Annotated in this window: 100 protein-coding genes and 2 tRNA genes; 68 read left to right on the plus strand and 34 right to left on the minus strand. The window is 64.3% G+C overall.

The window, feature by feature from the left end:
• Nucleotides 1–300: 300 nt before the first annotated feature.
• On the minus strand, nucleotides 301–942 hold the full coding sequence (locus LU671_RS21190) for a TetR/AcrR family transcriptional regulator (protein WP_084942489.1): 642 nt from the start codon (nucleotides 940–942) through the stop codon (nucleotides 301–303).
• A gap of 171 nt (nucleotides 943–1,113) precedes the next feature.
• Here LU671_RS21190 and LU671_RS21195 point away from each other — a divergent pair, with 171 nt between their 5' ends.
• Both LU671_RS21195 and LU671_RS21200 read left to right on the plus strand, forming a co-directional pair.
• A complete protein-coding gene (locus tag LU671_RS21195; RefSeq protein WP_232856787.1) occupies nucleotides 1,114–2,214 on the plus strand; it encodes an efflux RND transporter periplasmic adaptor subunit in 1,101 nt (366 codons plus the stop codon).
• A gap of 6 nt (nucleotides 2,215–2,220) precedes the next feature.
• Nucleotides 2,221–5,286: an efflux RND transporter permease subunit gene (locus tag LU671_RS21200; protein WP_232856788.1), complete on the plus strand. Its 3,066-nt coding sequence runs from the start codon at nucleotides 2,221–2,223 to the stop codon at nucleotides 5,284–5,286.
• A 135-nt stretch (nucleotides 5,287–5,421) separates the two neighbouring features.
• Here LU671_RS21200 and LU671_RS21205 read toward each other — a convergent pair whose 3' ends face one another.
• Complete coding sequence (locus tag LU671_RS21205) at nucleotides 5,422–6,111, minus strand: DUF4197 domain-containing protein (protein ID WP_096049485.1); 690 nt, start codon at nucleotides 6,109–6,111, stop codon at nucleotides 5,422–5,424.
• 65 nt (nucleotides 6,112–6,176) lie between these two features.
• Complete coding sequence (gene plsB, locus LU671_RS21210; protein ID WP_203651085.1) at nucleotides 6,177–8,666, minus strand: glycerol-3-phosphate 1-O-acyltransferase PlsB; 2,490 nt, start codon at nucleotides 8,664–8,666, stop codon at nucleotides 6,177–6,179.
• A gap of 228 nt (nucleotides 8,667–8,894) precedes the next feature.
• On the opposite strand from plsB, the gene LU671_RS21215 reads away from it, so the two are divergent.
• Entirely contained in the window at nucleotides 8,895–9,104 is a 210-nt protein-coding gene (locus LU671_RS21215) for a cold-shock protein (RefSeq protein ID WP_011535295.1), read from the plus strand.
• Between the two features lie 64 nt (nucleotides 9,105–9,168).
• Here the strand turns inward: LU671_RS21215 and LU671_RS21220 are convergent, their stop codons facing one another.
• The 4 genes from LU671_RS21220 to LU671_RS21235 form a co-directional block, all read right to left on the minus strand.
• On the minus strand, nucleotides 9,169–9,546 hold the full coding sequence (locus LU671_RS21220; protein ID WP_203651087.1) for a hypothetical protein: 378 nt from the start codon (nucleotides 9,544–9,546) through the stop codon (nucleotides 9,169–9,171).
• A 17-nt stretch (nucleotides 9,547–9,563) separates the two neighbouring features.
• Complete coding sequence (locus LU671_RS21225; RefSeq protein WP_232856789.1) at nucleotides 9,564–10,376, minus strand: putative RNA methyltransferase; 813 nt, start codon at nucleotides 10,374–10,376, stop codon at nucleotides 9,564–9,566.
• The gene (gene dapE / locus LU671_RS21230; protein WP_232856790.1) at nucleotides 10,376–11,527 is read right to left on the minus strand and encodes a succinyl-diaminopimelate desuccinylase; all 1,152 of its coding nucleotides are present in this window, start codon (nucleotides 11,525–11,527) and stop codon (nucleotides 10,376–10,378) included. Before dapE ends, LU671_RS21225 begins: the two co-directional genes overlap by 1 nt.
• Before the next feature lie 181 nt (nucleotides 11,528–11,708).
• Entirely contained in the window at nucleotides 11,709–14,300 is a 2,592-nt protein-coding gene (locus LU671_RS21235) for a glycosyltransferase (protein ID WP_203651100.1), read from the minus strand.
• Nucleotides 14,301–14,588: 288 nt separating this feature from the next.
• On the opposite strand from LU671_RS21235, the gene tcdA reads away from it, so the two are divergent.
• On the plus strand, nucleotides 14,589–15,398 hold the full coding sequence (tcdA, locus tag LU671_RS21240) for a tRNA cyclic N6-threonylcarbamoyladenosine(37) synthase TcdA (RefSeq protein ID WP_203651101.1): 810 nt from the start codon (nucleotides 14,589–14,591) through the stop codon (nucleotides 15,396–15,398).
• A gap of 88 nt (nucleotides 15,399–15,486) precedes the next feature.
• Here tcdA and LU671_RS21245 read toward each other — a convergent pair whose 3' ends face one another.
• From LU671_RS21245 to LU671_RS21260, 4 genes are all read right to left on the minus strand, one after another.
• On the minus strand, nucleotides 15,487–15,897 hold the full coding sequence (locus tag LU671_RS21245) for a SufE family protein (RefSeq protein WP_203651102.1): 411 nt from the start codon (nucleotides 15,895–15,897) through the stop codon (nucleotides 15,487–15,489).
• Nucleotides 15,894–17,099: a cysteine desulfurase gene (locus tag LU671_RS21250; protein ID WP_232856791.1), complete on the minus strand. Its 1,206-nt coding sequence runs from the start codon at nucleotides 17,097–17,099 to the stop codon at nucleotides 15,894–15,896. The genes LU671_RS21245 and LU671_RS21250 overlap by 4 nt, the downstream gene beginning before the upstream one ends.
• Before the next feature lie 90 nt (nucleotides 17,100–17,189).
• The gene (dapD, locus tag LU671_RS21255) at nucleotides 17,190–18,224 is read right to left on the minus strand and encodes a 2,3,4,5-tetrahydropyridine-2,6-dicarboxylate N-succinyltransferase (protein WP_062574945.1); all 1,035 of its coding nucleotides are present in this window, start codon (nucleotides 18,222–18,224) and stop codon (nucleotides 17,190–17,192) included.
• A 42-nt stretch (nucleotides 18,225–18,266) separates the two neighbouring features.
• On the minus strand, nucleotides 18,267–18,614 hold the full coding sequence (locus tag LU671_RS21260) for an ArsC family reductase (protein WP_203651108.1): 348 nt from the start codon (nucleotides 18,612–18,614) through the stop codon (nucleotides 18,267–18,269).
• 280 nt (nucleotides 18,615–18,894) lie between these two features.
• Between LU671_RS21260 and LU671_RS21265 the strand changes: the two genes are divergently transcribed.
• Nucleotides 18,895–20,541, plus strand: a complete 1,647-nt coding sequence (locus LU671_RS21265) for a Na+/H+ antiporter (RefSeq protein ID WP_203651109.1) — start codon at nucleotides 18,895–18,897, stop codon at nucleotides 20,539–20,541.
• Here the strand turns inward: LU671_RS21265 and LU671_RS21270 are convergent, their stop codons facing one another.
• The 4 genes from LU671_RS21270 to map form a co-directional block, all read right to left on the minus strand.
• Nucleotides 20,542–21,279 carry a hypothetical protein gene (locus LU671_RS21270; protein WP_232856792.1) on the minus strand — a complete coding sequence of 246 codons (738 nt, stop codon included), beginning with the start codon at nucleotides 21,277–21,279 and terminating at the stop codon, nucleotides 20,542–20,544.
• 121 nt (nucleotides 21,280–21,400) lie between these two features.
• Nucleotides 21,401–22,594 (minus strand): succinyldiaminopimelate transaminase, encoded by a 1,194-nt coding sequence (gene dapC / locus LU671_RS21275; protein WP_232856794.1) that lies wholly within the window; start codon nucleotides 22,592–22,594, stop codon nucleotides 21,401–21,403.
• 21 nt (nucleotides 22,595–22,615) lie between these two features.
• Nucleotides 22,616–25,318, minus strand: a complete 2,703-nt coding sequence (locus LU671_RS21280; protein ID WP_203651122.1) for a [protein-PII] uridylyltransferase — start codon at nucleotides 25,316–25,318, stop codon at nucleotides 22,616–22,618.
• A 25-nt stretch (nucleotides 25,319–25,343) separates the two neighbouring features.
• Nucleotides 25,344–26,126 (minus strand): type I methionyl aminopeptidase, encoded by a 783-nt coding sequence (map, locus tag LU671_RS21285; RefSeq protein WP_050704409.1) that lies wholly within the window; start codon nucleotides 26,124–26,126, stop codon nucleotides 25,344–25,346.
• Nucleotides 26,127–26,474: 348 nt separating this feature from the next.
• Between map and rpsB the strand changes: the two genes are divergently transcribed.
• The 23 genes from rpsB (at nucleotide 26,475) to ispD (ending at nucleotide 52,516) form a co-directional block, all read left to right on the plus strand.
• Nucleotides 26,475–27,212: a 30S ribosomal protein S2 gene (gene rpsB / locus LU671_RS21290; protein WP_028690678.1), complete on the plus strand. Its 738-nt coding sequence runs from the start codon at nucleotides 26,475–26,477 to the stop codon at nucleotides 27,210–27,212.
• Nucleotides 27,213–27,397: 185 nt separating this feature from the next.
• Nucleotides 27,398–28,261, plus strand: a complete 864-nt coding sequence (gene tsf / locus LU671_RS21295; RefSeq protein WP_050704410.1) for a translation elongation factor Ts — start codon at nucleotides 27,398–27,400, stop codon at nucleotides 28,259–28,261.
• Between the two features lie 177 nt (nucleotides 28,262–28,438).
• Complete coding sequence (gene pyrH, locus LU671_RS21300; RefSeq protein WP_028690676.1) at nucleotides 28,439–29,182, plus strand: UMP kinase; 744 nt, start codon at nucleotides 28,439–28,441, stop codon at nucleotides 29,180–29,182.
• Nucleotides 29,179–29,736, plus strand: a complete 558-nt coding sequence (gene frr / locus LU671_RS21305) for a ribosome recycling factor (RefSeq protein ID WP_203651124.1) — start codon at nucleotides 29,179–29,181, stop codon at nucleotides 29,734–29,736. Before pyrH ends, frr begins: the two co-directional genes overlap by 4 nt.
• A 16-nt stretch (nucleotides 29,737–29,752) precedes the next feature.
• The gene (gene uppS / locus LU671_RS21310; protein ID WP_203651126.1) at nucleotides 29,753–30,508 is read left to right on the plus strand and encodes a polyprenyl diphosphate synthase; all 756 of its coding nucleotides are present in this window, start codon (nucleotides 29,753–29,755) and stop codon (nucleotides 30,506–30,508) included.
• Nucleotides 30,508–31,323 (plus strand): phosphatidate cytidylyltransferase, encoded by an 816-nt coding sequence (locus LU671_RS21315; RefSeq protein ID WP_062574937.1) that lies wholly within the window; start codon nucleotides 30,508–30,510, stop codon nucleotides 31,321–31,323. The genes uppS and LU671_RS21315 overlap by 1 nt, the downstream gene beginning before the upstream one ends.
• Entirely contained in the window at nucleotides 31,320–32,510 is a 1,191-nt protein-coding gene (ispC, locus tag LU671_RS21320; protein ID WP_203651128.1) for a 1-deoxy-D-xylulose-5-phosphate reductoisomerase, read from the plus strand. Before LU671_RS21315 ends, ispC begins: the two co-directional genes overlap by 4 nt.
• Before the next feature lie 42 nt (nucleotides 32,511–32,552).
• Entirely contained in the window at nucleotides 32,553–33,905 is a 1,353-nt protein-coding gene (rseP, locus tag LU671_RS21325) for an RIP metalloprotease RseP (protein ID WP_203651132.1), read from the plus strand.
• Between the two features lie 76 nt (nucleotides 33,906–33,981).
• Nucleotides 33,982–36,342, plus strand: a complete 2,361-nt coding sequence (gene bamA / locus LU671_RS21330) for an outer membrane protein assembly factor BamA (protein ID WP_203651135.1) — start codon at nucleotides 33,982–33,984, stop codon at nucleotides 36,340–36,342.
• A 44-nt stretch (nucleotides 36,343–36,386) separates the two neighbouring features.
• Nucleotides 36,387–36,890, plus strand: a complete 504-nt coding sequence (locus LU671_RS21335; RefSeq protein WP_023629834.1) for an OmpH family outer membrane protein — start codon at nucleotides 36,387–36,389, stop codon at nucleotides 36,888–36,890.
• Between the two features lies 1 nt (nucleotide 36,891).
• Complete coding sequence (lpxD, locus tag LU671_RS21340) at nucleotides 36,892–37,947, plus strand: UDP-3-O-(3-hydroxymyristoyl)glucosamine N-acyltransferase (RefSeq protein ID WP_203651136.1); 1,056 nt, start codon at nucleotides 36,892–36,894, stop codon at nucleotides 37,945–37,947.
• A gap of 112 nt (nucleotides 37,948–38,059) precedes the next feature.
• Entirely contained in the window at nucleotides 38,060–38,500 is a 441-nt protein-coding gene (gene fabZ, locus LU671_RS21345) for a 3-hydroxyacyl-ACP dehydratase FabZ (RefSeq protein WP_051097422.1), read from the plus strand.
• On the plus strand, nucleotides 38,497–39,273 hold the full coding sequence (lpxA, locus tag LU671_RS21350; RefSeq protein WP_028690667.1) for an acyl-ACP--UDP-N-acetylglucosamine O-acyltransferase: 777 nt from the start codon (nucleotides 38,497–38,499) through the stop codon (nucleotides 39,271–39,273). Before fabZ ends, lpxA begins: the two co-directional genes overlap by 4 nt.
• A 1-nt stretch (nucleotide 39,274) precedes the next feature.
• Entirely contained in the window at nucleotides 39,275–40,402 is a 1,128-nt protein-coding gene (lpxB, locus tag LU671_RS21355; RefSeq protein WP_203651137.1) for a lipid-A-disaccharide synthase, read from the plus strand.
• Between the two features lies 1 nt (nucleotide 40,403).
• Nucleotides 40,404–41,027, plus strand: coding sequence for a ribonuclease HII (gene rnhB / locus LU671_RS21360; RefSeq protein ID WP_203651138.1), 624 nt, complete (start codon nucleotides 40,404–40,406; stop codon nucleotides 41,025–41,027).
• A gap of 183 nt (nucleotides 41,028–41,210) precedes the next feature.
• On the plus strand, nucleotides 41,211–44,735 hold the full coding sequence (gene dnaE, locus LU671_RS21365; RefSeq protein ID WP_203651140.1) for a DNA polymerase III subunit alpha: 3,525 nt from the start codon (nucleotides 41,211–41,213) through the stop codon (nucleotides 44,733–44,735).
• 105 nt (nucleotides 44,736–44,840) lie between these two features.
• Nucleotides 44,841–45,788 (plus strand): acetyl-CoA carboxylase carboxyltransferase subunit alpha, encoded by a 948-nt coding sequence (locus LU671_RS21370; RefSeq protein ID WP_110738407.1) that lies wholly within the window; start codon nucleotides 44,841–44,843, stop codon nucleotides 45,786–45,788.
• Between the two features lie 98 nt (nucleotides 45,789–45,886).
• Nucleotides 45,887–47,182, plus strand: coding sequence for a tRNA lysidine(34) synthetase TilS (gene tilS, locus LU671_RS21375; RefSeq protein ID WP_232856795.1), 1,296 nt, complete (start codon nucleotides 45,887–45,889; stop codon nucleotides 47,180–47,182).
• Between the two features lie 270 nt (nucleotides 47,183–47,452).
• Nucleotides 47,453–49,081 (plus strand): CTP synthase, encoded by a 1,629-nt coding sequence (locus tag LU671_RS21380; protein ID WP_186714670.1) that lies wholly within the window; start codon nucleotides 47,453–47,455, stop codon nucleotides 49,079–49,081.
• Nucleotides 49,082–49,084: 3 nt separating this feature from the next.
• On the plus strand, nucleotides 49,085–49,930 hold the full coding sequence (gene kdsA, locus LU671_RS21385; protein WP_110701896.1) for a 3-deoxy-8-phosphooctulonate synthase: 846 nt from the start codon (nucleotides 49,085–49,087) through the stop codon (nucleotides 49,928–49,930).
• 153 nt (nucleotides 49,931–50,083) lie between these two features.
• A complete protein-coding gene (gene eno / locus LU671_RS21390) occupies nucleotides 50,084–51,373 on the plus strand; it encodes a phosphopyruvate hydratase (RefSeq protein ID WP_232856796.1) in 1,290 nt (429 codons plus the stop codon).
• Between the two features lie 157 nt (nucleotides 51,374–51,530).
• Nucleotides 51,531–51,812, plus strand: a complete 282-nt coding sequence (gene ftsB, locus LU671_RS21395; protein ID WP_011535259.1) for a cell division protein FtsB — start codon at nucleotides 51,531–51,533, stop codon at nucleotides 51,810–51,812.
• Nucleotides 51,809–52,516, plus strand: coding sequence for a 2-C-methyl-D-erythritol 4-phosphate cytidylyltransferase (ispD, locus tag LU671_RS21400; protein ID WP_232856797.1), 708 nt, complete (start codon nucleotides 51,809–51,811; stop codon nucleotides 52,514–52,516). The genes ftsB and ispD overlap by 4 nt, the downstream gene beginning before the upstream one ends.
• A gap of 103 nt (nucleotides 52,517–52,619) precedes the next feature.
• Here ispD and LU671_RS21405 read toward each other — a convergent pair whose 3' ends face one another.
• Nucleotides 52,620–53,522, minus strand: a complete 903-nt coding sequence (locus LU671_RS21405) for a LysR substrate-binding domain-containing protein (protein WP_203651154.1) — start codon at nucleotides 53,520–53,522, stop codon at nucleotides 52,620–52,622.
• A 107-nt stretch (nucleotides 53,523–53,629) separates the two neighbouring features.
• Here LU671_RS21405 and LU671_RS21410 point away from each other — a divergent pair, with 107 nt between their 5' ends.
• The 8 genes from LU671_RS21410 to rpoS all read left to right on the plus strand — a co-directional run bounded on the left by LU671_RS21410 (nucleotide 53,630) and on the right by rpoS (nucleotide 60,895).
• Nucleotides 53,630–54,742 (plus strand): S-(hydroxymethyl)glutathione dehydrogenase/class III alcohol dehydrogenase, encoded by a 1,113-nt coding sequence (locus tag LU671_RS21410; RefSeq protein ID WP_203651155.1) that lies wholly within the window; start codon nucleotides 53,630–53,632, stop codon nucleotides 54,740–54,742.
• 10 nt (nucleotides 54,743–54,752) lie between these two features.
• A complete protein-coding gene (fghA, locus tag LU671_RS21415; protein ID WP_232856799.1) occupies nucleotides 54,753–55,601 on the plus strand; it encodes an S-formylglutathione hydrolase in 849 nt (282 codons plus the stop codon).
• A 200-nt stretch (nucleotides 55,602–55,801) separates the two neighbouring features.
• The gene (ispF, locus tag LU671_RS21420) at nucleotides 55,802–56,275 is read left to right on the plus strand and encodes a 2-C-methyl-D-erythritol 2,4-cyclodiphosphate synthase (protein ID WP_232856801.1); all 474 of its coding nucleotides are present in this window, start codon (nucleotides 55,802–55,804) and stop codon (nucleotides 56,273–56,275) included.
• A complete protein-coding gene (gene truD, locus LU671_RS21425; RefSeq protein ID WP_232856803.1) occupies nucleotides 56,272–57,330 on the plus strand; it encodes a tRNA pseudouridine(13) synthase TruD in 1,059 nt (352 codons plus the stop codon). Before ispF ends, truD begins: the two co-directional genes overlap by 4 nt.
• Nucleotides 57,318–58,067 (plus strand): 5'/3'-nucleotidase SurE, encoded by a 750-nt coding sequence (gene surE / locus LU671_RS21430; RefSeq protein WP_232856805.1) that lies wholly within the window; start codon nucleotides 57,318–57,320, stop codon nucleotides 58,065–58,067. The genes truD and surE overlap by 13 nt, the downstream gene beginning before the upstream one ends.
• A gap of 38 nt (nucleotides 58,068–58,105) precedes the next feature.
• Nucleotides 58,106–58,744 carry a protein-L-isoaspartate(D-aspartate) O-methyltransferase gene (locus LU671_RS21435; RefSeq protein WP_162175259.1) on the plus strand — a complete coding sequence of 213 codons (639 nt, stop codon included), beginning with the start codon at nucleotides 58,106–58,108 and terminating at the stop codon, nucleotides 58,742–58,744.
• 183 nt (nucleotides 58,745–58,927) lie between these two features.
• Entirely contained in the window at nucleotides 58,928–59,782 is an 855-nt protein-coding gene (locus LU671_RS21440) for a peptidoglycan DD-metalloendopeptidase family protein (RefSeq protein WP_232856807.1), read from the plus strand.
• A 105-nt stretch (nucleotides 59,783–59,887) separates the two neighbouring features.
• Nucleotides 59,888–60,895, plus strand: coding sequence for an RNA polymerase sigma factor RpoS (rpoS, locus tag LU671_RS21445; protein WP_011535249.1), 1,008 nt, complete (start codon nucleotides 59,888–59,890; stop codon nucleotides 60,893–60,895).
• Nucleotides 60,896–61,494: 599 nt separating this feature from the next.
• Here the strand turns inward: rpoS and fdxA are convergent.
• The 6 genes from fdxA to LU671_RS21475 all read right to left on the minus strand — a co-directional run bounded on the left by fdxA (nucleotide 61,495) and on the right by LU671_RS21475 (nucleotide 68,175).
• Nucleotides 61,495–61,818, minus strand: coding sequence for a ferredoxin FdxA (gene fdxA / locus LU671_RS21450; RefSeq protein ID WP_050704429.1), 324 nt, complete (start codon nucleotides 61,816–61,818; stop codon nucleotides 61,495–61,497).
• A 140-nt stretch (nucleotides 61,819–61,958) separates the two neighbouring features.
• Entirely contained in the window at nucleotides 61,959–64,532 is a 2,574-nt protein-coding gene (mutS, locus tag LU671_RS21455; protein ID WP_232856855.1) for a DNA mismatch repair protein MutS, read from the minus strand.
• A 163-nt stretch (nucleotides 64,533–64,695) separates the two neighbouring features.
• Nucleotides 64,696–65,463 carry a class I SAM-dependent methyltransferase gene (locus LU671_RS21460; protein ID WP_232856809.1) on the minus strand — a complete coding sequence of 256 codons (768 nt, stop codon included), beginning with the start codon at nucleotides 65,461–65,463 and terminating at the stop codon, nucleotides 64,696–64,698.
• The gene (locus LU671_RS21465; protein ID WP_232856811.1) at nucleotides 65,460–65,864 is read right to left on the minus strand and encodes a GtrA family protein; all 405 of its coding nucleotides are present in this window, start codon (nucleotides 65,862–65,864) and stop codon (nucleotides 65,460–65,462) included. The genes LU671_RS21460 and LU671_RS21465 overlap by 4 nt, the downstream gene beginning before the upstream one ends.
• Nucleotide 65,865: 1 nt before the next feature.
• On the minus strand, nucleotides 65,866–66,804 hold the full coding sequence (locus tag LU671_RS21470; protein WP_232856812.1) for a glycosyltransferase family 2 protein: 939 nt from the start codon (nucleotides 66,802–66,804) through the stop codon (nucleotides 65,866–65,868).
• A 39-nt stretch (nucleotides 66,805–66,843) separates the two neighbouring features.
• A complete protein-coding gene (locus LU671_RS21475) occupies nucleotides 66,844–68,175 on the minus strand; it encodes a hypothetical protein (RefSeq protein ID WP_232856813.1) in 1,332 nt (443 codons plus the stop codon).
• A 164-nt stretch (nucleotides 68,176–68,339) separates the two neighbouring features.
• Here LU671_RS21475 and LU671_RS21480 point away from each other — a divergent pair, with 164 nt between their 5' ends.
• The 26 genes from LU671_RS21480 to recX all read left to right on the plus strand — a co-directional run bounded on the left by LU671_RS21480 (nucleotide 68,340) and on the right by recX (nucleotide 88,621).
• Complete coding sequence (locus tag LU671_RS21480; RefSeq protein WP_232856815.1) at nucleotides 68,340–69,086, plus strand: LexA family transcriptional regulator; 747 nt, start codon at nucleotides 68,340–68,342, stop codon at nucleotides 69,084–69,086.
• Between the two features lie 462 nt (nucleotides 69,087–69,548).
• Complete coding sequence (locus tag LU671_RS21485) at nucleotides 69,549–69,896, plus strand: phage holin family protein (protein WP_203651175.1); 348 nt, start codon at nucleotides 69,549–69,551, stop codon at nucleotides 69,894–69,896.
• A gap of 24 nt (nucleotides 69,897–69,920) precedes the next feature.
• A complete protein-coding gene (locus tag LU671_RS21490; protein WP_203651177.1) occupies nucleotides 69,921–70,109 on the plus strand; it encodes a Com family DNA-binding transcriptional regulator in 189 nt (62 codons plus the stop codon).
• 10 nt (nucleotides 70,110–70,119) lie between these two features.
• Nucleotides 70,120–70,950: a putidacin L1 family lectin-like bacteriocin gene (locus LU671_RS21495; protein ID WP_203651179.1), complete on the plus strand. Its 831-nt coding sequence runs from the start codon at nucleotides 70,120–70,122 to the stop codon at nucleotides 70,948–70,950.
• Between the two features lie 62 nt (nucleotides 70,951–71,012).
• A complete protein-coding gene (locus tag LU671_RS21500) occupies nucleotides 71,013–71,510 on the plus strand; it encodes a hypothetical protein (protein ID WP_232856816.1) in 498 nt (165 codons plus the stop codon).
• Nucleotides 71,507–72,067: a phage baseplate assembly protein V gene (locus LU671_RS21505; protein WP_232856817.1), complete on the plus strand. Its 561-nt coding sequence runs from the start codon at nucleotides 71,507–71,509 to the stop codon at nucleotides 72,065–72,067. Before LU671_RS21500 ends, LU671_RS21505 begins: the two co-directional genes overlap by 4 nt.
• A gap of 92 nt (nucleotides 72,068–72,159) precedes the next feature.
• Nucleotides 72,160–72,492: a hypothetical protein gene (locus LU671_RS21510; protein ID WP_110738424.1), complete on the plus strand. Its 333-nt coding sequence runs from the start codon at nucleotides 72,160–72,162 to the stop codon at nucleotides 72,490–72,492.
• A 103-nt stretch (nucleotides 72,493–72,595) separates the two neighbouring features.
• Nucleotides 72,596–72,922, plus strand: a complete 327-nt coding sequence (locus tag LU671_RS21515) for a GPW/gp25 family protein (RefSeq protein WP_232856818.1) — start codon at nucleotides 72,596–72,598, stop codon at nucleotides 72,920–72,922.
• Nucleotides 72,919–73,800: a baseplate assembly protein gene (locus LU671_RS21520; RefSeq protein WP_232856819.1), complete on the plus strand. Its 882-nt coding sequence runs from the start codon at nucleotides 72,919–72,921 to the stop codon at nucleotides 73,798–73,800. Before LU671_RS21515 ends, LU671_RS21520 begins: the two co-directional genes overlap by 4 nt.
• Before the next feature lies 1 nt (nucleotide 73,801).
• Nucleotides 73,802–74,410 (plus strand): phage tail protein I, encoded by a 609-nt coding sequence (locus LU671_RS21525; protein ID WP_232856820.1) that lies wholly within the window; start codon nucleotides 73,802–73,804, stop codon nucleotides 74,408–74,410.
• Nucleotides 74,403–76,037, plus strand: coding sequence for a phage tail-collar fiber domain-containing protein (locus LU671_RS21530; protein ID WP_232856821.1), 1,635 nt, complete (start codon nucleotides 74,403–74,405; stop codon nucleotides 76,035–76,037). Before LU671_RS21525 ends, LU671_RS21530 begins: the two co-directional genes overlap by 8 nt.
• Before the next feature lie 8 nt (nucleotides 76,038–76,045).
• A complete protein-coding gene (locus tag LU671_RS21535) occupies nucleotides 76,046–76,753 on the plus strand; it encodes a tail fiber assembly protein (RefSeq protein ID WP_232856822.1) in 708 nt (235 codons plus the stop codon).
• A 102-nt stretch (nucleotides 76,754–76,855) separates the two neighbouring features.
• Nucleotides 76,856–78,022 carry a phage tail sheath subtilisin-like domain-containing protein gene (locus LU671_RS21540; RefSeq protein ID WP_232856823.1) on the plus strand — a complete coding sequence of 389 codons (1,167 nt, stop codon included), beginning with the start codon at nucleotides 76,856–76,858 and terminating at the stop codon, nucleotides 78,020–78,022.
• 13 nt (nucleotides 78,023–78,035) lie between these two features.
• A complete protein-coding gene (locus LU671_RS21545; RefSeq protein ID WP_232856824.1) occupies nucleotides 78,036–78,545 on the plus strand; it encodes a phage major tail tube protein in 510 nt (169 codons plus the stop codon).
• A 12-nt stretch (nucleotides 78,546–78,557) separates the two neighbouring features.
• Nucleotides 78,558–78,860 carry a phage tail assembly protein gene (locus tag LU671_RS21550; RefSeq protein ID WP_232856826.1) on the plus strand — a complete coding sequence of 101 codons (303 nt, stop codon included), beginning with the start codon at nucleotides 78,558–78,560 and terminating at the stop codon, nucleotides 78,858–78,860.
• Between the two features lie 336 nt (nucleotides 78,861–79,196).
• Entirely contained in the window at nucleotides 79,197–80,861 is a 1,665-nt protein-coding gene (locus LU671_RS21555) for a hypothetical protein (RefSeq protein ID WP_232856828.1), read from the plus strand.
• Nucleotides 80,862–80,872: 11 nt separating this feature from the next.
• Nucleotides 80,873–81,718, plus strand: coding sequence for a phage tail protein (locus tag LU671_RS21560; protein ID WP_232856830.1), 846 nt, complete (start codon nucleotides 80,873–80,875; stop codon nucleotides 81,716–81,718).
• Entirely contained in the window at nucleotides 81,693–81,899 is a 207-nt protein-coding gene (locus tag LU671_RS21565; protein WP_203651200.1) for a tail protein X, read from the plus strand. Before LU671_RS21560 ends, LU671_RS21565 begins: the two co-directional genes overlap by 26 nt.
• Nucleotides 81,900–82,007: 108 nt before the next feature.
• Nucleotides 82,008–83,042, plus strand: a complete 1,035-nt coding sequence (locus LU671_RS21570; RefSeq protein ID WP_232856832.1) for a phage late control D family protein — start codon at nucleotides 82,008–82,010, stop codon at nucleotides 83,040–83,042.
• A 217-nt stretch (nucleotides 83,043–83,259) separates the two neighbouring features.
• Nucleotides 83,260–83,811 (plus strand): glycoside hydrolase family 19 protein, encoded by a 552-nt coding sequence (locus LU671_RS21575; RefSeq protein WP_232856834.1) that lies wholly within the window; start codon nucleotides 83,260–83,262, stop codon nucleotides 83,809–83,811.
• Nucleotides 83,812–83,843: 32 nt separating this feature from the next.
• Nucleotides 83,844–84,305 (plus strand): lysis system i-spanin subunit Rz, encoded by a 462-nt coding sequence (locus LU671_RS21580; protein WP_203652604.1) that lies wholly within the window; start codon nucleotides 83,844–83,846, stop codon nucleotides 84,303–84,305.
• A gap of 86 nt (nucleotides 84,306–84,391) precedes the next feature.
• Nucleotides 84,392–85,657: a colicin-like pore-forming protein gene (locus LU671_RS21585; protein ID WP_232856836.1), complete on the plus strand. Its 1,266-nt coding sequence runs from the start codon at nucleotides 84,392–84,394 to the stop codon at nucleotides 85,655–85,657.
• Nucleotides 85,658–85,870: 213 nt separating this feature from the next.
• Nucleotides 85,871–86,431 carry a hypothetical protein gene (locus LU671_RS21590; RefSeq protein ID WP_203651205.1) on the plus strand — a complete coding sequence of 187 codons (561 nt, stop codon included), beginning with the start codon at nucleotides 85,871–85,873 and terminating at the stop codon, nucleotides 86,429–86,431.
• Nucleotides 86,432–86,478: 47 nt separating this feature from the next.
• Nucleotides 86,479–86,961: a CinA family protein gene (locus LU671_RS21595; protein ID WP_028690617.1), complete on the plus strand. Its 483-nt coding sequence runs from the start codon at nucleotides 86,479–86,481 to the stop codon at nucleotides 86,959–86,961.
• A gap of 104 nt (nucleotides 86,962–87,065) precedes the next feature.
• A complete protein-coding gene (gene recA / locus LU671_RS21600) occupies nucleotides 87,066–88,142 on the plus strand; it encodes a recombinase RecA (RefSeq protein ID WP_028690616.1) in 1,077 nt (358 codons plus the stop codon).
• An 8-nt stretch (nucleotides 88,143–88,150) separates the two neighbouring features.
• Nucleotides 88,151–88,621 (plus strand): recombination regulator RecX, encoded by a 471-nt coding sequence (recX, locus tag LU671_RS21605; protein WP_028690615.1) that lies wholly within the window; start codon nucleotides 88,151–88,153, stop codon nucleotides 88,619–88,621.
• A 52-nt stretch (nucleotides 88,622–88,673) separates the two neighbouring features.
• On the opposite strand, the gene LU671_RS21610 is transcribed toward recX, so the two are convergent.
• Nucleotides 88,674–89,792 (minus strand): LOG family protein, encoded by a 1,119-nt coding sequence (locus LU671_RS21610; protein WP_232856838.1) that lies wholly within the window; start codon nucleotides 89,790–89,792, stop codon nucleotides 88,674–88,676.
• 303 nt (nucleotides 89,793–90,095) lie between these two features.
• Here LU671_RS21610 and LU671_RS21615 point away from each other — a divergent pair, with 303 nt between their 5' ends.
• Complete coding sequence (locus LU671_RS21615; RefSeq protein ID WP_232856840.1) at nucleotides 90,096–90,302, plus strand: hypothetical protein; 207 nt, start codon at nucleotides 90,096–90,098, stop codon at nucleotides 90,300–90,302.
• A 1-nt stretch (nucleotide 90,303) separates the two neighbouring features.
• Here the strand turns inward: LU671_RS21615 and LU671_RS21620 are convergent, their stop codons facing one another.
• On the minus strand, nucleotides 90,304–90,723 hold the full coding sequence (locus tag LU671_RS21620) for a quorum-sensing-regulated virulence factor family protein (RefSeq protein ID WP_232856841.1): 420 nt from the start codon (nucleotides 90,721–90,723) through the stop codon (nucleotides 90,304–90,306).
• A gap of 214 nt (nucleotides 90,724–90,937) precedes the next feature.
• On the opposite strand from LU671_RS21620, the gene LU671_RS21625 reads away from it, so the two are divergent.
• The 3 genes from LU671_RS21625 (at nucleotide 90,938) to LU671_RS21635 (ending at nucleotide 93,162) form a co-directional block, all read left to right on the plus strand.
• Nucleotides 90,938–91,648, plus strand: a complete 711-nt coding sequence (locus tag LU671_RS21625) for a tRNA-uridine aminocarboxypropyltransferase (protein ID WP_050704454.1) — start codon at nucleotides 90,938–90,940, stop codon at nucleotides 91,646–91,648.
• A 257-nt stretch (nucleotides 91,649–91,905) separates the two neighbouring features.
• Nucleotides 91,906–92,556, plus strand: a complete 651-nt coding sequence (gene erdR / locus LU671_RS21630; protein WP_203651208.1) for a response regulator transcription factor ErdR — start codon at nucleotides 91,906–91,908, stop codon at nucleotides 92,554–92,556.
• A 240-nt stretch (nucleotides 92,557–92,796) separates the two neighbouring features.
• Nucleotides 92,797–93,162: a diacylglycerol kinase gene (locus LU671_RS21635; RefSeq protein ID WP_198744388.1), complete on the plus strand. Its 366-nt coding sequence runs from the start codon at nucleotides 92,797–92,799 to the stop codon at nucleotides 93,160–93,162.
• Between the two features lie 4 nt (nucleotides 93,163–93,166).
• Here LU671_RS21635 and finR read toward each other — a convergent pair whose 3' ends face one another.
• On the minus strand, nucleotides 93,167–94,093 hold the full coding sequence (gene finR, locus LU671_RS21640) for a LysR family transcriptional regulator FinR (RefSeq protein WP_110738445.1): 927 nt from the start codon (nucleotides 94,091–94,093) through the stop codon (nucleotides 93,167–93,169).
• 120 nt (nucleotides 94,094–94,213) lie between these two features.
• On the opposite strand from finR, the gene fpr reads away from it, so the two are divergent.
• The gene (fpr, locus tag LU671_RS21645) at nucleotides 94,214–94,993 is read left to right on the plus strand and encodes a ferredoxin-NADP reductase (RefSeq protein WP_046856781.1); all 780 of its coding nucleotides are present in this window, start codon (nucleotides 94,214–94,216) and stop codon (nucleotides 94,991–94,993) included.
• Between the two features lie 171 nt (nucleotides 94,994–95,164).
• Here the strand turns inward: fpr and tsaA are convergent, their stop codons facing one another.
• The 5 genes from tsaA to rimO form a co-directional block, all read right to left on the minus strand.
• Nucleotides 95,165–95,860 carry a tRNA (N6-threonylcarbamoyladenosine(37)-N6)-methyltransferase TrmO gene (tsaA, locus tag LU671_RS21650; RefSeq protein WP_110738447.1) on the minus strand — a complete coding sequence of 232 codons (696 nt, stop codon included), beginning with the start codon at nucleotides 95,858–95,860 and terminating at the stop codon, nucleotides 95,165–95,167.
• A gap of 6 nt (nucleotides 95,861–95,866) precedes the next feature.
• Nucleotides 95,867–96,328 (minus strand): DUF1456 family protein, encoded by a 462-nt coding sequence (locus LU671_RS21655; protein WP_203651209.1) that lies wholly within the window; start codon nucleotides 96,326–96,328, stop codon nucleotides 95,867–95,869.
• Between the two features lie 50 nt (nucleotides 96,329–96,378).
• Nucleotides 96,379–97,089: an rRNA pseudouridine synthase gene (locus LU671_RS21660; RefSeq protein WP_232856843.1), complete on the minus strand. Its 711-nt coding sequence runs from the start codon at nucleotides 97,087–97,089 to the stop codon at nucleotides 96,379–96,381.
• 121 nt (nucleotides 97,090–97,210) lie between these two features.
• Nucleotides 97,211–97,669, minus strand: a complete 459-nt coding sequence (locus tag LU671_RS21665; RefSeq protein WP_232856845.1) for a GNAT family N-acetyltransferase — start codon at nucleotides 97,667–97,669, stop codon at nucleotides 97,211–97,213.
• A gap of 218 nt (nucleotides 97,670–97,887) precedes the next feature.
• Nucleotides 97,888–99,219, minus strand: a complete 1,332-nt coding sequence (rimO, locus tag LU671_RS21670; protein WP_232856847.1) for a 30S ribosomal protein S12 methylthiotransferase RimO — start codon at nucleotides 99,217–99,219, stop codon at nucleotides 97,888–97,890.
• Between the two features lie 236 nt (nucleotides 99,220–99,455).
• Between rimO and LU671_RS21675 the strand changes: the two genes are divergently transcribed.
• Entirely contained in the window at nucleotides 99,456–101,354 is a 1,899-nt protein-coding gene (locus LU671_RS21675; RefSeq protein WP_232856849.1) for a potassium transporter Kup, read from the plus strand.
• A 151-nt stretch (nucleotides 101,355–101,505) separates the two neighbouring features.
• Here LU671_RS21675 and LU671_RS21680 read toward each other — a convergent pair whose 3' ends face one another.
• From LU671_RS21680 to LU671_RS21695, 4 genes are all read right to left on the minus strand, one after another.
• Nucleotides 101,506–102,798 (minus strand): virulence factor family protein, encoded by a 1,293-nt coding sequence (locus LU671_RS21680; RefSeq protein WP_232856851.1) that lies wholly within the window; start codon nucleotides 102,796–102,798, stop codon nucleotides 101,506–101,508.
• Entirely contained in the window at nucleotides 102,798–105,440 is a 2,643-nt protein-coding gene (gene mprF / locus LU671_RS21685) for a bifunctional lysylphosphatidylglycerol flippase/synthetase MprF (RefSeq protein ID WP_232856853.1), read from the minus strand. The genes LU671_RS21680 and mprF overlap by 1 nt, the downstream gene beginning before the upstream one ends.
• 253 nt (nucleotides 105,441–105,693) lie before the next feature.
• Nucleotides 105,694–105,770 (minus strand) — tRNA-Met (locus LU671_RS21690).
• Between the two features lie 125 nt (nucleotides 105,771–105,895).
• A tRNA-Met gene (locus LU671_RS21695) sits at nucleotides 105,896–105,972 on the minus strand.

A 105,972-nucleotide genomic window follows, 5' to 3' on the forward strand; every position in this document is an offset into this window, starting at 1 on the left:
CCAATTGCGACTTCAGGAGGCCGAGCGGAGTTCTTGCGGAGGGAGGTGACGGCCATGGATGGCCGTCAAGCGCTGCGCCCCAGGATGGGGCGTTCAGCGCGGTCCTCCCGGGAGCAAGAACGGAGCGAGGGGACCCCGGAGCGCAGCGCAGGGGCCGGATGAACGGAGCGGAACGGTTTTGCCTACTTTTCCCTAGAGAAAAGTAGGTCGCCGTAAAGGCGAAAAGGTGACTAAATGTCGTCATCGCCTACGAATGAGCATGCAAAAATCAAAACAACCACCCCCGAACCCGATCCCGATCTACCCCCGAAAAGCCCGAACAAAAACCCCAACAGCCTCCCGCACATGCGCCTCAGCCTCATCCCCACTCAGCGCCTGCGCACACCCCAGCAACAACCGATAATCCGGCGCCCCCTTCACCAGGCAGAAAAAATGCTCCGCCGCCCGCAACGGGTTGTCGATCCGCAGCAACCCCCGCTGGTCGACACAGTGCAGCAGCGCCGCCATCCCGGCCATCACCCGCTTCGGCCCCGCCTCGTAGAAGTACTGCCCAAACCCCGGATCCTGGCTCCCGAGGGCAAAGATCAGGCGACTCAGCTTGACCGCCTCGTCACTGCTGATCAGCGCCTGGAACCCACGGGCAATGTTCAGCAGCACATCCTCCACCGCCACCCCTTCCGGATACTCGAACATCAAGTCAGGCAATTGGTTCTGGCAGGTGGACATGACCGCCGCGCCAAACAGCGTCTGCTTGTCGGTGAAATGGCTGTAGACGGTGAGCTTTGAAACACCTGCCGCCGCCGCGACCGCATCCATGCTGGTGTTGGCATAGCCAAGGCTGAGGAACAGGTGCTTGGCGGCTTCGAGGATGGCCTCGCGCTTGGCCAGGTCCTTGGGCCGGCCTGGGCCGATGGGTGCGTCGTTGGACATGAGGGACCGCATTCAGTGTGAAAGGGGCACATCTTACCGGGTCGTGAAGCCGTCGGCTGCAGCATACGTCGCAACGCAAATATGAGTTTTCTCTGAAACGCCCGCTTCCCCGGCAAGGTTCGCTGACTTAATATACTCGCCAGTATAAATATTCGATGCACCCTCTGCCAAAGGTCATTCATCATGTTGCGTCGTGCGTTGTCCCTCGCCCTGCCGGCAGCCGCCGTGCTCCTGCTTTCCGCCTGCGGCCAGGAGGCCGCGCCACCTGCCGCGCCGCGGCCGGCGCTGGTGGTCCAGCCGCAACCCGCGCAGGCTTCGGCCGACAGCTATCCGGGCGAGGTGCGCGCGCGCTTCGAGCCTGAACTTGCGTTCCGCATCGGTGGCAAGGTCAGCAAGCGCCTGGTGGAGGAGGGGCAGCGGGTCAAGACCGAGCAGCCGCTGGCCGAACTCGATCCCCAGGACGTGCGCCTGCAACTGGAGGCCAACCGCGCCCAGCTGGCGGCGGCCGAGGCCAACCTGGCGCTGGTGCGCGCCGAGCGCGACCGCTACCAGAAACTGCTGGACCGGCAGATGGTCAGCCGCTCCCAGTTCGATAACGCCGAGAACCTCTACCGCGCCGGCCAGGCGCGCCTGAAACAGGCCAAGGCCGAGTTCGAGGTGGCCGGCAACCAGGCCGAGTACGCGGTGCTGCGCGCGCCCCAGGCCGGGGTGATCGCCAAGCGCCAGGTCGAGGTGGGCCAGGTGGTGGCCGCCGGGCAGACCGTGTTCACCCTCGCCGCCGACGGTGAGCGCGAAGTGGTCATCGGCCTGCCGGAGCAGCAGTTCGCCCGCTTCGCCGTCGGCCAGACGGTGAGCGTGGAGCTGTGGTCGCACCCGAACCGACGCTTCGAGGGCCGCATTCGCGAGCTTTCCCCGGCGGCGGACCCGCGTTCGCGGACCTTTGCCGCACGCATCGCCTTCACCTCCAACGACACGCCGGCCGAGCTCGGCCAGAGCGCCCGGGTGTTCATCGACCATGCCGAACGCTCGCCGCTGGCGGTGCCGCTCTCGGCGGTGACCGCCGAGGCCGGCCAGGCCTATGTCTGGAAGGTCGGCAAGGACAACCGCCTGGAGCGCGCGCAGGTGCGCCTTGGCGCCTATGGCGCCGACAGTGTGCCGGTGCTCGAAGGGCTGCAGGCCGGCGATTGGGTGGTCGCCGCGGGCGGCCATGTGCTGCGCGAGGGACAACAGGTGCGGCCTGTGGACCGCAGCAACCGTGAAGTGAACCTGGCGGCCAAGGAGTAAGTCCCGATGGGTTTCAACCTTTCCGCCTGGGCGCTGCGCAATCGCCAGATCGTGTTGTTCCTGATGATCCTGCTGGCGGCGATCGGCGCCATGTCCTACACCAAGCTGGGGCAGAGCGAGGATCCACCCTTTACCTTCAAGGCCATGGTCATCCGCACCCTGTGGCCCGGGGCGACCGCCGAGGAAGTGTCGCGCCAGGTCACCGAGCGCATCGAAAAGAAGCTGATGGAGACCGGCGAGTACGAGCGGATCGTCTCGTTCTCGCGGCCCGGTGAGTCCCAGGTCACCTTCATGGCCCGCGACGCGATGCATTCCAAGGACATCCCCGAGCTGTGGTACCAGATCCGCAAGAAGGTCGCGGACATCAAGCACACCCTGCCGCCCGAGGCGCAGGGGCCGTTCTTCAACGACGAGTTCGGCACCACCTTCGGCAACATCTATGCCCTGACCGGCGCCGGCTTCGACTATGCGGTGCTCAAGGACTACGCCGACCGTATCCAGATCCAGTTGCAACGGGTCAAGGACGTGGGCAAGGTCGAGCTGATCGGCCTGCAGGACGAGAAGGTCTGGATCGAGCTGTCCAACGTCAAACTGGCCACCCTGGGCATACCGCTGGCCGCCGTGCAGCAGGCGCTGCGCGAGCAGAACGCGTTGAGTACCGCAGGCTTCTTCGAGACGCCCAGCGAGCGCCTGCAACTGCGGGTCAGCGGGCGCTTCGACAGCGTCGAGCAGATTCGCCAGTTCCCCATCCGCGTAGGTGACCGCACCTTCCGTATCGGCGACGTCGCCGAGGTGCAGCGCGGTTTCAATGACCCGCCCGCGCCGCGCATGCGCTTCATGGGCGAGGATGCCATCGGCCTGGCGGTGTCGATGAAGGACGGCGGTGACATCCTGGTGCTTGGCAAGGCCCTGGAAGGCGAATTCGCCCGCCTGGCGCAAAACCTGCCGGCGGGCATGGAGCTGCGCAAGGTGTCCGACCAGCCGGCGGCGGTAAAGGCCGGGGTCGGCGAGTTCGTGCAGGTGCTGATCGAGGCCCTGGCGATCGTCCTGTTGGTGAGCTTCTTCTCCCTGGGCCTGCGCACCGGACTGGTGGTGGCGCTGGCGATCCCGCTGGTGCTGGCCATGACCTTTGCCGCCATGTACTACTTCGGCATCGGCCTGCACAAGATTTCCCTGGGGGCGCTGGTGCTGGCCCTGGGCCTGCTGGTGGACGACGCGATCATCGCGGTGGAGATGATGGCGATCAAGATGGAGCAGGGCTACGACCGGCTCAAGGCAGCGAGCTACGCCTGGACCAGCACGGCATTCCCGATGCTCACAGGTACCCTGATCACCGCCGCCGGTTTCCTGCCGATCGCCACGGCGGCTTCCGGCACGGGGGAGTACACCCGTTCGATCTTCCAGGTGGTGACCATCGCCCTGCTGACCTCATGGGTCGCCGCGGTGGTGTTCGTGCCCTACCTGGGTGAGCGCCTGCTGCCGGACCTGGCCAAGCTTCACGCGGCCCGCCATGGCGCCGACGGGCATGCCCCCGATCCGTACGCCACGCCGTTCTACCAGCGCGTCAGGCGGGTGGTGGAGTGGTGCGTGCGGCGGCGCAAGACGGTGATCGTCCTGACCATCGCCGCGTTCGTCGGCAGCATCCTGCTGTTCCGCTTCGTGCCGCAGCAGTTCTTCCCGGCCTCCGGCCGGCCGGAGCTGATGGTCGACCTGAAACTGGCCGAAGGTGCCTCGCTGAACAACACCTCCGAACGGGTCAAGCAGCTGGAGGCGCTGCTCAAGCAGCAGGATGGCATCGCCAACTACGTCGCCTACGTCGGCACCGGCTCGCCGCGCTTCTACCTGCCGCTGGACCAGCAACTGCCGGCGGCGAGCTTTGCCCAGTTCGTGGTGCTGGCCAAGTCGCTGGAGGACCGTGAGCGGCTGCGCAGCTGGCTGATCGGCACCCTCGACCAGCAGTTCCCCGACTTGCGCTCGCGGGTCACGCGCCTGGAGAACGGCCCACCCGTGGGCTATCCGGTGCAGTTCCGCGTCACCGGCGAGCACATCGAGAAGGTCCGCGCCCTGGCCCGCGAGGTGGCGGCCAAGGTGCGCGAGAACCCGCATGTGGTCAACGTGCACCTGGACTGGGAGGAGCCGAGCAAGGCGGTGTACCTGGACATCGACCAGGACCGCGCCCGGGCCCTGGGGGTGAGCACCGCGCACTTGTCGAGCTTCCTGCAGAGCTCGCTGACCGGCAGCAACGTCAGCCAGTACCGTGAGGACAACGAGCTGATCGAGATCCTCCTGCGCGGCACCTCGGAGGAGCGCCGCGAGCTGGGCAGCCTGGGCAGCCTGGCAGTACCTACCGACAACGGCCAGAGCGTGGCCCTGTCGCAGGTGGCGACCCTGGAATACGGCTTCGAGGAAGGCATCATCTGGCACCGCAACCGCCTGCCCACCGTCACCGTGCGTGCCGACATCTACGACAAGGAACAGCCGGCGACCCTGGTCAAGCAGATCCAGCCGACCCTGGCCCAGATCAAGAGTGAGCTGCCCGATGGCTACCTGCTTGAAGTGGGCGGCACGGTGGAAGACTCCGAGCGTGGCCAGCGCTCGGTGAACGCCGGCATGCCCCTGTTCATCGTGGTGGTGCTGAGCCTGCTGATGATCCAGCTGCGCAGTTTCTCGCGGATGTTCATGGTGTTCCTCACCGCGCCCCTCGGGTTGATCGGCGTGACCCTGTTCCTGCTGGTGTTCCGCCAGCCGTTTGGTTTCGTCGCCATGCTCGGGACCATCGCCCTGGCGGGGATGATCATGCGCAACTCGGTGATCCTGGTGGACCAGATCGAACAGGATATCGCTGCGGGGATGGCGCGTTGGCAGGCGATCATCGAGGCCACGGTGCGGCGCTTCCGGCCGATCGTGCTGACCGCATTGGCGGCGGTGCTGGCGATGATTCCGCTGTCGAGGAGCGTGTTCTACGGGCCGATGGCGGTGGCGATCATGGGCGGCTTGATCGTCGCCACGGTGTTGACCCTGCTGTTCCTGCCGGCGTTGTATGCGGCGTGGTTCAGGGTCAGGAAGGACTGAAAACCGCAGGGGAGGGCTGTGCCCTCCGTTCGCGGCACAATGCCGCTCCTACAGGGATACGCAATCCACTGTAGGAGCGGCCTCGCCGAGGCGTCGGACCGGCCGGAAAGGGCTGCAAAGCAGCCCCCATGGCCCTCAAAGCGCGCCGAACACCTTCTTGGCCAGGCTGGTCGCGGCACCGGCCGGGTTCTGGCGAATGCTCTCTTCCTGCTTGGCGATCATCTCGAACAGCCCGTCCAGGGCTTTCTCGGTCACGTAGCTCTCGATGTTGGCGCTCTTGGCGTCGACCACGCCCAGGCCTGCGGCTTGCCCGGCGAAGTTGTTGTACTGCTGGGCCAGGCCGACCTTGTCGGTGGCCTGCTTGACGATCGGCAGGAACTTGGCGCGGATCTGCTCGCGGCTGCTCTTGTTCAGGTACTGGGTGGCCGAATCCTGGCCGCCGCTGAGGATGCCCTTGGCATCGGTCACGGTCATCTTCTTCACCGCGTCCACCAGGATCGCCTGGGCTTGTGGCACCGCAGCCTCGGCGGCCTTGTTCATGCTGGTTTCCAGGGCTTCGACCTGTTCACCCTTGCCGAACATCTTCATGGCCTTGGCGGCCTTGCCGAGGTTGCCCGGCAGCTCGATGCGCACGTCGGGGTTGTTGCTGAAACCGCCGGGGGTGCTCAGTTGCTTGACGGCGATCTGCGCGCCTTGGGTGAGGGCGTCCTTCAGGCCGCCGGAGGCGTCGCTCTGGGACAGGTCGCCGAGCGACAGGGCCAGGGCGTTGGCCGACAGCAGCAGGCCGGCGCACAGGGTGGTGAAGCGCAGGGAGGAGCGGATCATGGGGATTTCCTTATGGGCAGAATGGTGCAGGTTCAGCGTATCGGGTAGACCGGGATCGGGCCAGTTCACTCAACCGCCACAGGTTCCGGTGTTTCATCGCGGTGCAAGGCTACCTGGCGAATCGACAGACGCAGCTCTGCCGACAGTACCCGCTTGGCCACGCCCTCGGCCAGCTCGGCAAGCTTGTCGTGGTAACCCAGCTTGCCGTTGTCGTCCGGCTGCAGCACGCCTTCGCGCACCAGGGTCTGGATGAAGTGGCGGAACAAGGTCTTGTCGAAGAACTCCGGGGCGTTCAGGCCATGCAGGATCGACAGGCGCTGGGCCATCATCACGCACAGCTCCTCCAGCTCTTCGGCGCTCAGTGTGTGCTGGCCGCTGTTGAGCAGCAACGAGGTGGCCATGTAGAAGCGCTGCAGGGTCTGGGTGATGGTGCGTGCCAGCAGGGTCAGCAGGACGAACTGCCGCGAGCTGGGAGCTGGACGCATGTAGATGTCCTGCTCCCTGCGCAGCAGCCCCTGCTCGACCAGCGCCGTCAGCCACTGGTCGATCACCTCGTCCAGTTGCTCGGGCGTCCAGCGCAGGAACAGCTCGGCCTGCAGGTACGGATACAGCGCCCGCACGTACTGGCCCAGCAATTCGCGGCTCATGCGCGAGCTGCTGAGGAAGAAGCTCGCCAGCAGCCCCGGCAGGGCGAAGATGTGCAGTACGTTGTTGCGGTAATAGGTCATCAGCACCGCATTGGCTTCGTCCAGGTAGAGGATGCGCCCCAGCGCGTCCTTCTGCTCGGCCAGCAGGTCCATGCCCAGCACGTGGTCGATCAGCGCCTTGCCGTCGCCATCGGGCAGCGTGGTATGCGGCGAGTAGGGCACCTGGCGCAGCAAGGCCAGGTACAGGTCGAGTACGCGGGTCAGGGCGCGTTCGTCCAGGGCCAGGCGGCTGGTCGACAGCAGGGCCAGGGCCACCAGGTTGACCGGGTTGATCGCCGCGGCTTCGTTCAGGTGACGGGCGACCGTCTCGCCCAGACGGGTGGTGGTGTCGTTGAGCCAGTCCGGGCGGAACTGCGGGCCGAGCGGCTGATCGCGCCAGCCGGGCTGCTGTTCGTCGAGGAAGCTGTTGAGGCGGATCGGCTCGCCGAAGTTGACGTAGACCTGGCCGAAGCGCTGCTTGAGCGCGCCGATGACCTTGAAGATGTCGAAGATCGATTCTTTCTTCTTGCTGGCGCCGCGCAGTTCGCCCAGGTAGGTGCGGCCTTCGAGCACCCGCTCGTAGCCGATGTACACCGGGACGAAGACGATCGGCGTGCGCGAGGAGCGCAGGAAGCTGCGCAGGGTGATCGCCAGCATGCCGGTGCGCGGCTGCAGCATGCGCCCGGTGCGCGAGCGGCCGCCCTCGACGAAGTACTCGACCGGGAAGCCCTTGGTGAACAGGGTGTGCAGGTACTCGTTGAACACGGCGGTGTACAGCGGGTTGCCCTTGAACGTGCGGCGCATGAAGAAGGCGCCGCCGCGGCGCAGCAGGCCGCCGATCACCGGCATGTTGAGGTTGATGCCGGCGGCGATGTGTGGCGGCGTCAGGCCGTTGCGGAACAGCAGGTAGGACAGCAACAGGTAGTCGATGTGGCTGCGGTGGCAGGGTACGTAGATCACCTCGTGGCCGGGGGCGATGCCCTGCACCTGCTCGATGTGGTTGACCTTGATGCCGTCGTAGATCTTGTTCCAGAACCAGCTGAGCACCACTTCGAGGAAGCGGATGGCGGTGTAGGTGTAGTCCGAGGCGATCTCGTTGCCATAGTGCAGCGCCTTGGCCTCGGCCTTGGCGTAGGGGATCTTCTCGCGATCGGCCTCGTCGCTGATGGCCTGGCGCACCAGCGGGTCGTGCACCAGGCCCTTGACCAGGTTGCGTCGGTGCGAGATGTCGGGGCCGATCACCGCGGTCTTCAGGTTGCGGAAATGCACGCGCATCATGCGCTGGGCCATGCGCACGGTGCGCTCATGCCCCTTGTTGTGCTGCACCAGCTCGCGCAGGTGGATCGGCGCGGAGAACTGCACGCGGGTCTTGCGCCCCAGGATCAGCACGCTGAGCAGGCGGCGCAGGCGGCCGGTGACGGCCCAGCTGTCGGCGAACAGCAGCTTCCACGGGCTCGACTCGCTGGCGGGGGTCTGGCCCCAGAAAACGCTGACCGGAATGATCTGCGCGTCTTCCTCGGCGTGCTGGCTGATCGCCGCGACCAGGCGCTCGAGCGTCGGTGGCGCGCCGCGTTTGTCCTGGCGGCCGAGCCAGTCAGGCTCGGGGGTCAGGTAGAAGAACGCCGCGGGCTCCTGCAGCGGGCCGACGGCCACCGGCAGCACCGGACGTGGCAGCCCCGCCTTGGTGCACTCGTGGTCGATCACGGCCAGATCGGTGAGCGACGGCGAGGAGAGGGCGTAGAACACCGGTCGGCTGCGGTCGAGCTTGAGCGTCAGCGAGGACTGGTTGATGGTTTCGGAGCGCACCCACAGGTAGAGAACGCGACGCAGGGCGCCGAAGATGAGGCGGCGCAGGGGGGAACGGGTCATGGGGTGGGGCCCTGGGTGAAAGTTTTCGTGTTTTACTGCCCGTTAGTCTGCCGTATCTGCGTAAGTTCAGCAAAATTCGGCCAAAAATGACCCTGTCATGAATTTTTTTTGTTCCCTGTCATATACTCGGCCTGCCGCTTGCAGGATATTCGTGCAAGCTGCGTCGGCGCGGACGGTGAACCCGCGCCAGCAAGGCGATCTTCAAAATAAAAATCCGGAGTAGTTCAGATGTCGTCTCGTGAGACTGGGAATGTGAAGTGGTTCAACGATGCCAAGGGTTATGGCTTCATTCAGCGCGAAGGTGGTGCGGACGTGTTCGTCCACTATCGGGCTATCCGCGGTGAGGGGCATCGCACCCTGGTCGAAGGGCAGCAGGTCGAGTACGCCCTCGTGCAAGGCCAGAAAGGCCTGCAGGCCGAGGACGTGGTAGGGCTCTGAGCCTCGCGGCTGTACGCTCAAGCTGCAAGTTGACCGTGGAACTTGCAGCCTGATGCGAACGCCTTCAGTTCGTGCGCCAGGTGATTTCCTGTTCACCGTCGGCGCTGATGCGGATCCAGCGATCGGCATCTTCTTCCCCGTCTTCCTCCGCCCAGCTGCCAGGCGCACAGCGCACTTCGACGTTGAGCGCGGCGAATGCCGCACGGGCGCAGGCGATGTCGTCGGCCCACGGGGTCTGGTCGCTTTCCAGGTACAGGCTGTTCCATTTCCCCACAGCTTTCGGTAACCAGGTGACCGGAATGTTACCGGCCATGCACTTGAAGGTCTGGCCTTTCTGCTTCCATTCGCTGCACGGGCCCAGGGCCAGGGCGAGCCAGTCGGCGATCTGCTTGTGATCGACGTCGTCGTCCTTGAGGTAGATCTCGATATCGGGTTGACGCATGGGGGGCTCCAGTGTGCTCAGTCTTGGCGCACGAAATAGTCATAACGCATGGAAACGGTGACCTCAAAGGGTTCGGGCTGGTCGATCACCCGTGCGCGCTTCTCGGCGCTGGCACGCCAGCCGTGCGGGGTCATGGCCAGCAGGTCGGCGCGGGCCTTGGCGTCGGCCAGGCTCAGGCGGAACTCGAGGATCTCGCCGTGGGCGTGGGCCATGCCCTCGGGGACCAGGGCCAGGTGCTTGTCGTCGGCGTACGGGCGCACTTCATCGTAGAGCACCTCGCGCATTTCCATCAGGTGGCCGCTGGTCGGTCCGACCCGCATCAGGCCGCCGCCGGGGGCGAGCAGGCGCCTGGCCTCCTGCCAGTCGAGCGGGCTGAACACGCTGGCGATGAAGCCGCAACTGGCATCGGCCATGGGCACGCGGGCCATGCTGGCGACCATCCAGGTCACCTCGGGGGCGCGGCGGCAGGCGCGCTTGACCGCCTCGCGGGAGATATCCAGGGCGTAGCCGTCGGCGGCCGGCAGGGCCTGGGCGATCTGCGCGGTGTAGTAGCCTTCGCCGCAGCCGATGTCCAGCCAGGCCTGTGGCTGGCGCTCGGCAGCCAGTTGCGCCAAGCGGTGCGCTACCGGGGCGTAGTGGCCGGCGTCGAGGAAATCGCGGCGGGCTTCGACCATGGCCTGGTTGTCGCCCGGATCGCGGCTGTTCTTGTGCTGCACCGGCAGCAGGTTCAGGTAGCCCTGGCGGGCGCGGTCGAAACGGTGGCCGGCGGGGCAGGCCACGCCATTGTCGAGTTGCGCCAGCGGCGCCTGGCAGAGAGGGCAGGCGAGCATCAGGCGAGCAACCGTACCAGGGTCTGGTAGTAGATCTCGGTCAGCAGGTCGAGGTCGCTGGCCAGGATGCGTTCGTCCACCTGGTGGATGGTGGCGTTGACCGGGCCGAGCTCGACCACCTGGGTGCCCATGGTGGCGATGAAGCGGCCGTCGGAGGTACCGCCGCTGGTCGATGGGCGGGTTTCGCGACCGGTGACCGCCTTGATGCTCGACGACACCGCATCGAGCAGGTCGCCCGGCTCGGTGAGGAACGGCAGGCCCGACAGCGCCCAGTCGATGTTCCATTCCAGCTGATGCTTGTCGAGGATTGCCGCGACGCGCTGCTGCAGGCCTTCGACCGTCGATTCGGTGGAGAAGCGGAAGTTGAACAGCGCGGTCAGCTCGCCCGGGACCACGTTGGTGGCGCCGGTACCGGAGTTGAGGTTGGAGATCTGGAAGCTGGTCGGTGGGAAGAACGCGTTGCCTTCGTCCCAGTGCTCGGCGGCAAGTTCCGCCAGGGCCGGCGCGGCCAGGTGGATCGGGTTGCGCGCCAGGTGTGGGTAGGCCACGTGGCCCTGCTTGCCGCGCACGGTCAGCTTGGCGCCAAGTGAGCCGCGACGGCCGTTCTTGACCACGTCACCGAGCAGGGTGGTGCTGGACGGTTCGCCGACGATGCACCAGTCCAGGCGTTCGTTGCGTGCCTTGAGGCGCTCGACCACGGCCTTGGTGCCATGGTGGGCCGGGCCTTCCTCGTCGCTGGTGATCAGGAAGGCGACCTTGCCGCGGTGGTTCGGGTAATCGTGCACGAAGCGCTCGCTGGCTACCACCATGGATGCCAGGCTGCCCTTCATGTCGGCGGCGCCACGGCCGCAGAGCATGCCGTCGGCATCGATCAGCGCCTCGAACGGTTCATGCTGCCACTGTTGCACCGGGCCGGTGGGGACCACGTCGGTGTGGCCGGCGAAGCACAGCACCGGGCCGTCCTGGGTGCCATGGCTGGCCCAGAAGTTGTCGACGTCCTCGATGCGCATCGGCTCGAGCTGGAAGCCGACGGCGCCCAGGCGGTTCATCATCTGGGTCTGGCAATCGGCATCGACCGGGGTGACCGAGGGGCGACGGATCAGGTCGCAGGCCAGTTGCAGGGTAGGCGAGAGCTCGGCTGGGGCCGTCATTGAAGGACTCCGGGGCAAGGCAAGGCGGGGAAACTGAGGGGCGTTATCTTATATCAAACCATGGTGGAATGGGGCCGCGTTACGGCCCTTTCGCGGCACAAGGCCGCTCCTACAAAGACCGCGCTGCCTGTGTAGGAGCGGCCTTGTGCCGCGAAAGGGGCGCAACGCGCCCCCGGCGATCTCAAGCCTGTTGTGGCTCTGCAACCTTCTCGGCGGGCTTGGGCAACGACGACAGCAACGCCATCACCAGCGCCGCCAGGTACGGCAACGACTGCACCAGCAACATCGCCACCCAGAAGCGCATGTCCGAACTCGGCAGCCCCTGCACCAGGTAGATCCCCAGCGCCGCGCCCCACAGCAGCAACATGATGAACAGCTCTTCGCGGGCTTCGGAGATCGCCACCAGCACACCGTGGCTGTCGGCATTCTTCGGTGTGCGGAAAAACGGCATGCTGCTGGTGAAGAAACCGTACAGCACCGCCTTGGCAATGGTGTGCGACAGCGCCAGCCCCGCCAGCGCTGCAGCGAAGGCATCTTTCATGTTGACCCCCACCGCGCGGCGGTAGAGGAAGACGATCTTGCCGACCTTGAAGAAGAACAGCGCCAGCGGCGGAATGGCGAACATCATCAGCGGCGGGTCGACCCGGTGCGGCACGATGATCATCGCCGCCGACCACAGCAGCGCGCCGACGGTGAAGAAGATGTTCATGCCGTCGGCGATCCATGGCAGCCAGCCGGCCAGGAAGTGGTAGCGCTGGCCGCGGGTCAGCTCGCTGCCCTTGCCGCGCAGCAGGGCGCCGGCGTGGTGCTTGATAATCTGGATGGCGCCATAGGCCCAGCGGAAACGCTGTTTCTTGAAGTCGATGAAGGTGTCGGGCATCAGGCCCTTGCCGTAGCTGTTATGGGCATAGGCTGCCGACAGACCCTTCTCGAACACGCGCAGGCCAAGCTCGGCATCCTCGCAGATGCACCACTCGGCCCAGCCCAGCTCCTCGAGCACGCTGCGCCTGGTCATGGTCATGGTGCCGTGCTGGATGATCGCGTCACGGTCGTTGCGGGTGACCATGCCGATATGGAAGAAGCCCTTGTATTCGCTGTAGCACAGCTTCTTGAAAGCGCTCTCGTGCTGGTCGCGGTAGTCCTGGGGCGATTGCACCACGGCGATCTTCGGGTCGGCAAAGTGCGGCACCATGTGCTTGAGCCAGTTGCGATCGACACAGTAGTCCGAGTCGATCACCGCGATCACCTCGGCGTCCTTGGCCGTGTGCGGGATCAGGTAGTTCAGCGCGCCACCCTTGAAACCGGCCAGCGGCGCGACGTGGAAGAACCTGAAGCGCTCGCCGAGCTTTTCGCAGTGGGCCTTGAGCGGCTCCCACACGGCCGGGTCCTTGGTGTTGTTATCGATCACCAGCACTTCGTAGTCCGGGTAGTCCAGCGCGGCGAGGGCGTCGAGGGTCTGCTTCACCATCTCCGGCGGTTCGTTGTAGCACGGCACGTGCACCGAGACCTTGGGCCGGTAGGCGCTGTCGCCCTGCACGGGCAGGAACTCCCGCCGTCGCTTGTGAATCCACACCGCCTCGGCCAGTTCATGGGCCTCGGTCAGCAGCACGATGAACACCCCGAGGGCGCCCAGCGCCAGCAGCACGCCCACGGTGAGGCTGAACCAGGTGCTGTACTGCTGGCTGTAGTCATAGGCGATCCACACCAGCACCGACCCGCACAGGAAGGTGATGAAGGTGAGGAAGGTGCGCCCGCGCTGGCGCAGGGCCGAGCCGTCGATCAACAGGATGGCCAGGGCGATCATCGCCAGCACCACCGAGGCCACGGCCAGGGCGCGCCATTGCGGGATCGCCACGATCGGGCCCTCGAAGTTGAATTTCTGCTGGCGCTCGGCGTTGTACACGCCCCAGTAGGCGCCCACCGAGCCTTCGTCGCTGGCCTTCCACGGCTGATCGTAGGCTTCGATGACGAAATAGTTGTAGCCGCGGCGGTTGAGGGTGTTGACCAGGGTGCGCAGGTAGATGGCCTGGTCGGCCTGGGTGGCGTCGGCGCCGCCGCGCATGCGGCCGTTGCTTGGCCAGCCGACCTCGGACAACAGCAGCGGCTTGCGCGGGAACTGCTTGCGCAGCTCGCGGGCACGGTCGAGGACGAACTGCACCGAGTCCTTCATGGGCACGAACTCCCAGTAGGGCAGGATGTGCGCGGCGACCAGGTCGACGTGTTTCGCCAGTTCCGGGTGCTCCTTCCAGATGTGCCACTGCTCACTGGTGGTCACCGGCACCTTGACCGCGGCGCGGACCCGGTCCAGGTATCCGATCAGTTGCTCGGCGGTGACTTCCTCGCGGAACAATGCTTCGTTGCCGACCACTACCCGCACCACGCTGCGCGAGGTGTTGGCCAGGCCGATGGCCTTTTCGATCTCCCGCTCATTGCGTTCCTGATCGTTGCTGATCCAGATCCCCAGGGTGACACGCAGGCCAAGCTCTTCGGCCAGGCGCGGCACCTCGGCCTGGGTACCCTCGACGGTGTAGATACGGATGTTGTCGGTCAGCTTGTTCAGTTGCTCGAGGTCCTGGCGGATCTCGTCCTCGCTGGGGTATTGGCCCTTCTGTGGGCTCTGGCCGAGACGGAACGGCGAGTAGGAGAAACCGGAAATCTGTTCCGGCCAGGCGGGGGCGGATACCGGGCGGTTGATCAAGGCCCAGAACCCGGTGAACAGCGCGGCGATGGCCAGGACCACCACCAGGTTGAGACCGAATTTACGTGATGACATAGGTGTTCGAGGTTCCGAAGAGGGGAGCGAGGCGTCGCCGCTGGGGCGTGGGTCCTACGGATTCCGGGGAAGGTAATCCGTTGGATTGTCGACAGAGGATGTAGTTCTCAGTCCGCCTGGCTGTCGTCCAGATATAGTTGCTTGATAGGACATTAAAGCAGGCATGGCAGGATTTTTTCCAATCCGTGGCCGCTCTGGCACGCCCAGGTGGCGTGATCGGGCCGTGCGCTATGCCCGCGAGCCCATGGCTTGGCCTATAATGCGCGCCGGTTTTTTCGGGGTATCAGCATGAGCACAGAAGATCCACGCTTCGCCGGCGTCGCCCGGCTCTACGGCGACGACGGCTTGCAGCGCCTGAGTCAGGCCCATGTGGCCATCGTCGGCATTGGCGGGGTTGGCTCGTGGGCGGCCGAGGCCCTGGCCCGCAGCGGCGTGGGCGAGATCAGCCTGTTCGACCTGGACGATGTCTGCGTGAGCAACACCAACCGTCAGGCCCATGCCCTCGAAGGCCAGGTCGGCCGAGCCAAGGTCGAGGTGATGGCCGAGCGCCTGCGGGCGATCAACCCAGCCTGCACGGTGCATGCGGTGGCCGATTTCGTCACCCGCGAGACCATGGCCGAGTACATCACCGAGCAGATGGACTGCGTGATCGACTGCATCGACAGCGTGATGGCCAAGGCGGCGCTGATCGCCTGGTGTCGCCGTCGCAAGATCGCCATCGTCACCACCGGTGGTGCCGGCGGGCAGATCGACCCGACCCAGATCCAGCTTGGCGACCTCAACAAGACCTTCAACGACCCGTTGGCTTCACGGGTGCGCTCGACCCTGCGGCGTGACTACAACTTCTCGCGCAACACCAGCCGCAACTATGGCGTGCCATGCGTGTTCTCCAGCGAACAACTGCGCTACCCCAAGGGGGATGGCAGCGTGTGCCTGCAGAAGAGCTTTGTCGGTGAAGGCGTGCGCCTGGACTGCGCCGGTGGATTCGGTGCGGTGATGATGGTGACCGCGACCTTCGGCATGGTCGCGGCGAGCAAGGCCGTGGAGAAACTGGTGGCCGGGGCGCGCCGGCCTTCTGAGCGGATCAAGCCTGAATAAATGGGGCCCTTCGCGGGTAAACCCGCTCCCACAGGTCTTGCACACTTCCTGTGGGAGCGGGTTTACCCGCGAAGAGGGCAGCACCGATTCAACGGTTAGACACCAGCTCCGCCATCTTCAGCAACACCGCATGCAGCCCATTGCTGCGTGACGGCGACAACTGCCGCTCCAGCCCCAACTGGGTAAACCAGGCGCTCAGGTCCAACCCCATCAGTTGATCGCTGGCCAAGCCTTGCACCCGCACCAGCAGAAGCGCCAGCAAGCCCCGCAGCATCCGCGCATCGCTGCCGGCCTTGAACCGCCATTGGCCGTCATCTTGCACCGCCACCAGCCATACCAGGCTTTCGCAACCGTGCACGCGGTTGTCCTCGGTCTTCTCCGCATCCGTCAAAGGCTCAAGGCGATCCCCCCACTGCATCAGCAACCGCGCCCGCTGCTCCCACCCGCGCGCCTGCTCGAAACTCTCCAGCGCCTGGCTGGCCTCGGCCGACAGGCTCATCGCAGCAGCTCCAGGCCCTGGTCGAGCGCCTCGAAGAAACGTTGCAGGTCGTCGCTGTCGGAATAGAGCCCCAACGACACGCGTATCGCGCCGTCCAGGCCCAGGTGCCTGAGCAGCGGCATGGCGCAATGATGCCCGGCGCGCACGGCGATGCCCTGTTCGGTCAGCAGGTGGGCAATATCGGCGTTGTGCACCCCATCGATGACGAAACTGGCCAGCGCCACCTGGGGCGCGCCGAGCAGACGAACCCCCTCGCGATCAGCCAGACCGCGTACCAGATGCTGGTGCAGGGTGGCCTCATGGGCAACCACCGCGTTGGCATCGAGGCTGGCCAGGTAATCCAGGGTGGCGCCCAGTCCGATGACACCCGCGATCGGCGGCGTGCCGGCTTCGAAGCCCAGCGGTGCCGGGCGGAAGCTGGCCTCCTGGTAGTCCGCCAACTGCACCATCTCGCCGCCGTACTGCCAGTGGCGCAGCAGTGCCAGCGCCTGCTGGCGGCCGTACAGCACGCCCACGCCATCCGGGCCGTAGAGCTTGTGGCTGGAAAACACATAGAAGTCGCAGTCCAGTTGCTGCACGTCGTGGCGACCATGGACCACGCCTTGCGCGCCATCGACCACGCTCAGCGCGCCTTGGGCTCGGGCATGGGCCAGCAACGGTGCCAGCGGCTGCCAGGTTCCCAGCACATTGGACAACTGGCTGATCGCCAGCAAGCGGGTGCGCGGGCCGATCAGTTGCAGGGCCTGTTCCTGGTCGACATGCCCCAGGTCGTTCACCGGCAGGATCACCAGGCGCAGTTGACGTCGATGCGCCAGTTGTTGCCAGGGCAGCAGGTTGGCGTGGTGTTCCAGGGCGCTGACGGCGATTTCGTCACCGGCCTCGAAGCGGTGCTCCAGGCCATAGGCCAGAAGGTTCAGGGCCGAGGTGGCGCCGTGGGTGAAAACGATCTGCCGCGAGTCGGCGGCATTGAGCCAGGCGGCGACCTTGTCGCGGGTACCCTCGAAGGCCTGGGTGGCCAGGGCGCCGGGCAGGTGCTGGGCGCGGTGCACGTTGGCGGCGCCATGGCCATAGTAATGGCTCAGGGCATCCAGCAAGGCCTGGGGCTTCTGGGTGGTGGCGGCGCTGTCCAGGTAGGTCTGGTGCTGCCGTTGCAGGGCGGCGATGGCGGGGAAATCGGCGCGCCAGGGAGAGGGCTGGAACATGTTAGCGGGGCCTGGAATAAAAATCGGGTCTGCCCACAAGCAACGCCTGGGAGCAGACCCGATCTTATCACTTCAAACCCGGGCAGGTTCTCAGTTGTGCGCGTGCAGCGCCTCGTTCAGTTCGATGGCCGACTTGTGGGTCTTGCACTCCACTGCGCCATTGAGCGAGTTGCGACGGAACAGCAGGTCGGTCTGGCCGGCCAGGTCGCGGGCCTTGACCACCTTGACCAGCTGGTTGTTCTCGTCCAGCAGGTTCACCTTGGTGCCAGCGGTGATGTACAGGCCGGCCTCGACGGTGTTGCGGTCGCCCAGCGGGATGCCGATGCCAGCGTTGGCGCCGATCAGGCAGCCTTCGCCGACCTTGATGACGATGTTGCCGCCACCGGACAGGGTGCCCATGGTCGAGCAGCCGCCGCCCAGGTCCGAGCCCTTGCCGACGAACACGCCGGCGGAGACACGGCCTTCGATCATGCCCGGGCCTTCGGTACCGGCGTTAAAGTTGACGAAGCCTTCGTGCATGATGGTGGTGCCTTCGCCGATGTAGGCGCCCAGGCGCACACGGGCGGTGTCGGCGATGCGCACGCCGGCCGGCACGACGTAGTCGGTCATCTTCGGGAACTTGTCCACCGAGAACACTTCCAGCAGTTCGCCTTTCAGGCGTGCTTCCAGTTGCAGCTCGGCCAGCTCGGCCAGGTCGACCGCGCCCTGGTTGGTCCAGGCGACGTTCGGCAGCAGCGGGAAGATGCCGGCCAGCGATACGCCGTGCGGCTTGACCAGGCGGTGCGACAGCAGGTGCAGCTTGAGGTAGGCCTCGGGGGTGGAGGTCAGCGCGCCGTCTTCGGCCAGCAGGGTGGCGACCAGCGGCTTGTGGCTCTCGGCCAGGCGGGTCAGTAGCGCGGCCTGGGCGGCATCGACGCCCTTGAGCGCGTCGGCCAGCTGGGCGGCCTGGGCGGTGGTGAAGGCGATGGCCTGGTTGCCCCCTTCATAGCCCAGTACCGGTGCAACGGCCGCGACCAGTTCGGCGGACGGCTTGAGCACAGGCTGTGCGTAGAAGACTTCCAGCCAGGCGCCCTGGCGGTTCTGGGTGCCGACACCGAAGGCCAGGCTGAACAGCGATTGAGACATGCGATTACCTCGTACGAAATTGGGATGGAGCGTAATGCGGGATCAGGTCAGCGCCGCGGCGTACAGGTCGGGCTTGAAGCCGACCAGCGTGCGCTCGCCGAGGTCGAGCACCGGGCGCTTGATCATCGACGGTTGGGCGAGCATCAATTCGACGGCCTTGGCCTGGTCGAGATCGGCCTTGCTGGCGTCATCGAGCTTGCGGAAGGTGGTCCCGGCGCGGTTCAGCACGACTTCCCAGCCGTGCTCGTCGCACCAGCGGTTCAGGCTGTCGCGGTCGATGCCCTGGGTCTTGTAGTCGTGGAAGTCGAAGCCGATGGCCTTGTCTTCAAGCCAGGTGCGGGCCTTTTTCATGGTGTCGCAGGCTTTGATGCCGTAGAGAGTGTAAGCCATTGAATGCCTGGGGCAGCCTGGTCGGGCCGGGCGTCCCCGATGCTCCTTGAAGATTGGGTGGGCCGATTATGCGGCATCGATGGGGCTGGCGCCACGGCTGCGGGCTGGAAGGCCACGCCGATGTGTTTCACCGCTTCTCGCGTAGCATTGTGTTACATATTCACGGCCAGGCTGCGACTATCGTGCAGCGGTCCACGATAGCGCGTCCCCGCTAACATATTGTTTCAATGGCGATGTTTCGCCTCGCTGTGGTTTCTCCGATCAAACAGGAAGCTTGCCGATGCAGTCAGCCTATACCGTCCTTATCCTGCTGATGCTGGTGAGCGTGTCAAAACTGGTCGGGCGGGTGCTGCCGCTGCCCTTGCCGCTGGTGCAGATCGGCGCCGGCGCCTTGCTGGCCTGGCCGACCCTGGGGCTGCACGTGGCGCTGGACCCTGAGCTGTTCCTGTTCCTGTTCCTGCCGCCGCTGCTGTTCGCCGACGGCTGGCGCATGCCCAAGCGCGAACTGTGGCGCATCCGCGGACCGGTGGTGGCGCTGGCGGTGGGGCTGGTGCTGTTCACCGTGGTTGGGGCCGGCTACTTCATCCACTGGTTGCTGCCGAGCATTCCGCTGGCGGTGGCCTTCGCCCTGGCGGCGGTGCTGTCGCCCACCGACGCCGTGGCCGTGTCGGCCATCGCCCAGGACCGTCTGCCGACACCGCTGATGCACATGCTCCAGGGCGAGGCGCTGATGAACGACGCTTCGGGCCTGGTGACCTTCAAGTTCGCCCTGGTGGCGGCGATAACCGGGGTATTCTCGTTGACCGAGGCCAGCCTGACTTTCGTCCTGGTCGCCCTTGGTGGCCTGGCGGTGGGGGTGGCGTTGAGCTGGCTGGTCGGGCGCCTGCGCATGTGGATGATCACCCGTGGCTGGGACGACCCGGCCACCCATGTGGTGTTCATGCTGCTGCTGCCCTTTGCTGCCTACGTGCTCGCTGAGCGCCTCGGCGTGTCCGGCATTCTCTCGGCGGTGGCCGCCGGGATGATGCAGAGCTGGCTGGACCTGCTGCCCCGGCAGACCAGCACCCGCCTGCTCAACCGCAGTGTCTGGTCGCTGCTGGAGTTCGCCTTCAACGGGCTGATCTTCCTGCTGCTGGGCCTGCAACTGCCGGACATCATCAAGGCGGTGGTGAGCGACGAGGCTGCCGTGTGGTCGACCCTGGCCTGGCGCTGCCTGGATGTGGTGGCAATCTTCGCCGCGCTGGTGCTGTTGCGGTTCATCTGGGTGCAGAGCATCTGGCGAGCTATCGGCGTGGTTAGACGCTGGCGTGGCAAGCCCGCGCTGGTGCTGATGCCGACCGCGCGCTCGTGCTGGTTGCTGACCCTGGGCGGCGTACGCGGCGCGGTGACCCTGGCGGGCGTGATGTCGGTGCCGCTGCTGATCGGCGCGGGCAAGGCGTTCCCCGAGCGCGACCTGCTCATCTTCATCGCCGCCGGGGTGATACTGCTGTCGCTGGTCAGCGCCTGCATTGCCTTGCCGATCCTGCTGCGCGGCGTGACCAAGAGCCCGGACGAGCGCTTGCACCAGGAAGTGCAGGAGGCCTGGCGACGCACGGCAGAGGCGGCGATCCATGCGCTCGAGGCCGAGGAGGTGATCGATGCCAACGCGCCGCAGGATGCCGCCCAGGCGACTCTGGCCACCGAGCTCAAGGCGCGGCTGATGGCCGAGTACCGCGATGAGCTGGACAGCTACAACGACAGCGCCGAGGCCAGGGCGCTGGCCGAGCAGATGGATCAGCTGGAGCGTCGTTTGCGCCTGCGCGCCCTGCGTGCGCAACGGCTGGAACTGTACGAGCTGCATCGCCAACACTTGGTGGGGGACGAAGTGGTGCGCCAGGTGCTGGGCGAGCTGGACCTGAGCGAGGCCAATCTCGGGCAGGTCCGCTAGTTACTTGCACGAAGCCGGATAGACCAGGCGCATGAAGCGCTTGTCCTTCTTGCTTATTTTCAGGTTATGGCTGCGCTTGAAGCCATGGTGCGTGAGCTTCTGCCTGATGCGGTAATGCATGATCGACTGGCTGTCATAGGGCAGGATGAGCAGGTCGCCGTTGTCGGGCAGTGGCAGGAACTGAGTGGCGAGGTCCTCTTCGATCAGCTCGTCGAGGTCATCCGGGTTGTTGGCCTCGTCGACCAGGAGCACGGCCAGCAACTGGCGCAACGCGTCCAGTTCCCAGGGGATGTTGGCTTGTGGGTGCTGGTGCTCGTGCTCCATGCCCAATGCGTGCCCGAACTCATGCAATACGTACGACTCGAACAACGGGTCCGACAGCTTGACCCCCAATGCCATGGTGGCGCCGTCCACTTCCAGGGCCTGGTTGCCCAGGAAACTGAAATTCACGCCTTCCTGCACATCGGTCTGGATGCGGATCTCGGCTTCGTTGACGTTGTTGTCGAGGAGTTCGAATGTCAGGTTGGCGTATTTCAGCCATTGGCACGCGGTGTCGAAGATCGCTTTCTTGAGCCACGGGCAGGGCGTACCGATGAACGAGATCCTCAGCGTCTGGCCTGGGCGCCAGAACACGGAATGATCGGCCACCGAGCGCTTCTTGCGCGGCTTCATCGCTTGGGGCAGTTGCAGCTTCTGGCGTAGGCGGTAGGTCGCGTTTGCCACGAGAACATCGGACATCGTTGTGCACCTTCAGGGGTTGGGAGGTGCCAACTATCGGTCGCCAGCGTTCTGCACCGACGGTACTTAATGCTTGCCTCGATTGAGATTGCACCCCCCCTGTGAGGAGGGGCGCCTGCCATCAGCGGCCCAGGAACGCGCGAATTCGCTCGGCCGCCTCGATGCACTCGGCCAGCGGCGCGACCAGCGCCATGCGCACGCGCCCAGCGCCCGGATTGACCCCGTCCACTTCGCGGGACAGGTACGAACCCGGCACCACGGTCACATGCTCGGCCTCGAACAGGTCGCGGGTGAAGTCGGCGTCGCTGCCTGGCACCTTGGCCCACAGGTAGAAGCTGCCGTCCGGGCGTTGCACATCGAGCACTGGCTGCAGGATGTCGAGCACGGCATCGTACTTGGCGCGGTACTGGTCGCGGTTGTCGCGCACATGGGCCTCGTCCTGCCAGGCGGCGATGCTGGCCAGCTGGGTCTGCACCGGCATGGCGCAACCATGGTAGGTGCGGTACAGCAGGAACGGCTTGATGATCGCGGCGTCGCCCGCGACGAAGCCCGAACGCAGCCCCGGCAGGTTGGAGCGCTTGGACAGGCTGTGGAACACCACGCAGCGCTTGAAGTCATGACGGCCCAGCTGCGCGCAGGCGCTGAGCAGGCCCGGTGGTGGCGCGTCCTCGTCGAAGTACAGCTCGCTGTAGCACTCATCGGCGGCGATCACGAAGTCGTGCTTGTCGGCCAGGGCGATCAGCTTTTTCAGGGTGTCCATCGGCACCAGGGCGCCGGTGGGGTTGCCCGGGGAGCACAGGAACAGGATCTGGCAACGTTTCCAGACTTCGGCCGGCACGGCGTCGAAGTCGGGGTTGAAGCCATTGTCTTCCAGGCAGGGCAGGTAGTGCGGGGTGGCGCCCGCCAGCAGGGCCGCGCCTTCGTAGATCTGGTAGAACGGGTTGGGGCTGACCACCAGGCCATCTGCCGAGCGATCGACCACGGCCTGGGTGAAGGCGAACAGCGCCTCGCGGGTGCCGTTGACCGGCAGGATATGGCGGTCGGCGTCCAGCCAGCCGGCCGGCACGCTGAAGCGCCGTTCGCACCACTGGCCGATGGCCTGGCGCAGGGCCGGCAGGCCCAGGGTGCTGGGGTAGACCGCCAGCTTGTCGAGGTTGTCAGCCATGGCCTTGGCGACGAAGGCCGGCGATTCGTGCTTCGGCTCGCCGATCGACAGGGCGATCGGGCGTTTGTCCGCCGCCGGCTTCACGCTCCCCAGCAGGGCACGCAGTTTCTCGAACGGGTAGGGCTGGAGCTGGGTCAGTGCTGGGTTCATTGGCGCAAGGTCTCGTTATCGTCAAAAGGTCATGCGGGTGGGGCTGGCATCGCTGGCCTGGCCGGCCTGCAACTGCTGGACGATGGCCTCCTGCAGGCGGCTGCACAGCTGCGGGTCGGACAGCGGCTGGTTGTCGGCGTCGGTGATGAAGAACACGTCCTCCACGCGCTCGCCGAGAGTGGCGATCTTGGCGTTCTGCAGCGAGATGTCGAACTCCAGGAAGATCCGCCCGATCCGCGCCAGCAGGCCGGGCCGGTCCGGGGCGGTGATCTCGAGGATGGTCACCGGGCGCTGGGCATCGTTGAGAATGGTCACCTGCGGTGGGAAATCGAAGTGCTTGAGCTGGCGCGGGACCCGGCGCTGGATGATCGCCGGGTAGTCCTCGGGGGTGCGTAGCGCTTCGGTCAGGCCATCGCGGATCTGCCTGACCCGCTGTGGGTTGTCGCCGATCGAGCCGCCGTCGTTGTCGAGCACGATATAGGTGTCGAGGGTGAACTGGCTGCTCGAGGTGATGATCCGGGCGTCGTGGATGTTCAGGTTGAGCTGGGCCATGGCGGCCACGGTCACGGCGAAGAAATCGTGCTGGTCGGGGGCGTAGATGAAGATCTGCGTGCCGCCCTCGAACTCGCGCTGGGTGGTTTCCTTGATCAGCACCAGCGGCCCGCCGTCGGCCGGCTGCTGGAGGATCGCGTCGCTGTGCCAGGCCACGTCGGCAGCGTTGTGCTTGAGGAAGTAGTCGTCACCCAGTTGCGACCAGAGTTGCTCGACGTCGTCCGGGTCGGTGCCTTCGCGCACCAGGATGTCGAGTGCGGCGCTCTGGGTCTGGCGGATCTGCTCCTCGCGGTCCAGCGGGTTTTCCAGGCCCCGGCGCAGGGCGCGCTTGGTCTCGGTGTAGAGCTGGCGCAAGAGGCTCGCCCGCCAGGAGTTCCACAGGCTGGGGTTGGTGGCGTTGATGTCGGCCACGGTCAGCACGTAGAGGTAGTCCAGGCGCGTCTCGTCGCCCACGTGCAGGGCGAAGTCGTTGATCACCTGCGGGTCGGAGAGGTCCTTGCGCTGGGCAGTGGTAGACATCACCAGGTGGTTCTGCACCAGCCAGACGATCAGCCGGCTGTCCCAGGCCGGCAGCTGGTGACGCGCGCAAAAGGCTTGTGCGTCCACTGCGCCCAGCTCGGAATGGTCGCCCTGGCGACCCTTGCCGATGTCGTGGTAGAGGCCGGCCAGGTAGATCAGCTCGGGCTTGGGCAGGCGACCCATGAGCTTGCTGGCCAGCGGGAATTTCTCGGAAACCGGGGTGTACTGCAGCTTGCGCAGGTGTTTGATCAGGTTGAGGGTGTGCGCATCGACTGTATAGATGTGGAACAGGTCGTGCTGCATCTGCCCGACGATCAGGCCGAACTCCGGCAGGTAGCGGCCGAGGATGCCGTAGCGGTTCATCCGTCGCAGGTTGCGGTGGATGCCGATCTCGCATTTGAACAGCTCGATGAACAGGCTGGTGTTGCGGATATCGTTGCGGAACTTGTCGTCGATCAGGTGGCGGTGCTCGCGCAGCAGGCGCACGGTGTCGGCGCGCACCCCCTTGATCTCGGGGTGCTGCGCCATCAGCACGAAGATTTCCAGCATGGCGAACGGGGTGCGCCGGAAAACATTCGGGTTGACCGCTTCTATATAGCCGTCGTGCAGGCGGAAGCGTGCGTTCAGTGGCTGGGTGGCGCCACTGTCATCATCGGCGAGGATCACTTCCTCGAAGTGCTGGATGATCAGGTCGCACAGCTGGCTGATGCTCATCACCACCCGGTAGTACTGCTGCATGAACTGTTCGATGGCGCGCTTGGGGTTGTCGTCGGTGTAGCCCAGCAGCGCGGCGATGCTGCGCTGGTGGTCGAACAGCAGACGGTCCTCGGCACGCCCGGCGAGCATGTGCAGGGCATAGCGCACGCGCCAGAGGAAGGCCTGGGACGAGGCCAGCAGTTCGTTCTCGCTTTCCAGCAGGAAGTCCTCGCCGGCCAGGGCGTGCAGGTTCAGGGTGCCGTACTGGCGCCGGGCCACCCAGAGCACCGTCTGGATGTCGCGCAGGCCGCCCGGCCCGCCCTTGACGTTGGGCTCGAGGTTGTACTCGGTGTCGTTGTACTTGTGATGGCGGGCCTTGAGTTCGGCACGCTTGGCCAGGAAGAACTCCTTGCTCGGCCACATGTGCGCGGTGCTGGTGGCGTCGAGCATGCGCCGACGCAGCGACTCGGGGCCGGCAATGGTGCGGCTTTCCATCAGGTTGGTGATGACCGTGAGGTCGGCCCGGGCCTGTTCGGCGCATTCGTCGATGGTGCGCACGCTCTGGCCGACTTCCAGGCCAATGTCCCACAGCAGCGTGAGGAAGCGTTCGATGGCGTCGCGGTACTGCTCGTGCTCGGCGGCGTCGAGCAGGATCAACAGGTCGATGTCCGAGAACGGGTGCAGCTCGCCACGGCCGTAGCCGCCCACCGCCACCAGGGCGATGCCGTCCGGCGTGCCCCAGCTGAACTGGTGCCAGGCCTGTTGCAGGATGTTGTCGACGAACCAGGCGCGGTCCTCGATCAGCCGGCGGATCTCGCGGCCTTCACGGAAACGCTTGTCGAGCACCTCGCCGGCCATGCGGATGGCCTTCTTGAAAGCGGCGATGGGGCTTGCCTTGAGGGCCAGTTCCGCCTGGAACTGGCCGCGGTCGAACAGCTCGGGATCCACCTGGGGCATCGAGTCGCGTTCCTGTTAGTCAGTATCAGGCCGAGGTGCGCGGGATGGTGTCGTCCTTGCGCAGGGTGAAGATCTCGTAGCCGCTGGCGGTCACCACCAGGGTGTGCTCCCACTGGGCCGAGAGCTTGCGGTCCTTGGTGATGGCGGTCCAGCCGTCGCCCAGCACCTTGGTGTCGGCCTTGCCCTGGTTGATCATCGGCTCGATGGTGAAGGTCATGCCTTCCTTGAGTTCCATGCCGGTACCGGCGCGGCCGTAGTGGAGGATCTGCGGCTCTTCGTGGAACACCTTGCCGATGCCGTGGCCGCAGAACTCGCGGACCACCGAGAAACCGTTCTTCTCGGCGTGCTTCTGGATCACTTCGCCGATGTCACCCAGGCGGCAGCCGGGCTTGACCAGCTCGATGGCCTTGTACAGGCACTCCTGGGTGACCTTGGACAGGCGCTCGGCCCATGGCGCGACGGTGCCGACATGGAACATGCGGCTGGTGTCGCCGTGGTAGCCGTCCTTGATCACGGTCACGTCGATGTTGATAGTGTCGCCGTCCTTGAGCGCCTTGTCATTGGGAATGCCGTGGCAGACCACATGGTTGATCGAGGTGCAGATCGACTTGGGGAAGCCCTTGTAGTTGAGAGGGGCGGGGATCGCCTGCTGGACGTTGACGATGTAGTCGTGGCACAGGCGGTCGAGCTCCTCGGTGGTGACGCCGGGCTTGACGTGCTCCTCGATCATTTCCAGCACTTCGGCGGCCAGGCGGCCAGCGATGCGCATCTTCTCGATGTCTTCTGCGGTCTTGATGGTGACGGTCATGAACAGGCTCTCTACGGCGCCCTGTGTGGCGCGAACAAACGGGAAAGACCGGATTCTACCAGAGCGCGGCGGCGATCTGTCGGGAGAGTCCCGTGGATCCGCTGGTCTATTGAAGGCATTCTGGCCGCAAAGCATGGGTGCTGCAAAAGCCGCTGACGGACGAAGCATGATCCGGGTTCCGTTCGCGCTCGGCCTGTGGTATAAAATGCGCCGCTTTCGGGGGATGTCCTCCGTCAGCTCAAACCCACACACGTGTCGACACGATGGCCTGGGTGCCCGGTTTCCCTGGAAACACGGGTTGGTCATTGGGATACGTGGAGGCCCAACCCGACTTATCAAGGAACTATCATGTCCCAAGTCAACATGCGCGATATGCTGAAGGCCGGTGTGCACTTCGGCCACCAGACCCGTTACTGGAACCCGAAAATGGGCAAGTACATTTTCGGCGCGCGTAACAAGATCCACATCATCAACCTGGAAAAAACCCTGCCAATGTTCAACGAAGCTCTGTCCTTCGTAGAGCGCCTGGCCCAGGGCAAGAACAAGATCATGTTCGTCGGCACCAAGCGTTCCGCCGGCAAGATCGTCGCCGAGCAAGCTGCTCGTTGCGGTTCGCCATACGTTGACCACCGTTGGTTGGGCGGCATGCTGACCAACTACAAGACCATCCGCGCCTCGATCAAGCGTCTGCGCGACCTGGAAACCCAGGCCGAAGACGGCACCTTTGCCAAGCTGACCAAGAAAGAAGCCCTGATGCGTTCGCGCGATCTGGAAAAACTGGACCGCAGCCTGGGTGGTATCAAGGACATGGGCGGCCTGCCTGATGCCCTGTTCGTGATCGACGTCGACCACGAGCGCATTGCCATCACCGAAGCCAACAAGCTGGGCATTCCGGTCATCGGCGTTGTCGATACCAACAGCAGCCCGGAAGGTGTTGACTACATCATCCCAGGTAACGATGACGCCATCCGCGCCATCGAGCTGTACATGACTTCGATGGCTGACGCCGTCATCCGCGGCCGCAACAACGTTGCCGGCGGCACTGAAGTCTACGCTGAAGAAGCGGCTGCACCTGCTGCTGAGTAATTGACGCCTGGCGTCTACTTGGCACGCAAAAAGGGGGCTTGGCCCCCTTTTTGCCACCTTGAAATCCTGCTGTCAGCAACGGCCCCGCATCATGGGCGAGCTGATATAAAGGCAGCGATTTGCAGAATTTAACGCCCGTGACGAGCGGGTGGAATGGTTGAAAAACTTTCCAAGAGGATTTTGAAATGGCAGCAATTACTGCGGCGCTGGTCAAAGAACTGCGCGAGCGTACTGGCGAAGGCATGATGGATTGCAAAAAGGCCCTGGAAAAGGCCGGCGGCGACATCGAGAAAGCCATTGACGACATGCGTGCCTCGGGCGCCATCAAGGCCGCCAAGAAGGCTGGCAACGTCGCTGCTGAAGGCGCTATCGCCGTCAAGACCGACGGTAAATCCGCCGTTCTGCTGGAAGTGAACTCGCAGACCGACTTCCTGGCTCTGCAGGACGACTTCAAGAACTTCGTTGCCGAAAGCATCGAAGAAGCCTTCGCCCAGAAGCTGACCGACGCAGCTCCGCTGATCGCCTCGCGTGAAGCCGCTCGTGAAGCCCTGGTTGCCAAGTGCGGCGAGAACGTCAACATCCGTCGCCTGGTGCGCGTTGAAGGCGACGTTGTCGGTGCCTACCTGCACGGCAACAAGATCGGTGCCGTTGTTGTCCTGAAAGGCGGCGACGTCGACCTGGCCAAGAACATTGCCATGCACGTTGCAGCCTCGAACCCAGAGTTCCTGGATGCGTCGGAAATCTCCGCCGAGGCCATCGAGCGCGAGAAGAACGTCTTCCTGCAGCTGAACGCCGACAAGATCGCCGGCAAGCCGGAAAACATCGTTGAAAACATGATCAACGGTCGTATCTCCAAGTTCAAGGCCGAAGCCTCGCTGAAAGAGCAAGCCTTCGTCATGGATCCGGAAGTCAAAGTCGGCGCGCTGGCCAAGAAAGCCGGTGCTGAAATCGTTTCCTTCACCTACTTCAAGGTCGGCGAAGGCATCGAGAAGCCGGTTGACGACTTCGCTGCCGAAGTTGCCGCCCAGGTAGCTGCCGCCAAGCAGTAAGACGGATTCGTCTGTCGCCCCGAAGAGGCTGCCCGCTTACGCGCGCAGCCTCTTTGTCAAAGCGGGAGCGGTTCACGAGACCGTTGTTCGCTGACGCATGAATTGCGTCACGCTAGAGTTACGCGCAGGCTGAAACAGCCCGCCAGATTTTTACAAACGCCGCAGGAGAGATTCGCAATGGCTCAGCAGGGCAGTGGTCATCAGGCTCGCTATAAACGCATTCTACTCAAACTTAGCGGCGAGGCCCTGATGGGCTCGGAAGAGTTCGGGATCGACCCCAAGGTCCTGGATCGCATGGCGCTGGAAGTCGGCCAGCTGGTCGGCATCGGCGTTCAGGTCGGCCTGGTGATCGGTGGTGGCAACCTGTTCCGTGGCGCGGCGCTCAGTGCAGCCGGCATGGACCGCGTTACCGGCGACCACATGGGCATGCTGGCCACCGTGATGAACGGTCTGGCCATGCGCGACGCGCTGGAGCGGGCGAACATCACCGCCATCGTCATGTCGGCCATCTCCATGGTAGGCGTGACCGATCACTACGATCGCCGCAAGGCCATGCGCCACCTGAACTCCAAGGAAGTCGTGATCTTCGCTGCCGGTACCGGCAACCCGTTCTTCACCACCGACTCCGCCGCTTGCCTGCGCGCCATCGAAATCGATGCCGACGTGGTATTGAAGGCAACCAAGGTCGATGGTGTATACACTGCAGATCCATTCAAGGACCCGCATGCCGAGAAGTTCGATCATCTGTCCTACGATGAAGTGCTGGATCGCAAGCTGGGCGTAATGGACCTGACGGCAATCTGCCTTTGCCGCGATCACAAGATGCCGCTGCGCGTCTTCAACATGAACAAGCCCGGCGCCCTGCTGAACATCGTGCATGGCGGCGCGGAAGGAACTCTGATCGAGGAAGTTCAAAAATGATCAACGAAATCAAGAAAGACGCCCAGGCGCGCATGCAAAAGTCGCTGGAGTCGCTGATCCACGCATTTGGCCAGATCCGCACCGGCAAGGCGCATCCGAGCGTCCTGGGCAGCGTGATGGTGCCTTACTATGGCTCCGACACCCCGCTGACCAGTGTCGCCAACGTGACCGTCAAGGACAACCAGACCCTGCAAGTCGTGCCTTTCGAGCGCAACATGCTGGGCGCCATCGACAAGGCCATCGGCAGCGCCGGCTTGAATCTCAATCCGACCAACCTGGGCGAGTTGCTGCTGGTCAATATGCCCCCGCTGACCGAAGAAACCCGCAAGGGCTTCACCAAGCAGGCTCGCGCCGCGGCCGAAGATGCGCGCGTTGCCGTGCGCAACATCCGTCGTGACGCCATGGGTGACCTGAAGAAGCTGTCCAAGGACAAGGAAATCAGTGAAGACGAAGAGCGTCGTGCCAGTGCCGACATCGACAAGCTGATCAAGGATATCGAGGCGCAGATCGCCAAGGCCACCGAAGCCAAAGAAAAGGACCTGATGGCCATCTAAGGGTCAGGACGCCTTCATGGAAAAGACCAAGCAGACTGTGCCCTCCGTGGTGCCGCGTCACGTGGCGATCATCATGGATGGGAATAATCGCTGGGCGAAGAAACGCTTCATGCCCGGCGTTGCCGGGCATAAAGCGGGTGTCGATGCGGTGCGCGCCGTGATCGAAGTGTGCGCCGAGGCGAAGGTCGAGGTGCTCACGCTTTTTGCGTTCTCCAGTGAGAACTGGCAGCGACCGGCGGACGAAGTCAGTGCCCTGATGGAGCTGTTCTTCAAGGCGCTGCGCCGCGAGGCCTCGCGCCTGAACGACAACAACATCAGCCTGCGCATCATTGGCGACCGCTCGCGCTTCCATCCTGAGCTTCAGGCGGCGATGCGCGAGGCCGAGGCCGCGACCGCAGGCAGCAACCGTTTCATCCTGCAGATCGCCGCCAACTACGGCGGCCAGTGGGATATCGCCCAGGCTGCCCAGCGCCTGGCGCGTGAGGTTCAGGCCGGTCATCTGCGGCCGGACGACATCACACCGGAGTTGTTGCAGACCTGCCTTGCCACCGGCGACCTGCCGTTGCCCGATCTGTGCATCCGCACCGGCGGCGAGCACCGTATCAGCAACTTCCTGCTGTGGCAGCTGGCCTACGCCGAGCTGTACTTCTCCGACCTCTATTGGCCGGACTTCAAACACGAGGCCATGCGCAACGCGCTGGCCGATTTCGCTTCGCGCCAGCGCCGCTTCGGTAAGACCAGCGAGCAGGTCGAAGCCGGAGCCCGTGCTTAATGCTTAAACAACGCATCATTACCGCGCTGATCCTGCTGCCGATCGCGTTGGGTGGTTTCTTCCTGCTCAACGGTGGAGATTTCGCCCTGTTCATCGGCTTCGTGGTGACGCTCGGTGCCTGGGAGTGGGCGCGCCTCGCCGGCCTGGTCGCGCAGCCGCTGCGCATCGCCTACGCCGCGGTGGTGGCGGGCGGCCTGATGTTGCTCTACCTGATGCCCGACCTTGCGCCCTGGGTGCTGGGCGCCTCGGTGATCTGGTGGGCCCTGGCCACCTGGCTGGTGCTGACCTACCCGCGCAGCGGCGAGCTGTGGAGCAGCGCCGCCTGTCGCCTGCTGATTGGCCTGCTGGTACTGCTGCCTGCCTGGCAGGGCCTGGTACTGCTCAAGCACTGGCCGTTGGGCAACTGGCTGATCCTGTCGGTGATGGTGCTGGTCTGGGCTGCCGATATCGGCGCGTACTTCTCCGGTCGGGCCTTCGGCAAGCGCAAGCTGGCGCCGCAGGTCAGTCCGGGCAAGAGCTGGGAGGGCGTCTATGGCGGCCTCGCGGTCAGCCTGCTGATCACCCTGGCCGTGGGTTTCTCCCGCGACTGGAGTATCGGCCAGGTGCTGCTGGGCCTGCTGGGGGCTGTCGTTGTAGTGATGTCCTCGGTGGTCGGCGACCTGACCGAAAGCATGTTCAAGCGCCGTGAAGGCATCAAGGACAGCAGCAACCTGCTGCCGGGTCATGGCGGCGTGCTCGATCGCATCGACAGCCTGACCGCGGCGATTCCGATGTTTGCCGTGCTGCTGTGGGCGGCTGAGTGGGGTGTGATGTGAGTGCCGTGCAACGCATAACCGTGCTGGGGGCCACCGGCTCCATCGGCCTGAGCACGCTGGATGTCATTGCCCGCCACCCTGACCGTTACCAGGTGTTCGCCCTCAGCGGCTATTCGCGCATCGACGAACTGCTGGCCCTGTGCGAGCGTCATCGTCCGGCGTTCGCCGTGGTGCCGAGCGCCGAGGCGGCCATGCGCCTGCGTCAGGGGCTGGCCGCGGCGGGCTGCGCCACCGAGGTGCTCGAGGGTGAGGCCGGGTTGTGTCAGGTGGCCGCTGCGTCCGAGGTGGATACCGTGATGGCGGCCATCGTCGGCGCCGCCGGCCTGCGCCCGACCCTGGCCGCGGTCGAGGCGGGCAAGAAGGTGTTGCTGGCCAACAAGGAGGCCCTGGTGATGTCCGGGGCCCTGTTCATGGATGCGGTGCACCGCAGTGGTTCGGTGTTGCTGCCGATCGACAGCGAGCACAACGCGATCTTCCAGTGCATGCCCGGCGATTACGCCCGTGGCCTGGGCGCTGTCGGCGTGCGCCGGATCCTGCTGACCGCCTCCGGCGGGCCGTTCCGCGAAACCCCTGCTGAAGCATTGCTGGATGTAACTCCGGAGCAGGCCTGCGCGCACCCGAACTGGTCCATGGGTCGCAAGATCTCGGTCGACTCGGCCAGCATGCTGAACAAAGGCCTGGAACTGATCGAAGCCTGCTGGCTGTTCGATGCCAAGCCGTCCCAGATTGAAGTGGTGGTGCACCCGCAGAGCGTCATTCACTCGCTGGTGGATTACGTCGATGGCTCGGTGCTTGCCCAGCTGGGCAACCCGGACATGCGCACACCGATCTCCAACGCCCTGGCCTGGCCGGAGCGTATCGATTCGGGCGTCGCGCCGCTGGACCTGTTCGCCATCGCCCGTCTGGACTTCCAGGCGCCCGACGAACAGCGCTTCCCATGCCTGCGCCTGGCGCGTCAGGCTGCCGAGGCGGGCAACAGCGCGCCGGCGGTGCTCAACGCCGCCAACGAAGTGGCTGTCGAGGCGTTTCTCCAGCGGCGTATCCGCTTCCCGGAGATCGCGGGTATGATCGAACAGGTGCTCGACCAGGAGCCCGTGGTGGCATTGCCCACCCTCGAGGCGGTGTTCGCCGCCGACCAGCGTGCCCGGGAGCTCTCCCGGGAATGGCTGCGACGCCACGGCCGCTGAAGCCTGCGGCCGACTCCGCCGAATGTCACCCGGAGATTGGACATGACTGCGCTCTACATGATTGTCGGCACCCTGATTGCCCTGGGTGTGCTGGTTACCTTCCACGAGTTCGGCCACTTCTGGGTGGCGCGGCGTTGCGGGGTCAAGGTCCTGCGTTTCTCGGTGGGCTTCGGCACGCCACTGGTGCGTTGGCATGATCGCCACGGCACCGAGTTCGTCGTCGCCGCGATCCCCCTGGGCGGCTACGTCAAGATGCTCGACGAGCGCGAGGGCGAGGTCCCGCCAGCGCTGGTCGAGCAGTCGTTCAACCGCAAGTCGGTCCGCCAGCGCATCGCCATCGTGGCCGCCGGCCCCATCGCCAACTTCCTGCTTGCCATCCTGTTCTTCTGGGTGGTGGCCATGCTGGGCTCGCAACAGGTGCGTCCGGTCATCGGTGGCGTCGAGGCCGGCAGCCTGGCAGCCAGCGCCGGTCTGAGCGTCGGCCAGGAAATCGTCTCCATCGATGGCGAACCGACCAATGGTTGGTCGGCGGTCAACCTGCAGCTGGTGCGCCGCCTCGGCGAGAGCGGCACGCTGCGGGTCGGGGTGCTCGACGAGGGCGCGACCGCCGAGCGCCAGCTCGATGTTTCCCTGAATCAGTGGCTCAAGGGCGTCGACGAGCCGGAGCCGATCCAGTCCCTTGGCCTGCGCCCTTGGCGCCCGGCGGTGGTGCCGGTGCTGGCCGAGATCGATCCGAAGGGGCCAGCGGCGGCGGCCGGGCTCAAGACCGGTGACAAGCTGCTGGCGCTCGACGGCGTCGAGCTGGCCGACTGGCAGCAGGTGGTCGACGCGGTCCGCGCGCGTCCCGAGAAAAAGGTCGGCCTGCGCATCGAGCGCGACGGCGCGCCACTCGAGGTTGCCGTCACCCTGGCGCGCAAAGGTGAGGGTCAGGCTTCTGGCGGCTATCTGGGCGCCGGGGTCAAGGCCGCCGAGTGGCCGGCGAAGATGCTCCGCGAGGTCAGCTATGGTCCGCTGGAAGCAGTCGGCGAGGGGCTTTCCCGCACCTGGAGCATGAGCGTCCTGACCCTCGAATCGCTGAAGAAAATGCTGTTCGGGGAGCTCTCGGTAAAAAACTTGAGCGGACCGATAACCATTGCTAAAGTGGCGGGCGCTTCAGCCCAGTCGGGCGTTGGGGATTTCCTGAATTTCCTGGCCTACCTGAGCATAAGCCTGGGGGTTCTGAACCTGCTGCCCATCCCGGTACTGGATGGGGGGCATTTGCTGTTCTACCTGATCGAGTGGGCGCGCGGTCGTCCGCTCTCGGATCGGGTGCAAGGTTGGGGGGTCCAGATCGGTATCAGTTTGGTCGTCGGGGTGATGTTGCTCGCCCTGATCAACGATCTGGGTCGACTATAAAAGCTTCGCTCAATCGCGAAAACCTGCCGCCTTGTCGCGGCAGGTTGTTTATTGCCAGTTGGAATAAAAGGACTTCATGAAACGTCTGCTGCTAACTGCGGTGCTCTCCGCACTGATGATCGCTGAAGTTCACGCCGAGTCCTTCACCATCTCCGATATTCGTGTCAACGGCCTGCAGCGGGTGTCCGCCGGCAGCGTGTTCGGCGCGTTGCCGCTGAACGTCGGTGACCAGGTCGACGACCGCCGTCTGGTCGAGTCGACCCGCTCGCTGTTCAAGACCGGCTTCTTCCAGGACATCCAGCTGAACCGCGACGGCAATGTCCTGATCATCAACGTGGTCGAGCGCCCCTCGGTGTCGAGCATCGAGATCGAAGGCAACAAGGCGATCAGCACCGAAGACCTGATGAAAGGCCTGAAACAGTCGGGCCTGGCCGAAGGCGAGATCTTCCAGCGCGCGACGCTGGAAGGCGTGCGTAACGAACTGCAGCGCCAGTACGTGGCCCAGGGCCGCTACTCCGCCGAGGTCGACGCCGAAGTCGTGCCGCAGCCGCGCAACCGCGTGGGCCTGAAGATCAAGATCAACGAAGGCACCGTGGCCGCGATCCAGCACATCAATGTGGTGGGCAACACGGTCTTCGACGACGAGACCCTCGGCCAGCTGTTCGAGCTCAAGACCACCAACTGGTTGTCGTTCTTCAAGAACGACGACAAGTACGCCCGGGAAAAACTCTCCGGTGACCTGGAGCGCCTGCGTTCCTACTACCTGGACCGCGGCTACATCAACATGGACATCGCGTCCACCCAGGTGTCGATCACCCCGGACAAGAAGCACGTCTACATCACCGTCAACATCAACGAGGGCGAGAAGTACACCGTCCGCGACGTGAAGCTGTCCGGTGACCTGAAAGTGCCGGAAGACCAGGTCAAGTCGCTGCTGCTGGTGCAGCCGGGCCAGGTGTTTTCGCGCAAGGTGATGACCACCACCTCCGACCTGATCACCCGTCGTCTGGGCAACGAAGGCTACACCTTCGCCAACGTCAACGGCGTGCCGCAGCCGAATGACCAGGACCACACCGTCGACATCATGTTCGTCGTCGATCCGGGCAAGCGTGCCTACGTCAACCGCATCAACTACCGCGGCAACACCAAGACCGAAGACGAAGTGCTGCGCCGCGAAATGCGCCAGATGGAAGGTGGCTGGGCTTCGACCTACCTGATCGACCAGTCCAAGACCCGCCTCGAGCGCCTGGGCTTCTTCAAGGAAGTCAACGTCGAGACGCCGCCGGTGCCGGGCACCGACGACCAGGTCGACGTCAACTACAGCGTCGAAGAGCAGGCCTCCGGCTCGATCACCGCCAGCGTCGGTTTCGCCCAGAGCGCCGGCCTGATCTTGGGCGGCTCGATCAGCCAGAACAACTTCCTCGGTACCGGTAACAAGGTCTCCATCGGCCTGACCCGTTCCGAGTACCAGACCCGCTACAACTTCGGCTACGTCGACCCCTACTTCACCGCCGATGGCGTGAGCCTGGGCTACAACGCCTTCTACCGCAGCACCGACTACGACGACCTCGACGTCGACGTGGCCAGCTACGCGGTGGACAGCCTCGGTGCCGGTGTCAGCCTCGGCTACCCGATCAGCGAGACCTCGCGCCTGACCTACGGCCTGACCGTGCAGCAGGACAAGATCAAGACCGGCCGCTACACCGTCGACGAGATCTTCAAGTTCCTCCAGGACGAGGGCGACAACTTCCTGAACTTCAAGGCGTCGATCGGCTGGTCCGAGTCGACCCTGAACAAAGGCGTGCTGGCTACCCGCGGTCACTCCCAGAGCCTGACCCTGGAAACCACCGTGCCTGGCAGCGACCTGTCGTTCTACAAGCTCGACTACCGCGGCCAGCTGTTCAAGCCGATCAACAACGAGTACACCCTGCGCCTGCACACCGAACTGGGCTATGGTGATGGTTTCGGCTCGACCTCCGGCCTGCCGTTCTATGAAAACTACTACGCGGGCGGCTTCAACTCCGTGCGCGGCTTCAAGGACAGCACCCTGGGTCCACGCAGTACTCCGAGCCGCGGCGCCGCGGTGACCGGCAACCAGGGCACCCTGGCCGACCCGGACCAGGATCCGCTGCCGTTCGGTGGCAACGTCCTCGTCCAGGGTGGCGTGGAGCTGCTGTTCCCGCTGCCGTTCGTCAAGGATCAGCGTTCGCTGCGCACGTCCGTGTTCTGGGACGTGGGTAACGTGTTCGACACCAACTGCGGCTCCAAGCCCGATTGCACCAAGGTCGGTTTCTCGGACATGGCCAGCTCGGTCGGTCTGGGTGTGACCTGGATCACCGCGCTGGGCCCGTTGAGCTTCAGCCTGGCGATGCCGATCAAGAAGCCGGACGACGCCGACACGCAAGTGTTCCAATTCTCTCTGGGCCAGACCTTCTGAGGTCGGCCCTTGCATAACGACAACGGATTATCCAGGAGTGCATCGTGCGTAAGTTGACCCAACTGGCCCTCGTGGCCGCGGCGCTGGTCGCCACCCCGGCTTTCGCCGAAATGAAAGTTGCCGTGCTGAACTATCAGATGGCCCTGCTGGAATCCGATGCGGCCAAGAAGTACGCCGTTGACGCCGAGAAGAAGTTCGGCCCGCAACTGACCAAGCTCAAGGGCCTGGAAAGCAGCGCCAAGGGTATCCAGGACCGCCTGATCAAGGGCGGCGACAAGATGCCTCAGCCTGAGCGTGAACGCCTGGAACTCGAGTTCAAGCAAAAAGCCCGTGACTTCCAGTTCCAGTCCAAGGAACTCAACGAAGCCAAGGCCGTGGCCGACCGCGACATGCTCAAGCAACTCAAGCCGAAGCTTGACGGTGCTGTCGAGGAAGTGATCAAGAAGGGCGGTTTCGACCTGGTTCTGGAGCGTGGCGCGGTCATCGATGTCAAGCCGCAGTACGACATCACCCGCCAGGTCATCGAGCGCATGAACCAAGCTCGTTGATATGACCGTGACCATGACGCTCGGCCAGCTGGCCGAGGCCCTCGGGGCCGAACTCAAAGGCCCCGAAGCGCTGCAGATCACCGGGCTGGCCACCTTGCAGGAGGCCGGTTCCGGGCAGTTGAGCTTCCTGGCCAACAAGCAGTACCGCAAGTTCCTGGACGATTCCTCGGCCAGCGCGGTATTGCTCAAGGCCGAGGACGCCGAAGGTTTTGCCGGCAACGCCCTGATCGTTCCCGACCCTTACCTGGCCTATGCACGCATTTCGCACCTGTTCGATCCAAAGCCCAAGGCTGTGGCGGGAGTCCATCCCAGCGCCGTGGTTGCCGAGGATGCCCAGGTGGATGCCAGCGCCAGCATCGGCCCGTTCGCGGTGATCGAGAGCGGTGCGCGCATTGGCGCCAATGTAACGGTTGGCGCGCACTGCTTCGTCGGTGCCCGCTGCGTCATCGGCGAGGGTGGCTGGCTGGCTCCGCGGGTCACGCTGTATCACGACGTGACCATCGGCAAGCGGGTGGTCATCCAATCCGGCGCGGTGATCGGCGGCGAGGGCTTCGGCTTTGCCAACGAGAAAGGTATCTGGCGCAAGATCGCGCAGATCGGCGGCGTCACCCTGGGTGATGACGTGGAGATCGGTGTGAACACCGCGGTAGACCGCGGCGCGCTGTCGGACACCCGCATTGGCGATGGCGTCAAGCTCGACAACCAGATCCAGATCGCCCACAACGTGCAGGTCGGCGACCACACGGCGATGGCGGCCTGCGTCGGGATTTCCGGCAGCACCCGGATCGGCAAGCATTGCATGATTGCCGGTGGCGTCGGGATGGTCGGCCACATCGACGTCTGCGACAATGTCTTTGTCTCCGGCATGACCATGGTGACCCGTTCGATTACCGAGCCGGGTGGCTATTCATCCGGTACGGCCATGCAACCCTTGGCCGAGTGGCGCAAGAGCGCCGCTCGCATTCGCCAGCTGGACGAGATGTCCAAGCGTCTCCAGCAGCTGGAAAAGCGTGTCGACACCGTGACCTCAGGTGGCCAGCCGGCATCAGAAGGCTGATACCATTTACTGAGCAAGCGCTACAGTCGCTAGCTGGCTCCTCTTTGGATCTGCAAAAGGAGCGTGTGGTCAGCACCTGCGCTCCCTATTCTTATACAGGCTTCCCCCCGAAATGATGGACATCAACGAGATTCGCGAATACCTGCCTCACCGTTACCCGTTCCTGTTGGTGGATCGTGTGACGGACCTGGACTTCGAGGCCCAAAGCATTCGTGCCTACAAGAATGTCAGCATCAACGAGCCGTTCTTCAATGGCCACTTCCCGGCGCATCCGATCATGCCGGGCGTGCTGATCATCGAGGCGATGGCCCAGGCGGCCGGGATTCTCGGATTCAAGATGCTCGACGCCAAGCCGGCGGACGGCACCCTCTACTACTTCGTCGGCTCCGACAAGCTGCGCTTCCGCCAGCCGGTGCTGCCGGGCGACCAGCTGGTGCTGGAAGCCAGGTTCCTCAGCCGCAAGAGCATGATCTGGAAGTTCGAGTGCCGCGCCTTGGTGGACGGCAAGCCGGTCTGCTCGGCCGAGATCACCTGCGCGGAACGCTCCCTATGAGTTCGATTGACCCAAGGGCGATCATCGACCCCTCGGCCAAGCTGGCCGAGGGCGTCGAGGTCGGCCCCTGGTCGATCGTAGGCCCCGATGTGGAAATCGGGGAGGGCACCGTCATCGGTCCGCACGTGGTGCTCAAGGGGCCGACCCGCATCGGCAAGCACAACCGTATCTACCAGTTTTCATCTATCGGTGAAGACACCCCTGACCTGAAGTACAAGGGTGAGCCGACGCGCCTGGTGATCGGTGACCACAACGTGATCCGCGAGGGTGTCACCATCCACCGCGGCACCGTCCAGGACCGTTCGGAAACGACCCTGGGCGATCACAACCTGATCATGGCCTATGCCCACATCGGCCACGACAGCGTCATCGGCAACCACTGCATCCTGGTCAACAACACCGCGCTGGCGGGCCATGTGCATGTTGGCGACTGGGCGATCCTGTCCGGCTACACCCTGGTACACCAGTACTGCCATATCGGCGCCCACGCGTTTTCCGGCATGGGCACCGCGATCGGCAAGGACGTACCGGCCTACGTCACCGTGTTCGGCAGCCCGGCCGAGGCGCGCAGCATGAACTTCGAAGGCCTGCGCCGTCGCGGTTTCAGCGACGAAGTACTGCACGCCCTGCGTCGCGCCTACAAGATCGTCTACCGGCAGGGCCTGACCGTCGAAGAGGCGCTCAAGGAGCTGGATGAACTGGTAACGCAGTTCCCCGAAGTCGACCTGTTCCGCCAATCGATCGCCAATTCCGCACGCGGCATCACCCGCTGACATGGCCCAGCTCTGCGTGGCGCTGGTCGCGGGCGAGGCCAGCGGCGATATTCTTGGCTCCGGCCTGATGCGCGCCATCAAGGCACGTCATCCCGATGTACGGTTCATCGGTGTTGGCGGTCCCTTGATGGAAGCCGAGGGCATGACCTCCTACTTTCCGATGGAACGTCTGGCCGTCATGGGCCTGGTCGAGGTGCTCGGGCGCCTGCGCGAGCTGCTCAAGCGGCGCAAGGAACTGATCCAGACGCTGATCGGCGAAAAGCCCGACGTGTTCATTGGCATCGACGCCCCCGATTTCACCCTCAATATCGAACTCAAGCTGCGCCAGGCCGGGATCAAGACGGTGCATTACGTCAGCCCGTCGGTCTGGGCCTGGCGGCAGAAGCGCGTGCTGAAGATTCGCGAGGGGTGCGACCTGATGCTCACCCTGCTGCCGTTCGAAGCGCGTTTCTATGAAGAGCAAGGTGTGCCGGTGCGTTTCGTCGGCCATCCGCTGGCGGACACCATTCCCCTGGAGGCCGACCGTGGCGCGGCGCGTGCCGAGCTCGGCCTGGGCGAAGGGCCGGTGATCGCGCTGATGCCCGGCAGCCGGGGTGGTGAGGTGGGACGCCTGGGTGCCTTGTTCCTCGATGCCGCCCAGCGCCTGTGCGAGCTGGTGCCCGGCGTGCGCTTCGTGCTGCCGTGCGCCAATGCCGCCCGGCGCGCCCAGGTCGAGCAGATGCTCGAAGGGCGCGAGCTGCCGCTGACCCTGCTGGACGGCCGCTCGCACCAGGCGTTGGCCGCCTGTGACGCGGTGCTGATCGCCTCCGGCACCGCCACCCTTGAAGCGATGCTGTACAAGCGACCGATGGTGGTGGCCTACCGCCTGGCGCCGCTGACCTACTGGATCCTCAAGCGCATGGTCAAGAGCCCGTACGTGTCGCTGCCCAACTTGCTGGCCCAGCGCCTGCTGGTGCCGGAGCTGCTGCAGGACGCCGCCACCAGCGAAGCCCTGGCGCAGACCCTGGCGCCGCTGGTCAAGGACGGCTCGCAACAGACCGACAGCTTCGACCAGATCCACCGCACCCTGCGCCGCGACGCCTCCAACCAGGCGGCCGACGCGGTGCTCGCCCTGTTGAAGGACAGCTGACATGCAGATGGGACTGGATTTCAACCTGGTTGAAGAGCTGGTGGCCGGCGTCGATGAAGTGGGTCGCGGCCCGCTGTGCGGCGCGGTGGTCACCGCGGCGGTGATTCTCGACCCGCGCCGGCCGATCCTCGGTCTGAACGACTCGAAGAAGCTTACCGAGGCCAAGCGCGACGCGCTGTTCGACGAGATTCGCGAAAAGGCCCTGAGCTTCTTCATCGCCCGGGCCGAGGTCGAGGAGATCGACCGCCTGAACATCCTCCAGGCCACCATGCTGGCCATGCAGCGCGCGGTCGAAGGGCTGCACATCACGCCGAAACTGGCGCTGATCGACGGCAACCGTTGCCCGAAGCTGGCCGTGCCGGCGGCGCCGGTGGTCAAGGGCGACTCCCAGGTGCCGGCGATCGCGGCGGCTTCGATCCTGGCCAAGGTTACCCGTGATCGCGAGATGAGCGAGTTCGAGCTGATCTACCCGGGGTACGGGATCGGCGGGCACAAGGGCTATCCGACCCCGGTACACCTCGAGGCCCTGGCACGTCTTGGGCCGACGCCCATTCATCGGCGCTCGTTCGCGCCTGTTCGGGCCGCATGGGAAGCCCGTGAAGGTATTTCCACCTCGCTGATCTGATCGGCGCCATTCATCGCGGGGCAAGCCCGCTCCCACGCCAAGCCTGCACTGGAATCGGCTGCGTGGGAGCGGGTTTGCCCCGCGATGCATTCTGCAACCAACCGCTGACCTGCAGGCGAGGCAAGCGAAGAGCAATACGCTACAATCCCGCCCTTGTCGTTCAGCACTGCTACAGGATCCTCCATGCCGGTCTCCTTCGTTCACCTTCGCGTGCACTCCGAATTCTCCCTGGTCGACGGCCTGGTGCGGATCAAGCCGCTGGCCAAGGCCCTGGCCGGGATGAACATGCCGGCGGTGGCGATCACCGACCAGAGCAACATGTGCTCGCTGGTGAAGTTCTACAAGACCGCCATGGGCGCCGGCATCAAGCCGATCTGCGGCGCCGACCTGTGGCTGGCCGGCGCCGACCCCGAGGCGCCGCTGTCGCGCATCTGCTTCCTGGCCATGAACCCCAAGGGCTACCGCAACCTCACCGAGCTGATCTCGCGCGGCTGGACCGACGGCCAGCGCAACGGCCTGGTGATCATTCAGCGCGACTGGATCGCCCCGGCCAGCGAGGGGCTGATCGCCCTGTCCGCTGGCAAGGAAGGTGATATCGGCGTGGCCCTGATGGCCGGGCGCCAAGACGAGGCCCAAGCCCTGCTCGGCGACTGGATGGGCCTGTTCCCGGATCGTTTCTACGTCGAGCTGCAGCGCACCAACCGCGCCGGTGACGAAGAGTACGTGCACGCCGCCGTGGCCCTGGCCGACAAGTTTGGCGCGCCGCTGGTGGCGACCAACGACGTGCGCTTCATCAAGCAGTCGGACTTCGACGCCCACGAGACCCGCGTCTGTATCGGCGAGGGCTGGACCCTCGACGACCCACGCCGCCCGCGCGGCTACAGCGACCAGCAGTACCTCAAGTCGCCGGAAGAGATGGCCGAGCTGTTCAGCGACCTGCCGGACGCCATCGCCAACACCGTCGAGATCGCCAAGCGCTGCAACATCACCGTGCAGCTGGGCAAGTACTTCCTCCCCGACTTCCCCACGCCCAACGGCATGGGCATCGACGACTACCTGCGTCACGTCTCCCACGAGGGCCTGGAGGAGCGCCTGGCGGTGCTCTGGCCTAAGGAGACCACGCCCAACTACGAAGAGAAGCGCCAGGTCTACCTGGACCGTCTGAAGTTCGAGCTGGATATCATCATCCAGATGGGCTTCCCCGGTTACTTCCTGATCGTTATGGACTTCATCAAGTGGGCGAAGAACAACGACGTGCCGGTTGGCCCGGGCCGGGGATCGGGTGCCGGCTCCCTGGTGGCCTATGTATTGAAGATCACCGACCTCGACCCGCTGGCCTATGACCTGCTGTTCGAGCGCTTCCTCAACCCTGAACGTATTTCCATGCCCGACTTCGACGTCGACTTCTGCATGGATGGCCGCGACCGGGTGATCGACTACGTGGCCGAGGCTTATGGTCGCAACGCGGTGAGCCAGATCATCACGTTCGGTACCATGGCTGCCAAGGCGGTGGTGCGCGACGTGGCGCGGGTACAGGGCAAGTCCTACGGTCTGGCCGACCGCCTGTCGAAGATGATCCCGTTCGAAGTGGGCATGACCCTGGAGAAGGCCTACGAGCAGGAAGAGATCCTGCGCGACTTCCTCAAGGGCGACGAGGATGCCCGCGAGATCTGGGACATGGCCCTCAAGCTCGAGGGTGTTACCCGCGGTACCGGCAAGCACGCCGGTGGCGTGGTGATCGCGCCGACCAAGCTTACCGACTTCTCGCCGATCGCCTGTGACGAAGAGGGCGGCGGCCTGGTGACCCAGTTCGACAAGGACGACGTCGAGGCGGCGGGCCTGGTGAAGTTCGACTTCCTCGGCCTGCGGACCCTGACCATCATCAAGTGGGCGATGGAGATCATCAACCGCGAGCAGGCCAAGAAGAACCTGCCCGACGTCAACATCGACTTCATCCCGCTGGACGACCGCAAGACCTACGAGCTGCTGCAGAAAGCCGAGACCACGGCGGTGTTCCAGCTCGAATCCCGTGGCATGAAGGAGCTGATCAAGAAGCTCAAGCCCGACTGCCTGGAAGACCTCATCGCACTGGTGGCGCTGTTCCGTCCGGGCCCGCTGCAATCGGGCATGGTCGACGACTTCATCAACCGCAAGCACGGCCGGGCAGAGCTGGCCTACCCGCACTCCGACTACCAGTACGAAGGCCTCAAGCCGGTACTCGCGCCTACCTACGGCATCATCCTGTACCAGGAACAGGTGATGCAGATCGCCCAGGTGATGGCCGGCTACACCCTCGGTGGCGCCGACATGCTGCGTCGGGCCATGGGTAAGAAAAAGCCCGAGGAGATGGCCAAGCAGCGCGGCGGTTTCATCGAAGGCTGCGTTGCCAACAACATCGAGGCGGACCTGGCCGGTAACATCTTCGACCTGGTAGAGAAATTCGCCGGCTACGGCTTCAACAAATCCCACTCCGCCGCCTATGGCCTGGTGTCGTACCAGACCGCCTGGCTGAAGACCCACCACCCGGCGCCGTTCATGGCCGCGGTGCTGTCGGCGGATATGCACAACACCGACAAGGTGGTGGTGCTGGTCGAGGAAGTGCGCAGCATGAAGCTGCGCCTCGATGCGCCGGACGTGAACTTCTCGGACTTCAAGTTCACGGTCAATAACGATGGCCGCATCGTCTATGGCCTGGGCGCGATCAAGGGCGTGGGCGAGGGGCCGGTGGAGGCGATCGTCGAGGCACGTGCCCAGGGCGGCCCGTTCAAGGACCTGTTCGACTTCTGCGAGCGGATCGACCTCAAGCGGGTCAACAAACGTACCCTTGACGCGCTGATCCGCAGTGGCGCGCTGGACCGCCTGGGGCCGCACTTCCATGACGAGATCAAGGCCTACCAGGCCAACATCGACATCAACCGTGCAACCTTGCTGTCGGCGCTGGGCGAGGCGGTCAAGGCTGCCGAGCAGGCCGCTCATACCGCGGACAGTGGCCACGTCGACCTGTTCGGCGGCATGTTCGACGAGGCGGATGTCGACGTCTACGCCAACCATCGCAAGGTGCGCGAGCTGACGCTCAAGGAACGCCTCAAGGGCGAAAAGGACACCCTCGGCCTGTACCTGACCGGCCACCCGATCGACGAATACGAGACCGAGATCCGCCGCTTCGCCCGCCAGCGCATCGTCGACCTCAAGCCGGCGCGAGATACCCAGACCATTGCCGGCATGATCATTGCCCTGCGGGTAATGAAGAACAAGAAGGGCGACAAGATGGGCTTCGTCACCCTGGATGACCGTTCCGGGCGCATCGAGGCCTCGCTGTTCGCCGATGCCTTCATGGGCGCCCAGGCCCTGCTGCAGACTGACGCCATGGTGGTGGTGGAAGGGGAGGTGAGTAACGATGACTTCTCCGGCGGCCTGCGCCTGCGGGTCAAGACCGTGATGACCATGGAGGACGCCCGGACCAAGCTGGCCGAGAGCCTGCGCCTGAAGGTCGGCCACGACGCGCTCAAGGGCGATCGTCTGAAGTGGTTGGGCGAGCTGATCACCCGCCATCGCGGTGGTTGCCCGATCACCCTGGAGTACACCGGCAGCGACGCCAAGGCCATGCTGCAGTTTGGCGACCAGTGGTCGATCGATCCGGCCGATGGGCTGATTCAGGCACTGCGTGACCAGTTCGGGCGTGAGAACGTCTTCCTGCAATACCGTTGAAACGACGAATTTTAATCTCGACCTTTATGCGCCTGATCCCTTAAGGTAGGGCGCCAAACGGATCAACCGGCCGGCCGCCTGGCCGTAGACCCAAGACGGAAGCCTATGAACCCGAATTTCCTCGATTTCGAACAGCCGATTGCCGACCTGCAAGCCAAGATCGAAGAGCTGCGCCTGGTGGGCAACGACAACTCGCTGAACATCAGCGATGAAATTGCCCGTCTGCAGGACAAGAGCAGCACCCTGACCGAGAGCATCTTCGGCAACCTGACCAGCTGGCAGATCGCTCGCCTGGCCCGTCACCCGCGCCGCCCTTACACCCTCGACTACATCGACCACATCTTCACCGAGTTCGAGGAGCTGCACGGCGACCGTCATTTCGCCGACGACGCCGCCATCGTCGGTGGTACCGCGCGTCTGAACGACAAGCCGGTCATGGTCATCGGTCACCAGAAGGGCCGTGAAGTGCGCGAGAAGGTGCGCCGCAACTTCGGCATGCCGCGCCCTGAAGGCTACCGCAAGGCCTGCCGCCTGATGGAAATGGCCGAGCGCTTCAAGATGCCGATCCTGACCTTCATCGACACCCCGGGCGCCTACCCGGGCATCGACGCCGAGGAGCGCAACCAGAGCGAGGCCATCGCCTGGAACCTGCGTGTGATGGCGCGCCTGAAGACGCCGATCATCGCCACCGTGATCGGTGAAGGCGGTTCCGGCGGCGCACTGGCCATCGGCGTGTGCGACCAGCTGAACATGCTGCAGTACTCGACCTACTCGGTGATCTCGCCGGAAGGTTGCGCCTCGATCCTGTGGAAGACCGCCGACCGCGCAGCCGATGCCGCCGAGGCCATGGGCGTGACCGCCGAACGTCTGAAGAGCCTGAACATCGTCGACAAGGTCATCGCGGAGCCGCTGGGCGGTGCTCACCGTGATCCGGCGAAGATGGCGGCCAATGTTCGCGCCGACCTGATCGAACAGCTGGACATGCTCGGCAAGCTCGACAACGACGCGCTGCTCAAGCGCCGTTACGATCGCCTGATGAGCTACGGCCTCTGATCGTAGTCTGACGCCCTCGATCGCGGGGCAAGCCCGCTCCCACGTTCTGTAGCGTGGGAGCGGGCTTGCCCCGCGATGCGATTTGAAGAGGGACTACTATGCTCGACCTCACTGCGCAACTCTCTCCCTGGCTCAACGCCCCGGCCTGGTACGTCGCCTTCTCCGGCGGCCTGGACTCCACCGTCCTCCTGCACCAGCTCGCCGACTACACCCGTAACCACCCCGCGCCCCCTCTGCGCGCCATCCATGTCCATCACGGCCTGCAAGCCGCCGCCGATACCTGGCCTGACCACTGCCGAGCGGTGTGCGCCGCCCTGGGTGTCGATCTTGATGTGATTTCTGTCCAGGTCGCCCCCTGCGCTAGCCTGGAGCAGGCGGCCCGCAATGCCCGCTACGGCGCCTTCGAAAAACGGCTGGGCGCGGGTGAGGTGCTGTTCACCGGCCAGCACCGTGATGACCAGGCCGAAACCCTGCTGTTCCGCCTGCTGCGCGGCGCCGGCCTACGTGGGTTGTCCGCCATGCCGCAACAGCGGCCGCTAGGGCAGGGCAGTCTGGTGCGTCCGCTGCTGGGGCTGTCGCGCCAGCAGTTGCAGGCCTACGCTGACAGACACGAGCTGGTATGGGTCGACGATCCTTCCAACAGCGATACCGCCTTCGCCCGCAACTTCCTGCGTGGCGATGTCTTCCCGATGCTGCGCCAGCGCTGGCCCCAGGCCGAAGCCAATCTGGCGCGCAGCGCCGAACACCTGGGCGAGGCACTGGGCCTGCTGGACGAACTGGCCGCCAGCGACCTGGCGGTCGCCTGCGACAATGCGCCGCTGTCATGGCTGGGTTTGGATTCACTCAGCCTCGAGGCGCTCACCGCACTGTCCCCGGCGCGTCAACGCAACGCCATGCAATTCTGGCTCAGCCAGCGCACCCGCCTGCCCGACAGCCGCCACTGGGCCGGCTGGAGCGACCTGCGCGACGCGGCGGCCGATGCCTGCCCGGTCTGGCGTCTGACCGACGGCGAAATGCATCGCAGCCATGGACGTATCTGGTGGCTGAGTGGCGATTGGCTGGCTGCGGTGTCGGGCGTTTACCCCTGGCTGGACAGCGGGAAACCGTTGCGCCTGCCGGGTAATGGCAGCGTTCGCCTGATGTCGGGCCTGCCAGGTGAAGGCCTGCATATCCGCTACCGCCAGGGCGGCGAGGTCATGCAACTGCCCGGCCGCGGCCGGCGCGATCTCAAGCGCCTGCTCAACGAGCTGCAGGTCCCGCACTTCGTGCGCCCGCGCCTGCCGCTGCTGTATCGTGGCGAGCAGTTGCTGGCGGTGGCCAACCTGCCCGAGCGGGTGCAGGCAGATTGCCAACTGCACTGGCAGCCGCCGACGAACGTGCAAGGTTTGAGCTGAAGGGTACATTCCGGTAGACTACCCTCCCTTCTTGATACAACTTCTGTGGGTTGCGCAAAAACACAGGAGTTGCCGATTACCAAGCAGTTTTTTGCTGGGCTGATTTCTTAAAATGACGAGCGAGCTCCATGCCGGGGATACCCCTGGTCTGTACAGACGCGGCAGTTTTTCGAGATGCACTGTGATTGACGCAGGTGATCGGGGGCTTCGGCCTTCCTTCGCTTTCTCCGGCGGCGCTGGCCGCCTTAACGCAGACTTCTAGGGTTTTTCATGACGCGCTACATATTCGTCACGGGCGGTGTTGTTTCTTCATTGGGGAAAGGCATTGCCTCGGCTTCCCTGGCGGCCATCCTGGAAGCGCGGGGGCTCAAAGTCACCATGCTCAAGCTGGACCCGTACATCAACGTCGACCCGGGCACCATGAGCCCGTTCCAGCACGGTGAAGTATTCGTCACCCACGACGGCGCCGAGACCGACCTCGACCTGGGCCACTACGAGCGGTTCATCCGCACCACGATGACCCAGAACAACAACTTCACCACCGGCCGTATCTACGAGCACGTGCTGCGCAAGGAGCGCCGTGGTGATTACCTGGGCGCGACCATCCAGGTCATCCCGCACATCACCGACGAGATCAAGCGCCGCATCATCAAGGGCGCCGGCGATGCCGACGTCGCGCTGGTCGAAATCGGCGGCACCGTGGGTGACATCGAGTCGCAACCGTTCCTCGAGGCGATCCGCCAGCTGCGCGTCGAAGTGGGCTCCAAGCGCGCCATGCTGATGCACCTGACCCTGGTCCCGTACATCGCCACCGCCGGCGAGACCAAGACCAAGCCGACCCAGCACTCGGTGAAGGAGCTGCGCTCCATCGGCCTGCAGCCGGATGTGCTGATCTGCCGCTCCGACCACCCGGTCGATGCCTCGTCGCGTCGCAAGATCGCGCTGTTCACCAACGTCGAAGAGCGTGCGGTGATCTCGCTGGAAGACGTCGACACCATCTACAAGATCCCTGGTGTGCTGCACGCACAAGGCCTGGACGACTTCGTCGTCGAGCGCTTCGGCCTGCAGTGCAACAGCGCCGACCTGTCCGAGTGGGACAAGGTCGTCGACGCCAAGCTCAACCCTGAGCAGGAAGTGACCATCGCCATGGTCGGCAAGTACATGGAGCTGCTGGATGCGTACAAGTCGCTGATCGAAGCGATGAGCCACGCCGGCATCACCAACCGCACCAAGGTCAACCTGCGCTACATCGACTCCGAAGACATCGAGAACCAGGGCACCAGCCTGCTCGAAGGCGCCGATGCCATCCTGGTCCCGGGCGGTTTCGGCCTGCGTGGCGTGGAAGGCAAGATCACCGCGGTGCAGTACGCCCGTGAGAACAAGGTTCCGTACCTGGGCATCTGCCTGGGCATGCAGGTGGCCGTGATCGAGTTCGCCCGTAACGTGATGGGCTGGAAAGACGCCAACTCCACCGAGTTCGACCGCAACAGCGGCCACCCGGTCGTCGGCCTGATCACCGAGTGGGCCGATGCCACCGGCGCGGTCGAGACCCGTACCGAAGCCTCCGACCTGGGTGGCACCATGCGCCTGGGCGCGCAGGACTGCCAGCTGGCGGCTGGCTCCAAGGTCCACGACTGCTACGGCAAGGACGTGATCACCGAGCGTCACCGTCACCGCTATGAAGTGAACAACAACCTGCTGCCGCAACTGGTCGATGCCGGCCTGGTGGTGTCCGGTCGTTCCGAAGACGGCGCGCTGGTCGAAGTGGTCGAGTCCAAGGAGCACCCATGGTTCGTCGCCTGCCAGTTCCACCCGGAATTCACCTCGACCCCGCGTGACGGCCACCCGCTGTTCAGCGGCTTCGTCAAGGCTGCCCTGGCACAGAAGAACAAGGCCTGATCCATGACTCAGAAGATCATTCGCGTCGGTAACATCGAGATCGCCAACGACAAGCCGTTCGTCCTGTTCGGCGGCATGAACGTCCTGGAGTCCCGTGACCTGGCCCTGAAGGTCTGCGAGGAGTACGTGCGGGTGACCGAGAAGCTCGGCATCCCATACGTGTTCAAGGCCAGCTTCGACAAGGCCAACCGTTCGTCGGTCAACTCGTACCGCGGCCCCGGCATGGAAGAAGGCCTGAAGATCTTCGAAGAGATCAAGCAGACCTTCAACGTGCCGGTGATCACCGACGTGCACGAGCCCTACCAGTGCGAGCCGGTGGCCAAGGTGTGCGACATCATCCAGCTGCCGGCCTTCCTGTCGCGCCAGACCGACCTGGTCGTGGCGATGGCCAAGACCGGTGCCGTGATCAACATCAAGAAGGCGCAGTTCCTGGCGCCCCACGAGATGAAGCACATCCTCGCCAAGTGCGTCGAGGCCGGCAACGATCAGCTCATCCTCTGTGAGCGCGGTTCGAGCTTCGGCTACAACAACCTGGTCGTGGACATGCTCGGCTTCGGCATCATGAAAGAGTTCGAGTACCCGGTGTTCTTCGACGTGACCCACTCGCTGCAGACCCCGGGTGGTCGCGCCGACTCCGCCGGCGGCCGTCGCGCCCAGGTCACCGACCTGGCCAAGGCCGGTATGAGCCAGGGCCTGGCGGGCCTGTTCCTCGAGGCCCACCCGGATCCGGACAACGCCAAGTGTGACGGTCCGTGTGCCCTGCGCCTGGACAAGCTGGAGCCGTTCCTGGCCCAGCTCAAGCAACTGGACGACCTGGTGAAAAGTTTTCCGACGGTAGAAACCGCGTAAAGCTCGTTTCTCGGGTAAAGTACCGCCCGTTCCACCCCTGACCTTTCGGTCAGGGGCTCCCTTCGCCAGGCCTGCCCGTGCCATGTCGCCTGGTGAACGGCAAGAATTCCCAAAAGCTGCGTTGTTTTCGTCAATTCTGGAGTGCTTACAACAATGGCAAAGATCGTCGACATCAAAGGTCGTGAAGTTCTCGATTCGCGTGGCAACCCCACCGTGGAAGCCGATGTACTGCTCGACAACGGCATCATCGGTAGCGCCTGCGCGCCGTCGGGTGCTTCCACTGGCTCGCGCGAAGCGCTGGAGCTGCGTGATGGCGACAAGAGCCGTTACCTGGGCAAGGGCGTGCTGAAGGCCGTCGGCAACATCAACGGCCCGATCCGCGACCTGCTGCTGGGCAAGGACCCGGCCGACCAGAAAGCCCTGGACCGTGCCATGATCGAGCTGGACGGTACCGAGAACAAGGCCAAGCTGGGCGCCAACGCCATCCTCGCCGTGTCCCTGGCCGCCGCCAAGGCCGCCGCCCAGGACCTGGACCTGCCGCTGTACGCGCACATCGCCAACCTCAATGGTACCCCGGGCCAGTACTCCATGCCGGTGCCGATGATGAACATCATCAACGGCGGCGAGCACGCCGACAACAACGTCGACATCCAGGAGTTCATGGTGCAGCCGGTTGGTGCCAAGACCTTCTCCGACGGCCTGCGCATGGGCACCGAGATCTTCCACCACCTCAAGGCCGTGCTGAAGGCCCGTGGCCTCAACACCGCCGTCGGTGACGAAGGTGGCTTCGCGCCGAACCTGGCTTCCAACGAAGACGCCCTGGCAGCCATTGCCGAAGCCGTCGAGAAGGCCGGCTACAAGCTGGGCACCGACGTGACCCTGGCCCTGGACTGCGCGGCTTCCGAGTTCTATGAAGACGGCAAGTACAACCTGTCCGGCGAAGGCAAGTCGTTCGACGCCGAAGGCTTCGCCGACTACCTGAAGGGCCTGACCGAGCGCTTCCCGATCATCTCGATCGAAGACGGCCTGGACGAGTCCGACTGGGCCGGCTGGAAGATCCTGACCGACAAGATCGGCGAGAAGGTCCAGCTGGTCGGCGACGACCTGTTCGTGACCAACACCAAGATCCTCAAGGAAGGCATCGAGAAAGGCATCGGCAACTCGATCCTGATCAAGTTCAACCAGATCGGTTCGCTGACCGAGACCCTGGAAGCCATCCAGATGGCCAAGGCCGCCGGCTACACCGCGGTGATCTCGCACCGTTCCGGTGAAACCGAGGACTCGACCATCGCCGATCTGGCCGTGGGTACTGCTGCCGGCCAGATCAAGACCGGTTCGCTGTGCCGTTCCGACCGCGTCAGCAAGTACAACCAACTGCTGCGCATCGAGGAGCAACTGGGCGCCAAGGCCGTATATCGCGGTCGTGCCGAGTTTCGCGGCTGAGCAAGAGATGGTAAAAAGGCAGCAGCCGGGGCCGGCTGAACGTTCGTACTGATCGTTCGGTTGTCTCCACGGGTTTCTGTCGACGAAGCCTGGCCTCGGCCAGGCTTCGTGCTATCGGAAGCTCGCTGCGGCGGCCTTTTTTACCCTGGATATCTTCATGCGCAGTCCCTATTGGTTGTTCCTCGTCCTGCTCCTGCTGCTCGGCGGCCTGCAATATCGCCTTTGGGTAGGTAATGGCAGCCTGGCGCAAGTGACCGAACTCAAACAGCAGATCGCCGACCAGCATGCGGAAAACGAACGCCTGCTGGAGCGCAATCGTGTGCTCGATGCCGAGGTCCTGGAGTTGAAGAAAGGTATGGAGACCGTGGAAGAACGGGCTCGTCATGAGCTGGGGATGGTCAAGGAGGGCGAAACCCTCTACCAGCTGCCGCAGAAATGACAAACGAACTGCCGGCCTTCTGGGCCGTGATTCCCGCCGCGGGCGTTGGTGCCCGCATGGCTGCCGACCGTCCCAAGCAGTACTTGCAACTGGGCGGGCAGACGATTCTCGAGCACAGCCTCGACTGTTTCCTCGACCATCCCATGCTCAAGGGCCTGGTGGTCAGCATTGCCGAACAAGACCCCTACTGGCCCGGCCTGCGTTGCGCCAGCGATCCGCGCATCCAGCGCGCCCCGGGCGGTAGCGAGCGCGCCGACTCGGTGCTCAACGCGCTGTTGCTGCTGCATGCCCAGGGCGCGGCGGATGACGACTGGGTGCTGGTGCACGACGCCGCGCGGCCGAACCTGGCACGTAGCGATCTGGACAAGTTGCTGTCAGCCCTGGCTGAAGATCCCGTCGGCGGATTGCTCGCCGTACCCGCCCGGGACACGCTCAAGCGTGCCGACGGCGAGGGCCGGGTGGCGGCCACGGTTGATCGCAGCACCGTCTGGCAGGCCTATACCCCGCAGATGTTCCGCCTTGGCATGCTGCACCGGGCGCTGGCCGAGTGCCTGGTGTCCGATGTGGCGGTCACCGACGAGTCGTCCGCCATCGAATGGGCCGGTTATGCGCCGCGCCTGGTCGAAGGGCGCAGCGACAACATCAAGGTGACCCGGCCAGAGGACTTGGAGTGGCTGCGCCAGCGCTGGGCCGGGCGCCGCTGAGCGCCGACCTGGCACTGTCCCTGTAGGAGCGGGCTTGTCCCGCGAACACCGGCAAAGCCGGTGCCATGCGACGCGGCGCCTGCTTTGCGGGGCAAGTCCGCTCCTACAGGGGAGTGCTGCTATATTCTGGCAACTGTGCCAACCCTTCCTTGAGATAGTCCACCAATCGCCTCACCTTCGGCGACAGATGCCGCTGCTGCGGATACAACGCCCACACTGCCGTATTCGGCGGCTGATGCCCCTCCAGCAACGACACCAGCGCCCCGCTGTGAAAATGCTCGAGCACGTAATAGTCCGGCAACTGGCACAGCCCCATCCCCTGCAGCGCCGCGTCCAGCACCGCCTGGCCGCTGTTGCAGCGCCAGTTGCCCTGCACCCGCTGGGTGATCTCGCGACCCTCCTGCTGCAGTGCCCACAGGTCCGAACTACCCACCAGGCAGTTGTGCCGCGCCAGCTCCGACAGGCTGTGCGGCCGCCCATAGCGCTCCAGGTAGGCCGGCGACGCGCACAGGTACATGCGCCTTGGTGCCAGGCGCGTGGCCACCAGCCGCGAATCCTGCAAGCGCCCCAGGCGAATCGCCAGGTCCATGCCTTCGTGCAGCAGGTCGAGGGTACGGTTGCTCAGCTCCACTTCGACCCGCAACTGCGGATACTGCGCCATGAAGCGCGTCACCAGCGGCACGATGAAGCGTTCGCCATAGGCCACCGCGCAGGTCATGCGCAGCAGGCCCTTGGGCTCGCTGGCCAGGTCGCCCATGGCGCGCAGCGCCTCCTCGCGGCCATCCTGCAGGCGCTGGCAGTGCTGGAGAAAGGTCTGCCCGGCTTCGCTCAGGGTCACCCGTCGGGTGCTGCGATACAACAGGCGAGTCTGCAGGCGTTCTTCCAGGCGGGCGATCTGCCGGCTGATGTGCGAGGACGACACCCCCAGGCGTTCGGCGGCGGCGGTGAACTGGCCCGATTCGGCCACCGCGACGAACTCGTCGATGCCCTCCCAGCGACTGCTCATGGATTATCCCTGCATAGCAATAATGTTTTGTGAATGGCTGGATTATTCATCAAAAGGCGGTGAATTACACTGACCGCCAGTAACCGACATCCTTCTGGAGACCTTTGATGATCAAGTCCCGCGCTGCCGTCGCCTTCGAGGCCAAGAAACCCCTGGAAATCGTCGAAGTGGACGTGGCCATGCCCAAGGCCGGCGAAGTGCTGCTGCGCGTCGTCGCCTCGGGTGTCTGCCATACCGACGCCTACACCCTGTCCGGCGCCGACCCGGAAGGTATCTTCCCGTCGATCCTCGGCCACGAAGGCGGGGCGATCGTCGAGGCGGTGGGCGAGGGCGTTACCTCGGTGGCGGTCGGTGACCATGTGATCCCGCTGTACACCCCCGAATGCGGCCAGTGCAAATTCTGCCTGTCGGGCAAGACCAACCTGTGCCAGGCCATCCGCGCCACCCAGGGCAAGGGCCTGATGCCCGACGGCACTACCCGCTTCAGCTACAAGGGCCAGCAGCTGTTCCACTACATGGGCACCTCGACCTTCTCCGAGTACACCGTGCTACCGGAAATCTCCGTGGCCAAGATCCAGAAGGAAGCTCCGCTGGAGAAGGTCTGCCTGCTCGGTTGCGGCGTGACCACCGGCATCGGCGCGGTACTCAACACCGCCAAGGTCAAGCCGGGTGACACCGTGGCCATCTTCGGCCTTGGCGGCATCGGCCTGTCGGCAGTGATCGGCGCGGTCAAGGCCAAGGCTTCGCGCATCATCGCCATCGACATCAATCCGGCCAAGTTCGAGATCGCCCGCCAGCTGGGCGCTACCGACTGCATCAACCCGAAAGACTACGACCGCCCGATCCAGGAAGTAATCGTCGACCTCACCGACGGCGGGGTCGATTTCTCCTTCGAGTGCATCGGCAACGTGCAACTGATGCGCGCGGCGCTGGAGTGCTGTCACAAGGGCTGGGGCGAGTCGGTGATCATCGGCGTGGCCGGTGCTGGCCAGGAAATCGCCACCCGTCCGTTCCAGCTGGTCACCGGTCGCGTCTGGCGCGGTTCGGCCTTCGGCGGCGTGCGGGGTCGCAGCGAGCTGCCGAGCTACGTCGAGATGGCCGAGAAGGGCGAGATCCCGTTGGACACCTTCATCACCCACACCATGGGCCTGGAGGACATCAACAAGGCCTTCGACCTGATGCACGAAGGCAAGAGCATCCGCAGCGTGATCCACTTCTGAGGGCCCCGCCATGACCCTGGAAAACCTCTCCTGCCAGAAGAGCTTCGGCGGCTGGCACAAGCGTTACCGGCACACTTCCAAGGTGCTCGGCTGCGACATGGTGTTCGCCGTCTACCTGCCGCCCCAGGCCGAGCAGGGCGAGAAGCTGCCGGTGCTGTACTGGCTCAGCGGCCTGACCTGCACCGACGAGAACTTCATGCAGAAGGCCGGCGCCCAGCGCCTGGCCGCCGAGCTCGGGCTGATCATCGTCGCCCCGGACACCAGCCCGCGTGGCGAGCAGGTGCCGGGTGATCCGGATGGCGCCTGGGACTTCGGTCTGGGCGCGGGGTTCTACCTCAACGCCACCCAGCAGCCCTGGGCCCAGCATTACCGGATGCACGACTACGTGGTGGAGGAGTTGCCGGCCCTGATCGAGGCGCACTTCCCGGCGTCCGACCAGCGCAGCATCAGCGGTCATTCCATGGGCGGGCACGGAGCGCTGGTCTGCGCCCTGCGCAACCCCGGGCGCTATCGTTCGGTGTCGGCGTTCTCGCCGATCAGCAATCCGATGGATTGCCCCTGGGGCGAGAAGGCGTTTTCCCGCTACCTGGGCGAGGACCGTGCGCGCTGGCGCGAGTGGGACGCCAGCGTGCTGCTGGCTGAGCCCGGGCAGTGCCCGCCGTTGCTGGTGGACCAGGGCGATCGCGATGACTTCCTCGACAAGCAGCTCAAGCCGCAGGCGCTGGAGCAGGCAGCGCGCAAGGGCGGCCATGCGCTGACCCTGCGCCTGCAGCCGGGCTATGACCATAGCTACTACTTCATCGCCAGCTTCATTGATGAACACCTGCGTCATCATGCGGTGGCGTTGGGCAGGGTTTAAAGGTCGATGGCTTTTCGTCTGTAGGCGCGGCCTTGTGCCGCGAAAGGGCCGCGAAGCGGCCCCAGGATGTCAGCGTCACCGCCAGTCCCGCCGGGGCTGCTGCGCAGCCCTTTCGCGGCACAAGGCCGCTCCTACAGCGCCGCCCAATACTGCATGAAAGCAGGTAGAATCACGCCCTGACTCAATCAGGGCGTTTTTCTATGCGTATTGGCCACGGCTACGATGTCCACCGTTTCTGCGACGGTGATTTCATTACCTTGGGCGGGGTGCGTATCCCCCACAAGTTCGGCCTGCTGGCCCACTCCGACGGCGACGTGCTGCTGCACGCCCTGAGCGATGCCCTGCTTGGCGCTGCGGCGCTGGGCGACATCGGCAAGCATTTCCCCGACACCGACCCGCAGTTCAAGGGCGCCGACAGCCGCGTCCTGTTGCGCCACGTGGTTACCGTCGTGCGCGACAAGGGCTGGAAGGTCGGCAACGTCGACGCCACCATCGTCGCCCAGGCGCCGAAGATGGCCCCGCATATCGAAATCATGCGCCAGCAGATCGCCGCAGACCTGCAGGTCGAACTCGACCAGGTCAACGTCAAGGCCACCACCGAAGAAAAGCTGGGCTTCACCGGTCGCGAGGAGGGCATCGCCGTGCACGCGGTCGCCCTGCTGCTGCCAGCATGACCGAACTGGAACTGCTGGGCCCACGGGCCTCGGGCGATGCATTGGGCACTGCAGTGCTCAAGGCGGTGGCCGAAGACTTCCAGGTCGATGAAGTCCTTGATATCCCGCTGTCCGGCCAGGGCGAGCACCTGTGGCTGTGGGTCGAGAAGCGCGACCTCAACACCGAGGAGGCGGCCCGCCGCCTGGCCCGCGCCGCCGGCGTGCCGGTGCGCGCCATCAGCTATGCCGGCCTCAAGGACCGCCAGGCCCTGACCCGCCAGTGGTTCAGCCTGCACCTGCCGGGCAAGGCCGACCCCGACCTGTCCCGCGCCGAGGACGACACCCTGCGGGTGCTCAAGCAGGTGCGCCACCAGCGCAAGCTGCAGCGTGGCGCGCACTCGGCCAATGGCTTCACCTTGCGCCTGACCGCGCTGCAGGCCGACCGCCCGGCCCTCGATGCCCGCCTGGAGCAACTCAAGCTGCAGGGCGTGCCCAATTACTTCGGCAGCCAGCGTTTCGGCCATGGCGGTGGCAACGTGCATGATGCCCAGGGCTGGGCCGCACGCCAGGCATTGCCCGAGCAGCGTAACGTGCGCTCGCGGTTGTTGTCGGCCGGGCGCAGCTACCTGTTCAACCAGGTGCTGGCCGCCCGGGTGGCAGACGGCAGCTGGCAGCGCGCCCAGGTCGGCGACCTGCTGGCGTTCACCGACAGCCGCAGTTTCTTCCCGGCAGGGGAGGCCGAGTGCAGCGATCCGCGCCTGGCCATTCTCGACCTGCATCCCACCGGCCCGCTGTGGGGCGAGGGGCAATCGCCTTGCGCTGGCGCGACCCAGGCGCTCGAGAGCGAAGTTGCCGCCCGCCATCCGGCGTTGTGCCAATGGCTGGCGCGAGCGGGCATGGATCACGAACGGCGCATCCTGCGGCTCCCTATTGGGCGTCTGTCGTGGCATTATCCCGAGCCTGATATCCTGCAACTGGAATTCGTCCTTCCGGCCGGATGCTTCGCCACCGTGGTGGTGCGCGAACTCGTCGATCTGGTGCCGGCAGGGCAGACGGACAGCCCATGCGTATTCTGATTTCGAATGACGACGGTGTTACCGCACCCGGCATCGCCGCGCTGCATGAAGCGCTGGCGGATTACGCCGAGTGCGTGGTGATTGCCCCGGATCAAGACAAGAGCGGCGCCAGCAGTTCGCTGACGCTCGACCGGCCGCTGCACCCGCAGACCCTGGCCAACGGCTTCATCAGCCTCAACGGCACGCCCACCGACTGCGTGCACCTGGGGCTCAACGGCCTGCTGCCGGAAACCCCCGACATGGTGGTGTCCGGCATCAACCTGGGTGCCAACCTGGGGGATGACGTGCTGTATTCCGGCACGGTCGCCGCCGCGCTGGAAGGGCGTTTCCTCGGCGGCACCTCGCTGGCCTTCTCGCTGCTTTCGCGTCTGCCCGATAACCTGCCGACCGCCGCCTATATCGCCCGGCGCCTGGTCGAGGCGCAGTCGCGCCTGGAACTGCCGCCGCGCACCGTGCTCAACGTCAACATCCCCAACCTGCCGCTGGAGCACATCCGCGGCATCCAGCTTACCCGCCTGGGGCACCGGGCGCGTGCCGCGGCGCCGACCAAGGTGGTCAACCCGCGGGGCAAGGAAGGTTACTGGATCGCCGTGGCCGGCGATGCCGAGGATGGCGGGCCGGGTACCGATTTCCATGCGGTGATGCAAGGCTACGTGTCGATCACGCCGTTGCAGCTGGACCGTACCTTCAACGATGCCTTCGAGCGCCTCGATGGCTGGCTGGAGGGCGTGCTCTGATGCGCGAACAGGACGATCTGCAGCGTCGCGGCATCGGCATGACCTCCCAGCGTACCCGGGAGCGGCTGATCCAGCGCCTCTACGAAGAAGGCGTGTCGAACGCCAAGGTACTCGAGGCCATTCGCCGCACCCCGCGCCACCTGTTTGTCGATGAAGCCCTGGCCCATCGAGCCTACGAGGACACGGCGCTGCCGATCGGCCACAACCAGACGATCTCCCAGCCGTTCATGGTCGCGCACATGAGCGAGCTGCTTCTGGAGGCCGGGCCCCTGGACAAGGTGCTGGAGATCGGCACCGGTTCTGGCTACCAGACCGCGATCCTGGCCCAGCTGGTGGAGCGGGTGTTCTCGGTGGAGCGGATCAAGGTCCTGCAGGACCGGGCCAAGGAGCGCCTGGTCGAGCTCAACCTGCGCAACGTGGTGTTCCGCTGGGGCGACGGCTGCGAAGGCTGGCCGGCGCTGGCGCCGTACAACGGCATCATCGTTACCGCGGTCGCCCCGGAAGTGCCCCAGGCACTGCTCGACCAGCTGGCGCCGGGCGGGCGCATGGTGATCCCGGTCGGGCCGGCGGGGGAGACCCAGCAGCTGATGCTGATCGTGCGCGAAGAACATGGCTTCTCGCGCCGGGTACTCGGGGCCGTACGCTTCGTACCCCTGCTCAACGGCCCGCTGGCCTGACCTGCGCAACGGAATATTTGCGCCGGCGACGAATTCTTGCGCCTGGCCCCTGTCTATCTGGCGTGGCGTTTTTCGTACACCGATCAGGCCAACAGCGAGTCACCCCAAGGTGGGTGGCTCGGTTATAATTGAAACAATATTGCATTTCGTATCGTCATTTTTGACAGCATGAGGGGAGCGCGGGTGGGTCACACAGGCATGCGGCAGCGCAAGGAACGGTCGGTATTGAAGCTTCTGGTGATTGCGCTGGCCATGGGGACCCTGTTGGCTGGCTGTTCCAGCACCAGCTCCAACGGCGCCCGCGTGGTCGACCGCAACAACGCCGCGCCCAAGCGCCCGACCGTCACCTCGGGGCAGTACATCGTCAAGCCCGGCGACACGCTGTTCTCCATCGCCTTCCGCTATGGCTGGGACTACAAGGAGCTGGCGGCGCGCAACAACATTCCCGCCCCCTACACCATCCGTCCGGGCCAGCCGATTCGTTTCAGCAGCGGCGCGGGGGGCAGCACCACGGTTGTCAGCAGCCCTTCTTCGTCGAGCAAGACCACCGTCATCCGCCGACCGGTCGGCAGCACCGCGCCGACGACCAGTAATGGCAAAAGTGCCACTACTGCCTCTTCCACCACCTCGCAAACGGTTGCCCAGGTGCCCGCCGCAGAGCGCGCCGTCGGCGGTTGGACGTGGCCGGCGAGCGGCGTGCTGATTGGTAAATTCGCTTCAAACGGTAGTTTGAATAAAGGCATTGATATCGCCGGTGATTTGGGACAGCCTGTTTTTGCTGCGTCTGATGGAGCGGTGGTCTACGCCGGCAGTGGCTTGAGGGGCTATGGCGAGCTCATCATCATCAAACACAGCGATACCTACGTCAGTGCCTACGGTCACAACCGCAGGCTTTTGGTTCGGGAGGGGCAGCAGGTCAAGGCAGGGCAGACGATCGCAGAAATGGGGTCCACGGGCACTGATCGGGTGAAGCTGCATTTCGAGATTCGCCGCCAGGGCAAACCCGTCGATCCGCTCCAGTTCCTGCCACGCCGTTGATCATTGTCCCGGCCTGTTCCTTGGATGTAGAGGGGACAGGCTCCAGCGCTGCCATGGAAGGGTGACGCTCGAGTCTGAGTTCGAACTCAGCAAAGGACTATAACAATGGCTCTCAGTAAAGAAGTGCCGGAGTTTGACATCGACGATGACCTCCTTCTCATGGAGACGGGCATCGTTTTGGAAACGGATGTGGTGTCAGACGAACCTGCTGTACCTTCGGTTCGGACCAAGTCGAAACAGGGCGCATCGCTCAAGCAGCACAAGTACATCGACTACAGTCGCGCACTTGATGCTACTCAACTGTATCTGAATGAAATCGGCTTCTCGCCCCTGCTTTCGCCAGAGGAAGAAGTGCATTTCGCGCGCCTGTCGCAAAAAGGCGACCCGGCCGGTCGCAAGCGCATGATCGAAAGCAACCTGCGCCTGGTGGTCAAGATCGCCCGCCGTTACGTCAATCGTGGCTTGTCGTTGCTCGACCTGATCGAGGAAGGCAACCTGGGACTGATCCGTGCGGTGGAGAAATTCGACCCCGAGCGGGGCTTCCGCTTCTCGACCTACGCGACCTGGTGGATCCGCCAGACCATCGAACGGGCGATCATGAACCAGACCCGCACCATCCGCCTGCCCATCCACGTGGTCAAGGAGCTCAACGTCTACTTGCGCGCTGCCCGCGAGCTGACGCAGAAACTCGACCACGAGCCGTCGCCGGAAGAAATCGCCAGCCTGCTGGAGAAACCGGTGGCCGAGGTCAAGCGCATGCTCGGCCTGAACGAGCGGGTGTCCTCGGTGGATGTCTCGCTCGGCCCTGACTCGGACAAGACGCTGCTCGACACGCTCACCGACGATCGCCCCACCGATCCGTGCGAACTGCTGCAGGACGACGACCTGTCGCAGAGCATCGACCAGTGGCTGGGCGAGCTGACCGACAAGCAGCGCGAGGTGGTGGTGCGGCGTTTCGGCCTGCGTGGGCATGAAAGCAGCACCCTCGAGGATGTCGGCCTGGAGATCGGCCTGACCCGCGAGCGCGTGCGGCAGATCCAGGTCGAAGGCCTCAAGCGTCTGCGCGAGATCCTTGAGAAGAATGGCCTGTCCAGCGAGTCGCTGTTCCAGTAGTCACTGACGTGCTTAGGCGAACGCCCCGACTTGTTCGGGGCGTTTGCGTTTTAGATTGGCTGATCTGACGCCATCGCGGGGCAAGCCCGCTCCCACGCTGCTTTTGGGGGCTGGACGCGAAACCTGTAGGAGCGGGCTTGCCCCGCGAAGGCGTCCTCAATACCAACCCCATAGCCTGCTCCCCTGCGAAGTATTTATTTCTCCACCCTCGTAGCATCGCGTGTAAGCATTTGCTCACTCGTCATGTAAGCGATCGCTGTAGGGATCAGTAAATCAATGTCGTTTCCAACGGCGTACTTTTTCTAACTAACTGATATTTATGACTTTTATAAATATCAAAAGATGTGTCACCTGAATCATCCTGAGATATTCGCCGCTTGTTCCCTACCGAGGAATCGCTAGTATTCGAACTGTGTCAAGGGACAGACACAGGCCTTCAAGGATGACGGCCAGGGACATCGCGGGACGCGATTCATCAGGATGATGATTGGGACATACAGGGACTACGGAAAAAATGTGGGCGGGTCAAACCGCCCCTTTTTTTTGCCCGTCGGAAATGAAAAAAGGCCCTTTCGGGCCTTTTTCGCAACTGGGCGCTATCAGCGCTCCAGGTCGGCAATCTTGCCCGTCTTGCCATCCCACTCTTCGGCGTCCGGCAGGGCGTCTTTCTTCTCGGTGATGTTCGGCCAGATCTCCGCCAGCTCGGCGTTCAGCTCGATGAAGTTCTCCATGCCGGACGGCACTTCGTCTTCCGAGAAAATCGCCTGGGCCGGGCACTCCGGCTCGCACAGCGCACAGTCGATGCACTCGTCCGGGTGAATCACCAGGAAGTTCGGGCCTTCGTAGAAGCAGTCCACCGGACAGACTTCCACGCAGTCGGTGTACTTGCATTTGATGCAGTTGTCGGTGACGACGAAGGTCATTTCTAATTCTCTCCTCAGGCGACGGCAGCTTGCCCTTCCTTACCAGGGCAGCGCGGTTCACGGTGCTGGCTGCAGGCCAGGCTAATAACCTGCAGTGCTCGCAAACCGCGCCGGATTCTACCAGCTTGCGCGGTGGGCCGTTATAACAGGTTTTTCAGTTGATATAGCATTTCGATAGCTTGGCGCGGCGTCATGTCGTCCAGGTCCAGCTTGCCCAGCTTCTCGATGGCTGGGTGTGGCAGGCTGGCGAACAGGTCGCTCTGGTGCGGCACGTGAGGCATGTTGTCGCGGGCTGGCGTGACCGGCGCCTCGTGGGGCAGGCTGGCGGTTTCCAGCCGGCCGAGGTGCTCGCGGGCGCGTTGGATCACCGCCGCCGGCACGCCCGCCAACTGCGCCACGGCCAGGCCGTAGCTCTGGCTCGCCGGGCCCGGCAGGACGTGGTGCAGGAACACGATGCGTTCGTTGTGTTCGGTGGCGTTCAGGTGCACGTTGGCCACTAGCGGTTCGCTGTCCGGCAGCACGGTCAGTTCGAAGTAGTGGGTGGCGAACAGCGTGTAGGCGCGCAACTGGGCCAGGCGCTCGGCGGCGGCCCAGGCCAGCGACAGGCCATCGAAGGTACTGGTGCCGCGGCCGACTTCGTCCATCAGCACCAGGCTGCGGTCGGTGGCGTTGTGCAGGATATTGGCGGTCTCGCTCATCTCGACCATGAAGGTCGAACGCCCGCCGGCCAGGTCGTCGCTGGAGCCGATACGGGTGAAGATGCGGTCGACCGGCGACAGTTCGCAGGCGGCTGCCGGGACGAAGCTGCCGATATGGGCCATCAGCACGATCAGCGCGGTCTGGCGCATGTAGGTGGACTTACCGCCCATGTTCGGGCCGGTGATGATCAGCATGCGCGTGCTGTTGTCCAGGCCCAGGTCGTTGGCCACGAATGGCGTGGTCAGCACCTGCTCGACCACCGGGTGACGGCCCTGCTCGATGCGCAGGCACGGCTCCTCGACGAAGCTTGGGCAGTTCAGGTCCAGGTTCAGGGCGCGCTCGGCCAGGTTGCTCAGCACATCCAGTTCGGCCAGGGCGGCGGCGCTGTCCTGCAGCGGCGCCAGGTGTTCGATCAGGGTTTCGAGCAAGGCATCGTAGAGCATCTTCTCGCGGGCCAGGGCGCGGCTCTTGGCCGACAGTGCCTTGTCCTCGAAGGTCTTGAGCTCGGGGGTGATGAAGCGTTCGGCGCCCTTGAGCGTCTGCCGCCGGATGTAGTCGGCGGGTGCCTGCTCGGCCTGCTTGGTCGGCAGTTCGATGAAGTAGCCGTGCACGCGGTTGTAGCCAACCTTGAGGTTGGCCAGGCCCGTGCGGGCCTTCTCGCGGGCTTCGAGGTCGATGAGGAACTGGCCGGCGTTCTCGCTGATCGCCAGCAGCTCGTCCAGTTCGCTGTCGTAGCCGGTCTTGAGCACGCCACCGTCGCGGATCACCGCCGGTGGGTTGTCGATGATCGCCCGCTCCAGCAGGCCGGCCAGCTCCGGATAGGTGCCGGTGATCGCGGCCAGGCGCGCCAGGTGTGGCGCCTCCAGCTCGGTCATGGCGTTCTGCAGCTCGGGCAGGGCGCCGAGGGCGTCGCGCAGGCGCGCCAGGTCACGGGGACGGGCGTTGCGCAGGCCGATCCGCGCGAGGATCCGCTCGATGTCGCCGATTTCCTTGAGCTGCGGCTGCAGCTTCTCGAAACGGTAGCCGTCGAGCAGGCAGCGGATCGAATCCTGGCGGGCCTTGAGCACCTTCAGGTCGCGCAGCGGACGGTTCAGCCAGCGGGTCAGCAGGCGGCTGGCCATGGCGGTCTGGCAACGGTCGATGACCGATTGCAGGGTGTTGTCGCGGCCACCGGCCAGGTTGATGTCCAGCTCCAGGTTGCGGCGGCTGGCGGCATCGAGGATGACCGTGTCGTCCAGGCGCTCGTGACGCAGGCTGCGCAGGTGGGGCAGGGCGGTGCGCTGGGTTTCCTTGGCGTAGGTCAGCAGGCAGCCGGCGGCGCCGATGGCCAGGGTCAGCTTGTCGCAGCCAAAGCCCTTGAGGTCCTGGGTGGCGAACTGCTGGCAGAGGCTCTTGCGCGCCGTGTCGCGGTCGAAGTCCCACGGTGCGCGGCGACGGGCGCCGGGGCGCTTTTCGGCCGGCAGGCCCTGCGGCCAATCGTCGGGGATCAGCAGTTCCACCGGGTTGATGCGTTCGAGCTCGGCCAGCAGGTTCTCCCAGCCCTTGATTTCCTGCACGCTGAAGTTGCCGCTGGTGATGTCCAGCACCGCCAGGCCGAACAGGCGCTCGTCACCCAGCAGGGCGGCGATCAGGTTGTCGCGGCGCTCGTCGAGCAAGGCCTCGTCGCTGATCGTGCCCGGGGTGATGATGCGCACCACCTGGCGCTCCACCGGGCCCTTGCTGGTGGCCGGGTCGCCGATCTGCTCGCAGATGACCACCGACTCGCCGAGCTTGACCAGCTTGGCCAGGTAGCCTTCCAGCGAGTGGAACGGAATCCCGCACATGGGAATCGACTGGCCCGCCGACTGCCCGCGGGCGGTCAGGGTGATATCCAGCAGTTTCGCGGCTTTCTTCGCATCTTCGTAGAAGATCTCGTAGAAATCGCCCATGCGGTAGAACATCAGCTGGTCTGGGTGCTGGTTTTTCAGCTTCCAGTACTGCTGCATCATCGGGGTGTGTGCGCTGAGATCGGAAATTGCTTTATTCATCAGTGAGTTGCAGGCAAGTCTTTGGAGGACTGGGGCAGGATTGGGGTGACGTCCACGGTTGAAACACCGTGATACGCCTGCTGTGCCACCTAAAAGGCTGGCGAGAGGGTATCACGAACGACGGGTCGCCTTCTGTCAGAAAATCGAGGCATCAGTTCATCGCGGTTGGCAGCTTTCGTGCGACAACCAGCCGTGATCCTCCCAGGGGCAGGTTCAGCCCCCGTCGAATCATTGCCAGTTCAAGGTTCAATGCCCACTCAAAGATCCCGTTCAACGCAGGGTGGATGCGCAGTTCGGCCATTTCGTCGGGCTTTGCGTCGTCTGAGTGCTTTTTCATCAGACGGGACAGGTACATCGCTGGCAGCAAGGTGCTGACAAACGAGGTGCTTCGAACGACTTCCAATCCAGCCCGGACCATCTTGCCATGCAGTTCACTGGCCTCATATCGCCTGACATGACAGGCATGTACATCCACGGAGCTCCACAGCCAGCGATGTTGCGGAACGGTGATGAACAACATGCCGTTTGGCGCCAGGGCCCTGGCCATCTGATCCAGAACCTGCTCATCCTCTTCGATATGCTCAAGCACATCGAAAGCGCCGATGACATCCGGTGCTGACGCGAAATTGATTTGCCTGGCATCCATTTGTTGGAACTCGACATCGGGAAGCCGCTGCCGCGCGTAAACCAGGCCTTCATTGAAGTACTCGCTGCCCGAGAGGTGTGCTTCAGGGAATGCACGGGCCACGGCAGATATGACGAACCCTGTGCCGCAGCCGATCTCATGAAATGAGGTCAGCTGCGGCATGTACTTTTTCAGTGCCCAGATGATGATTTTGTTTCTAGCGCGAAACCAGAAGTTCTTGCCCTCCAGGCTCGCCAATTCCTGATAGAAGTCTTTGCGGAAACCGGTTTTCATTTCGAGTCACCACGAAATACGAAATACTTGCAGGCCAGGAAACCATAAAGCGCGACGACCAGGATGGCGACTGCCTGCACGGCCTGATGGGGGTAACCAAGTAGGTCGGAGAAAATGAGCAATAACAAAAAATTCAGCAAGTAGCCGATGATATGCATTTGCACATAACGAAGCATTGCGCCACGTTGCTTGACTTGCATGAAAGTCCATTGATGGTTGGCGATGAAGCCGAAGACTACGCCGATGAGGTACATGAGTGTCATCGAGAGTTTCTTGCCGACGTCTGCGTAGACGAGGAGCAGGTAGCCAAGATAGACCAGGCCATTGCTCGTTACGCCAACAATGCCGTAACGAATGAATTGGGCAAGGGTGGTGGCGCTTGGGGATCTCAACGTCAGCACCTCAGAAGGTCTTTTGTCTGACGATGTACAGCGGCCGCTTCTTGGTTTCGTCGAACGTCTTGCCGATATAGATGCCGACAACACCCTGAATGGAGATGATCACCCCGCCAATGAAGAACAGCGACACCATCAGGCTGGTCCAGCCAGGTACGACCGCACCGTGCAGTAACGTGGTGGTGAGCAGGTAGGCGCCATACAGGAAAGACAGCAATGCCATGGAAAAACCGAGCTTGACCGCTAACCGCAGAGGCTTGTCGGAATAGGCGATGATGGTTTCCATCGCCAGATCCCAGAGTTTCGAGAAGGTATAGGTGCTCTCGCCATGTGGGCGCTCGGCGTGCTCGACCGCAATACCGGTGGTGTTGAACCCCATCCAGTGGACCAGGGCACCAAAAAAGCGCAGTTGCTCACGCATCTGGCAGAGGTTGTCGACCACCTTGCGGGAGATGATCCGAAAGTTGCCACTGTCGCCATCGTAGTCAAAGTCGGCCAGGTAACTGAACATCTTGTAGAACAGCCACGACGTGAGCCGCTTGAGTGGCGCGTCACGGCGTTTGCCGCGCAGCGCTAGGACAATGTCGAAGCCTTCCTGGGCCTTGGCATAAAGGCGCGGGATTTCCTCGGGCCGATCCTGCAGATCACAGTCCATGACGACGACCCACTGACCGCGACAGCTGTCCAGGCCTGCGGTGATACCGTAGTGTTGTCCGAAATTGCGGCTTAACTGGATACCCCGGACACGGGGATCACTTGCGGCGAGCCGTTCGATGATCTCCCATGAGCGATCACCCCCACAGTCCTCGACCAGCAGAATCTCGAAATCAAGAGAAATCGTCTCCAGCGAGGCTTTCAGGCGTCGGTACAATTCGTCGAGAGATTGCTCAGCCTTGTAGACCGGTATGACAACCGACAATAGAGGATCTGCAGTCTGTAGTGGCATCGTATTCCGTGACTTTCTTGTTGAGCGTTGAATTGACTGTTACCAGTACTGCATGTAGCCAAACAGAAGTTCTTGACGGTAATAGAACACGCCGCAAGCCGTGTGTGCGAAGAACACGCTGAGGCAGAGGCCGTACTTTATCTTATCGAACACGGTGCGGGTCAGGGACTTGCGATCACCGAGCAGGAACGCCAGCGAGAACAGGAATGCCAGGTACAGGCCGATCTGCCCGCTCCACCAGAAGTTGCCGGCATACATTCGATAGCCACTTTCGGCGAAGAAGTAGGTGAGGATCATGCCCATCAGCAGGCACAGGAACGCCAGCACGAAGGCCTTATTCTGTGTGCTCGCCTTGGGATAGGAGAGCAGCACAAGCAGCGGGAAGGCAATCGACAGGAACAGCTTGCCAGTCAGGAAATTCGAGTAGTGGGAGAATGTTTCGAATGGCAGGAACAGCACGTGGCTTTCTTCATTGCCCGTCCCGGTGGAAAGCCCTTGGTAAAAGTAGGTGTGGAAGAACTGAAGGCTGAGCACCAGTAGGACAGGGAGGAAAAAGGCCCCGTAGATGTACGGGCGTTTCAGGGTGGAATGCAGTTGCTGGGTGATCATCAGGAACAGCACGAACGCCGGCAGGACGATCAGCAGGAAGTTCGGTTTGGAAATACCGCAGACGAAAATCGCAGCAGCAAACGCGAGGGCACTGGGCAGTGGATCTCCTGCGGGGCGGTCCACTGTCTTCAGGGCATAGCAGAACACGATCAATGACAACGGTTTGAGCAGCAGCATGGTGGGGCTGTGGTAGACCGTGATGCCGATGTAGCCGAAGTACAAGTGGTTATCGACGAAAAAGAACGCCTGCAGCGGTGTCACCAGGAGCAGGCAGACAGAGAACACAAAGGCAACGGGCAACGATGTGCGGGGCGCTAGAACACGGTAGCTGAGGATGGCCAGCAACGAAATGGCCAGGAGGATCACCACAGTTGAAGCCGCGATGTAGTCGATGGCCAGCAACTTCTTCGCAACGATGACCAGAACGTGATAAAGCGGGTGCGGAAGTATGAGCTTGCCGTGCTCTTCGATTTCGCTCGCCCATTTCAGGTGGGCGACATAGTCACCACCAATGGCGGATAGCTTGCTGATCAGCGGTTCGAAGATGGCGACGCTGATGACCAGCAATGCGAAGTACACCGCACCTTCGATCAAGCGACTGGATGTTGTCGTCACACGACTTTCGCTATGGGGTATCACCGGACCCTCCCTGTTTTCGTTGAGCGGTTCAATTGTCCTGGACACGGCCAGGGGCACTGGCTGCGCCTTGTTGTGATCCGGATACCTGATAGCAGGCATCCGAAACAGTCGGTTCTTGAACATGGCACTGCGCCCTGCGCGGATTATTTTCATGCGGCGCTGGCAATTGGGCCGAGGAGTATACCCGTAGCTTTACTGCGGCGTCCTGACGGCGACCGGCTGTTGCGAATCAGAAATCACTGACCTTTGCCATCCCTTGATTGCATTTCGCATATGCTCTCGCTACTATGCATTCTATGCAAAAGCGCAACGTAGCCTCCGTACTTAGAGAACTGCTCGCCCGCCACGGCCTGTCCCCCACAGAGCTGCATCGGCGCACGGGCGTGCCTCAATCCACCCTGTCGCGGATTCTCAGCGAGAAGATCGTCGATCCTTCGGACAAGCACGTCTCGAAGATCGCCGAGTACTTCGGCGTGAGCACCGACCAGTTGCGCGGCCGCGTCGAACTGGGCGAGTCCCGTGACGCGGCCCCGCTCGCCCAGGGCCACGCAGCCCTGAGCGATATCAGCCTGTGGGACGATGAAACCCCCGTCGAGGACGACGAGGTGTCCGTTCCTTTTCTTCGTGAGGTCGAGTTGGCAGCAGGATCAGGAAGATTCGTCATCGAGGAAAGCGAGAACGCTCGCTTGCGCTTCGGCAAACGCAGCCTGCGCCACAATGGCGTGCAGTTCGACAACGCCAAGTGCGTGACGGTGCGCGGCAACAGCATGCTGCCGGTACTGCGCGATGGCGCCACGGTCGGGGTCAATACCGGTAAAAGCACCATCGGCGATATCATCGACGGTGACCTTTATGCCATCAACCACAATGGCCAGCTGCGGGTGAAACAGGTGTACCGCCTGCCTACCGGCATTCGCCTGCGCAGCTTCAACCGCGACGAGCACCCCGACGAGGACTACAGCTTCCAGCAGATGCAGGAAGAACAGATCAGCCTTCTCGGCCACGTCTTCTGGTGGGGCATGTACGCCCGTTGATCCCCAGCCCTCGATAAAAACCCGCCTCGGCGGGTTTTTTTTCGCCCTCAGAAAACCCCTACAGCCACGTCAGATCAGGCCTCCATGCATAGAAGCAAAAGCTGATGCATAAAAATTTGAATTTGTGCATTGACTGCATATGCATGAGTGCATAAAATGTATCCCAAGCCGGACGCAAACCGGTTGAGATACAGGCAGCGATGAACAGGCCTCGACTGTTCAGAGGGTTGGCAACTGGCCCGGGTGTGCAGCGTAAAGCACCACGATCAGTTATCCGGCGGGCAGGCGGCCGCGGTCGGAGTCACCAATTTGAAGCGCAACCGCACGGCGTCACCAGTCGTGGCCGGCGGTTACACCGCGCATTACTGAAAAGCCTGCAGGGCGGGCTTTTTGGAATGCCGAGTCAAGCCAATCACGATCCGCCGGCATGTCGCCGGCGGGCAACACACAGGAGGCAGGAACGTGACGAACGAGCAACAGGCGTTGCTGGAGATGCCGCTCTGGCTGGTGATCCTCCTGGCATTGCTGGGCGGGCTTTCCGGCGAGATGTGGCGCGCCGACAAGGCCGGCGCCCGCGGCTGGGGGCTGCTCAGGCGGCTGGCGCTGCGCTCCGGGGCCTGCATGGCCTGCGGGGTATCGACGGTCATGCTGCTGTACGCCAGCGGCATGTCGATCTGGAGTGCCAGTGCCTTTGGCTGCCTCACCGCCATGGCTGGCGCCGACGTGGCCATCGGTCTCTATGAGCGCTGGGCCGCGCGCCGGCTGGGGCTGGACGACCAGCCCGCAGTGGCGCGCCAGGACGAAGAATGAACGCGGTAACAAGGAAGAAAGCGGATGTTCAACGAGTTTCGCTGCGGTAAATGCAACCGCTTGCTGGCCCGCATCGGCGGGTCGGCGCTGGTCCAGATCAAGTGTTCGCGCTGCGCGACCTTGAACCACATGAAGGCCACGGGCCTCGACAACGTGCCACCGAGCGATCAGGACGGGCCGCAGAGCCCAGCTCCCCTTCAATCGATCCAGTAGGAGAAACACCATGGCAGGTCGTACCCGCATTCCTTTCAACGGCGTCGGCACTTCGGTGCTGCCCGCTTACCAGACCCTTTCGGCGGGCCAGTACCTGCTGTCGCCCAACCAGCGCTTCAAGCTGCTGCTGCAGGGCGATGGCAACCTGGTGATCCAGGACAACGGCGCCACCGTCTGGGTCGCCAATGAACAGCAACCCTTCAGTTCGAGCATTCCCCTGCGCAACAAGAAAGCCCCGCTGGCCTTCTACGTGCAGTACGGCGCATTCCTCGACGACTACTCGCGGCGCCGGGTGTGGCTGACCAACAACAGCACCTTCACCAGCAACGACCAGTGGAACCGCACGCACCTGGTGCTGCAGGACGACGGCAATATCGTGCTGGTCGACTCCCTGGCGTTGTGGAACGGCACGCCGGCCGTCCCGCTGGTGCCTGGCGCCGTCGACTCGCTGCTGCTGGCGCCTGGCTCCGAGCTGGTACAGGGCATGGTATACGGCGCGGGCGCCAGCAAGCTGGTGTTCCAGGGCGACGGCAATCTCGTGGCCTATGGCCCGAACGGCGCGGCCACCTGGAACGCCGGTACCCAAGGCAAGGGCGCCGTGCGCGCAGTGTTCCAGGGCGACGGCAACCTGGTGGTCTACGGTGCCGGCAACGCGGTGCTGTGGCATTCGCACACCGGCGGCCATGCCAGCGCGGTGCTGCGCCTGCAGGCCAACGGCAGCATCGCCATCCTCGACGAGAAACCGGTGTGGGCGCGCTTCGGCTTCCAGCCGACCTATCGCCATATCCGCAAGATCAACCCTGACCAGAAGCCAATCGACATCTGGACCTGGCACTTCTGAGCCGGGCGCCGGGCCTTCGCGGGCCCGGCCTTCGCCGAACCGAGCGTTCAAGGAGCACAAGCATGAGCGAACTGGCCCAGTTGTACGCGGCCGTCACCTCCACCCTGCGGGCGGCGTTGCCGGCCTTCGCCACGGTCGCCACGGAGGGCGACGACATTACCGAGCCGGCCCTGCCCGCCTTGGTGCATGGCGTGTTGCGCATGCGTGGCGACGAGGCGCTGCGTGACGGTCGCTCATTGCTGATGACGACCTTCGAAGCCCGCGTCACCGCCCAGGGCACCCCCGCGCAGGCACGGACGCAGGCCGGCGTGCTGGCGGCGCAGCTGATCGATGTGCTGCGCCAGCAGTCCTGGGGCCTCGATTACGTCGAGGGCGCACGGGACATCCTCGCCGAAGCCGAGGGCAGCACCTGGCGGGTGCAATGGGAACAACCGGTCCTGCTGGGGAATGCCCACTGGCCTTGGCCCGACCAGCCGCCGGGCAGCCTGATGCTGGGCTTCGCCCCGGACACCGGGCTCGGCAACCAGGACAAGTACCTGTCACCGGAGGACCTGGCATGAGCTACGCCAGCGCCATGCACGATCGCATGCTGGCCAGCCTGGTGATCCCCTGCCGGGTGGTGGCGGTGGACCTGGCCACGGCCCGGGTGCGGGTGTCCGACGGCGGTGGCTGGACCAGTGCTTGGGTGCGCTGGCATGCCCAGGCTGCCGGCAAGGCCCGCCACTGGCGAGTGCCGAGCCTGGACGAGCAGGGCGTGCTGATCAGCCCCAGCGGCGAACCGGCCCTGGGCACCTTCGTCCCGGGGTTGTACGGCAATGCCGGGACGGCGCCGGACAACCGCGACCATATCGAAGTCTGGCGCTTCGACGACGGCGGCTCGCTGACCTACGACTGGCAGGCCAAACGCTATGACATCCAGCTGCCCAGCGGCCAGGCCACGGTCAAGGTCGGCGCCAGCACCCTGGTGGTCAGCGACAACGCCATCACCCTCGACGCTGCGTCGATCACCCTGACCGGCACGGTCGCCATCAACGGTCCGCTGACGGTCAGCGGCGACATCAACGGCGGTGGCCGGATCATCGACACGGCCGGCAACACCGCCAACCACAAGCACTGAACAATGGCCTGGAGCCCAGCAAGATCGCCATTGAGCGACATGAACGCGGTGAGTGCCGCGCCCCCTCATTTCGACTCAAAAGGTAAAGCAACATGGAAGCAGTAAAAGTCGGCAAGCATTTCTTCAACGCCCACCCAACCGCCGTCAGCCAGGTCTTCAGTGCCGCGGACAACAAGGATGGCGTGTACCTGCGCACCGCCACCCTGTGCACCGGCGGCGGCATCCTCAACCTGTACACCGGCCCGAAGGCGCCGGCCTACATCGGCGACATGAGCGTCCACGCCATCATGGGCGGGATCAACGGCGGCATCGACTCGCAGTACACCCTGCCTTATCCGCTGTTCATCCCGGCGGGTTACGGCCTGTGGACCGTCGCCAACAACGCCACGGCGGCCATCGCCCTGACCTACGACTTCGTCTCCTGAAGCGGCTGCCCGGCTTGTCCGGGCAACCCATTCCTTTCTTCCAGGTGATAACCATGCGCTATCCGAACAGGCTATCTGGAGCCTCAATCCCAGGAGGTGCCCCATGATCGGCATGGACCGCCGCACCGGCCAGCCCCTGTCGGGCGTGGCCCACCTGCGTCAATCCATCGAAGACATCCTCACCACGCCGCTTGGCAGCCGGCGCATGCGCCCGGAGTACGGCAGTCAGCTGCGCCGCTACGTCGACCTGCCGGTCAACGAAGGCTGGAAAAGTGCGGTGCAGGCGGAAGTGGCCCGCGCCCTCGGGCGCTGGGAACCGCGCCTGAAGCTGGACCGGGTCAAGGTCGTGGCCGTGCTCGACGGCCAGGTCAGCCTGGCCTTGAGTGGCCGCTACCTGGGTGACGACGCGCTGGTGGAGGTGACTGTATGAGCCAGGTCGATCTGTCGAAACTGCCCGTCCCGCAACTGCTCGAAGACCTCGACTTCGAGGCACTGTACCTGGAGGACCTGGCCAGCTTCCGCGCCCAGATGGGCGACAGCTGGACCGCCAAACTGGAAAGCGACCCGGTGATCAAGCTGCTGGAGGTCGGTGCCTACCGCAAACTGCTCAACCGGGCGCGGGTCAACGATGCGGCCAAGTCTTTGCTGTTGGCCTACGCCCAGGAAGGCGACCTCGACCAGCTGGCGGCCAACGTCAGCCTGCAACGCCTGGTGATCCGGGCCGCGAACCCGAACACGATCCCGCCGATCGAGCTGCTCCTCGAGTCCGACGACGCGCTACGCGAAAGGGTGCAGCTGGTGTACGAAGGGCTGACCACGGCTGGCCCGCGCAACAGTTACATCCTCCATGCTCGCAACGCCTCGGGACGGGTCGCTGACGCGACCGCCGAGAGCCCGTCGCCAGCGGTGGTAGACGTCACGGTACTGAGCCTGGATGGTAATGGTAGGGCCGGCGCGCCACTGCTGGCGCAAGTCGCCAGCTACCTTAACGACGACGATATCCGCCCGGTTGCCGACCGGGTCAACGTGCGCAGTGCCGAGATCCTGCCCTACCGCGTAGAGGCGGTGCTGCACATGGCTGACAGTGGCCCGGAGTACGAAACGATACTCGGTGAATGCCGACGGCGCCTGGAGGCATGGGTCAACCCACGGCGACGATTGGGTGTCGAGGTAGCCCGCTCCGGTGTCGACGCACAGTTGCACATCGAGGGCGTGAGCCGGGTCGAGCTGGTGGATTGGACCGACATCCGCCCCACCAAGGCACAGGCAGCCTGGTGCACCGGCATCGACCTCAAGCGCGGGGGCTGACATGGACACGCTCTTGCCGCTCAATCGCACGCCGCTGGAACGCGCCCTGGAGGCGGCTGCCGACGAAGACCTCAAGGTCGGCCTGCGCACCCTCTACAACCCCGATACCTGCCCGGCGCACCTGTTGTACCAACTGGCCTGGGCCTGGTCGGTGGATCGCTGGGACGACCGCTGGAGCGAGTCGATCAAGCGCTCGGTGATCCGTTCGGCGTTCTTCGTCCACGCCCACAAAGGCACCCTCGGCGCCCTCCGGCGGGTGGTCGAACCGTTCGGCTACCTGATCGAAGTCGAGGAGTGGTGGCAGACACAGCCTGTCGGGGTGCCAGGCACATTCGCCCTGAAACTCGGGGTGACCGACGCCGGCATCAGCGAAGAAACCTACAACGAACTGTCGTCGCAGATCGACGATGCCCGACCGGTCAGCCGCCACCTGACCGGCCTGGTGATCAGCCTCGAAAGCCGTGGCGCCTTCTACCTTGGCTGCGCGCTGCAGGACGGCGATGAACTCGACGTCTACCCGCCAGCACCCCCTGACGTCATCGTCAGCGGTGCGATCGGGCGCGGTGGCCGGGAACACACAATCGATACCTTGGACATTGCACATGGTTGACCAGAATTCACAGTTCTACGCCATCCTCACCAAAGTGGGCGCGGCGAAGCAGGCCAATGCGGATGCCTTGGGCATTCCGTGGAAAATTACCCAGATGGGGGTGGGCGACGCCAATGGCCTCGACCCCACCCCCAATGCCACCCAGACCAGCCTGATCAACGAATGGCGTCGCGCACCGCTGAACCAGCTCAAGGTGGACGACAAGGACAGTTCGGTGATCGTCGCCGAGCAAGTCATCCCTGCGGAAGTGGGAGGCCGCTGGATCCGTGAAGTCGCGCTGTACGACGCCGACGGCGACATGGTTGCCGTGGCCAACTGCGCGCCCACCTACAAGCCGTTGCTCAACCAGGGTTCGGGCCGCACCCAGGTGGTGCGCCTGAACCTGATCGTCAGCAGCGCCAGCCTGGTACAGCTGAAGATCGACCCTGCGGTTGTCCTCGCTACCCGTGAATGGGTTACCGAGGAACTGGCCAGGCAAGACTTCAAACATTCGGTGCAGGCAGCCACCACCGGTCCCATCACCTTGAATGGGTTGCAGACCATCGACGGCGTCGCGCTGCTGGCGGGTGCCCGTGTACTGGTGAAAAACCAGGCGGCAGCCAAGGACAACGGCTTGTACCAGGTCGGCGCAAGTGCCTGGGTTCGCTGCAGTGATGCCGATACCGATGCCAAGGTCACACCTGGCTTGCTGGTGCTGGTGGAGAAAGGCACGGTCAATGGTGACAGCGGCTGGCAGCTGGTCACCGATGCAACGATCACATTGGGCGTGACGGCCCTGGCGTTCGAGATGGCGTTTGGCCGCACGGGTGTGTCCGAGGGTACGTATCGGAGCGTGCAGGTCGACAAGTACGGTCGCGTCGTTGCGGCGAGCAATCCGACCACCGTGGCGGGTTACGGTATCACCGACGCCTACACCAAGAGTGAAGTCTTCACCCGGGCGGAAACCTCCAATGCCGTGGCGCAGGCGGTTGCAGCCCTGGTTGGTTCGGCCCCGGCCGCACTGGACCAGCTCAACGAACTGGCGGCCGCGATCGGCAACGATCCGAACTTCGCCGCCACGATGGTCAACGAGCTGTCGAAGAAGGCCACCATCGAACAGGTGAATGCCATCGCAGGCCTGACCGCCGGCCATGTCGCCCACTTCGCGATGAGCGTGCCACCAGCGGGTTGGCTGAAGCGTAACGGCGCAGCGGTTTCGCGCGTGACCTATGCGCGCTTGTTCGCGGTCATCGGTACCCAGTTTGGCGCTGGCGATGGCTCGACGACGTTCAACCTGCCCGATGACCGTGGTTACTTCGACCGCGGCTGGTCGGATGGACGCAACGTCGACCCTGGCCGGGCATTGTTCTCGGATCAGGGCAGCCAGAACCTCGAACACGCCCACTCCGGGGCCACCTCGGCCGCGGGTGCCCACTCGCACGTGACGCTGCTGGTGAGGGAGCGGATCAATGCGGCAATGGTCACCAGCGGCGGTAACGCCGTGCTCGGTGACGAGATGGGCGATGGCGTGAACTCGGCCTATACCGACACGGCGCCGGCCCATGCCCACAGCTTCGTCACCAGCGTCAGCGGCGGCAATGAATCCAGGCCATTCAACCGGGCCTATCTGGCCTGTATCAAATTTTGAGAGTGCCCATGACCGATCAAATCATTCAAGGCGCCGTGGCGGCGGTGCAGTCCTACCTGGCCGCCACTACCACCTGGTGGCAACAGGCCGGTGTCGTTGCGCCGCTGGTGTGCAACGTCGACCCTGCCAGCGGTGAGTTTCTTGGGGCCTGCGCGGCCGATCCCAGCCCGCTCGAACCTGGAGTCTGGCTGATCCCGGCCCACAGCTATCGCATCCAACCGCCTGAGTTGAAGACGGGCTTCGCCGCCATCGCTACCCAGGATGGCAAGCACTGGGACCAGGTGGTCGATCATCGAGGCGCGACGGTGTATCGCACCGCCGATGGTGAGGCGCAGGTCTGGATCATGCTGGGCGAACTGCCTGGAGATTTCACGCTGCAAGCGCCGACCTCGGACTTCGATACCTGGAACGGCAGCGCCTGGGTTGTCAACCAGTTGGCCAGGGGCAAGGCGCTGCGCCAATCGGGCGCCCACAAGCAGGCACTGCTGGTCCGATACGCCACGCTGCGCATCTCGAGCCTGCAGGACGCCGTTGCCCTGGAAATGGCCACAGATGCCGAAGTAACGGCGCTGACGGCCTGGAAGCGCTACCGGATCGAACTGAACCGGTTGGATCTCTCGGCCGCGGCGCCCACCGCCGATAGTTGGCCGGCGAGCCCTGACGAGGCGGCGGCTGCCGACTGGCTGACCAGCCAAGGCTTCGAAGAAGTCGCCTGAACCTGAGCGCCCGCGACGCCGGGCGTTTTCCCAAACCGATCTACCCCTTCCAGGCCCTGCACCCGCAGGGCCTTTTCACACCTGAACCTGGAGCAAACCTACATGAGTGGATTCTTCCACGGCGTCACCGTGACCAATGTCGACACGGGTGCCCGCAACATCGCGTTGCCTTCGTCCTCGATCATCGGCCTGGTCGATACCTTCACCGAAGGCCCGGGCGTCACTGCAAAGGCCAACGACCTGGTACTGATCACCAGTGAGCGCGAAGCAGTGGCTGCGTTCGGTGGCAATGCCGCCATCACCAAGGCCTGCCGCGCCGTCTTCGCTCGCGCCAAGGCAGTTATCGTCGCCTGTGGCGTGGCCAAGGTCGATGACACTGCCGAACAGATCTCGGCGATTATCGGTACCGTCGGGATCAACGGCAAGCGTACCGGCCTGCAAGCGTTGCTCGACGGCAAAAGTCGATTCAATGCCCAACCGCGCCTGCTGATCGTTCCGGGCCACAGCTCGGTCAACACCATTGCCACCGCCCTGGTGGGCCTGGCCGACAAACTGCGTGGCATCGCCATCCTGGATGGCCCCAACACCACCGAAGAGCAAGTGCTTGCCTACGCCAAGCAGTTCGGCGCCAAGCGGGCCTTCATGGTCGACCCCGGCGTGCGCTACTGGGACAACGAGGCCCTGGCTACCGTCGATGCCCCCGCGTCGGCCTGGGTCGCCGGCCTGTTCGCCTACACCGACCGCGAGTACGGCTTCTGGGCTTCGCCTTCGAACAAGGAATTTGTCGGCATCACCGGCACCACCCGCGCCGTGGAATTCCTCGACGGCGATGACACCTGCCGCGCCAACCTGCTGAACAACGCCAACATCGCCACCATCATCCGCGACGACGGCTTCCGCCTGTGGGGCAACCGCACCCTGTCGAGCGACCCGAAATGGGCCTTCGTCACCCGCGTGCGGACCATGGACATCGTCATGGACGCGATCCTCTACGGCCACAAGTGGGCCGTCGACCGCTCCATCACCGCCACCTATGTCAAGGACGTCACCGAGGGCCTGCAGGCCTTCATGCGCGACCTGAAGAACCAGGGCGCGATCATCAACTTCGAAGTCTTCGCCGACCCGGAGCTGAACACCGCCAGCCACCTCGAGCAGGGCAAGGTGTACTGGAACATCCGCTTCACCGACGTCCCGCCTGCCGAAAACCCCAATTTCCGCGTCGAAGTCACCAACCAGTGGCTGACCGAAGTCCTCGATTCCGTCGCTTAAGGAGCGCATCTACATGGCAATGATTCCCGAAACCCTGGCCAACCTGAACCTGTTCGTCGATGGCGTCAGCTTCCAGGGCGATGTACCCAACCTGACCCTGCCCAAGCTCACGCTGAAGATGGAAGAGCACCGCCCCGGCGGCATGGACATGCCGGTCGAGATGGACCAGGGCATGGAAAAACAGGAAGCCGCCTTCACCACCACCGGCGTACGCCGCGAGTCGCTGAAGTTCTTCGGTCTGGCCGACGGCACCGCTTTCAACGGCACCTTCCGCGGCGCCTTCAAGGGCCTGAAGGGCAAGATCAACCCAGTCATCGTCACCCTGCGCGGTTCGCTGAAAGAGATCGACATGGGTGACTGGAAGTCCGGCGACAAGGCCGAGATCAAGCACAGCATCGCCGTCACCTACTACAAGCTCGAAGTCGATGGCCGCCTGGTCTACGAAATCGACGCCCTGGGCATGAAACGGGTGATCGACGGTGTCGACCAACTGGCCGCGCAGCGCGCCGCACTGGGTCTTTAAGGAGAACGCTCGATGGCTCAAACGAAGAAACTGCCGCAATGGCTGACCGTCGACGCCGAGCGCGTGAACGTGCGCCTGTCGCGCCCCAGCGAGGCGAACGGCGTGCAGGTCGACAGCCTGTCGCTTCGCGCACCGACCGTGCGTGACATTCGCAACGCACAGGCCGGTGGCGTGGCTGACGACGAGCAGCGCGAACTGAACTTGTTCGCCTCACTCGCCGAGGTTGGCGTCAAGGACCTCGAGGGCCTGGCCCTGAAGGACTACAGCCGCCTGCAGACGGGCTACTTTCGCCTGGTGCAGGACGACGAGGTTTGACCCTGCCCGGCAGAAGGCCGCCGCCAGGCGGCTGGCCAAGGAGCTGAACTTTTCTGCCAGCGAGATCATGGCCATGTCGTTCAGCGATATGGTCTGGTGGCTGGCGGACTGAAGGGGGAGACACGGATGGCGAACAGATCAACGACAGCGCTGGGCGCAGTCGGTGCCACCGTTCCGGAACTTGCGGGGCCGTTGGAGGGGCTGCGTGGCCGCACGGTACCCATGGGGGCGCTGGGGGGGACCCAGCGGCCTGCCGATGTCGGCGGCGGGGGAAATACTGCCCCGTCCCCGCAAGGGGCGATGGCACTACGGGACAAGGATACGCAGGCCGAGTCCTTGAAAGTACAGCAACAGCAGGTCGGGCTGCTTCAGCAGCACAAGGTACTCCTGGAGCGCTCCCTGGGCGGCAGGCCGGCCCAGTCGGGGCCTGAGTTGCTGCCTCAGGTCGGCCAGGCAGCGCGCGATGTCGCTTCGTCGCTCCTGATCGCGGGCGGTGGTTACCTGGCGGCGAAGGGAATCGCCCAGGGTAGCGCTCCTGGCCGTCCGGGTACCCTGTACCTACCGGCCTTGGTCATTGGCAGCACCGATGGCGCGCCAGGCAGCGAGGATTACCCGCTTGGCGCGGATGCGATGCCGGCCCCGCTGCCTCGCAGCGATGGGCCAGGGCGTTGGGCGCAGGCGCTGCAGGCCGGGAAGTCGGCTACCGGCATGGCCGGGCTGGATGCATTGACGAAGCTTGTCTTTACGGCAACCACGGCTTCCACTGCGCAGCAGAGGGGAGAGGGGGTGGGTGCCGCCGCCGGTGGTTTCTTGGGGGCCGTATCGGGGGCCATGTTGGGCGCAGGCCTCAAACTGGGCGCCCCAGCGGCCTCGATGATGCTCGGCTTTGCCGGCGACAAGGTCGGTGGAGTGCTAGGCAAGGGGCTGATGGCCAGGTCCGACAGTGCTTCTGTGGCGGGCGTTGGCAACGGGCAATCGACGCCGTCAGCAGACGCTGCCCCGCCATCGGCATCGAGTACATTATGGGGCACCTTGGCCAGCGCCCTGGGAATAGGCGCGGGGGCTGCCGCCTACAAGCATCGTGGCCGTTTACGCCGTGCCGGACGTGGGGTTGGGCTGGACGAACCTTATCCGCTAGGGGCGGATGCCGGACCGTCACCCTCCGGCCTCAATCCTTCACCTGGGCGTTGGGCCAGACTGACGGAGGCTTTCAAGGCGGCTGGCAAACTGCCTTGGCTCGAGGCCGGGGTAAAGGGGGCTTACACCTATGCCACGGCCAAGACGCCCGAGGAGAAGGGGGCGGGTTATGGTGGTGCGATTGGCGGAGCAGTGGGCACAGTGCTGGGAGGGATGTTTCTCAGTGGTGTTGTTGGTCCGCCAGTTGCGATGCTGATCGGCAACATGGTTGGCGACAAGGTCGGTGGCGTGATCGGGGGATGGGCTGGAAAAACATTCTTTAGCGCCTCTGACGAGCCTCCCAAGAGTCCCCGTCCAGCAATCTCCCTGAGCGATCCGCGGCAGATCACGCTCGTACCGAAGGGAGAGGTGCTCGATGGGCAGGTCGGCACACGGATGGCCAGGCAGCTACTGTCGCCATCGCAGGTGGCGCTTTCCAAGCCTCGGGCGGCAGTCGATGCGCGCGCCGCTGGTGGTGTCGAGGTACCGCTGGCGATTGGGCCTGGAGCGCCGATCGGTGCGCCTGTGGGCAAGTATTTCTCCGAGCGTGCCGCCGAGTTCAAACCGCAGGAAACGAGCGTACCTGTTGGGCCGCTGGCGTTGCCCGACGCCGGGCCGCGTCCGGCGCAGAGCCAAGGCTTGGCCACGCAGCCCGTCAGCCAGCAGCTCACGTTCACCGCGAACATGCCTATCACCGTGCAGGGTAGCGTGGACTCGCCCAACCAGCTCACCCAGCAACTCGAAGAGGCGGTCCGACGTGTCATGCAGGACCTGCAGAGGCAGGCCTACAACGCACAGCTGGCCGATCATCCCAACCCATTCTGACAGGAGGATCCATGACCTATATGGAGCAGCTGCAAGCCACGCTGCACGCCCTGGTCAAGGCAGGAGAAGCAGGGCGTCGGCATGCCGACGCCATGCTTGATCCGATGAACGACGCGATCGGCCATGTACAGGGTGCGGTCGTCGTGCTGGAGGGGCTGCCAGTGGTCGGCCCGTTCATCGCCGCCAAGCTCCAGCGCACGATGCGCGCGATCACCAATGCCCAGGCTCGGGTCGCCAAGGTAGCGGCCAGGTATGAGCAGACACTGGCCGTGGTACGCCAGGTACGCGATCGCATCGATACCTTCGCCGGGCATATCGCCAAGGCCGGCACCGCCGTAAAACGGTTGGTAAAGACGTTACCCTCGGCCGTCAACGGCGTGTTGTCGACACTGGGCTTCGCGCCCGAGGTGACGCCCGCCGCCGAAGCGATAAAACCGTTCCCGCACCTGCTGGTGCTGCAACCGCTCAAGGCGGGCGCGGCGCCGTACTACTTCAACCTCGACACCGCCGCCTTCGACCAATTGCGTCGGCAGACGCGTTTTCGCTGGGCCGGGCAGGAACGCCTGAGCCGCGAGAGCGCCCAGCAGGCGGTCAGCCTGGGCGAGGAGAGCATCAACATCCGTGGCGCGATCTTCCCCGGGTTCAAGGGCGGCCTCGGCCAGTTGCAGACGCTGCGCAGCATCGGTCGCCAGCTGCTGCCGCTGTCGTTGACCACCGGCTACGGCGAGGTGCTCGGCACCTGGTGCCTGACCAGCATCGAGGAAGAGCAGAGCGTCCTGCTGGCCGGCGGCATTCCGCGCAAACAAGGGTTTTCACTGGAGTTCGTGAGCTATGGCCAAGACCTGCACAACGTCTGAGGGCGACCTGCTCGATACCCTCTGCCAGCACTACTACGGCCATCTTTCCGGCACGGTCGAGGCCGTGCTGGATGCCAACCAGGGCCTGGCGGACGAGGCGCAGCCGTTTCGCGCCGGGGTGAGGATACTGTTGCCGGAACTGCCGATGACGACCAGCACCAGCCTGCAGCTGTGGGATTGACCACTCGCCCCTGTACCGTGGGAGCGGGCTTGCCCCGCGATGGCGCCGTCGCGGGGCAAGCCCGCTCCCACGCCTTCCTCGCTACACCAATACAGCGGAGCCCCAACCATGCAACCTCAATTTCGCATCATCGCGGACGGCCATGACATCACCACGCTGCTTAACGACCGCCTGCTGCTGTTACGCACCACTGATAAGCCAGGTCTGGAATCCGACGAGTTCGAACTGCGCCTCGATGCCCGCGACGGTGCCCTGGCCTTGCCAGCCAGGGGCGCAGTGCTCGAGGTGCACCTGGGTTACGCCGGGCAGCCGCTGAACCGCCTGGGCCGCTACACCGTGGACGAGGTCGAGCTGTCCGGCCCGCCGGACACCCTGGTAATCCGCGGCAAGGCCAGTGACCTGCGCGGCAGCGGCAAGACCATTCGCAGTGGCAGTTGGGAGAACGCTACGCTGCAGCGCATCGTCGCCGAGATCGGTGCCCGCAATGGCTGGCAGGCCGTGTGCCCGTTGGCTGTGCAAGTGCCGCGGGTCGACCAGTACAGCGAGTCGGACTTCAACTTCATCACTCGCCTGGCGCGCCAGCACGACTGCACCGCCAAGCTCGCCAACGGCCAGTTGCTGGTGCTGCCGCGCCAGGGTGGCCAGAGCGCCAGCGGCAAGCCTCTTGATGTGGTGGGCATTGCCCGCAGCGAGGTCAGCCAGTGGCAGTTTCGCCTGGCTGACAAGAGCACCCACAAGGCCGTCAGGACCCGCCACCAGGACAGCGCCAGCGGGCACCTGCAAGCGGTGGAACTGGACAATGGCGATGCGCCGGACGGCCTGCAGCCGGTCTACACCGACCGCCACCTGTACCCCAACCGCGCGGCGGCGGAACAGGCCGCCCGCGCCCGCCTGGCCAGCTTCAACCGCGACACCGCCAGCGTGCGCCTGGACATGCCCGGGCGCACCGACCTGTTCGCCGAGCGCAGCATCGATGTTCAGGGTTTCCTGGCTGGGCTTGATGGGCAGTACCTCATCGAATCGGTCGAGCAGGTGTTCACCAGCAGCGGCTGGCGCACCACCGTGCAGTGCAATGGCGGTCGCCAGGGCAAGGCCAAGGCCAAGGGTTCCGCGCCTCGGCGGACGGGTTCGCTCAAGGCCTGAGACAGGGCGGTGAGGGTTTCCCGATGCCTGCCGGCGGCGGCGCTCCCTATAGTCGCTGTCAGCCGGCCGCATCACCCTGTTTCCGAGCTCCAGATCAGGTGCGGCGGTCGCCACACCGTGACCCCTGTGAAAGCCACGCGCTTCGAGCCAACGCCCATGAGCGAGCCACAGGCGGCACCGGCCGCCTTTCGATCAGACCGCAATGGAGAATGCACCGATGCCGCTCACTGAACAGCAACTCAAGCAGATCTACCCGCTCGCCGGCCAACGCGTCGCCGCCTTCCTGCCGGCGCTGAACACGGCCATGGCCAACTGGGAGATCGACCACCCCAAGCGCATTGCCGCGTTCCTGGCCCAGGTCGGCCATGAGTCCGGCCAGTTGCGCTACGTCAAGGAGCTGGGCAGCGACCGCTACCTGGCCCGCTACGACACCGGCAGCCTGGCCCTGCGCCTGGGCAACACGCCTGAAGCCGACGGTGATGGCCAGCGCTATTGCGGCCGTGGCCTGATCCAGGTGACCGGGCGCAACAACTACCAGGCCTGTAGCCGTGCGCTGTTCGGCGACGAACGCCTGCTGGCGCAACCGCAGATGCTCGAGCAGCCGCGCTGGGCCTGCGAATCGGCGGCCTGGTTCTGGCACTCGCGCGGGCTCAACGCCCTGGCCGACCAGGGGGAATTCAACCGCATCACCCGGCATATCAACGGCGGCCTGAACGGCTTGTCGGAGCGCCTCGAACTGTGGGCGCGAGCGCGGGAGGTGCTGTGCTGAGCCGCCTGCAACTGGCGCTGTGCCTCGGGCTGATGGCGTTGTCCGCGGTGCTGGCCTGGCAGCTGCAAGGCTGGCGCCTCGGGCGTCAGCTGGCCGAGCAGGAGCAGGCGCTGGTGCAGCAGCGCCTTGACCAGGCCGAGGCGCTGTACGGCCTGCTGCTCGCCGAACGCGATCAGCGCCAGGGCCTCGAACAACGCCTGCACGACAGTGAAACGAAGCATTTCCAGGAGCTGACCGATGCCCAACAGACTCAGGCTCGCTTGCGTGACCGCCTTGCTACTGCCGATCTGCGCCTGTCGGTCCTGGTCGAGCGCGACCCCACCTGTGCCCCAGTGCCTGCCGCCGCCGGCACCGGCGGCGTGGATCATGGCCCCGTACGCGCCCGACTTGACCCGGCGCATGCTCGACGAATTATCGCCATCACCGACGACGGCGACCGCGGACTGATCGCCTTGCGGGCGTGCCAGGCCTATGTGCGTGCGCTGTCGCGCTGATCTGTATTTCTTATCTTTTGTCCATGGCCGGCCTCACTTTCGTGGGGCCGGCCATTTTTCAAGCAAGCCAATTCAAGGAGTAGAGAATGGGCGAAAAGAACATCATCGTGGACCGTGGCATTCCCCCTTCGGGTTCCTCAGGTGGAGGGGGACGCGGTGGAAGTTCAACGGGAGGCATCACTATCCCTTTGGGTGTCAATGGTGAACCCTCCCACCATGCACTCAACGTTGCCGCGCTGATGAACGGCGCAGTACTGGAAGCGGTGCTGGAGGGGCAGGGTTGGCCAAGCCCGGATGCCTACTATGACCTGGGCGTCGATATGTGGGGCATGTTGCCCTATCAGATCTTCGAGATGCGTAATGAACTGAGTGACAGCTACCTCAGAAAGGAGCGTAACCTGCCGGCCAGTCTCAATGCCGAGTTGGCTGCGGCTGAAGCCGCCGCAGGTAGCACTGCGGCGCTGCCGGACTCGAAGAAAGCCGAGCGCTCCATTGGGATCATCAAGTCGATGATGGCCACCCGCGACCAGCAGATCGCATTCAATCGCGGGCGACTGGCCACGGAGCAGGGCGGTCGTTTCGATGACCGCGATATCAAGGAACTGATCGACGAATTGCGCAAGCTGGACGATTACGACGTGCCGGCGGCATTGGATGTCGAGCTTTCCCTCTATACGGCAGCCCTGGCCTTGTATGTCGATCTGAAGGCTCAGGAGCAGTTGCGCGAAAAGCTCGATGCCCTGGAGAAGGCGCGCCGCGATGCGCTGGAGAAAGAGTCCTACAAGGACGCGGCCACCTACGCCAGTGACACTGGCAAGGAAATCGCCAATCGCTTTGGCAACCAGGTGGCGCAGGCCGCCAACGACATGCAGAAGGGCATCGCGGGCAAGCGCATAGGCAGCTACCAGGAGGCCTTGAAGGCCTTCGAAAAGCTGTCGCAAAACCCCGGCTTGCGGCTGAACGCCAAGGACTCGGCGGCGGTTGCCCAGGCACTTGAGGCGCTGGACAAGGCCACGCTTGGCGATAACATGCTGCGTTTGGGCAAGGCCTTCGGTGTGACCGGTGGCGTCATTCAGGCTGCCGGGCTGGTTGACTCGGCAGTGAGCGGTTTCAAGACCGGTGACTGGAAACCCTTTCTTCTGGAACTGGAAAGCGCTGTCGTCGGCAAGGTGGCGGGCAGTCTGGCGGGCGCCATGGCTGGCATCGCCCTGGGCTTGCTGGTTTCCGCCCCCGCTGCCGCAGTAGCGGGAACCGTTGTGGCGGCCGTCTTCATCGGGGCTGCCAGCGCATACTTCGATACCGAGAAGGTCGACCAGATCAATCAGTGGGTCATGGGCGCAGTAGCACCCTGATACCCTTGCACCGGGAGCGCACAACGTTGCTCTCGGTGCTTAGGCTCTGTACGAAATGTATCTGCATTCGCCCATACTGCGTTGAAACGGGGCTCGGAATGCTCATGTACTCCAGTACACTCCGCTTCCTCCCCCCGTTTCGCCTTGTCTGGCCTTCGCGCAGACACATTTCGTACAGGCCCTAGCAACCTGTCTGTGCAAGGAGTTGTGACGTTGAACGCGAAGCACACGGCCAGTCACTGGCCGTTGTATCTGATCACGGTCTCGAGCCTGGTGCCGGTGTTCCTGCTGGCCTGTTGGGTGCCGACGCTGAGTCAGGAACAAGCCTTGGTCCTGGATCGCCTGCTTGACCAGCATCTGCTGGGGCAGGTGGGTGTCTGGTCGTCCAATTTTGCGCTGATGTCCAAGGCGGTCGCCAACTATGTCGCGATCGCCGCGCCGTTGTGTTCAATCGGCCTGGCGCTGCTGGTATGCCGCCATCATCTACGTCCCTTGGAGCAACTGCCGGTGCTGTCATTGCGCCGCCAGTTGTTTTTCCATGTCGGTTGGGTGGTGGTGGTTGGGGTGCTACTTGCCCAGAACTACTTCGGTTACACAGATTTCGCCCACCATCGTGCGAAGTTTCGCTGGGTGGGCAATCACCCAGGTTTGTATCCCTTTTTTGCCAGCATGATGTTGCTTGCGCTCGAATTCGCGTTCGTCTTCAGCTATGTCGTGCTGGTGCATTACCCATTGCTGCGCCTGGCCCGTCGGCGCAAGGCGAGGCAGGACTGAGCCTGGCTTGAGTGGTAGGGTATGGCGGTCGCAACGAGGAGCCCGCCATGGACCCGATCACCGTACTTTCCACTCGCCTGGGCGAACACCTGCGGCGCTTCAACGCCCAGGTGAGCACCGCCGAATCCTGCACCGGCGGCGGCATCGCCGAGGCCATCACCCGTATCCCCGGCAGTTCGGCGTGGTTCGAGGCAGGATACGTCACCTATTCCAACGCCCAGAAAACCCGCCAGTTGGGCGTCCCCGAGGCGTTGTTCGCCCAGGTGGGGGCGGTCAGCCAGGAAGTGGTCGAGGCCATGGTGCGGGGCGCCCAGGCCGCCAGCGGAGCGCGCTTCGCGGTGGCGGTCAGCGGCGTGGCCGGGCCAGACGGCGGTTCGCCGGCCAAGCCGGTGGGCACGGTGTGGCTGGCCTGGGCCGACGGAACCCACGTGAGCAGCGAGCGCCGGCACTTCGACGGCGACCGCGAAGCGGTGCGCCGACAGACGGTGATCGCCGCGTTAGACGGCTTGTTACAGCTTGGCGCGGAGTAATTCGCCCGACGGGGGTTTGCGGAAACGAATCGCTGTGGAATAATACTGGCTACTTATACAGTTATTCCGGCCGTCAGGGCCACGTCGAACACGTGAGGATTTCAATGGACGACAACAAGAAGCGCGCCTTGGCTGCGGCCCTGGGTCAAATCGAACGCCAATTCGGCAAGGGCGCGGTCATGCGCATGGGCGACCACGAGCGCCAGGCCATTCCCGCCATCTCCACTGGTTCCCTGGGCTTGGACATCGCCCTGGGCATCGGCGGCCTGCCGAAAGGCCGTATCGTTGAGATCTACGGCCCGGAGTCCTCGGGTAAAACCACGCTGACCTTGTCGGTCATCGCCGAAGCCCAGAAGAACGGCGCCACCTGCGCCTTCGTCGACGCCGAGCACGCCCTCGACCCTGAATACGCCGGCAAGCTGGGCGTCAACGTCGACGACCTGCTGGTCTCGCAGCCGGACACCGGCGAGCAGGCCCTGGAAATCACCGATATGCTGGTGCGCTCCAACGCCGTTGACGTGATCATCGTCGACTCCGTGGCCGCCCTGGTCCCCAAGGCCGAGATCGAAGGCGAGATGGGCGACATGCACGTCGGCCTGCAGGCTCGCCTGATGTCCCAGGCGCTGCGCAAGATCACCGGTAACATCAAGAACGCCAACTGCCTGGTCATCTTCATCAACCAGATCCGTATGAAGATCGGCGTAATGTTCGGTAGCCCGGAAACCACCACCGGTGGTAACGCCCTGAAGTTCTACGCCTCGGTGCGCCTGGACATCCGCCGTACCGGCGCGGTCAAGGAAGGCGACGAAGTGGTCGGCAGCGAAACCCGCGTCAAGATCGTCAAGAACAAGGTTTCGCCACCGTTCCGTCAGGCCGAGTTCCAGATCCTCTACGGCAAGGGTATCTACCGCAACGGCGAAATCATCGACCTGGGTGTTTCCCAAGGCCTGGTGGAAAAATCCGGTGCCTGGTACAGCTACCAGGGCAACAAGATCGGTCAGGGCAAGGCCAACGCCGCCAAGTACCTGCAAGAGAACCCGGCCATTGGCAGCGAGATCGAGAAGCAGATTCGCGACAAGCTGCTGACCGCTGGTGCTGCCGCCGCTGCAGCAGCGGCCGCCAAGGCTGGTGCAGCCGAAGCCGATGCCGACGACCTGGCTGACGCCGACGCCGGTTATTGATTGGCTCCATGTCCGTCGTACTCGACACCCCCGTCGCCGTTCGGCGGACAGCCATGGACCTGCTCGCACGCCGCGAGCATGGTCGCGTCGAGCTGACGCGCAAGCTGCGTCAGCGTGGCGCACCGGACGAGCTGATCGAGCCTGCGCTCGATCGGCTGGCCGAAGAAGGGCTGCTCAGTGAAGCCCGCTATCTGGAAAGCTTCATTCGCTACCGGTCCAGTGCCGGCTACGGCCCCGCGCGAATTCGCGAGGAGCTTGGCCAGCGTGGTTTGAACCGTGGCGATATCGACCAGGCCCTGCGCGACAGCGAAGTGGACTGGGCGACGCAGCTGCGTGATGTCTGGCAGCGCAAGTTCGCCGGGCAACGCCCGCAAGACCCACGCAGCCGGGCGCAGCAGACGCGCTTTCTCGCCTACCGTGGTTTCCCCATGGACATGATCGGCCGGCTGCTCAGCGGTCGCGACCTCGACGATTATTGATGCCCTGTACGGCTGACGCCCATGCGTGTCAGCTGTACAGGGCATTTTGCGTTCAGCTGACCCGCAAGGCTTCCCGGGCGCGCTGGGTGGTGTGCATCGGCTGGGGTTTGGCCCAGTTTTCCGGCAGGTTGATGAAGTCCACCAGTTCGCGCAGACGGCCCTGGTCGCGCCCGTTGAAGGCGAAGGTCAGGCGTGTCAGGTGGCTGAAGTTGCCTTCCTCGTGTTCGGCGCCGCTGTCCGCTTGCTGATGGTACCTGCCGCTCAGGCGCAGGTCGGCGAAGCCTTCCTCGACATCATGCAGGGCTGCCTCGCTCAAGGGATGGTGCATGCGGATCACGAACTGGTTCTTCAACCAGCGGCTGGAGTGGTAGTTGCTGTAGAACTGGTTGATCTCCTCGACCGCTTCGTCGGCATTGTGCACCAGGCGCACCAGCTTGAGGTCGCTGGGCAGGATGTAGCGGTTCTCTTCTAGCTGGCGACTGATGAAGGCCAGGGCGTCCTGCCAGAAGCTGCCGCCGGGTGAGTCGAGCAGCACCACCGGTACCAGCGGGCTCTTGCCGGTCTGGATCAGCGTCAGCACCTCCAGCGCCTCGTCGAGGGTGCCGAAGCCGCCTGGGCAGAGCACCAGCGCGTCGGCTTCCTTGACGAAGAACAGCTTGCGGATGAAGAAGAAATGGAACGGCAGCAGCTTGTCTGTGCCATTGACCGTGGCATTGGCGTGCTGTTCGAACGGCAGGGTGATGTTGAAACCCAGGCTGTGGTCGGCTCCGGCGCCCTCGTGTGCGGCGGCCATGATGCCGCCGCCGGCGCCGGTGATGACCATCAGGTCCGAACGTGCCAGCGTCGCACCCAACTCCCGGGCCAGCGCGTACATGGGGTGTTCCATTGGTGTGCGCGCCGAACCGAACACGGTGACCTTGCGTCGGCCCTTGTAGTGCTCAAGGGTGCGGAACGAATGGTCGAGTTCGCGCAGGGCCTGCAGGGTGATCTTGGCGTTCCAGCGGTTGCGGTCGTCGTGGGCCATGCGCAGCACGGTCAGCAGCATGTCGCGGTACAACGGCAGGTTGGGACTGTTCGGCGCGACCAGCTGCAGTTGCTCGTCGATCTTGCTCAGGTCGATGCCGTTGTCCCTGAAATGGTTGAACAGCAGCTCGTTCGATTGGTAAGGCATTCAACGTCTCCTTCTGCAGCAAAACCTCTGACCGGGTCGATGGTGTGTCCCGGCCGCGACACTGCGTGTGTCGCTGGCTGCTGTGGCTCGAGTGTGCCCCCCGAGCGTTGCAGTGGGCCTTCAAGGCCATGTTGCAGTGGCAATTCCATCGCGTTGTCGTTGTTATGGGTGCTCGTTATCAATCTAGACGCTGGCGCGGCTTCGTGCCGCCACAGACGCGCGCTACCGCCGGTCAGGCGGGATTCAGCAATGGCGGGGCTTTGGTTAACTGGGGGCAGAAGGGCGAGGCGGCGAGGTGGCGGTATGCACCGGCTGGAGATCGAAGTGGATGGGCAACTGTTGCAGTTGCTCGAGCACGAGGCCAGGGTTCATCACCTGAGCCTGGAAGGGGAGTGCCTGCGCCGCCTGCAGGGCGCCGAGGCGCATTCGCGTTACCTGCAGGCGCTGCTGGCCGAGTTGCGCGCCGATGATGAGCAACGGCGCGCCAGAAACAGCGATCAGTTGGTCTGAATCACTTCTTCTTGTTACCGGCCGTGCAGCTGGCGGCGTCGAAGGCCTGGTCCATGACCGGTTGGTTGGTCTTGTAGACGGTGAAGCGGTAGACCATCACGGCGCCCTTGGACATCAGCTGGCGGTAGCCGTTGTTGCGGCACACGCTGTCACCCAGCTGGCTGCGGACCTGCGCGGGATTGCCCTGCATGCGCTGGGCATGCTCCTGGCGTACGCTCAGGTGATTGACCAGTGCCTTGCCTTCGACGGTGTAGCCCTGGTCGAGGATGTCTTCGTTGATCGCCCGCGGGGTGCCGACGCTGCTTTCCTTGGCGACCTTCTGCAGCATCTGGTTCAGCTCGTACTCCTGCTTGGACGCAGCCTGGGCGGCCAGCGGCAGGGCGAGCAGCAGGCTCAGGGTCGGGACGATAAGACGCAGCATGGATCTCTCCTGGTTCGATGACTGGCGCTTTGACCAGCGCCGGCGGGCGGCGTTCCCTGAAACCGCAGGGTTTCCAGGCCGCCAGACCCTGCGATTATAAAGGAGCGGCGCCGCTGGCTGCACGGCAAATGACGTGCGCTCTGGTAGACTGGGCGCTTTGTTTTCATCGAGTCGTCGCCGTGCCCCTCCCACTTCCCTGCCAAGGCCTGCTGCCATGAGCCACGCGGTAGCGCGCCTGCGCGCCGAGCGCCTGGCGCGCAGCATCAAACCCTTTGTCGCCCGAGGCTCGCGCGCCGAGCGCTGCCCGGATTGCCGGGTGATCGCCACGCACTGCCTGTGCGCCTGGAAACCCCGGGTGCCGGCCGAGTCCGGCATGTGCCTGCTGATGCACGACACCGAGCCGTTGAAACCGACCAACACCGGCTGGCTGATCGCCGATGTGATCGAGGACACCTCGGCCTTCGGCTGGCTGCGCACCTCGGTGGACGAGGGGCTGCTGGCGCTGCTGGACGACCCTCGCTGGCAGCCCTACATCGTCTTTCCGGGCGAGTTCGTCAAGGAGGAGCGCGTGGTCAGCGAAGTCGCGCGCGAGCCGGGCAAGCGCCCGTTGTTCATCCTGCTCGACGCCACCTGGACCGAGGCGCGCAAGATGTTCCGCAAGAGCCCGTACCTCGACCGTTTCCCGGTACTGAGCCTGCAGCCCGAGCAGATGTCGCGCTACCGCCTGCGCCGTTCCAAGCGTGATGATCACTTCTGCACCGCCGAAGTGGCCGCCATGTGCCTGGAACTGGCCGGCGACGGCCAGGCCTCGCAGGCCCTGGACGCCTACCTGGACGTCTTCAGCCTGCACTACCTGAGTGGCAAGCGACGCCTGCCGCTGGACGAGCAGGACGAGGTCCACCAGCGTTTGCATACCTTCCTATAGTCCAAGGGGCAGGCGCCACGGATTGGTTCATACTGTCGGGGCTGGCAGCCAGGGTAGGCGGGTTCGACCGGGCAATTGGCTTGACCACCCGGGGCGTGCTCGGCATCCTTGGCGCCGCTTCGGGCACGACGAAGCTGCTGTTACCCCGGACTTCGCCGTGCCATCCCGGCCGGCGGCCCTGCCGTTCGCGCCATGAGTTGCCCGCCAGGCGTCTCCCGTATCCCCTGCGCCTGGCACAGAACAGGATCCATAGATCGATGGCCACATACGAAATCCTGATTGCCGATGACCACCCGCTGTTTCGTAGCGCACTGCGCCAGGCCGTTACCCTCGGCCTGGGCCCGGACGTGCGTCTGGTCGAGGTGGCGAGCATCGCCGAACTGGAAACCAGCCTCACCGAGAAAGCCGACTGGGACCTGGTCCTGCTGGACCTGAACATGCCCGGCGCCTACGGATTCTCCGGCCTGGTCCTGCTGCGCGGCCAGTACCCGCAGATCCCGGTGGTGATGGTCTCGGCCCAGGAGGAGGCAGCCGTCGTGGTCAAGTCCCGCGAATTCGGCGCCAGCGGCTTCATTCCCAAGTCCAGCGAGCTGAGCAAGATCCAGGAAGCGGTGCGCAACGTGCTCGACGGCGATGTCTGGTGGCCGCCGCAGGCCTTTGACAAGGTTGATGTGTCGGCCGAGGCCAAGGCCGCCAGCGAAGGCCTGGCCAGCCTCACCCCGCAGCAGTTCCGCGTGCTGACCATGGTCTGCGAAGGACTGCTGAACAAGCAGATCGCCTATGAACTGAGTGTTTCCGAGGCGACCATCAAGGCCCACGTGACGGCGATCTTCCGCAAGCTGGGGGTGCGCACGCGAACCCAGGCGGCGCTGCTGCTGCAACAACTTGAATCGGTTTCGGCCAGCTAAGTACCCGTGCATTCACGCTTTTTTGACTCCGACTGGACTAGTGTCCTGTCTCGGAAATAGGCTGTTCACTTTTGGCGGCGTCTTGGGCGCCCGGCCGGCGTTGCCACTCCTCGCCATAGCCCTGCTATGACTCGTCGCGGCGCCTTGGCCGGACACCCAAGCCACTCGCCAAAAGAGAACGTATTTCCGAGACAGGGCACTAGCCTGCCGACCTTATCTCCGGTGAAGTGACGGACACACATGTCGCCATTCAAAGGCCAGACCGGCCTCAAACGTATCGTCAACGCCGCCGGCTATTCGCTGGACGGCCTGCGCACCGCCTTCAAGGGCGAAGCCGCCTTCCGCCAGCTGGTGCTGCTCAACGTGCTGCTGGTGCCGCTGGCCTTCTGGCTGCCGGTCAGCCGCGCTGAGCGGGCGATCCTCATTGCCGTGTGCCTGCTGGGGCTGATCGTCGAGTTGCTCAATTCGGCGGTGGAGGCGGCCATCGACCGCATCTCGCTCGATCGCCACCCGCTGTCGAAGAACGCCAAGGACATGGGCAGCGCCGCGCAGCTGGTGGCCATGAGCATGGTCGCGGTGGTCTGGGGCGTGATCCTGCTCGGTTGAGCGCTCAGGCGATCGGCGGCAGCACGATCTCGTCGCTGCGCCGCACGCCGGCGGTGAAGCTGCGGCACAGCTCGAGGAACTCGCGCATGGCCGAGGTCTGGTACTTCTGCTTGTGCCAGATGAAGTAGAACTGCCGCGCCAGATCCAGGGCCGGAGTTTCCACCGGCACCAGGCTGCCGCGGCGGAAGGCATCGCGCAGGGCCAGGCGTGAGATGCAGCCGATGCCCAGGCCCGACTCCACGGCGCGCTTGATCGCTTCGGTGTGTTCCAGCTCCAGGCGGATATTCAGGTTGGCGCGGTGATGGCGCATGGCCTGGTCGAAGGTCAGGCGCGTGCCCGAGCCCTGCTCACGCAGGATCCAGGCTTCATGGGACAACTGCTCGATACCGGCATGACCGACCTTGGCCAGGGGATGCTGGGGCGCGCAGAACACCACCAGTTCATCCTCCACCCAGGGTTGCACCTCGAGATCGGGGTGGTTGCAGTCGCCTTCGATTAGACCCAGGTCAATTTCATAGTGGGCGACCTGTTGCACGATATGCGCAGTGTTCTGCACGTGCAGCTTGACCTGGCTTTCCGGGTGCACCTGCATGAAGCTGCCGATCAGCAGGGTGGCCAGGTAGTTGCCGATGGTCAGCGTGGCGCCGACGGCCAGCGAGCCGAAGCCCGACTTGCCGTTGAGCAGGTCTTCGATTTCCTTGGCCTGGTCGAGCAGGGCCACGGCCTGGGGCAGCAACTGGTGGCCCAGAGCGTTGAGGCTCAGGCGCTTGCCGGCACGGTCGAACAGCTGGCAGCTGGACTGGCGCTCCAGTTCGGTGATCGATGTACTTGCCGCAGATTGCGACAAGGCGAGGACGCCGGCGGCCCGCGACACGCTCTGGTGCTGGGCGACGGCGACGAATACCTGGAGCTGACGGAGTGTGAATCGCATATCTATATAACCGATAACACATATCTTGATAATTCAGTTAACAGATATTGTCGCTGCCCCTAAACTATCGCGCAACTGCGCGTCTTGCGCGCGCCGCGTTTTCCTTCAGGAGCCCCATCGATGAGCAACATGAACCACGAACGTGTCCTCAGTGTGCACCACTGGAACGACACCCTGTTCAGCTTCAAGTGCACCCGCGACCCGGGCCTGCGCTTCGAGAACGGTCAGTTCGTGATGATCGGCCTGCAGCAGGACAGCGGCCGTCCGCTCATGCGCGCCTATTCCATCGCCTCGCCGAACTGGGAAGAGCACCTGGAGTTCTTCAGCATCAAGGTGCCGGACGGCCCGCTGACCTCGCAGCTGCAGCACCTGAAGGAAGGCGACGAGATCATCATCAGCAAGAAGCCTACCGGTACCCTGGTGCTCGATGACCTGAACCCGGGCAAGCACCTGTACCTGCTGAGCACCGGCACCGGCCTGGCGCCGTTCATGAGCGTCATCCAGGACCCGGAGACCTACGAGCGCTTCGAGAAAGTGATCCTGGTTCACGGCGTGCGCTACGTCAACGAAGTGGCCTACCGCGAGTTCATTACCGAGCACCTGCCGCAGAACGAGTTCTTCGGTGAGTCCGTACGTGACAAGCTGATCTACTACCCGACCGTGACCCGCGAGCCGTTCGAGAACCAGGGCCGCCTGACCGACCTGATGCGCAGCGGCAAGCTGTTCAGCGACATCGGCCTGCCACCGATCAACCCGCAGGACGACCGCGCGATGATCTGCGGCAGCCCGAGCATGCTCGACGAGACCAGCGAAGTGCTGGACAGCTTCGGCCTGAAGATCTCCGCGCGCATGCGCGAGCCGGGTGACTACCTGATCGAGCGTGCGTTCGTCGAGAAGTAAGTCGAATCGCGGTGACGAAAAACGCAGACCTGGGTCTGCGTTTTTTTATGCCTGCAGGATCTAGGTTGGCGGTGCCGGCCTCTTCGCGGGTAAACCCGCTCCCACAGATTTTGCGCAACCTGTGGGAGCGGGTTTACCCGCGAAGAGGCCTGGCCTGAAAACGAAAGAGCTTCAGCTTTCCCGCACCACTTCCAGCACCCGGATCCGATCCGGTTGCGGGTAGTGCCACCTGACTTGCACATCCCAGAACTTTACCCCGTAGACCCGCTCCGCAGGCGGTACCTGGTAGGCCGGTCGCGGGTCCTGCGCAAGACACTGTTCGATCAGCTCCACCAGTGGCTGATCCAGGCGCAGTGCATGGTCGCGGGCTTGGGGCAGGGCGCTTTCGCTCCATTCGACGGCAATCGCCTCTGGAGCATCATTGGCCATCAGGTTGCTCGCGCCGGCAATGCTGTCCGCATAGGGCACATAAGGCTTGATATCCAGCACCGGGGTGCCGTCCAGCAGGTCGATCCCCGACAGCAGCAGACGCCCCGGCTCGACGCCTTCCAGGCGCACCACCGACTGACCGATGCCATTGGGCCGGTGGGTGGCCCGGGTGGCGAACACTCCCATGCTCTTGTTGCCGCCCAGGCGCGGTGGACGCACTTTCAGGCGTGGCTTGTCTTCCAGTGCCTGGTGGAACAGGAACAGCAGCCACACATGACTGACCTGCTCCAGCCCTTCGACGGCATCGCCCTGGTCAAAGGGCGGCAGCAGCTCCAGCACGCCACGGGCGGCCGGCGCCAGCTGGGGCTGGCGCGGGATGGCGAACTTCTCCTTGAAACAGGAGCGGACAATGCCGACCGGCGAGACGGTATGCTGCATCCTGGCTCAGCCGCGCACGCGAAGGGTCAGGCCCTTGAGGAAGTTGCGCAGCAACTGGTCGCCGCAGGGGCGGTAGTTGTCGTGGCCGACCTTGCGGAACAATGCGCTGAGCTCAGGTTTGGATACCGGGAAGTTGACCGACTTGAGCACCGCGTGCAGGTCGTCTTCCTTCAGCTCGAAGGCCACCCGCAGCTTCTTGAGCACGGTGTTGTTGGTCACCGGCACTTCGATCGGCTGCGCTGGACGGCTGTCGTCACGGCCGCGACGGTGGATTACCAGGCCGTCGAGGAAGTGCGCCATGACCTTCTCCGGGCAGAGCACGAAGCCGGGTTCCTCTTCCTTCTTGACGTAGCCGGCGATGGCCTCGACCGAAACCTCCAGGCCCGAGAGCTTGATGATCTCGGCCAGCTTCTGGTCGTTGGCCTTGAGCATGTAGCGCAGGCTGCGCAGTACATCGTTGTGGTTCATTGCAGCGAATCCTGTTCTGTTGCCGCGTCAGTCATTGCGCGGCGGTAATGCTAAAAGCGTTCGGTGGCGGCCACATAGCGCCACTGGCCCACTGGCAGCTTGCCCATCGACACGCCGCCCAGGCGAATGCGGCGCATCGCCAGGACCTTGAGGCCGGCGGTCTCGCACAGTTGTTCGATCAACCCGGGCTGCGGGTTCTTCAGGACCATGCGCAGGTGTTGCTCGTTCTGCCAGCTGGCCTTGGCCTTCGGCAGTTCGACGCCCTTGCGCTCGACACCGCGGGCCAGGCGGTCGAGAGCCCCCGGCTTGGCCTGGCCGCTGACCTGGACAATGTATTCCTGCTCCATGCGGCGCAGGTCGGCGTCGAGCTTGCGGGTCACCCGCCAATCCTGGGTGAACAGTTGCAGGCCGCTGGCGCCGGGCAGTAGCGGAGCGACACAGGCCTGGCGGACGAAGTGCCCGTGCAGCGCGCGCACGCCTTCGCGGTGCGCTTCACTTAGACTGGCCATGCTCATGCCTGCCTGGGCGCTGGCGGTGTCCTGTCCGAGCGGCTGGTTGAGCAGCAGGGTCACCGGCTCCAGCGCTTCGGCACGGGCACCCGGGAGCAGTTCAACGCGTTGCCCGGCGACCTTGAACTGCGGCTGCTCGACGACCTGGCCATCGACCGTGACCCAGCCTCCTTCAATGTACAGTTCGGCCTCTCGGCGAGAGCAGCCAAGCTGTTCGATAAGGTGTTTGGAAAGACGAATGGGTTCGGACATGGACACGGGCATCACGCGGCAGGGAAAGCTTTCATTGTACCTGCCTGCGCAGGTTAGCGGCTGCAAATCGATGTCATTTCCGCCAATTCGGAGCGGGGCGATGGTTTCCTTGGTTCGCGTCCTAGGACGTTGTACGAACAAGCCTCATGTGCAGTAGGGGATAGGGCTGCCCCAGGCCGTCGGTTTCCGAGCGCCCGTACACCTCGAAGCCTTCGTGCAGATAGAAGCCCAGGGCCTGCGGGTTCTGTTCGTTGACGTCCAGGCGTTCGGCATTGAGCTCGCTTACCGCATGCCGCAGCAGGCGCTGGCCGATACCCTGGCCACGGTACTGCGGCGCGACGAAGAGCATGTCGACACGGCCGCTGGCCACGCCGGCGAAGCCGAGGATGCGTCGGCTGGCATCCTTGCAGCAGACCAGCATCACCGCGTCGAGGTACTTGTGCAGCACATGCTCACGCAGCAGCACGATGTAGCCGTCGGGCAGGAAGTCGTGGGTGGCGCGCACCGACGCCTCCCACACCCGCACCAGTTCGGGGTAGTCGCTCAGGTGGGGCGTTTGCAGCGTGACGGTGGGCGACATCCTGTGATCCTCGGGGTCATTGAGGAAAACATAGATGTAAAAGGCTGCCCCGCCAGTGGGCTAATGCCTGTCAGTTAGCGCTTCATCGCACTTATTGGGGCTGCTTTGCAGCCCTTCGCGGGTAAACCCGCTCCCACAGGATCGCGCAAACGCTGACCCCAATTGGCTTAACTGACTGGCATTAGCCAGTAGGCGGGGTATCTTCAGGCGAGCATCGATCAGACGGGCTCGGCCCACATGTCGTACTCGTCGGCATCGACGATGCGGCAACGGACCTTGTCGCCCGGCTTGAAGCCGTGGTCGCCGTCGATGAACACGCTGCCGTCGATTTCCGGCGCGTCGAAGAAACTGCGGCCGACCGAGCCCTGCTCCTCGACTTCGTCGATCAGCACCTCGATCTCCTTGCCGATACGCTGCTGCAGGCGCGCGGCGCTGATCGCCTGCTGGTGCGCCATGAAGCGATCCCAGCGCTCCTGCTTGACGTCGTCCGGCACTTCATCGAGGCCCAGGTCGTTGGCCGGGGCGCCTTCGACCGGCGAGTACTGGAAGCAGCCGACGCGGTCGAGCTGGGCTTCGGTCAGCCAGTCGAGCAGGTACTGGAAGTCCTCTTCGGTCTCGCCGGGGAAGCCGACGATGAAGGTCGAGCGGATCACCAGCTCAGGGCACTGCTCGCGCCAGCTCTTGATGCGCGCCAAGGTGCGGTCTTCGAAGGCCGGGCGCTTCATCGCCTTGAGCACCTTGGGGCTGGCGTGCTGGAACGGGATGTCCAGGTACGGCAGGATCTTGCCGGCGGCCATCAGCGGAATCACGTCGTCGACGTTCGGGTACGGATAGACATAGTGCAGACGCACCCAGGCACCCAGGCTGCTCAGGGCCTCGCACAGCTCGAGCATGCGGGTCTTGACCGGGCGGCCGTTCCAGAAGTCGGTCTTGTACTTGACGTCGACGCCGTAGGCGCTGGTGTCCTGGGAGATCACCAGGATCTCCTTGACGCCGGCCTTGACCAGGCGCTCGGCCTCGCTCAGCACTTCACCGACCGGGCGGCTGACCAGCTTGCCGCGCATCGACGGGATGATGCAGAAGCTGCAGCTGTGGTTGCAGCCTTCGGAAATCTTCAGGTAGGCGTAGTGGCGCGGGGTCAGCTTGATGCCCTGGGGCGGCACCAGGTCGATCAGCGGGTTGTGATCCTGGCGTGGCGGTACCACCTCGTGCACGGCGTTGACCACCTGCTCGTACTGCTGGGGGCCGCTGACCGACAGCACACTCGGGTGTACGTCGCGGATATTGCCTTCCTCGACACCCATGCAGCCGGTGACGATGACCTTGCCGTTCTCCTTGATCGCCTCGCCGATCACTTCCAGCGACTCGGCCTTGGCGCTGTCGATGAAGCCGCAGGTGTTGACCACCACCACGTCGGCGCCATCGTAGGTAGGCACGACTTCATAGCCTTCCATGCGCAGCTGGGTCAGGATGCGCTCGGAATCGACCAGGGCCTTTGGGCAACCCAGGGAAACGAAGCCGACCTTTGGGGTGGCGGGAGTGGTGGACATGGCTAACCTCGGTATTGAATACAGGTCGCCCGGCTGGAATCGCGGGCGATCTTGATGGGCGCTTTTTGGCGCCTCTGATCAAAAAGTGCGCAATTCTAGCGAGCGCAAGGTCGCTTTACCAGCAGAAATACGACGAACGCTGCGCTATGCTTCGCGCCGTTGCGCCGGGGCTTCCGGGATGGCCCGGCGCGGGTAGGAATTCAACCGGTCTAGATGGCCGTCTGCGGGAGTGGTCGATGGTTCAGGCAAGCAGTCACGCCGAAGGCGGGCAGGGCGCGGCACGGCCGCTGGGCCTGTTGGTGGCCGCCGTGGGGGTGGTCTATGGCGATATCGGCACCAGCCCGCTGTACACCCTCAAAGAGGTCTTTACCGGTGGTTATGGCGTACAGGTCAACCATGACGGGGTGCTGGGCATCCTGTCGTTGATCCTCTGGTCGCTGCTGTGGGTGGTGTCGTTCAAGTACGTGATGTTCATCCTGCGCGCCGACAACCAGGGCGAGGGCGGCACCATGGCCCTGACCGCGCTGGCGCGGCGGGCCACGGCGCAGTATCCGCGGTTGCGCATGCTGATGGTCGGCTGCGGCCTGGTCGGCGCCTCGCTGTTCTACGGCGACAGCATGATCACCCCGGCGGTGTCGGTGCTATCGGCGGTGGAGGGCATGGGCCTGGCCTTCGAGGGCATCGACCACTGGGTGGTGCCGATCTCGCTTGTGGTGCTGGTGGCGCTTTTCCTGGTGCAGAAGCACGGTACCGAGAAGATCGGCAAGCTGTTCGGCCCGATCATGGTCACCTGGTTCGTGGTGCTGGGGGCGCTGGGGGTACACGGCATCTCGCAGAGCCCGGAAGTACTCAAGGCCTTCAACCCGGGCTGGGCGCTGAATTTCTTCATCGTTCATCCGGGCATGGGCGTGGCCATTCTCGGTGCCGTGGTGCTGGCGCTGACCGGCGCCGAGGCCCTGTACGCCGATATGGGCCACTTCGGCCGCAAGCCGATCGCCCGCGCCTGGTTCGCCCTGGTGCTGCCAGCGCTGGTGCTCAACTACTTTGGCCAGGGGGCGATACTGCTGCAAAACCCGGAGGCGGCGCGCAATCCGTTCTACTTGCTGGCGCCGAGTTGGGCGCTGCTGCCGCTGGTCGGGCTGGCCACCATGGCCACGGTGATTGCTTCCCAGGCGGTGATCTCGGGGGCCTTCTCCCTGACCCGCCAGGCCATCCAGCTGGGCTACGTGCCGCGTATGCAGATCCAGCACACCTCCAGCGACGAGCAGGGGCAGATCTACATCGGTGCGGTGAACTGGGCGCTGATGGTTGGCGTGGTGCTGCTGGTGATCGGCTTCGAGTCGTCCGGCGCCCTGGCCGCAGCCTATGGCGTGGCGGTGACCGGTACCATGCTGATGACCACCATCTTGGTCTCGGCGGTCATGCTGCTGCTGTGGAAGTGGCCACCGGTGCTGGCGGTACCGCTGCTGGTGGGCTTCCTGTTCGTCGACGGGCTGTTCTTCGCCGCCAACGTGCCGAAGATCGTCCAGGGCGGTGCCTTCCCGGTGTTGGCGGGGATCGTGCTGTTTGTGCTGATGAGCACCTGGAAGCGCGGCAAGCAGATCCTGGTCGAGCGCATCGACGAGGGCGGATTGCCGTTGCCGGTGTTCATCGGCAGCATCCGCGTGCAGCCGCCGCACCGGGTCGAGGGCACCGCGGTGTTCCTCACCGCCCGGCCTGATGCCGTGCCCCATGCGCTGCTGCACAACATGCTGCACAACCAGGTGTTGCACAGCCAGGTGGTGCTGCTGACGGTGGTCAGCGAAGACCGGCCACGGGTGCCGGAGCAGGAGCGGTTCGAGGTGGAGGCCTATGGCGACGGGTTCTTCCGGGTGCTGCTGCACTTTGGCTTCATGGACGAGCCGGACGTGCCGGCGGCGCTGAAACTGTGCCACCTGGACGAACTGGACTTCAGCCCGATGCGCACCACCTACTTCCTCAGTCGGGAAACGGTGATCGCCTCGCGCCTCGAGGGCATGTCGCGCTGGCGCGGGAACCTCTTTGCGTTCCTGCTGAAGAACGCCAACGGCAATCTGCGGTTCTTCAACCTGCCGCTCAATCGGGTGATCGAGTTGGGGACGCAGGTCGAGATTTGAGGGGCACCCCTTTCAAGGTTCTTGCGTTTTTTGGGGGTATGACCGCTCCAGTTCAAGATTGCCGGGGCTGCTTTGCAGCCCATTCGCGGCACAAGGCCGCTCCTACAGAGGGACGAGGTCGCCTGTAGGAGCGGGCTTGCCTCTTTCCCTATCATTTCTCAGCGACGTTGGCCTTTCCCTGGCGGGTCTCGATCTCACCGATCAGGCGCTTGGCCAGCGCCGGGTAGTTCTCGTCGAAGTGATGGCCGCCCGGCAGCTTCATGCGCTCGCCTACGGCGGTCTTGTCGGTGCAGCCGCTTTCGTCGGTCTCTTCCACACCGTAGATGCACACCACCTTCGCTGCCGGCAACCTGGCCATCTCCGGCCCGGTCGGCGCCTCCTGACCTTCCTTGCCCAACCAGCCTTCCACCTCGATCTCGAAGCTGCCGCTGCGGGCGAAGGCCAGCAGGATCACCGCGTCGATGCGCTTCTGGTCTTCCTCGGAGAGGCGGTTGTAGATGGCCGGCAGCACATCGGCACCGAACGAGTAACCGGTCAGCACGAAGCGCTTGGTGCCCCATTTCTGGCGGTAGTGCTGCATCAGTTCAGAGAGGTCGGCGGCGCTCTGTTCCGGAGTCTTGTGCTGCCAGTAGTAGCGCAGGGTGTCGATGCCGACCACCGGGTAGCCGAGTTTGGCCATCTCGCCGGCCACGTCGCGGTCCAGGTCGCGCCAGCCACCGTCGCCGGAAAGGAACAGGGTCACGGTGTCGGTGGTCTGCCCAGCCGGGACTTCCACCACCGGAATCGCCAGGGCGTTGCCGTCGTGGCCGACCAGGGCCTGGGTCAGCTGGGCCTTGAGCACCTGGGGCAGGTGGATGTCGTAGTCGGCGATGCTGGTCTCGGCGTTGGCCTGGTCGCGCACGAAGGCGGCGCTGGCGTCATCCGGGTTGTCGTTCCAGGCCACGTTCCAGTGGCCGTGGGCGGCGGACTTGGGCAGGGCGGCCTGGCAGCCGGGTTGCTCGACGGTGAAGTCCACCGAGATCGCCCGGGCCTTGTCGTCGCCCTGCGCGGCCAGCCAGCGCCAGGCCTGGGCTGCGCCCGGGCCGATGCCGGCGACCAGGGTCGGATTGTCGGCCAGGCGGGTGAGGGCCTGGTCCATTGCCGCCTGCTGCTTGGCGCAGTCGGCGGGCGGCAGGATCACCTGCACCAGCTGGGCCTCGCCGGCCTGGCTCAGGTCGAGCAGCTGCTTGTCGGTCAGGGCCTGGTCCTGGGGCACGCCGATGGCCACCCGGGCCTTGGCATGCACGCCGGGGGTGGCGCGGGTCAGGGCGCTGCCGTCGTCGAGGGTGAGGTGTTCCAGGCGCGCCTCGGGCGCCGGCCGGGTCCACAGCCAGAAGGCCGCGCCGCCGGCCAGCACGGCCAGCAGCAGGGGAATCAGTACGTACAGCCAATAGCGTCGGATCATCAACGTTTCACCAATCCAGTCAGGCCGCCAGCGATCAGGGCGGCGGTGTCAGCCAGTGCCACCAGCGGGTCGAGCCCGGCCGGCACGGCCATGTAGCGGGGTTCCCAGTCCGGCTGGAACTTGTCCTTGAAGCGCCGCAGGCCCTGGAAGTTGTAGAGCTGCTCGCCGCGCTGGAACACCATCGAGCCCAGGCGCTGGGTCAAGGGGGCGCCACGGCGCGGCTGCAGCCCGGAGAGGGGGACCATCCCCAGGCTGAAACGGCCATAGTCATGGCTCTTGTAGTGCAGGATCAGGCCGACCATCATGAATTCCATGGTCAGTTTCGGCGCCTCCGGGTGCGCGCGCATCAGGTCGAGACTGGCCAGCTCGTTGCTGTGGGTTTCCAGCAGGTTGGCGAAGGCCACCGGACGGCCCTGGAAGCGGATCAGCGCGATGCGGAAATGCTGCAGGTATTCGGGGCTGAAGCGGCCAAGGGAGAAGCCTTTCTCGCGCACGTTCTTGCCGCCGAGCCAGGCGTCGGAGATTTCCTTGAGCTCGGCCAGTGGCGCCTGGCCGGGTTCATGGATCTCCAGGCTCAGGCCGTCGCGTCCGCCTCGGTTCCAGGTGTAGCGCAGGTCCTTCATCTCCTTGCCCTTGGCTTCGATGTCGAAGCGCCGCAGGTCGACCCGGGCCTCTTCGCCGAGCTTGATCGCGGTCAGGCCGATGTCCATGTAGAACGGCAGGTTCTCCGCCCGCACCTGGTAGAACACCGGGCGCGCATGGTGCAGGTCGCACAGGTCGCGGAACTGCCAGATCATCTCGGCGCGCTCCTGGGCCGGGCCGATCGGGTCGTACAAGGCCACCAGGCTGCGACCGCGGCGGGCGTACATGAGGAAGGCGTTGTCGTTGGGGTGGAACAGCAGCGCCTTGTCACCGGTCAGGGCCAGGCCGCCGTCGGGCTGGTCGGAGGCCAGCAGGATGCGGTTGGCGCGTTGCAACTCGTCCTCGGTCGGCAGGTGGATGACCGGGCGGGCGGTGCGCAGCAGCCAGGTCAGGGCAACGATCACCAACAGCACGGCGCTGCCGAGGGCGGCACGCAGGCCGCGCGGCGCGTCGGCGTCGAGGGTAAACTGCCACCACAGCTTGTGGGTATAGGGCACGTCCTGGTAGGCGAACAACAGCAACCACACCGAGGCGCCGACCACGCAGGCGCTGGCCACCAGGTACACCGGCGAGAACGGCAGCTCCAGCAGGCGGCTGGGGCGGTAGAACGAGCGGCGGAACAGGGCGAGCAGGGCAGCGGTGAAGCACATCAGGCTGGCTTCTTCCCAGTCGAAGCCCTTGAGCAGCGACAGCACCGCGCCTACCAGCAGCAGCACCGTGGTCAGCAGCCAGGCAGCCGACAGGCGTCGGCGCAGACCCTGGGCGAGCAGCAGGCAGAGCACGCCGATCAGGCTGGCGCCGAAGTGCGAGGCATCGATCAGGCGGTGCGGAATCAGGAAGCCCATGTGTTCCAGGCGGCTGTCGATTTCCGGGGTGGCGCCGGAGAACAGCAGCACCACGCCGGAGAGGAACACCAGGATCGCCAGCACCGGCGCGGCCAGCCCAGAGGCGGCGCGGATCGCCTGTTGGGTGACCATCAGGCGGCGGGCCTCGTTGGCCAGCAGCAGCACACAGGCCACCAGCAGCGGCATGACCACATAGATCAGCCGGTACAGTAACAGTGCGGCCGCCAGCGGCGCGGCACCCAGCTGGTTAGCGAAGGCTGCCAGCAGGATCGCCTCGAACACGCCGACGCCGCCCGGCACATGGCTGAGCACGCCGGCGGCGAGGGCGAGCAGGTAGACCAGCACGAAGGCGCCGAACGGCGGCGCTTCTGGCAGCAGCAGGTAGAGCACGGTGGCGGCGGCGGCGACATCCAGCGCGGTGATCAGCAGTTGCAGCGCGGTCAGGCGCGCACCCGGCAGGCGCAGGGTGCGTCGGCCGAATTGCACCATCAGGTTGTCGGCCAGCGGTTGTTCAGGCAGGCGCCGGCGATACAGGCCCATCACCAAGGCGGCGGCGGCGACCAGCACGGCGATCGCGATACCGCCCAGCAGCGGAGCGGGCAGACGCAGCGCGGTCGCCGCCGCAGACAGGTCGCTCAACGTGGCCAGTGCCGCCAGGGGCGGGAGCGCGCAGCCCAGCGAGAGGCTGGCGAATACGGTCATGCGCGCGACTTCCGCGGCGCCCAGACCCTGGCGCGCATAGAGGCGATAACGGACCGATCCGCCCGACAGCATCGACAGGCCAATGGCGTTGCCGATGGCGAAGGCGCTGAAGCCGCCCAGCACCAGGGTGCGGGGCGGCAGTTGCACGGCCGCGTAGCGACTGGCCGACCATTCATAGCCCAGCAGGATCACGAAACCGACCACGGTGGCCAGGACCGCGCCCAGCAGTGCATTGGCCGGGACGCTGAGCATGGCGTCGTGAAGGGCATAGATGTCCAGTTCGCTCAGCAGGTGGCGACAGGCGATCAGGCCCATGGCGAACAGCACCAGGGTCACTGCCAGCCCCAGTGGTTGGCGGTACTTGCTCAGGCGCTCCAGCCAGGGCAGGCGCTGGGCAGCCGTGGGCAGGGCCGCCGTCAGCGGTGCCTGGGTTTCGGGAGTGGGGGCGGTCATGGGGTGCCTCGTGCGGTCAGCGCGAGGTGCAGGCAAGGTACGGCCAAGTGAAAGTCCCTTTGGAAAAACGTATCCGAATATTACTCCGGGCCGACGGCTTAATCTGTTTCAGGATAGTTAAAGATAGTTCATTCAGCCGCAGGGGCGCGGCAAGGGAGGCAGGTAGCGGGGAAGGGGCAATTGGCTTTTACGGGGCCGGAATGCAACAAACCCCGCACTATCTTGCGATAGGCGGGGCTTGTTCTGACGAATATGGTTGCGGGAGCCGGATTTGAACCGACGACCTTCGGGTTATGAGCCCGACGAGCTACCAGGCTGCTCCATCCCGCGTCAGAGGGGCGCATTCTACGGATTCACCGTACGTTGTCAAGTGTTTATGATGATTTCGTAACCATTTGGCTGAACAGCAGGCAATAAAAAAGGCCACTGTCGAAACAGTGGCCTTTTTTTGAATCTGGTTGCGGGAGCCGGATTTGAACCGACGACCTTCGGGTTATGAGCCCGACGAGCTACCAGGCTGCTCCATCCCGCG

Source organism: Pseudomonas sp. NMI760_13, from assembly GCF_021283245.1.
Taxonomy (GTDB): Bacteria; Pseudomonadota; Gammaproteobacteria; order Pseudomonadales; family Pseudomonadaceae; genus Aquipseudomonas; species Aquipseudomonas peradeniyensis.

What these genes read in the sequence shown, in the direction of transcription:
- LU671_RS21190 (WP_084942489.1), bottom strand. Translation starts at nt 942, where the DNA reads ATGCGGTCCCTCATGTCCAACGACGCACCCATCGGCCCAGGCCGGCCC.
- LU671_RS21195 (WP_232856787.1), top strand. Translation starts at nt 1,114, where the DNA reads ATGTTGCGTCGTGCGTTGTCCCTCGCCCTGCCGGCAGCCGCCGTGCTC.
- LU671_RS21200 (WP_232856788.1), top strand. Translation starts at nt 2,221, where the DNA reads ATGGGTTTCAACCTTTCCGCCTGGGCGCTGCGCAATCGCCAGATCGTG.
- LU671_RS21205 (WP_096049485.1), bottom strand. Translation starts at nt 6,111, where the DNA reads ATGATCCGCTCCTCCCTGCGCTTCACCACCCTGTGCGCCGGCCTGCTG.
- plsB (WP_203651085.1), bottom strand. Translation starts at nt 8,666, where the DNA reads ATGACCCGTTCCCCCCTGCGCCGCCTCATCTTCGGCGCCCTGCGTCGC.
- LU671_RS21215 (WP_011535295.1), top strand. Translation starts at nt 8,895, where the DNA reads ATGTCGTCTCGTGAGACTGGGAATGTGAAGTGGTTCAACGATGCCAAG.
- LU671_RS21220 (WP_203651087.1), bottom strand. Translation starts at nt 9,546, where the DNA reads ATGCGTCAACCCGATATCGAGATCTACCTCAAGGACGACGACGTCGAT.
- LU671_RS21225 (WP_232856789.1), bottom strand. Translation starts at nt 10,376, where the DNA reads ATGCTCGCCTGCCCTCTCTGCCAGGCGCCGCTGGCGCAACTCGACAAT.
- dapE (WP_232856790.1), bottom strand. Translation starts at nt 11,527, where the DNA reads ATGACGGCCCCAGCCGAGCTCTCGCCTACCCTGCAACTGGCCTGCGAC.
- LU671_RS21235 (WP_203651100.1), bottom strand. Translation starts at nt 14,300, where the DNA reads ATGTCATCACGTAAATTCGGTCTCAACCTGGTGGTGGTCCTGGCCATC.
- tcdA (WP_203651101.1), top strand. Translation starts at nt 14,589, where the DNA reads ATGAGCACAGAAGATCCACGCTTCGCCGGCGTCGCCCGGCTCTACGGC.
- LU671_RS21245 (WP_203651102.1), bottom strand. Translation starts at nt 15,897, where the DNA reads ATGAGCCTGTCGGCCGAGGCCAGCCAGGCGCTGGAGAGTTTCGAGCAG.
- LU671_RS21250 (WP_232856791.1), bottom strand. Translation starts at nt 17,099, where the DNA reads ATGTTCCAGCCCTCTCCCTGGCGCGCCGATTTCCCCGCCATCGCCGCC.
- dapD (WP_062574945.1), bottom strand. Translation starts at nt 18,224, where the DNA reads ATGTCTCAATCGCTGTTCAGCCTGGCCTTCGGTGTCGGCACCCAGAAC.
- LU671_RS21260 (WP_203651108.1), bottom strand. Translation starts at nt 18,614, where the DNA reads ATGGCTTACACTCTCTACGGCATCAAAGCCTGCGACACCATGAAAAAG.
- LU671_RS21265 (WP_203651109.1), top strand. Translation starts at nt 18,895, where the DNA reads ATGCAGTCAGCCTATACCGTCCTTATCCTGCTGATGCTGGTGAGCGTG.
- LU671_RS21270 (WP_232856792.1), bottom strand. Translation starts at nt 21,279, where the DNA reads ATGTCCGATGTTCTCGTGGCAAACGCGACCTACCGCCTACGCCAGAAG.
- dapC (WP_232856794.1), bottom strand. Translation starts at nt 22,594, where the DNA reads ATGAACCCAGCACTGACCCAGCTCCAGCCCTACCCGTTCGAGAAACTG.
- LU671_RS21280 (WP_203651122.1), bottom strand. Translation starts at nt 25,318, where the DNA reads ATGCCCCAGGTGGATCCCGAGCTGTTCGACCGCGGCCAGTTCCAGGCG.
- map (WP_050704409.1), bottom strand. Translation starts at nt 26,126, where the DNA reads ATGACCGTCACCATCAAGACCGCAGAAGACATCGAGAAGATGCGCATC.
- rpsB (WP_028690678.1), top strand. Translation starts at nt 26,475, where the DNA reads ATGTCCCAAGTCAACATGCGCGATATGCTGAAGGCCGGTGTGCACTTC.
- tsf (WP_050704410.1), top strand. Translation starts at nt 27,398, where the DNA reads ATGGCAGCAATTACTGCGGCGCTGGTCAAAGAACTGCGCGAGCGTACT.
- pyrH (WP_028690676.1), top strand. Translation starts at nt 28,439, where the DNA reads ATGGCTCAGCAGGGCAGTGGTCATCAGGCTCGCTATAAACGCATTCTA.
- frr (WP_203651124.1), top strand. Translation starts at nt 29,179, where the DNA reads ATGATCAACGAAATCAAGAAAGACGCCCAGGCGCGCATGCAAAAGTCG.
- uppS (WP_203651126.1), top strand. Translation starts at nt 29,753, where the DNA reads ATGGAAAAGACCAAGCAGACTGTGCCCTCCGTGGTGCCGCGTCACGTG.
- LU671_RS21315 (WP_062574937.1), top strand. Translation starts at nt 30,508, where the DNA reads ATGCTTAAACAACGCATCATTACCGCGCTGATCCTGCTGCCGATCGCG.
- rseP (WP_203651132.1), top strand. Translation starts at nt 32,553, where the DNA reads ATGACTGCGCTCTACATGATTGTCGGCACCCTGATTGCCCTGGGTGTG.
- bamA (WP_203651135.1), top strand. Translation starts at nt 33,982, where the DNA reads ATGAAACGTCTGCTGCTAACTGCGGTGCTCTCCGCACTGATGATCGCT.
- lpxD (WP_203651136.1), top strand. Translation starts at nt 36,892, where the DNA reads ATGACCGTGACCATGACGCTCGGCCAGCTGGCCGAGGCCCTCGGGGCC.
- fabZ (WP_051097422.1), top strand. Translation starts at nt 38,060, where the DNA reads ATGATGGACATCAACGAGATTCGCGAATACCTGCCTCACCGTTACCCG.
- lpxA (WP_028690667.1), top strand. Translation starts at nt 38,497, where the DNA reads ATGAGTTCGATTGACCCAAGGGCGATCATCGACCCCTCGGCCAAGCTG.
- lpxB (WP_203651137.1), top strand. Translation starts at nt 39,275, where the DNA reads ATGGCCCAGCTCTGCGTGGCGCTGGTCGCGGGCGAGGCCAGCGGCGAT.
- rnhB (WP_203651138.1), top strand. Translation starts at nt 40,404, where the DNA reads ATGCAGATGGGACTGGATTTCAACCTGGTTGAAGAGCTGGTGGCCGGC.
- dnaE (WP_203651140.1), top strand. Translation starts at nt 41,211, where the DNA reads ATGCCGGTCTCCTTCGTTCACCTTCGCGTGCACTCCGAATTCTCCCTG.
- LU671_RS21370 (WP_110738407.1), top strand. Translation starts at nt 44,841, where the DNA reads ATGAACCCGAATTTCCTCGATTTCGAACAGCCGATTGCCGACCTGCAA.
- tilS (WP_232856795.1), top strand. Translation starts at nt 45,887, where the DNA reads ATGCTCGACCTCACTGCGCAACTCTCTCCCTGGCTCAACGCCCCGGCC.
- LU671_RS21380 (WP_186714670.1), top strand. Translation starts at nt 47,453, where the DNA reads ATGACGCGCTACATATTCGTCACGGGCGGTGTTGTTTCTTCATTGGGG.
- kdsA (WP_110701896.1), top strand. Translation starts at nt 49,085, where the DNA reads ATGACTCAGAAGATCATTCGCGTCGGTAACATCGAGATCGCCAACGAC.
- eno (WP_232856796.1), top strand. Translation starts at nt 50,084, where the DNA reads ATGGCAAAGATCGTCGACATCAAAGGTCGTGAAGTTCTCGATTCGCGT.
- ftsB (WP_011535259.1), top strand. Translation starts at nt 51,531, where the DNA reads ATGCGCAGTCCCTATTGGTTGTTCCTCGTCCTGCTCCTGCTGCTCGGC.
- ispD (WP_232856797.1), top strand. Translation starts at nt 51,809, where the DNA reads ATGACAAACGAACTGCCGGCCTTCTGGGCCGTGATTCCCGCCGCGGGC.
- LU671_RS21405 (WP_203651154.1), bottom strand. Translation starts at nt 53,522, where the DNA reads ATGAGCAGTCGCTGGGAGGGCATCGACGAGTTCGTCGCGGTGGCCGAA.
- LU671_RS21410 (WP_203651155.1), top strand. Translation starts at nt 53,630, where the DNA reads ATGATCAAGTCCCGCGCTGCCGTCGCCTTCGAGGCCAAGAAACCCCTG.
- fghA (WP_232856799.1), top strand. Translation starts at nt 54,753, where the DNA reads ATGACCCTGGAAAACCTCTCCTGCCAGAAGAGCTTCGGCGGCTGGCAC.
- ispF (WP_232856801.1), top strand. Translation starts at nt 55,802, where the DNA reads ATGCGTATTGGCCACGGCTACGATGTCCACCGTTTCTGCGACGGTGAT.
- truD (WP_232856803.1), top strand. Translation starts at nt 56,272, where the DNA reads ATGACCGAACTGGAACTGCTGGGCCCACGGGCCTCGGGCGATGCATTG.
- surE (WP_232856805.1), top strand. Translation starts at nt 57,318, where the DNA reads ATGCGTATTCTGATTTCGAATGACGACGGTGTTACCGCACCCGGCATC.
- LU671_RS21435 (WP_162175259.1), top strand. Translation starts at nt 58,106, where the DNA reads ATGACCTCCCAGCGTACCCGGGAGCGGCTGATCCAGCGCCTCTACGAA.
- rpoS (WP_011535249.1), top strand. Translation starts at nt 59,888, where the DNA reads ATGGCTCTCAGTAAAGAAGTGCCGGAGTTTGACATCGACGATGACCTC.
- fdxA (WP_050704429.1), bottom strand. Translation starts at nt 61,818, where the DNA reads ATGACCTTCGTCGTCACCGACAACTGCATCAAATGCAAGTACACCGAC.
- LU671_RS21460 (WP_232856809.1), bottom strand. Translation starts at nt 65,463, where the DNA reads ATGAAAACCGGTTTCCGCAAAGACTTCTATCAGGAATTGGCGAGCCTG.
- LU671_RS21470 (WP_232856812.1), bottom strand. Translation starts at nt 66,804, where the DNA reads ATGCCACTACAGACTGCAGATCCTCTATTGTCGGTTGTCATACCGGTC.
- LU671_RS21475 (WP_232856813.1), bottom strand. Translation starts at nt 68,175, where the DNA reads ATGTTCAAGAACCGACTGTTTCGGATGCCTGCTATCAGGTATCCGGAT.
- LU671_RS21480 (WP_232856815.1), top strand. Translation starts at nt 68,340, where the DNA reads ATGCATTCTATGCAAAAGCGCAACGTAGCCTCCGTACTTAGAGAACTG.
- LU671_RS21490 (WP_203651177.1), top strand. Translation starts at nt 69,921, where the DNA reads ATGTTCAACGAGTTTCGCTGCGGTAAATGCAACCGCTTGCTGGCCCGC.
- LU671_RS21495 (WP_203651179.1), top strand. Translation starts at nt 70,120, where the DNA reads ATGGCAGGTCGTACCCGCATTCCTTTCAACGGCGTCGGCACTTCGGTG.
- LU671_RS21500 (WP_232856816.1), top strand. Translation starts at nt 71,013, where the DNA reads ATGAGCGAACTGGCCCAGTTGTACGCGGCCGTCACCTCCACCCTGCGG.
- LU671_RS21505 (WP_232856817.1), top strand. Translation starts at nt 71,507, where the DNA reads ATGAGCTACGCCAGCGCCATGCACGATCGCATGCTGGCCAGCCTGGTG.
- LU671_RS21510 (WP_110738424.1), top strand. Translation starts at nt 72,160, where the DNA reads ATGGAAGCAGTAAAAGTCGGCAAGCATTTCTTCAACGCCCACCCAACC.
- LU671_RS21515 (WP_232856818.1), top strand. Translation starts at nt 72,596, where the DNA reads ATGATCGGCATGGACCGCCGCACCGGCCAGCCCCTGTCGGGCGTGGCC.
- LU671_RS21520 (WP_232856819.1), top strand. Translation starts at nt 72,919, where the DNA reads ATGAGCCAGGTCGATCTGTCGAAACTGCCCGTCCCGCAACTGCTCGAA.
- LU671_RS21525 (WP_232856820.1), top strand. Translation starts at nt 73,802, where the DNA reads ATGGACACGCTCTTGCCGCTCAATCGCACGCCGCTGGAACGCGCCCTG.
- LU671_RS21530 (WP_232856821.1), top strand. Translation starts at nt 74,403, where the DNA reads ATGGTTGACCAGAATTCACAGTTCTACGCCATCCTCACCAAAGTGGGC.
- LU671_RS21535 (WP_232856822.1), top strand. Translation starts at nt 76,046, where the DNA reads ATGACCGATCAAATCATTCAAGGCGCCGTGGCGGCGGTGCAGTCCTAC.
- LU671_RS21540 (WP_232856823.1), top strand. Translation starts at nt 76,856, where the DNA reads ATGAGTGGATTCTTCCACGGCGTCACCGTGACCAATGTCGACACGGGT.
- LU671_RS21545 (WP_232856824.1), top strand. Translation starts at nt 78,036, where the DNA reads ATGGCAATGATTCCCGAAACCCTGGCCAACCTGAACCTGTTCGTCGAT.
- LU671_RS21550 (WP_232856826.1), top strand. Translation starts at nt 78,558, where the DNA reads ATGGCTCAAACGAAGAAACTGCCGCAATGGCTGACCGTCGACGCCGAG.
- LU671_RS21560 (WP_232856830.1), top strand. Translation starts at nt 80,873, where the DNA reads ATGACCTATATGGAGCAGCTGCAAGCCACGCTGCACGCCCTGGTCAAG.
- LU671_RS21565 (WP_203651200.1), top strand. Translation starts at nt 81,693, where the DNA reads ATGGCCAAGACCTGCACAACGTCTGAGGGCGACCTGCTCGATACCCTC.
- LU671_RS21570 (WP_232856832.1), top strand. Translation starts at nt 82,008, where the DNA reads ATGCAACCTCAATTTCGCATCATCGCGGACGGCCATGACATCACCACG.
- LU671_RS21575 (WP_232856834.1), top strand. Translation starts at nt 83,260, where the DNA reads ATGCCGCTCACTGAACAGCAACTCAAGCAGATCTACCCGCTCGCCGGC.
- LU671_RS21580 (WP_203652604.1), top strand. Translation starts at nt 83,844, where the DNA reads ATGGCGTTGTCCGCGGTGCTGGCCTGGCAGCTGCAAGGCTGGCGCCTC.
- LU671_RS21585 (WP_232856836.1), top strand. Translation starts at nt 84,392, where the DNA reads ATGGGCGAAAAGAACATCATCGTGGACCGTGGCATTCCCCCTTCGGGT.
- LU671_RS21595 (WP_028690617.1), top strand. Translation starts at nt 86,479, where the DNA reads ATGGACCCGATCACCGTACTTTCCACTCGCCTGGGCGAACACCTGCGG.
- recA (WP_028690616.1), top strand. Translation starts at nt 87,066, where the DNA reads ATGGACGACAACAAGAAGCGCGCCTTGGCTGCGGCCCTGGGTCAAATC.
- recX (WP_028690615.1), top strand. Translation starts at nt 88,151, where the DNA reads ATGTCCGTCGTACTCGACACCCCCGTCGCCGTTCGGCGGACAGCCATG.
- LU671_RS21610 (WP_232856838.1), bottom strand. Translation starts at nt 89,792, where the DNA reads ATGCCTTACCAATCGAACGAGCTGCTGTTCAACCATTTCAGGGACAAC.
- LU671_RS21615 (WP_232856840.1), top strand. Translation starts at nt 90,096, where the DNA reads ATGCACCGGCTGGAGATCGAAGTGGATGGGCAACTGTTGCAGTTGCTC.
- LU671_RS21620 (WP_232856841.1), bottom strand. Translation starts at nt 90,723, where the DNA reads ATGCTGCGTCTTATCGTCCCGACCCTGAGCCTGCTGCTCGCCCTGCCG.
- LU671_RS21625 (WP_050704454.1), top strand. Translation starts at nt 90,938, where the DNA reads ATGAGCCACGCGGTAGCGCGCCTGCGCGCCGAGCGCCTGGCGCGCAGC.
- erdR (WP_203651208.1), top strand. Translation starts at nt 91,906, where the DNA reads ATGGCCACATACGAAATCCTGATTGCCGATGACCACCCGCTGTTTCGT.
- LU671_RS21635 (WP_198744388.1), top strand. Translation starts at nt 92,797, where the DNA reads ATGTCGCCATTCAAAGGCCAGACCGGCCTCAAACGTATCGTCAACGCC.
- finR (WP_110738445.1), bottom strand. Translation starts at nt 94,093, where the DNA reads ATGCGATTCACACTCCGTCAGCTCCAGGTATTCGTCGCCGTCGCCCAG.
- fpr (WP_046856781.1), top strand. Translation starts at nt 94,214, where the DNA reads ATGAGCAACATGAACCACGAACGTGTCCTCAGTGTGCACCACTGGAAC.
- tsaA (WP_110738447.1), bottom strand. Translation starts at nt 95,860, where the DNA reads ATGCAGCATACCGTCTCGCCGGTCGGCATTGTCCGCTCCTGTTTCAAG.
- LU671_RS21655 (WP_203651209.1), bottom strand. Translation starts at nt 96,328, where the DNA reads ATGAACCACAACGATGTACTGCGCAGCCTGCGCTACATGCTCAAGGCC.
- LU671_RS21660 (WP_232856843.1), bottom strand. Translation starts at nt 97,089, where the DNA reads ATGTCCGAACCCATTCGTCTTTCCAAACACCTTATCGAACAGCTTGGC.
- LU671_RS21665 (WP_232856845.1), bottom strand. Translation starts at nt 97,669, where the DNA reads ATGTCGCCCACCGTCACGCTGCAAACGCCCCACCTGAGCGACTACCCC.
- rimO (WP_232856847.1), bottom strand. Translation starts at nt 99,219, where the DNA reads ATGTCCACCACTCCCGCCACCCCAAAGGTCGGCTTCGTTTCCCTGGGT.
- LU671_RS21675 (WP_232856849.1), top strand. Translation starts at nt 99,456, where the DNA reads ATGGTTCAGGCAAGCAGTCACGCCGAAGGCGGGCAGGGCGCGGCACGG.
- LU671_RS21680 (WP_232856851.1), bottom strand. Translation starts at nt 102,798, where the DNA reads ATGATCCGACGCTATTGGCTGTACGTACTGATTCCCCTGCTGCTGGCC.
- mprF (WP_232856853.1), bottom strand. Translation starts at nt 105,440, where the DNA reads ATGACCGCCCCCACTCCCGAAACCCAGGCACCGCTGACGGCGGCCCTG.